The organism is Moraxella oblonga NBRC 102422 (genome assembly GCF_001598275.1).
GTDB classification, from domain to species: domain Bacteria; phylum Pseudomonadota; class Gammaproteobacteria; order Pseudomonadales; family Moraxellaceae; genus Moraxella; species Moraxella oblonga.
In genome coordinates this window covers 1-115,343 of record NZ_BCYQ01000006.1, presented here as the reverse complement: position 1 = coordinate 115,343, position 115,343 = coordinate 1, and the positions used below count along the sequence as shown (strand labels likewise).

Here is a 115,343-nt window from a genome sequence, read left to right as displayed (position 1 = left end):
TTATCCACATCATAAATAAAATCCATTTCAAATATCCAAAACTTTGTGGAAACATAATCCACCATAAAACATTCATTGTCATATTTTTTATGAAATTTTTTATGAAACCACCCATCATAATTATCCCACTCTTGGTGGGATTTAAATTGGTTGGGGTCAATACGCTTGCACAAACCTTTGGAATCAAAGAAATCGTGATAGGATTCCCACTTTCTTTCAAAAGGCGATTTTTTAATGGTGATTTCGCCCATTCCCTTTTTGTCTTGACCGTTTAATGAATATAAACTGGCGTTGTTTTTTCCTGTCATTTGACCTTTATACATCAAACAACCGCCTGTTTTGATATTATTAGGGTCTTTTGCTTTATGTTTGGCAATCATTGGCATTATGGTACTTTCAGACATTAACATAGCACTAACCAACAAAAGCATTAGCATTGCCACAGTGAGCAAAAAATAAAATAAACGGTCTATCAATTTACGCCAATACTTTTTAAAATTCACCATTGTTAAAACCGTCCACTCAAACTTGGCAAATGCCAATCAAATCTAATAGCAAGCATTCGCACACCAAAAATCGTCATAAGACAGAGCGTTTCGGTTATGTGGGTGGGCAGTCCCCATTTTGTCAATGCCAAGTACAGACAAGAGCCGATAATGCTAGCACTGATATAGATTTCTTTTTGTAAAACAAGTGGTATTTCATTACAAATCATATCCCGCATGATACCACCTGCGATACTGGTCAGCACCGCCATAAGTACTGCAATCGGTGCAGAAGCTCCATAACTTAGAGCAACTTTTAGACCAATGAGACTAAATGCCGAAAGTCCAATAGCATCAAAAAATTTGAGTGTCCAACCAATTTTTTTATATAATCCAAAAAAGATTTGGCAAATCAATGAAGTAATGGTGATGACAATGACATAATTTAAATCAATCATCCAAAAAAGTGGGTGGCGATCAAGCATGACATCACGCAATGTCCCACCGCCAATCGCCCCAACCATTGACACCAAAATACACCCAAAAAAATCAAAACGCTTGTACAATGCCAAAGTCGTCCCTGCCACCGCACAAGCAATCACGCCAATCATGTCAAGCACATAAATAGCTAAATCAGAAAATGGTATCACAAATTATCTGCACTATTGGGATAGTACTTCTTGTGCTTGAGAGATTTTTATAGAGGCTTTTTTGGCACGAGATTCAGCACGCTCGGCTTTCTTTTGGGCTTTTAAGGCTCGTTTTTCGGCACGCTTTTGGGCACGTTCCGCTTTTTTTCTGGCACGCTCGGCTTTCTTTTGGGCTTTGAGAGCTTGCTTATCAGCTTTGGCGGAAGCCAATACTGCTTGTTCGGCATTTTGCACCACCATCGCTTGATAAGTGGCTTCATCTAGGTTTTGTTGAGTGGTTGTCAAAGCCTGCTCAAGCATGGTTGTGTCATGACGTGCATCTTGTAGGCTAACGGTAGTACAACCTGTCATCACCACCGCCAATACAGCAACGCTCATCATACTTTTTACAAATTTCATCATACACTCCAAAATTATCAATAAAAACATTCAAACAATATCTGGTTTGTCATGTCAACAAAACCAAATTATATCATGAAACACCAAAAAAGATACTTAAACCTTGATATCATCGCCACCAATCAAACCAAATAAAAACACATCATAATATGATTTAAACATCATTTACCCCGTGCATCCGCCCAGATAATTTTGTGCAGTTGTAGTTGTAGGCGTACTGGCAAACCATCTGATAGAATCCATTCGGCTAATTGTACGGCAATGTTTGGTACATCGCTTTTACGCTCATCAATTTCAAACATTGGCGAAAACCAGACCACGCCCACTTTTTTGTGTAAATCGTACTGCCACAGCTTCTCCACCGCCCATTCATAATCGGCACGGTCGGCAATGACGATTTTTAGCTGGTCGTGGGCGGTGAGATAATCCAAATTTTTCCACAAATTTTTGCCATCTTCGCCTGATGATGGTGTTTTTAAATCCATTACCTTAGACACCGCTATCGGTACATCTTTTACCGACAATGCCCCTGCCGTTTCTAGGGAAATCTCATAGCCATTTTCTAACAATAGTTTCATCAAAGCAATGGCATTTGGCTGAGCAAGTGGCTCGCCACCCGTTACGCACACTCGTTTGCATGGATATTTGGCAATATGGGTCAAAATATCGTCCAATGCCCACCGCTCTCCACCTGTAAAAGAATAAGTGGTGTCGCAATAAGTACACCGCAAAGGGCAACCTGTCAAGCGAATAAAAATGGTCGGCAAGCCAGAAGTCAATGCTTCGCCTTGTAAGGAATAAAAAATTTCGGTCAGTCTAAGCCCTGCCGATGGGTCGGTGGTGGGGATATGGGTGTTTCGTAAAGTGCTAGACATAGAGTGCAATTATTTTTGATAAAACTGGTTATTTTAGCAGATTTTGGGTTGGTTGGGTGACTTATGCTTTATTTTCATCATACATTTTACTAATTTTATTCATTGAAAAATTATCATAAAAATTACAAAAATTTTTGTAAGATTTTACTAACTTCTTGCGACTAAATGACCAAGGCGATAAAATATATGCCCCAGTTTTTCTAATGTCTAAACTTCGGAGTTTTTTATGAAAAAATTAGCAAAAACCGCCCTACTTGGCTCACTTATCGCAGGTACGGTCGCCTGTTCACAGCAAGAAGCCAAGCAAGAACAGCCCTTTGAAGCCAAATCGATGGAGCAAGGCTACCAAAACAGCGAAAAAGCCCAGACTGTTGATAGTGCCAACGCTACCCCTGCTGACACCAAAACCGCCGAAGGCAAATGTGGTGAGGGTAAATGCGGTGGCGACCAAGCAACGGCAACTGCAACCGCCGATGGTAAAACTGCCGAAGGTAAATGTGGTGAAGGTAAGTGTGGAGGCGATGCCAAAGCAAGCACCGACAGCAAAGCCAGTGAAGGCAAATGTGGTGAAGGTAAATGCGGTGGCACAAACGCTACTGCCACAACCACAGCAAGCACTGACAGCAAAACTTCTGAGGGTTCTTGTGGTGGCAAAACTTCGGAAGCATCTTGTGGTGCTAACAAACCTACCGAAAGCAAATAAGTTATCTTAAATCATAATAACGGTAATTGGCTTAGGGTGTGCTGAACATTGATAACATTATTTATAAAAACGATTAAACTTTAACGCTTTTTATTAATTTTTGCATGAAAAATGGCTAAATCTTGTTTGATAGAATAATTATCAAACTTCACTTTTTCCTTGAAAAACGTGCGATTTTTCTCATTTTTCATTGCAAATAACAATATTCAACACACCCTAATTACCGTTATTATAAAAATGTATCAACATTAGTTTATTTTTTGTATTTAATAATAAATAAAAATAACATTAAATACAAAAAATAAATTTAATACCTAAATGAGTGTAATTACAATGAACAAAAAATCATTAAAAGGGGCGGGCTTAGGTTTTCGCCGTGAACTTTATCAAAAAATGCAAGAACAATCATTATCAGGCATTGATTTTTTTGAAGTATCTCCCGAAAATTGGCTCAATTCAAATGGGCAAATGGGTGGGCGTTTTGAAAAAATGCTCCGTGCTTATACCGAACGCTTCCCCTTTATTTGTCATGGATTATCTTTATCTATTGGTAGTAGTGCCAAATTGGATATAGAGTTATTAAAAAATACCAAAAAATTTATGCAAGCCCACGACATGACGCTCTATACCGAGCATTTGGCGTGGACTTCGGACGATTTGGGACATTTATATGAGCTATTACCCATTCCTTGTACCGATGATGCGGTAAAATGGACAGCTCATCGCATTAGACAAGCCCAAGACATCATGGAAATGCAGATTGGTTTTGAAAATGCCAGCTATTATTATCAACCACCAGATAGTGATATGAGTGATGCTCAGTTTATCAGTGCAGTAGTCAAAGAAGCTGATTGCTTATTGCATTTGGATATTAATAATATTTATGTCAATAGCCAAAACTTTAACTTTGACCCCATTGACTATTTACATCAATTACCCTTAGAAAAAGTATGTTATATGCACATTGCAGGACATTATGTAGAAGCAGATGGGTTTATTATTGATACGCACGGCAATGACGTCATTGAGCCTGTTTGGCAATTATTGGATGAAGCCTATGCCGAAATATACAGAAGAACAGGCAAAAAAGCGATTGAAATTCCCACTTGTTTGGAGCGAGATTTTAATTTTCCAGAGTTGGAAAGTCTAATGCGTGAAGTCAATATCATCCATCAGCACCAACACAATCAATACCAAGAAGTTACCAATCACCTAACGAATATTAGATTAACTGCTTAACCCATTTGCATTCATTGGAATTAAAATGCCCTTAATGTTATTTGCTCCTCATTCTTTAAAAAAATTCCAAAACGAATTTGGTGATTATCTGCGTTCGCAACGCCAAAACAATGGTGACAACATTCCCACTCGTGTAGGCAAAATTTATCAAGACCTGATTTTTAATAATGTTTGTGGCTTTTTAAATCAATGCTTTCCTATTTGTAAAAGCATCATGGGTGAGAATTGGCGAACCTTATGTTTGTACTTTTTTCAACGGTATCCCACACATTCACCTTATTTTACTGAAATTCCCATGCAATTTGTGGAATTTTTATCGCAAATGGACGATGGCGACTTTGACAAAAGTGTTTGGCTTAACGAATTAACCTTATCACACGATGAAATTAAAAAGTTACTGCCCGCTTATTTGTCCGAACTTGCTCATTATGAATGGTTGGAGCTACATACAGAAACTTTTCCCAATCAAGCAAATAAACTAATTTTAAATGATGTGCAAAGCTATTATTTGAATAATAGTGTTCAAAATCATTACTATTTATACCCTGTACACAAAATTAGCGAAAATGTTGATATTGCATTAGAAAATACTTTTTTGGTGGTGTTAAGACATAATGATAAGGTTAAATTTGTGGAAATCAATTTATTAACCTATTTATTTCTGGAATTTATCACCAACAACCAAACCATTTATCAAGATAAAAATACCCTATTAGCTGATTTTGCAAATAGTATTGATTATCAAGACGTTGATGGGCTAATTAAGTTTGGTGATGAGTTATTACAAATGTTGGTCAATAACCATATTCTTTTTAATTAGGTATGAGGAGCATCATAATGAAAACATTATACAAACTTTATTATCAATTGCTACAAAAATTAAAAATCCTAGATTTTACATTATTATTGGCATTACGTATTTATTTGGCACCAATTTTTATCATTGCAGGGCTTGCTAAATTCAACAGTTTTTCTGATACTGCCAATTGGCTTGGTAATAGCGAATGGGGACTTGGTTTGCCATTTCCTACCTTGATGACTGCACTTGTAATTTTTGCTGAATTGGTGGGTGGATTTGCATTATTATTTGGGTTTTTGACCAGATTTTTTAGTGTGTCATTAATCATTTCAATGGCAGTAGCAGGCTTTGCTGTGCATTTAAAAAACGGCTGGTTTGCAATTGCATCAAGTGAAGGAGAAACCAGCATTGCTTCCTTTTGGGCAAATTTAGGTTTTTCGTCCGCCCAAAATAGCGTTGCTAATGCTCCACAAGTTGCCGAACGTTTAGAAAAAGCCCGTACTATTTTGCAAGAACATGGCAATTATGAATGGCTAACCGAATTTGGTAATTTTGTCATTTTAAATAACGGCATGGAATTCTCTATCACTTATTTGATTATGCTTTTGCCTTTATTGTTTTATGGGGCAGGAAAATATGTTAGTATTGATTATTATTTGGCAAAATTTTTTAATCAAAAATTGGGATTAAAAAATGAATGATACTTATCAAAATTTTCTTGTTCATTTATTAAAAGATAAAGAAAATTTGTCAGATTTTTTAAATGAAAAAGAATTATCTAATTTATACAATCATTTATTAAAATTTTCCCAAAACCAATTAAACGACAATGAATTAGCACAAGATGCAGTACAAGAATGCTTGATGGGAGCGATTAAAGACAGCCATAAATTTAAGGGTAATTGTGCATTTAAAAGTTGGGTTTTTGCCATTTTAAAACATAAGATTTCTGACATATTAAGAAACAATCAAAAATATGTCTTGATGAGTGAATTGTCCGCCAATGATGACGATGAATTGGAATTATCCGAACTGATGTTTCAAGACAGTGGGCATTGGCAAGATGAATATTTGTTCCATACTTTTGATAACTCATGGAATGACCCAGAAATACACGCTCACAATCAAGATTTTTGGCAGGTATTGGAATATTGTTTAAGTCATTTAAAAGGTGAACAGGCTCGAGTATTTTTAATGAAAGAATATCTTGGATTGGATAGTAATGAAATATGCCAAACTTTAAAAATCAGCCATCAAAATTATTATGTATTGATGTATCGTGCCAGAATCAATTTGCAAGCGTGCTTAACTCGCCATTGGTTTGATGATGAACGGAAAAAATTATGAAAACTTGCCAAGAAATTAGTCAATTAGCCAGTCGTGCCTGCGATGAAAAAATTGGGCTTCTGCAAACTGCCGAATTGACGTTACACTTGATGATGTGCCAAAACTGTCGCAATTTTTATGAGAACAACAAAAAGTTGTCGGAGATTTTAAAAGAACATAAAAATACCCATCGCCACTCTCATATAGAACATTAAAAAAATTGCGATAAAGTAACTTTATCGCAATTTTATTTTACCAAGAATAATCAGATTAGTCCGCTCTTAGCAAATCATTGATGGAAGTTTTGGCACGGGTTTGGGCATCCACTTTTTTGACGATGATGGCAGCATATAGGCTATATTTACCGCAAGGGCTTGGCAAGTTGCCTGGTACGACCACAGAGCCTGCTGGCACTCGTCCATAGTGAATTTCGCCTGTTTCACGGTCATAGATTTTGGTGGATTGACCGATGTACACACCCATTGAGATGACCGAGCCTTCCTCAACAATCACCCCTTCTACAATCTCACTTCTTGCCCCAATAAAGCAGTTGTCCTCAATGATGGTGGGATTGGCTTGCAAAGGTTCAAGCACACCACCAATGCCCACACCGCCCGACAGATGCACATTTTTGCCGATTTGGGCACAAGAGCCGACAGTCGCCCAAGTATCCACCATCGTGCCTTCGTCCACATAGGCACCGATGTTGGTGTAGCTTGGCATCAAAATCACATTTTTGCCGATAAATGAGCCTTTTCTGGCAACGGCTGGTGGCACAACACGCACGCCTGCGTTTTTGTAATCTTCTTCACTCCAACCGTTAAACTTGGTGTCCACCTTGTCATAAAAACCAAGCTCGCCTGTGTTCATTGGGCGGTTGTCATTGATTTTAAAGGATAATAGCACCGCTTTTTTGACCCATTGATGAACCACCCACTCACCATCAATCTTTTGGGCAACACGAAGTTCGCCTTTATCCAATTTGGCAAGCACCTCTTCAACGGCAGAACGCACATCAGATGGGCAATCGGCTGCCCCAAAATTGGCACGGTTGTCAAAGGCAGTTTCAATGATTTGTTCAAGACTCATAAGACATTCCTAATGATAAAAAGTAGGGATATTTTAGCACAATTTTATCAATGATTTTTCATCATTTTTACTAAGGTATGTTGAACTTTTGTATTTGCAATTACAAATGAGATAAATCGCACGTTTTTCTAGGAAAAAACGTAGGCTATAAGTTTTCTATCAGACAAATTTTTGATACTTCAAAACACCCAACCACTTAATCTAGCAACATCAAGACTAATCTTAATTGATGGAATTAAGTGGTCGGGTAATTTTTAATGTAAAAACACCATCTTTTCATTTCTAAACTATTGCCAAATGCAAATGGTGTATAAAGGTTCAACATATCTTCATATTCACGTTTAGCCAATGTATGATATCTTGGTAAACTCGCTGATTGTCTGTCTCATGCAATGGCTCATGACGCATATTGGGATAAAGTCTGACGGTGCAATTTTTGCCAATATTGATTAAATTTTCTTGCAAATCAACAATATCCTGCCCCATGTTACCCACAGGGTCATCTTTACCACTGACAAGCAACACCCCAAAATCATTGGGTAAATGAGCATACCAATGGGCGGATGTTGCTTTTTTGATAAATTGATTGAGTGTAAAAAAGCCATTATTGGTAAACACAAATCCACACAAGGAATCATTTTCAAACGTTTGAATGTTTTGCAGATTTTCTGACAACCACGCAAAGGGCGAATGGCTGATGGGATAAGTAATCTGACCAAGCAAATGATGGTTGACAACACTAGCAAGAAGTAGATTTTTCTTTTTGGGATTAAGTTTGTTTTGCACCGCCAAATAACCCATGCTTAGTGTGTTGAGCGTACCAAACGAATTGCCCGTCCCCATCAAAATCGCCCCATCAAAGCTTGTGGCATGGTGTACTAATACCGTCCGCACAATAAACGACCCCATTGAATGCCCCATGATAAAATGGGGAATTTTGGTGTTTGGTTGGTTTTTAGTCAGTAAATTGGCTTGATTTTTTAGAGCGTTCGCCACAACAATCACATCTTTGCACAGTGTTTGTACAGGGTGTTTTTCATCAAAAAACCCCAATTCGCTCTCATCTTTGGCAGTCTGCCCATGTCCAAGCTGATCATAAGTTGCTACCAGTATGCCATTATCTGCCAAAAACTGGGCAAACTTGGCATAGCGTCCACCATGCTCACTCATGCCATGTACGATAAGCAATGTTGCCTTAATTTCACCCACAGGAATAAAAAACGCATGGTGCAAACGATGGGTTTGGTTGGTGGATAAAATTACAGTTGGGGCATTCATGATTACTGACTTAAAAGATTATTTGGCATTATTTTTATGAGCCATCGGCACAACGGTACTGATGTTGAGATTTAAAAAACCCATCTTGCCCGCCACATCCATCGCACGCACCACCGCTTGGTGAGATGCTTCGGCATCGGCTGCAATGACAAAGAGTTGCTTACGGTCAGTACCTGCTTCTTTTTGGAGCATATTAATCAGCTCGGCTTCACTGCTACTTGCCAGTGCCACACCGTTCACCAGATAAGTGCCATCTTTTTTGACAGCAACTTCAATCTGCTTGCCCTCGTTGGTTACTGCCACCCCTTCTGCTTCTGGCAAAATAATGTTAATGCGACTAAAATGATTAAAGGTAGTTGCAAGGAGCAAAAACACAATCAAAAATAGCAAACAGTCAATCATCGGAGTTAGATTGATTTCCAAAGGTTCAACGGTTGGTTTACGAAATCTCATCTGACACCCTTTTAGTCGCTGTTTTTGGCGTTTTTCTTGTCTTTGTCATCAACATCAGTATTCATGAGTTGATAATCGTACATTTCTTGGATAAGTAAACCTGCTTCGGTTTCAAATTTGGCATTGATATCCACAATGCGTCTTTGGTAAAAACGATATGCCATGAGTGCAGGAATGGCAACAAACATACCTGCTGCGGTTGTGATGAGTGCTTGGGAGACGCCAGCAGCCAGCATGGTAGGGTCTTGCATTGCTCCGTTGGTGATTGCCAAAAATGAGCTGATAATCCCCAAAACTGTCCCCAAAAGCCCCAAAAGTGGTGCAACCGCCCCAATCGTACCTAACATATTGATGTTTTTTTCTAGGTTGGCTATCTGGACGCTGGCACGGTTTTGCATGTGCATGGTCATGCTATCCACACCATATTTGCGATACAAAAGTCCTGTTGCTAAAATATCGCCCAGTGGTGAATGCTCTTTCACGCTCAAAAGCTGATTGCGAGTCAAGCCATCTTTACCACATAACTGAGCGATGAGTTGCTCCCGAAGCTGACTTGGAGCGACTTTGGAAAAACCCAATTTTCGCCCACGCTCTATCACAATCACGAGTGCCACGATAGAACAGATGACGATTGGCAACATCAAAATACCACCTGCTTTGACAAGCTCCCACATATATTGATACCTTTTTTAATTTTAAGAAAAAAACTATTGAACACCAAACTGGCTAAGCAGTTGAGACAGTTCATCATGACTGTGAAAAAAGATTTCCATACTGCCTTTGCCATCCTTACCCTGTTTCAATTTAACGCTTGCTCCTAGTGCATCAGACAGACGCTGATTTAGGGCAATGATTTCATGGCTATTGACCGCAATAGGTTTTGGCTCTGGATTTAAGATAGATTTAACCAACTTTTCGGCTTCACGTACCGTCATCTGGGCATCGATGATTTTTTTGGCGATGTGTGGCTGTTGCTCTTGGGATAATGACAACAGCGTACGGGCATGACCCATATCAAGCTGACCTTGACGCATATAGATTTTAACTTGGTCATGTAAATGGTTAAGACGCAAAAGGTTGGTAACAGTCGCCCGAGCTTTGCCCACCACATCCGCTATCATCGCATGACTCATGCCAAATTCGGTATGAAAACGTTCCAACGCTTCGGCTTGTTCTAAAACGTGCAAATCTTCACGCTGAATATTCTCAATGAGTGCCAACGCAATCGCCACTTCATCAGATAACACACGTTCAATGGCGGGTATGGTGGTAAGCCCTGCTATTTTTGATGCTCGCCAACGTCTCTCGCCTGCGATGATTTCGTGGGTGATACCGTCTGATTTGGCTTCGCCTGTCAGCAATGGGCGAATGACAATGGGTTGCATGACACCGTGCTGACGGATAGAGTTGGCAAGTTCGTTAAGCCCATCTTCATTCATCTGACGGCGTGGCTGATATTTGCCTGATTGTAGACGTGCCACATCAATATCCACCAACGCCACTTGTTCGTCGGTGTCAGTTGTGAGCGTGGTAGATACTGGCTTGGTGCTTTGCGTTTGGGTTATTTGCACCTTTAAAGAGGGTGAAGTATGATTGGTGGAGGCTGATGCCTGTAATGACTGGGTAGGGGCAGACGCATCGGCAGTTGGCATAAGTGCCACCGAAGTCAGTTCTTTTTCTTTTTTAATGCTACCCATCAGAGCTTCTAAGCCCCGCTTAGAACCAAGTCCACGCTTTTTTGTCATGCCAAATTACCAATCAACACAAAATAGTTTGTTATTGTAACACAACTTCTTACTTTTTCGTAAGTCATGCCCTAAAAATTGACCTCATCACGCACGTTGTGCCAACACTTCGTTCATCAGCTCATGATAAGCAATTGCCCCTTTGGAGGATTTTTCGTATTCAAAGATGGATTTGCCAAAACTTGGGGCTTCGGCAAGGCGAATGCTTCTGGGAATGTAAGTTTTGTACAGTTTATCCCCAAAATAATTTTCAAGCTCCGCAGACACGTCCTGCACAAGTGTACTACGCCCATCAAACATCGTCCGCACCACGCCACGTACATGAAGTTTGGGATTGATGGTGGTAAGTTTTTCAATCGTATCCATCAAATCTGCAATACCCTCCAACGCAAAATATTCACATTGCATGGGGATAATCACACCATCGGTTGCCACCAATGCGTTCACTGTCAAAAGACTGAGGCTAGGAGCACAGTCCATGATGACAAAATCATAGTCTAAATGACTGTCCAAAATGGCGTTTTTTAGCAACAACGGTGCATCCGCCACATCTGCCAACGACACATCAATCCCTGCCAAATCACGATTTGCTCCGATGATGTCTAAATCATTACCATACAAAATAGTATCTGCCAAAGGCACACCATCGAGCAATACATCTGCTACCGTATAGGACAACTCGTTTTTGTCAAACCCCAAACTGGTTGTCGCATTGCCCTGTGCATCTAGGTCAATGAGTAAAACTCTTTTTTTGCCAATCAGTGCCAACGCATAAGCTAAATTGACAGCAGTGGTTGTTTTGGCAACTCCACCTTTTTGGTTGGCGATTGCGATAATTTCCATAATTTACCTTTTAAATCAATTAGTTATAAAACATCATTTGCTCAAATATACCACACAACGTTCATCGCTCAATTTGGGAACGCTGATGGGTTTGATGTTGATTTGCCAATCACTCAAATTCGCCAAATCATCAGCCGTTGGCACTTTACCTTTCATGGCGTACAGTACGCCATCGCTTTTAAGATAAGGCTTGGCAAGATTGACAAAATCATCAAGACTGGCAAAAGCACGAGACGTAATTACATCAAATTCACCATCAAACTCTTCGATACGGCTTGCAACAGGCATGATATTGGTTAATTTTAATTCACCCACCATTTGTTTGATAAAGCGGATTTTTTTGCCATTACTATCAAGGGCGGTGATTTGCCAATCAGGTCGCATGATGGCAATGATAACAGATGGCAAACCTGCCCCCGTACCGATATCTAGCACACTCACGCCTGATTGTTTAGCCAAAGGCAAATCCGCCACAATCGCCAAACAATCTAAAATATGCTTGACAAAAGCATCTTTGGGTGCAGTAATGGCAGTCAAATTATATACTTTTGTCCAAAGAAGTAGATTATCCAGATAACCCAATAACTGATTAATCTGAACTTCACTAAATGTCAAGTTTAGGTCATGAGCAAACTGTTGTAATTCACTACTAAAACCATCTGCATCCGCAGATATTTTATGATAAGTCATGATGGTATAATGATAATTTGTAAACTTGCTATTTTATCATATTATTATCTGTTAAAATATCTCTTTTTTATGTAAACTTTATTGCCAATATGACCGACCCATTTGCCTTGTATCGTCTGCCCCACACCGCCCTAAAACGCCATACTCAGCTTGCATCATTGCCCACGCAGTTGCACACACTTGATGAAAGTTTTGGGCAACGCCGTGCCGTCAATGCCATTCAGACCGCCCTTGACATTCGTGCCAACGGTTATCACGTCTTTGCGGTGGGCGAAAATGGGCTTGGTAAACGCACATTTATCACTCGTATGCTTGCCAAACGTGCCAAAAATGAGCCCACACCACCCGATTTGGTCTATGTTCAGCATTTTACCACCCCCAGAAATCCAATTGCCCTAACCCTACCTAGTGGTCAAGGGGCATTATTTGCCAAAGATGTTCATAAATTGTGGCACACACTTTATCAAAAAATACTCACTAAATTTAATAGCATTAGCTACCAAAATAGTGTCGCTAGCATCAAACAATCTGCTCAAAAATACGAACGCCAACTCATTGATGAATTAAATGATGTGGCTAAAAATCACAATTTAACCTTATTACAACCCACCGACCAAAAAGCGGTATTTACCCCCATTGATGACAACAAACCCATCAATAACACCGCACTTGACAAATTACAAAAAAAACTATCCAAAATTAACATTGAACTTGATAATTTAGAAAATGAAGTCAATCAAAAAATTGATGAACTGCACCAAACACTCATTCAAAAAATCATCACTCCCCTAATTACCCCCATCATCAAAAAATATGCCCATCACCACCCAAAAATTGCCCAATATTTAAAAGATTATGAAAGTGACATCATTGACAATATTTTATTTATCGTAGAGCATGACGAAGATTTTATGGTAAAAACTGTCGGTAATGTTCCCAATCGTTATTATGTCAATGTTGCGGTTAGCCATATACCCAATAGTGGAGCTCCGATTGTTTTTGAAGATATGCCTACCCACCCCAATTTACTTGGACATATTGAATACATCACTCAATTAGGCACAATCTTAACTGATGCCAGCATGATAAGGGCAGGAGCATTACATAAAGCTAATGGCGGATATTTACTATTAGAAGCATCATCATTATTAGAACACCCCTACGCATGGCAAGGCTTAAAACGAGCATTACAATCCAAACAAATCCGTATATCCAGTTTAGAGCAAATGCTCACACTTACAGGTTCGGTTTCCTTAGAGCCTGATAGTGTAGATTTGTCCATTAAAGTCATTTTGTTAGGCGAGCCAGATTTGTATTATGAATTATTGGAATTTGAGCCAGAGTTTAATAGCACCTTTAAAATAAGAGCTGACTTTAATGACACACTTCCTAGAAATACCGACAGCGAATTATTTATCATTCACAAAATACTTGATATGATAAAAAAATACAATTTGCCAACATTTGATAAATCCGCTTTTGAAATTATTCTTGATGAATTGTCATTTTATGCTGATGACCAAAATAAATTAGATTTGCACAGCGACCGATTATTACAATTGGTGGTAGAATCAGCACATCAACACCAATTACAGCACTCATCACAAAAAACCCAAAACGTCAATATCAACCACGTCAAATCCGCCTTAGATAACATCAAAGAACGTCAAGGTTATTTAAAAGAATTATACTGGCAAGAATTAAATAATGGACAACAACTCATCAAAACCGATGGTTTTGCCATAGGGCAAATCAACGCCTTGACCGTGATTAGTTATGCCGATAGTGAATTTGGGCTACCTGCCCGCCTAACTGCACTCATCACCCCAAAATTTGGCACAGGGGAGATATTAGACATTGAACGTGATGTAGAATTGGGTGGCAGTTTACACGCCAAAGGCATGCTCATCATGACAAATTTTTTACGTTCACTATTTAGCGAATTTGCCGAGCTTAACTTCTCAGCCAGCCTTGCTTTTGAGCAAAGTTACAGCCATATTGACGGAGATTCTGCCACCCTTGCTGAATGCGTGGCGTTATTATCAGCATTGGCAAATACACCAATTCATCAATCCATTGCCATCACAGGCTCAATGAATCAACTGGGCGAAGCTCAAGCAATTGGCGGTGTCAATGCCAAAATAGAAGGCTTTTTTGATATTTGCAAAGAGCGAGGGTTGACAGGAAAACAAGGGGTAATCATTCCAAAAACCAACATCACACAATTAATGCTCAATGATGACATTATTAATGCGGTAAAAAATAAACAATTCCACATTTATGCCATTAATAATGTTTATGAAGCGTTGCAATTATTAACTGGTTTATCCGTCAATGATAAGAATAAAAAAGGTGATTATAAAAAGAATACGTTGTTTTATAAAATCATGAAACGTTTAATGTCTTGGGAGAAGGTAGATGAAAATAAATAATTTTTTATCAATCATTGCTTTAACCAGCGTATTGTTAGGGTGTCATAATAACGCACTACCATCAAATCATCAAAGCAATCACATTTCCACCAAACAAACACTCAGCATTGATGAGCAGTTGTCTTTACTGACTCAGCACACTTGGCAATTTGAAAAGGGAGAAAATCTTATTGATGAAAACTTAAAATTGCTAGATGGTACAATCACCCTTAATTTTGCCAAATCCGAAAAACGTGGAGAAATGCACGACCCTGATTATGACCTAAATTATCAGTATCATTTTTCTGTGGATGCAGGTTGCAATCATAATAGTAGCATTGTTGGTTTTGATAAAACAACAAATAAAGTGATTAAGATTAAAACCATGTCATTTTCTACCTTAGTTGGTTGTTATCCTGACCACGAAACCACCATACAACATTTTATTAAAAATGACAACATCAGCTATCAAGTTGATGAAAATCAGCTGTTATTTAGAGATGACAACAATCAAACTTTGTTTTTTAAGAAAAAACCATGATGATAAAACAGTATTTTTATTTTTGATTTACCAACCTACATCATGGACGAACCAAAAATACAGGTCTAGCCAAAATATCAAATGAATTATGGCGTTACTTTAATTTTCCATTACACAACACATCTTTCATAGCCAATTTGATTAAAATTAAAAAAATATACAGTCTAGCTAATATGTTATAATTTGATTTGAACATCACCATATTCAAAGGGATATGCCACCGTTGTCATACAAGCATTTATCATGATATTTTTAAAATAAAATTTACCAATATCTTTATGGTAAACATAACCTGTATCACCATCAATAAATACCGCCCTGATTTCATTTAGGGGCAAACGAATGCCAATGCCACTTGCTTTTAATACCGCTTCCTTAATTGTCCACAGTTTAAACCACAAACATTCATCATAATAATCATTTTGCCAAATTTTATATTCATCATTGTGAAAATAGCGTTTTGCCAAATTATGAAATTTAACTTGACGATTGGTATTTTCAATATCCACACCGATATTTTTAACATCAAGACTATATATCAATACATAATCACTGGCACAATGCGACTGATTAAAAGATAAAATGGGGATATTTTTTGCAAAGGGTTTGCCATAATCATTTTTATCATAAATAGGCATAGGTAAATGATTGATTTGGCAAAAGCGACTTAATATACCATGCCGATAATGACCAACACGCTCACGGTCATTTATTGTCAAACAACCATGAGCATGAGACAAAATATTTGATAAAGGCGTATGACGTAGATATATCATCATTCAGCAAAATTGCCAATTTCTAATATTACACATCAAAAACTGACATTAAATGGATAGCTTTGCCAGCACCGCATCACCCATCTGACTACAACTAACCAAAGTTGTCCCCTCTTCATAAATATCCGCCGTTCTTAGACCGTCCGCCAGCACCTGTTGTACCGCACTTTCTACCTGCACCGCACGCACTTCATCGCCCACGCTGTACCGCAAAAGCATTGCCAAAGACAAAATGGTCGCCAAAGGATTTGCCTTGTCCTGCCCTGCAATGTCAGGAGCTGAGCCGTGTGATGGCTCATACAAGCCCTTGCCATTTTCGTCAAGGCTTGCCGATGGGAGCATACCAATAGAGCCTGTCAGCATTGAGGCTTGGTCGGAGAGAATATCGCCAAAGATATTACCTGTCGCCACCACATCAAACTGCTTGGGGTTTTTAACCAATTGCATTGCTGCATTATCCACATACATATGGCTAAGCTGTACATCAGGATAGTCTTTGCCAACTTCTGTAAAAATCTCTTTCCAAAGTTCGGTGGTTTCTAAAACATTGGCTTTATCCACTGAGCAGAGTTTTTTATTTCGTTTTTGTGCCGCTTCAAAAGACACTTTGGCAATACGGCGAATTTCACTCTCAGAATATCGCATTGTATTAAAGCCCTCTTTTTCGCCTTTATCATTGGTAATAATACCACGAGGTTCGCCAAAATAAATATCGCCTGTGAGTTCTCGCACAATCAAAATATCAAGCCCTGATACCACCTCTGGTTTTAAAGTAGAGGCATTAGCAAGTTCTTTATAAAGAATTGCAGGACGCAAATTGGCAAATAAATTTAAATCCTTACGAATTGCCAAAAGCCCTCGTTCTGGTCTAAGCGGTCTATCCAAAGTGTCATATTGTGGCGAACCTACCGCCCCAAGTAGCACCGCATCGGCTTTTCGTACAATCTCTTGGGTCTGGGCAGGGTATGGCACGCCATAAGCATCATAAGCCTCTCCGCCCAGTTTGGCGTATTCATAAGAAACTTGTAAGCCTTGTTCAATGAGTTTATCCAAAACTTTAACTGCTTGGGCAACGATTTCAGGTCCGATACCGTCGCCATTTAGGATTGCGATGTGTTTCATACATATTCCTTAATTTAAATTCACTTAACCAAAAGTAATTGCATATTGCAAATGGCTGTTTTCTTTTTTAAATTTTTCAAAAGCCTGACGATACCAATTTGGGTCATTGGCGGACAATCCATAATCTTCATAGATTGCTACGCCATAAAATTCACCATCTAACCACGGCTCAATACCCCAAATGTTAATATTTTTTTGTTCTGCACGATTAAGGACAATCTCAAAATCATCTTGACAAACATAAAAAATATTTGGACTATCAAACCCATCATTTAAATTGGTTAAGCCTTCAAATAAATAACTTGCAATATTAAAAGTCATATCAAGCTGTCAATTCTCTAAATACCCAAGGTCTATCCGCTTTGGCTTTTTCTTCAAAGGCACGGATTTCATCGGCATTTTGCAAAGTTAGACCAATATCATCTAAACCATTTAATAAACAATGCTTACGAAATGCATCCACTTCAAAGGCATATTCTTTACCAGATGGACTAATCACTTTTTGATTTTGTAAATCTACCGTCAATTGATAGCCGACATTTTCAAAACATTCATTAAAGAGTTCATCAACTTCACTTTCTGATAATATCACAGGAAGCATTCCGTTTTTAAAGCAGTTATTATAAAAAATATCGGCAAAACTTGGGGCAATCACCGTGCGAAAGCCATATTCATTTAATGCCCAAGGGGCGTGTTCACGAGAGGAGCCACAACCAAAGTTAGTGCGAGCAAGCAGAATCGTTGCTCCTTGATAGCGGTCTTGGTTTAACACAAAATCAGGGTTTTTTGGGCGTTTTGAAATATCCTGCCCCAAATAACCTTCGTCCATATAACGCAGTTCATCAAATAAATTATCGCCAAAACCTGTGCGTTTGATGGATTTTAAAAACTGCTTGGGGATAATCAAATCGGTATCCACATTGGCACGGTCTAGGGGGGCAACAATGCCGATTTTGGTGGTGTATTGCTTCATAAAAGTACCTTTTAAGTTTAAATCACTTACCAAACACAATTTTTATAATGTTCGGTTAATTTTTCATCTTTGCTAATTAAAATGCTATTATCAAGCATTGCGTGAGCGACAATTAAACGGTCAAATGCATCACGAGTAAAATTACAGGTTAATGCCACATTAACAACATCAAGCCAGTTTTTATGGCAAATCTTTAAATGTAAAACTTGTTGTAACGAGTTTAAAACTTGATTGGGTGGAGCATTGACTCGTTTTTTATCATAAAGATATTGCAATTCTAATTTTACCATTGGTGATATCAAAAGATAATTATGCTTTAATATTTCCAATACATTACTTGAAAATTTATGCAACTCTTTTGTGTAAAGCCAAACAATAGCGTGCGTATCCAAATAAACATCATTGTGGGAAATCAAGATTTAACTCCTTTTCCCAATTCATACTCACAAAATCGTCAGAATTGCCATTTACAAAGTCTGTATGGGCGGTTAATTTTGATAAGTCATTCAATGGTTGTTGATAAACATCTTTTTGTAATTGCTCAATGAGTTGAATTTTAATCCCATTATCCAAATGTTGTAATGCTTGATAATGTTGTTCAAATAATGATATTGGCATTTGATATCTCCATTTAAACTTACCAGTTATAATAAGCCGTCAAACTGGCACTTGCGAGTACCTTACCATTTAAATTAAATCCAAGTACCGCAGGGCTAATTGTATTTGGCAAGTCCAGCATTTCATTTAGAGCATATAGCGTAAAAATATAACGGTGTGGTTTATCGCCTTTAGGCGGAAAGGCTCCAATAAAACCATCAAGTCCAGCGTCATTTTTTAATTCCAAAATACCATTGCCAAAATCATTGGATTGACCTTTTGGCAATTTACTCCAATCGGCAGGAATATTAAAGACATTCCAATGTTGCCAGCCACAGCCTGTTGGAGCGTCTGGGTCGTACATTGTCAGGACAAAACTTTTGGTCTCTTGTGGGGCGTTTTTCCATTGTAGCTCTGGACTGATATTAGCCCCTGTATAACCCCAAATATTGGCGACATAGTCATTGGATAAGGTATCGCCCTCTTTAATGTCAGCACAAAATAATACCATATCACCTTGAATTTGAGCAGGGTTACGCACATCAAGATAAGTATTTAAAGATAAATCGTTCATATTTATTTCCTTAATATTAAAAGTTTGATTTAAGCAGTTTAATACATAGGTTTGGCAATCATCAAGCGTTTTAAAATACTTTAAATCATCGCCATATAATCCCAAGCCATCAAAACGAAAACTCTCATCAATAAAGAAACTTTCGCTGGCAATATGCCCTGCTACTGTTGGAAAAGTAGGGGCGATATTATAAGTATCCAATCGCCAAAGACTCGCAAAATAGCCATTTGGGTGTTTAAAAATTTCAATCTTAAACACCCATAATTCATCGCCCACTTCTATGGGGTCGGTAATTAGGGTTTTGATTAGTTCGGAATAATTCATTTGCTAATAACAATCAAGTCCACATTGCCCAACGCACATCAATCAAACGCTTTAACATTTCGTTTTCCAATTCATCATCTTCCCAGTTTGGCAGACTTCTAAATTCTTCACTATTATATTTTTGCCACCAATCATATAAAAATAGCATTTCTTGCTTGGCAAGTTTACGATTTTCATTTTCTTCCCAATCAATAAAATCTTCAATGTCTTTATTGATAAAGCTGGTTTCTTCGTGAATAAAATTAACAAGCAATTGAAAGCAAGCGTGCAATAATACACCATCTTTATCATACCATTCTTGATTAAGTGTACTAATTTTTAAAACATTACTTGGTTTCATTAATAAAATCTTTCCAATCTAAGCTTATTACATCATCATAATTGCCATTGATGATATTGGGGTGAGCAACTAATTTAGATAAATCTCTTTTTGTATTTTTTGGATAAAAATTATTCTTGCCTTTTCCAACGCTCGCTATTATGATGATTTAAAATATCAATTTCTCCATCCACTTCTAAGTAATGGTTACCATCTTCCAATGCATCTTCGCTTAACTGATAATACCCTGCTTGCATATCAGCACTGACTTGTTTTACCAAATCAGTAATGGAATTTGCAACAATAAAAGCAATATTATAATCAAAATCAATAAAAATCACTTGCCCATAATGACCATTTTCACTTGGATTTAAATCCAAATAAAACCCTGTGCGAGAACCATCGTGGGTAAATTGTATCCATTTTGGATTATCAATAAATCCTTGTGGATTGATTTCTTTATCAAAATCATCTAGATAAGAAACAACATCACTTCGATAATCTTTATCATCTAAATTGGACTTATAATTTTCAATAACTTTATTTAAATCCCAAAAATCATAGCCATAAAATAAATTACCAAAATTTTTATCGTGATTTAACCCATTATGCCATTGATATAATACTTTAAAATCATTTGGCAAATTACCGCCAATTAAACCTTCTAACTCATTTAATCGCTCTTGGCTTGCAGACTGATTTAAAGAATGTTGATAAATTTTCTTAGCATTCTTTTTTAACCATTGTTCAATTTGTTCTAAATCTTTTTGCATTTCATCACTCCAATTTTAAAATAAGACAATCATACCACAGATTGTCTTATTTTTCATCAATTAGGCAACCGTCCGCACATCAACAAAATGCCCGTGAATTGCCGCCGCCGCCGCCATTGCAGGGGAAACAAGGTGCGTACGACCGCCATTACCCTGACGACCTTCAAAGTTACGGTTAGAAGTGCTGGCACAATGTTCACCTGATTGCAATTTATCGGCATTCATCGCAAGACACATTGAACAACCCGGCTGCCGCCACTCAAACCCAGCATCAATAAAGATTTTGTCAAGCCCTTCACTTTCAGCTTGTTTTTTGACCTGACCTGAGCCTGCAACCACCATGGCTTGCTTAATCGTTGGGGCGACTTTTTTGCCTTCCACGATTTTAGCAACTTCTCTTAAATCCTCAATACGAGAATTGGTACACGATCCAATAAACACACGGTCAAGCGTGATATCAGATAAAGATTGTCCAGCCGTTAGCCCCATATATTGATAGGCACGCGTCCAGTCTTTTCGCTGAACATCATCTTTGGCATCATCAAGGGTAGGTACATTGGCAGAGACTGGAATCACCATCTCAGGTGAAGTTCCCCACGAAATTTGTGGTTCAATCTCATCACCATTTAATACGACCACCGCATCAAAATGAGCATCATCGTCTGATTTTAGGGTGTTCCAATAGGCAACGGCTTTGTCCCAATTTTCGCCAGTTGGGGCATAGGGGCGACCTTTGACATAATCTATCGTCTTATCGTCCACTGCCACAAGCCCAACCCTTGCACCTCCCTCAATCGCCATATTGCACACCGTCATACGCCCTTCAATCGACATATCACGGAACACCTGTCCACCAAATTCAATCGCATAGCCCGTTCCGCCTGCTGTGCCAATTTTGCCAATGATTGCCAAAATGACATCTTTTGGGGTAACTCCTTTGCCCAGTTTGCCATCCACTCGTACCAGCATATTTTTCATTTTCTTTTGTACAAGGCATTGGGTGGCAAGCACATGCTCAACCTCACTGGTACCGATACCGTGTGCCAAACAGCCCAAAGCACCGTGCGTGGCGGTATGACTGTCGCCACACACCACCGTCATTCCCGGCAAAGTTAAGCCCTGCTCTGGTCCTACCACGTGGACGATGCCTTGTCGCTCGTCATTGATACCAAACTGCACGACATTAAAGGTTTTGCAATTATCGTCAAGTGTTTTGACTTGAATACGAGAAGTATCATCTTCAATGCCAGAAATCCCTTGTGAGCGTTCAATGGGTGAAGTTGGCACATTATGGTCTGGGGTGGCAATGTTGGCGGACAAACGCCAAGGCGTACGCCCAGCCAATTGTAAACCTTCAAAGGCTTGTGGACTGGTTACTTCGTGCAACAATTGACGGTCAATATAAATCAAAGACGAACCATCATCTCGTTGTTTGACCAAATGGTCGTCCCAAAGTTTATCGTATAGGGTTTTGCCTGCCATTTTTATCTCCAAAATGAGTGGGTAAATTTGCTAAATTTGTCATTATCAGAATTATAACATAATCAAAGAATAAATCTAATTTATGATTTTTATAAATTTTATAACTTTTTGGAATGATTTTAAATGGTTCGTGTGTCCAAGATAAATGATTGATCATATTGCAAAATCAATTGATCCGCCGTTAATAATTGCAATTTTTCTTGCTTAGCTTGAACAATTAACAAACGGTCAAAGGGATCGTTATGAATTAAGGGCAATTCTGAAACGCCCACCACATTATTTGGTGTAATTGACAATAAACGAATACCCACTTTTTGCATTTGTTGTAACATTATATCAGCTTTGTATGGAAAATTAGGTTTTTTTAAAGCGGATTTAATAGCAATCTCCCAAATACTAGCAAGACTGACAAAAAATTCATTCTCCCTACGATTTTCCAAAATGTCTAAAATTTTAGGTGAAAATCGGTGCGTTTCATTACCTGCAATCCATATTAAAATATGAGTATCTAATAGAATTTTCATTAAAATTCTCCATTGTTTAACATAAGCTCAACCATTTCATCATTAAGCTCGTCAAAACTTTCAGAAAACTCCTTAAACCCTTCTGGTAAATTACCTTGCTCATCAAGCATAAAACCAAACATAGACCCCTTTTTTGGTTCATCAATCGGCACAATCTTTACCTTTGGTGTGCCCGCTTTGGTAATGATAATCGGTTTGCCTGTGCTTGCCACTTCGTCAATTAAGGCAGATAAATGAGTTTTGGCATAGTGGATATTAACATTGGGGGTGGCAGATTGCATTATTTTTTTTCCTAAACTTTATTAAACTTAGTTTGATAGTTTAGCTAAGTTTTAACAGATTGTCAATTTTCCAACCATTTTTTTATTATCAGGCTAATGCCATAAAATTTTTATTGACAAATAAAAAAAAGGGTGGGTAGAATATAATTTTATTTTTTAAAAATCGGAGTGATTATGTCAAGTTATGTACAAGTTTATGTAAAACCAAATTGTGAAAAGAGCCCAATTATGATGAGTATGGTTTCAGAATGGGGCAACATTCACGAACTTATTGTTGTTGGCGATTATAACGACAATACAAAAGCCGAATTTGAAAACGAAAATCAAGACTTTTGTAATGAATTTCGTTATATTAGCGATGTTGAATGGTTGCAAATCATAGAGCAAGAAGAAATGGAGAATACATTGCCCCAAGTGAGTTTTGATGGTATTTGTCTTAACTATGAGGAATTAGAAGAGGCTTATGACAATGAAGACCTTGACCAATATTTTACTTAATTTTTAAAAAGCGATTGTTAAATTAACAATCGCTTTTTTTTAATTCCCTACTTTAATAATTCCGCCCAACTTTCTTTATCCGTCCAAACCACTTTTTTATTGGGTAAATGGGCATTATAAGAATGCAAATAATGCCAATGTGTCCAAGTGGGGGTTAAACTGCCCGTAATGATTGGCTTATCATCAATCAAAATATCGCCCCGTACCCACGATTTGTCTTTGGTTAAAATAAGGCGTTTTGTCCAATCAAAACCCAAATGCTTTTCAACCCAAATAAACTTTTCATTCACACAATGGCGATAATCGCTAATAGGCGAAGTGCAAATGCGTACATCGTGCCCAAATGCCAATAATGCCTTAATTGCATCAATCGCCCCATTCATTGGCTCTAAATGTTCAAAAAAGCCTTTGGTGGTATAAATTTGGCTAAAATAGTTGGCATATTCTGGATAATCATCTGCCCAATAAAACTTTGTGCGTTCTTTATTTAAGGGCAAATGGGGGAATTGTTTGCAAAAACAATCCACCATTCCCTTATCAAAATTAGCAAGAACATTGTCTTGGTCTATTAAAATCAGCACAATCTAACCACCAAACAACTGATGAGCCATCACAAAATGCGGTGTAAATTTTATGCCAAGCCAATCACAAATCAATATCCCAAAGGCAAAAATGGGCGTTGCCGAAAGCAAACTGTCAATTCTATCTAATACGCCACCGTGCCCAGGCAAAATGGTTCCAGAGTCTTTGACCCCAGCACGGCGTTTAAGCATTGACTCAAACAAATCGCCAAGCACACTGACACCCACCACAACCGCCGACAACAGCAAAAACACCAAAAGCGTTGCCATATCCAGCCCCAAATACAGCCCCACGCCAACCGCCACAAGGCTTGCCGTTGCCACACCACCATAAAGCCCTTCTAGCGATTTGTTGGGCGAGACATTGGGGGCAAGCTTTTTTTTGCCCAGCTTTCGCCCAACAAAATACGCCCCACTATCAGCACACCACACCAGCACAAAGACATACAAAAGCCACCACGCCGACAACTGCCACAGGGCATACATTGCGGTAATGGCAGGCACCAACGCCAAAACACCCGCCCCAAACAGCCCTTGATTACGCCAATTGTCCTTTGCAGGATACTGTTTTACCCAAATGCCTGCCTGTACCCAAAACAGCACCGACCCTGCCCACCACACCGCCCAAGTGGGCTTGATAAGCAGGCTAACGACCGTTATGGCAAAAACAGGCACCACAAAAGCAGATTTGGCAGGGAAGGTTGGCATTAATTTTGTCCATTCATAAGATGCAATCGCCACGCCCACCAACAACAACGGCAAAAACAAATAGGGTTTATCAGTTGCAAACATTGCAATGCCGACAATCAGCACAAGTACAATGGCGGTTTTAATTCGTTGCCACATTTAAGGATTTCCAAGTTTAAAGATATTAAAATCATTTGGTTTTTATATTAAAAACCATTAATTACTCATCATCAATAAATTCATCTTCGTGCTTTAAACCCTTAATAAAGGTTTCAAAATCTTTGGCGAGAAAAATCTTATTATCATCGTCTTGTTCTATATAAACTACGCAAGGCTCGCCATCGCTACCACATTCGCTATAATCCAACGCAATCATAGCGTGTCCACAGGGACTACCCGCAAAATAAATACCAATATCAGGATATTCAATATCTTCTATCATATATTGGCTACCATATTCGCCCGCCAATGAATTAAGTTTATTTTTGGAAATGCCACTAATCATATCAATGGCAATATGGTCATCCGCCCAACCATTAGGTGTATTGGTTGGATAGCAAGTATTTATAGGCATACCACCATTTTGATATTGCATAAATTCAATATACGATGACGGTATTTTATAAGGCAATTCTGCCTGCACTTCTTTTAACAATTCATCAGTTAATGGCTCGCTGATATAGTTTTCTTGGGCATATTCATTATTATCCCAAAAATTACCAAAATCAAACTCTTTAAATACTTGGCTCATCAATATTTTCCTTTGCAAAATTATCAAATGGTGCGTCATACGCACCTTACAACTTATTAACAATTCATTTATCAATCAAATAAACACAATTGTCATCATCACACTCAAACTCATCAGCATTTTTTAATCCTTTAATAAAGGTTTCAAAATCTTTGGCAATGACTTGAATTTCTGGTTCGCCACCGTCCACATAAATATAACTGATTTGCGGTTCGCCATTATTGCCACATTCACGATAATCCATTATTAACCAGTCGTGGTCAGTTGCCAAATCAGCAAAATATAGCCCAATATTAGGAAATCCATAATCAATCAAATACTCACATTGATATAAAGAGCAATTTTTGGCAGTTTTATCAATACCACCAATTTGATGCATACTAATATAACACGCCTCATATAATGAAATTGGATTATTTGTAATAAATAATTGTTCTTGAATTAACCCACCATTTTGACTTTTTAATAATTCAAGATAACTTTTTGGTAATTGATAACCCAAACTTTGCTCAAGTTCTTTTATCATTTCATCGTTAATTGGCTTACCAATAAATAACGATTTTCTACCTGCGAAAAATTCACCTTGTTGAAAGGATGAATTATCCCAAAAGTTTTCAAAATCAAAATCTTTAAATACTTGGTTCATAAATTTTTTCCTTATTGTAAGGTGCGTATTACGCACCATTTAAATCATTGAATTTCGGGCAATTCAACTCTTAAAACAATTCTATACAATATAAAACAAAAAGTATTTATCATATCTTTTTCATCAGATAAATTAAATTTTTCAGTATTGCTTTCTACCCAAAAATCTTTGACAAAATAGCCATTATTATCTTGATAAATTTGAGCCTTAAAAATTTCATAGCCCGTCCAAGAACGATGAAAATAAATCCAATCATTTTCAAAATAAACAAACCACCTATCGTCCATATTACGGGGCATAAAACCAACTTGCAACTTTTCAAAATGCTCTTGTGTTAATTTTAAATCAACATACACCAATTTTGGTTTATCCATTGGAGTGACTTTCCAAGAGTTTTTTGTTGCCTTTGTTATTTTTTCTGTCATTTTTTGCCCTTAAATAGTGCGTCATACGCACCTTACCCATTAAGTTTGGAATGATAATTTTTTGGTATTTCTTTTAATAAAAAATCCAAAAAATTATCCGCATAAAGTTCATTATCGCCCCACATATTTCTAAAAAATACTTGCTCACCCACTTGATTATCAGTAATTAAAAAAATAAAATTCTTCCAATTCTTCGGTTGTCAAAAAAATCAATTTATCCTTCTCTTCATCATTGTCAGCAATATTTATTTGATAATAATTAAAAATATCATCAGGGGTGTCATCTTGGTACTGTGGGTTAAAAATCGTTTTTACAAATTCACCCCATAACACAATATAATTGTATTTTTCAACAAACCACAAATACTCTTTTGGCAAATTCAGTTGGTATTTAATTTGGCTAGATTTAATCCAATCCACATTTTTAATACCATTGCCATATACATTTTTTGGTAATTTTGCCATTAATTCATCAAGTTGAGATTTTAATAATTCACTCATTTTAATCCACTTTAAAATTTTTTTATATGGTGCTTAATATACACCTTACAAATTTCCTTTTGCCACCTGCTCAGAAGTTTTGCCAAAGCGTCTTTCACGATTGGCAAAATCTGCCATCATCGCCCCCAATTCATCAGGCGTAAAATCAGGCCATAGCGTGTTGGTAAAAAACAGCTCGGCATACGCACTTTGCCACAAAAGAAAATTAGAAATGCGATAATCGCCCCCCGTGCGAACGAGCATATCCACAGGTGGACAATCACCCAAACTCACGCCAGCAGTAAAGGCGGTTTCATCAATCTCATCTATGCCGATTTCGCCATTTTTTACCTTATTTATCAATGACTTAGCACTCTCTACAATGTCCCATTTACCACCATAACTGACCGCTATCACAAGGGTCATTTTATCAAAATGGGCAGTTTCTCTTTCGGCACTTGCCATCAATGCTTGCAATTCTTTTGATAATACGCCTCTGTCGCCAATAAATCTTAGGCGGATTTGATTGGCACTTAATTTGGGCAACTGCTCAATGATGGTTTGCTTTAATAATGCCATCAACAAAGCCACCTCGTGCGGTGGTCTTGCCCAGTTTTCCGATGAAAAAGCAAACACCGTCAAAACACCCACCCCCACCTTGGCACAATACTCCACAATGGGGTCAAGGCTATCCTTACCCGCCAAATGCCCACCGCCTGTTGGTAAGCCCTCTCGTTTGGCGTAGCGGTTATTGCCGTCCATAATAATGGCGATGTGTTTGGGGGGTTTTGGATTTGGCATGGCGTTTATCGTCATAAATAACTGTGGATGGATTGGGTGGCATGATGGTTATTCGTATCTGCCATCACGTTCGTCATATTGTGAAAAATACTCAGGTGCATCAGAAGTATTGATGGATTTGGCAATATTCAGGGCTTGAATATTAACTTGCATGGTTTGTGAATAACGTGCCCTACGAAATGCAGAAGTGGTATAATGAATATGGCAAGTCATCATGCCTTTATCAAATGTCATTTTCCAGCTGTTGACATATAATGGCAAGGACACACGATAATAATAATCCACCTTAGACTGATTGGGCAAATGTGCTTGAAGGACTGATGAGCTGATATTGAGTTTGCGTATGGTTGGATTGGTTGAAATCTCCGTTTGCAATTCATCGCCATAACATTTTAATATCGCGTCAGTTTCATTGGCTTTTAATTCAATCGGCTTATCACTGACAAAATCCAAAATCAATTCATCAGTTTGCACATTCACTTGAATGGGTCGCAAGCTGTAATGACTATCCACTTTGGCATTTTTTAAAAACAACAGCCATGACACAATCACCACCACCAATATAATAGCAACGATAATAACATGAAATAAAAAGTTTTTAAAAATCTGAGCCATAAGATTACCTCAACTTGCAATAATTGCACAATGGGCATGATGACCACGCCCATTGTGCTTATCTTATCACACTTCCATCAACTCACTTTCTTTTTTGGCAAGGCGAGTATCAATCGCTTTGATAAAATCATCGGTCAGCTTTTGAATGTCGGTTTCGGCACGGCGTTCATCATCTTCGCTTGCCTCTTTGTCCTTGACCAATTTTTTGATATCAGCCAGCATATCACGGCGGATATTGCGTACCGATACACGGCTTTGCTCCGCTTCACTTCTGGCAAGTTTTTGCATATCTTTACGAGTCTCTTCGGTAAGTGCTGGCATTGGCACACGAATGACATCGGCACTCATTGGGTTTAGCCCCAAGTCCGCCTCACGAATTGCCTTATCCACCGCAGACACCATTGAGCGGTCAAAGGGCTGTACCAGTAGCGTGCGAGCATCTTCAACATTGATACTGGCAACTTGGTTTAAAGGCATTTCAGAACCATAGTAGCTGACCATCACGCCTGACAAAATCCCAGGGTGAGCCCGACCTGTACGCAGTTTGGCAAAAGCACCCTCCAACGCTTCAAGCGATTTTTCCATACGAGCTTTGCCATCGGTTTTGATTTGGTTAATCATAAAAAATTCTCCAAAATTATTTAAAAGTTTAAGATAATACCATCTTTTAATTAAAAGAGTGAGTGATTGATTTTTATGAGAGAAAGTTACCATTTAACCCCACAAATTTCAATACAAAACTTATCCAAGCCACTTTAAAATAAGGCATTATTAAAATTAAAATGCACTATTAAAATTTGGCATTAAAAAAATACAATGTTTTATTAAAAATTTACCAAGAATTTTTTCAAAAATCAATGATAAACCTTTGTCCCTTCATTTTCGCCCATTACAACATTGAGTAAGGCATTGGGTTTGTTCATATCAAAGACACAAAGTGGCACATTGTGTTCACGGCATAGAGCAATGGCGGTCATATCCATCACACCCAATTTCTCTTCCAAGGCTTTATCAAAGGTTAGGCTGTCATATTTGATTGCATCGTCATACAAACTTGGGTCTTTATCATAAATACCATCTACTTTGGTCGCCTTTAAAATAAGGCTGGCCTCAATCTCAATCCCACGCAAACAAGCGGCGGTATCGGTGGTAAAAAACGGATTGCCCGTGCCAGCAACAAAAATACACACCTCGCCTTGTTTAAGATAGCGAATGGCGTTACGGGTACTATAAGTTTCGCACATTTCGCCAATTTTCATCGCACTCATTAGACGGCATTTGATATTACGCCGTTCTAGGGCATCACGCATTGCCAGTCCATTCATCACCGTGGCAAGCATTCCCATTTGGTCGCCTGTAACCCGCCCTACCAAGCCTTCTTTTTGCAAGGTAGAGCCACGGTACAAATTGCCCCCACCCACGACAATGCCCACCTGCACGCCAAGCCCACACAAATGGGCGATAGACAGGCTCATTTGGTCAAGGACACTTGCGTCAATGCCCATACCCTTACCCCCTGCCAAGGCTTCACCAGAGAGTTTTAATAAAATGCGTGAGAATTTTGGTGTTTTATCATTTGAATGCGTATCGGACATGAGGCACCTATTTTTTAAAATTAAATTAATCAATTCTATCACATTTTACTGATAAAGGGTAATGAAATATCTGTTAGACCAAATTGTGTCATTATTTTTTTAAAATCCTCATCTAAGGGTGCAACCACTTGCACACGCCGACCATTAACATCATCAAACAATAAAGTATGTGCATGCAAAAGCAGTCTAGATACACCTGTAAACTCATACACCGCACGATTTTGGGCGGTATCGCCATAGGTAGTGTCGCCAATAATGGGGTGAAACAAATGGGTCATGTGCCTTCTTAGCTGATGTTTACGCCCTGTGATGGGTGTTAATTGAACCAACGAATAGCGAGAAGTGGCATAGCGTGGTGTTGAGATAAAAGGCATCTCACACGTTGCCAAGTTTTGATAATCAGTCATTGCCATTTCAGGAGCTTTGTCAAGGCTGGCAAATTTATCAGCGATTTTGTCCAATTTGACCTTTAATGGATAATCAATACGCCCACTTCCCAAAAGATAGCCACGCACTAATGCCAGATAGGATTTTTCTACGGTATGATGTTCAAATTGCAATGACAAAATCCTTGCAACTTCGCTGGATAATGCAAACAACAGCACCCCTGATGTAGGACGGTCAAGCCGATGAACAGGATAAACGTGTCTGCCAAGCATATCACGCAAAACCGTCATCACAAATACCGTCTCATGTTTGTCAAGCCATGAACGGTGAACAAGTATGCCAGCAGGCTTGTTCACCACCACCAAATCATCATCTTGATATAAAATCTCAATCATTATCCCATCACAAATTCGCCAACCGACAAAACAGCTCATCGTATGCCATTTTTTCTTGGACATTTTGACCGACCGCCACCATCACGTCATCAAGATTTGCCAAAAAATTTTCCACCTGCACAAGGCTTGGTACGTCATCACCTACCATGTTCATCACTTCAATATCTGTATGGCGACTGCCAAGTCCAAGCCCCACACGCACCACATCCATGAGTATAAGGCGTGTCAAAACCACAAAATCCGCCAAATCTAGCACCCCTTGCCAATAATCACTGGCACTCACAGGCAAACGCTGACCATGTCGCAGACTTAGCCATGTTTTTAGCCAAAGTTGTCTTTTGTCAAACCACGCCATCTGTGGCAAATCCACCGCTTTTAATACCGCCCCATCTGCCAAATCTAGGGCAAGACGAGCCAAATTCTCATCACCCAACTTATCCACCACATAAGACAATGCCAACTCATGCTCAATCCTACCAAGCGGTAGGGCTTGTACACGGCTTTTTATGGTGGGTAAAAGCCTGCTAGGGTTGTCGCTGATGAGCAATAAATGCACGCCTGCACGAGGCTCTTCTAAGGTTTTGAGGAGAGCATTGCTTGCTCCAACCGTCAGTGTGTCAGCATTGTTTAACACCATCACACGCACGCCCTGCCCTTTTGTGTGGCTATATTCTTGTAATGTACGTATCTCATCAATTTTAATAGAAGGTTGCTCATCACCATCATCAGTTGGCAAACTGCCAAGCGGTAACACCATCAAATCAGGGTGCGTTCCTGCTTTTAACCATGTACAGCTTGGGCATAGTCCACACGCCCCATACTCCGATTTGTCTGTACAAAGAAGCCATGCCACCAACCGCCACACAAAGGCACGCTTGCCAATCCCTGCCATGCCACTTGCCAAAATGCCATGCGGTAATTTGCCAGCATAAAACTGGGTAGTCGTCTGTTGCCACGCTTTTTGTTGCCAAGTCAATAAGGGTGCAAAATAGGGCAAATTCTGCAAAACGGTATCAAAAGTATCGGGATCGTGGTCGGTCATGGGCATTTCTTAAAACTTCACAAATTCATCAAAAGGCATGGCATTCAATCTGTCCAAATCCTCCTTAGTATCCACCCCAAGTGGTAGGTTCACCTTTGCAACATCAATGGCGATTTTTTGATGGTTTTCTAAAATACGCAGCTGCTCTAAGCTCTCTAATGTTTCAAGCTCGCCTTGCTCCCATGTGCCAAATTCTTTTAATAATTTGACACGGTAGGCATAAAGTCCCAAATGACGATAGGCGTTTTTGGGTCGCTCGCCAAGCTCATCTTTTAAATGTCCATCTCTATCGTACGGCATGGGGCTACGGCTAAAATACAGGGCGTGCGTGCCTGCTTTGACGACTTTAACCACCGAATTTTTATAAAAATCGTCAAAATTATCAATCACTTCGCACAAAGTCGCCATGACACAATGGGGATTTTCGATGAGTAAATTTTTCACTTGTTCAAGTAGCACAGGTGGTACAAGCGGTTCATCGCCTTGCATATTAACCACGATGTCATCATCAGCAAAACCCAAAAGCCGTGCGACTTCGCCCAATCTGTCCGTACCTGAGGCGTGTTCGCCTGTCATGACAACAGGCACGCCTGCACTTTGGCACACCTTGTAAATCCTATCATCATCGGTCGCCACGCACACGCTGTCGGCAAAGGTGGCTTGTAGGGCTTTTTGGGCTGTCCATAGAATCATCGGCTTACCATGAATTTCTAGCAAAGGCTTAGCAGGTAGGCGGGTGGATTTATAGCGGGCGGGGATAATGATGTGGGTTTTCATGGCGTTTTTACGTTGTGATAAAAGGCTCATTATAAAATAAAATCAGCCAAACGAAAAGTACCGCCCCATTTGGTTTATCCAAACAGCAACCATCGCCAAATGATTGTTTATACTGTGTACGTCTGTTATAATCTTATTGTTGTAACAGCCATCACATCTTTTATTGTTAATCAAAGGAAATCTTACAATGAAAAAGCCCAATCTACATAAACTCCCCCTGAGCATTGCCCTAGTTGGTGTGGTTGTCTTTGGTTCATCAGTATGGGCGTGCGAAAAGCCAAATCTAAAAGGTGTGGCTAGTGCAATGGCGTGCGACAAACCACAGGTCAGCGGTTATGACTTTGTGGATTGTCCAAGTGAAGGCTTGGCACAGGTTGAACAAAACGGCAAATGGGGGTTTGTTGATACAGCAGGTAAGCTGGTAATCCCTGCTCAATACGATGATGTCGGGGATTTTAGTGAAGGCTTGGCAAGGGTTAAACAAAACGGTAAATGGGGATTTATTGATAAAACAGGCAAGGTGGTTATTCCTATTAAGCATGATAATGTTTACTATTTTAGTAAAGGCTTGGCAAAGGTTAAGCAAAATGACAAATACGGCTTTATTGATAAAACAGGTAAAATAGTTATTCCTGCCCAGTATGATGATGCTGGCAGTTTTAGTGAAGATTTAGCAAAGGTTGAACAAAACTGTAAATATGGGTTTATCAATAAAACAGGCAAGATAGTCATACCCATCAAGTACGATGATGTTAGGAGTTTTACAGAAGGTTTGGCAGAGATTAAGCAAAATGACAAATGGGGCTTAATTAATAAAACAGGTAAAGTGGTTGTGCCTGCTCAGTATGATTTTGTTTACAATTCTGGTGAAGGTTTGATAAGGGTTAAAAAAAATAATAAATATGGCTTTATCAATAAAAAAGGTAAAGTGGTTGTGCCTATTGAGTATGATTATATTGGCAGTTTTAAAGAAGGTTTGGCAGGGATTAAACAAAACGGTAAATGGGGATTTATTGATAAAGCAGGCAAAGTAGTTGTGCCGATTGAGTATGATTATATCACAGTTTTTAAGGAAGGTTTGGTAGAAGTTAAGCAAAATGGCAAATGGGGATTTATTGATAAAACAGGTAAAATAGCTATCCCTATTGAGTATGATGCTGTTTGGGATTTTAGCAATAATAAAGCTCAGGTTGAATTAAATGGCAAAATATTTTATATTGATAAAACAGGCAAACGCATTGATTAGCATAAACACAAAAGGCAGGTAATCCTACCTTTTTAATTCCCAATATCAAGCTCCCCAAGCACCCTATCCATCTCCCCATACACCCCATCAGACAACACCGCCTGTACAGGCAAAATCCATACATTGTCAAAAATCGCATGGGACGAGTGTTTGGTAAGCTCACGGATTTTGATGGCATCTTTGGCGGTGATGATGATGGGCAAATCCGTAAACTCTGCCAAATCAGACAGACTAAAATCATGATGGTCGCCAAAGGGTTTTTTGACCACATCAAAGCCCAAATCAGCCAAAGTCTGAAAAAATCTGTCAGGATAGCCGATACCGCTTACGGCATAGACCTGTTGGGGTGGTAGGGATTTGTCGCCACCCAATAGTGGTATGGGCGTGCTTGGCACTAAGTGCATGGTCATCGCCGTATCATCATACAGATGTGTGCGTGCATCATGATAAATCACGCTTGCCCCATCTAGACGAGACAACGGCTCACGCAAAAAGCCTTGTGGAAAGAGCTTTTCATTGCCAAAACCACGCACCCCATCAACGACTATCCACTCCACATCACGATGTAGGGCATAATGCTGTAAGCCATCATCGCTTAAAATCAGTTGTAAATCGGGGTGATGTTGTATGAGTAGCTCAATCGCCTCACGCCGATTCGCCCCCACCGCCATCGCCACGCCTGTCTGCCCCACAATCAGGCATGGCTCATCGCCTGCGTCTTTGGGGGTGCTGTCCGCCTTTACCAAAGCAGGCTCACTCATCTGTCGCCCATAGCCACGACTAATCACCCCAACCGATATGCCTTTACTTTGTAGATACTTCACCAAAGCGATGATGAGTGGCGTTTTGCCACTACCGCCCACCGTGATGTTGCCGATGATTATCACAGGGATTGGGGCGTGGTATTTGCTAAGTTTGTCATTGTCATACAAAGACTTACGCACACGCCCCACCACCCCATACAGTACCGACAAGGGGGCAAGCGTTGTCAGCATGGGAGAGTTGCTCTGCCATGCTCGTGTGATAAGAAGTTCTAGGGTTTTCATGAATGGGAATTTATTTTACAATCGCTCGATATTTTACCACCGCCGTACCACCCACACCAATATCCTCCACCGTCCAACGCAGTGCCTTATAATATGATAATGGCAATTCTTGAACCTGACCGCCAATGTTGGCACGAATTGGCATACGCACAAAACGGCTATGATCCACGCTGGCATGGGCAAAACTTGGCGACAAGCCTCCCACAAGCTCCAACTTATCATCAATCGTCAAAGTAACGTCCATACTTCGTACACGTTCACCATGATTGGTAAAAAGCCCTTGATATTCTAAAATATCGCCAGACTTGACAGGCGTATTGGCATTGACAGGTGTTAGCATTTCTTGACCATTGATATTTTGGACGACAAAAGCATTCACCACAGAGGTGATGTTGCCTTGCGTGGTCTGATTTTGTGAAGTGTTGAGTGGTGGATTTGGTAGTGTCGTCTGTAAGGGAGCAACCGCCACAGGGGTTACAACTGGCTGGATGGGCGTGTTGTAAGTGGTGGGAGCATTTGGGTTGCCTGTGGGTTTGGCAACAAAACTCACTTCGTCTGTTGGGGTGGGCAATACTGCATGGGCGACAGTAGTCAACGTCATGGCGACCAATAAAGTAGAAAATTTACGCATGGTTTTTCCTTTAAAAAATAATATGACAACATCATACCACGAAAAGATAATCGCTACGTTAAAGATACGTTTATTTATGGTAAAAATTTCACACAAATGCCCCTTTTTTAGCAAAATTTTTATAAAATAAGCAAAATTTTTACAAGTATTCGCCATGACCCACCCAAACCCAATCCACTGGTTTCGCCATTCACTACCCTACATCAACACTCATAGGGGCAAAACCTTTGTGGTGATGATAAATAGTGAAGCCATCGCCCATGATAATTTTGCCACACTGATACAAGACTTGGCATTACTTCACAGTTTGGGCATTCGTCTGGTGTTGGTGCATGGAGCAAGAGTTCAGCTCAATCAAGCACTTGCCAAAGCAGGCATGGATAAGGATACGCCCTTTTTTGACGGCGTGCGTATCACACCAAGCTGTGCCATGCCAACCGTTTTGGCGACTGTGGGCGAATTAAACCTAAAAATACAAGGCGAATTTTCAAAAGGGCTTGCCAACACCCCCCTATTTGGGGCAAAGATTAGTACCATCACAGGCAATTTTGTTAGTGCCAAACCTTTTGGTGTGCGTCATGGTATAGACTTTATGCAAACAGGAGAAGTACGGCGTATAGATGATAACGCCATCAAACAAGCCTTAGACAACCATCACATCGTCATCATCAGCTCTATTGGTTTTTCGGCGACAGGCGAACTATTTAACCTAAACGCTACCGATGTTGCCACACATGTGGCGGTGTGTCTTGGGGCGGATAAATTCATCATTTTGGACAAAAGTCTAAGAGATGATGATGGTAATCTCATCAAGGAGCTGACCGCCTTGAGTGCCAAACAATACCCTCACCTAAAACACGCCATTGATGCCTGTGAACGTGGTGTAGAACGTGTGCAGTTGCTTGATTTTGATAAAGATGATGTGCTATTGGGCGAGCTTTTTACCACAGATGGCATGGGAACACTCATCAGTAGGCACGCCTATGACCATATCAGAGAGGCAACCATCAATGACATTTTGGGTATCATGGCACTCATCAAACCCTTAGAGATGCAGGGTATTTTGGTGGTACGTCATGAGACGGACATCGAGCGAGACATAGATGTGTTTTTTGTCATGGAACGAGACGGCAAAATCATCGGCTGTGCCTGCCTGTATGAGTTGGACAAAAACAGTAGTGAAATCGCCAGCGTTGCCATTGACCCTGAGTATCGCAGTGGCACACGTGGGGCAAATCTGCTCAAATTTGCCGAACAAAAAGCCAAACGCATGGGCAAAACCCACCTATTTGCCCTAACTACCCGCACCCTACATTGGTTTATTGAGCATGGATTTTGCGAAACATCGCCCAGTGATTTGCCAATTGAGCGTTATCAAAAATGGCAAAATGGGCGAAATTCAAAAGTGCTTGTAAAGATATTGTAATCAACCGCACGCTTGTTGTGTTGTGGGGTGTCATTGATTGCAAATTTTTGACTAAAAAAACCTTGCCAACGCCTTCAATTTGGCAAAATCCACCCCACTCATACCCCCTTTATCAATCACCACCGAATACTTCATCTCAAACGGCACAACCACATAAAAAGTCAATCTTACCGCCCATAAATTGACAAATTGGGCATGACTAAGATAGCCTTGCCACACTTCTGGCTCATCTTCATCATACATGCCCAAATACCAAATCTCTTTGACATCATCAACCGATAAAGCCACCAATGGCACATGGCGAATATGTTGTACATAAAAACACAATGCAACTAATATCATGACAGTACCATATTGCCACCACGCCACTTTTGCCAAAAATAACATCAAAAACACCAACAACAAAAACACCCCCTGTATCCACAAGGTGTGTTTGGTCGGCTTGATTGTGGTATCTAGGTACATCTTAGCATGTTTTAGGCATACTTTAACTGTTTCATTTTTTCAATCAATGCCATGACTTCTTCATCGTCAGCACTCGCCTGCCCCAAAAAAAACAAAAGCAAATCTGGGTCTTCGTGTGCCAGCAGTCTTTCAAACGCCAACTGCTCACGTTCATTGGCATCAAGATAGTGATTTTTGACATAAGGGTCAATATAAAAATCCAGCTCTTTTAATCCACGGCGGGCTTGGTAAATGATACGGCGTTGATGTAGGGTAGGTTCATTCATGGGTTGCTCTTTTATTTGCAAATGGCGTTATTTTTGCATAAAATGAGTAAATTTTCAACGGCAAAGCACATGAATACCAAACCCAAAATCGTCTTTTTTGACATTGATGACACCCTATACATCAAGCACGAAAACCGCATTCCCGATAGCGTCCTGCCAGCCCTACTTGCCCTAAAACGCCAAAATATTCACATCGCCATCGCCACAGGGCGAGGCAAAATTGGGTTTATCCATGTCAGAAGCAGTTGCTTTTGGTGATGGCTTAAATGACATAGAAATGCTCTCATCGGTAGGCGTTGGTGTGGCGATGGCTAATGGGCATGATGACCTAAAAAATGTGGCGAATTTTATTTGTCCACGCCATGATGAAGATGGCATTTATCAAGGATTAAAAATGCTTGGGGTGATTTAATTTGTGTTAAAATAATCGTTTTTTCCTTGAATTTGCCATGTATTTAGACATTAACCGTTATTCTTTTAATACTTATAAAAAAGAACTTCGCACACTCATCGCCCTTGCCTTGCCTATGTTGCTCTCCCAAATTGCCCAAGTAGGTACAGGCTTTGTGGATACAGTTATGGCAGGTGGGGCAGGAAAAGAGGATTTGGCAGGGGTAGCGTTGGGCAATAGCTTTTTTATCACCATTTACATCACACTCATGGGGGTGATGAGTGCCTTAAACCCCATATTATCAAAAACTTATGGTGCGAGCAAAAACCAAACTTTTGGCGACATTGGTGAGCTTGGGCGACAAGGCATTTGGTATGGGATAATGGTGGGTGTGATTGGTATGGTGCTGATGTGGTTTGCCATCGTGCCTTTTGAGCGATATTTTAGCAACCTAAGCCCCCGCACACTTGTCACCGCCAAACAGTATCTATGGTTTGCAGGATTTGCCATGCCTTCTGCCATGATACATCGTGCATTACACGCCTATGCATCAAGCCTCAATAAACCCAAAATCATCATGTGGGTAAGCTGGCTATGCTTTTTTGTCAATATTCCACTTAATTATATATTTGTCTATGGCAAATGGGGCATGCCTGCTCTGGGTGGAGCTGGGTGTGGGCTAGCAACCGCCATTGTTTTTTGGGTTAATGCCATTGTACTTGGGGCGTATATCATCAAAGATAAGCATTTTGCCAAATTTGGTTTAACGGACAAATTTAGCCCACCAAATCTTCGCCAATTTGGCGACATAACACGACTTGGCTTGCCTATTGGGTTTTCGTTTTTTATTGAAGTAAGTTTGTTTACGTTCACCATGTTTTTGGTAGCAAAGCTCAACAATCAACAAACCCAAACCGACAACCTTGTCGCCGCCCAACAAATCGTCATCAGCCTAACAAGTCTCATCTACATGATTCCCCAAAGTATCGGCATCGCCAGTACAGTACAAGTAGGCTTTTCGCTTGGCAAAAACAAGCCTCATAAAGCCAGATATATCAGTGGCGTGGCCATAAGTAGTGCCATGATTTTATCCGTACTAACGGCATTGTTTTTGTTGGTGGGACGTTATGATTTAGCACAAATGTATACAAATGACATGACGGTCATTGCCATCGTGGGGGTGCTTGTACTTTTTGCGTCAGCATTTCAGTTATTTGATGCGATACAATGCGTGGCAAGCTATGCCTTGCGTGGCTACCAAATCACCAAAATCCCCATGATTATCCACATCGTTGCCTTTTGGGGCTGTGGTTTATTACCCGGTATTGGACTTGCATTTTATGGAGGCATGGGCATTTATGGTTTTTGGACGGCTCTGGTGGTATCTTTGTCGGTGGCAAGCGTGCTACTGTTGTGGTATTTGGAAAGGCATAGTAAACAGGTATTGACAAAACCATCAGAATTGCTACAATAAGAACATGCATACGACACACCTACCCCATTTACCACTTTCAAGGATTCGCCATGAAAAAATTTGCCTTCGCCTTATTGTTCGTTGCAGGTTCTGCCTTTGCCAACTGCGATGACATCACCTTGCCATCACACCTAAGTTTTGGCGAACATGAAGAATGCGACAGCGAAATGGGGCTGTTTGTGGTAAGTGATGACAACACCGAACAATACGGCTTTGTCAACCAATCAGGCAAACTCATCATCAAAACCCAATTTGATGAGGCGTGGAGCTTTCAAGAAGGGCTTGCCCTCGTTGAAAAAAATGACAAATGGGGCTACATCAAAACAGATGGTAGCTACGCCATCAAGCCCACCTATGATGATGGCTGGGGATTTAGCGAAGGACTTGCCAAAGTGCAAAAGGGTGAGTATGTTGGCTTTATCAACCCCAAAAACCAAGTCATTATCCCCATCAAATACACCAACAGCAACAACTGGTACAACGAAGGCATGGTGGCAGTCGAACAAAACAACAAATGGGCAATCATTGACAACAAAGGCACAGCCATCACCAAATTTGAATACGACCGTGCGTCAAGCCCTTCCGAAGGTCGTATTTTAGTGGGTAAAGACAACAAAGATGGCGATACCAAATATGGCTTTTTGGACACCAAAGGCAAAGTTGTCATTCCGCTCATTTATGATTTTGCCACCGATTTTGAGGACGGTACCGCCCTTGTCATAAAAGATGATGAGAGCTTTACCATCAACAAACAAGGCAAAAAGACTGATGATTAAGCCCATTTAGTAACCAACCCAGCATAAACCGTGCTGGGTTTGGTCATTTGGCAAATGGTATTTGTCACATCATCAACCCATGCCCCGCCCTTTTTATTTGGAAATACCATGTTTGATGTTAAAAAAGCACTCATCGTAGGTTTGTCATGTTCTTTGTTGGCGTGCAACACCGTACCAAGTAACACCCCAACCACGCCACCTGCTCCCGAAACCCACATTTTAAAATCCCACGTTGAGCAAGGTCGCATTACCTTTGAAACCAGCCAAAATCAATACCGACTGTATGGCTGGACACTCAATCAAAAAGTGAGCGAATTTCGTACCTTTGTACAGGATTATACACCCGCCATTAAAAGTGGCACGGTCAGCATTCAAGAAAGGGTACACCCCGCTCACGCAGGCGACATCATCGCTCGTTATGAGCTTATCGTGGACGAAACCAAACTCTCGCCCGACCAAAAAATCGCCATACGCTCTCAATACCGTGCCAAACCCCACCCTACCAAAGGCATTTATGAAAAATTTCCCGCAAAAGAACTGGCGGTAACATTTAGGTTGGACGGCACACAAACGCCACTTTATCGTGTGTCCGCTGACAGGCGACTTGGCGATGAACACAAACTGGCACAGCCCATTCCCATTTGGTTCATCGGTGACAGTCGCAACCACAACGAAATCGGTACGGCGTTATTTTTCCCCATTTATATCATCATGGCGATGTTTGGTTGTGCCACCAGTCAATGTGTGTAGTTGGGGTAAGGTGCTGATTTTGGGCGTAGGTGCGTGTTATGCACCGTTTAAGGTTAATCAGCCCCAATTTTCACGAATGCAGGGCTATTTGATGCTCCATAAATACATAAATCACCCCCACATTAATTACCCTGCCGTCCGAAATGGATTTTTGGATAACTGAACTTTTGACGCATCGCCATCCAATAATCGCACAATAAATGGATAATATTCTCTTGCTCCTGTGGCAATATATACATTTTTAATATGTTTCTTTACAGGTTCTTGATAGTTAATATAAAGCCATTTATTCTCAAAATTCATTTCAACACAATCATCATTAAGTGAAGTGATATAACACATTCGGCATTCTTGCTCCTCTTGGAATGCAGAGTGTTTAACTAGGTATTGTATTGGTAATAAAATTAAATTAATTAACTCAATAACCTCTTTTTTATTTTTATCATTTGTATTATTTAGTATATTTTCTATGATTTTATACATATTATCAAAAATGTTCTTAATTTTATCTTGTATATCTTGAATAAAACCCTGATAATCATTCCAAAGCGACTCAACTTTAATTGCAATTGTCCCCTTATTCATTTCTCCATCTTTAGAAAATTCCTGATAAAATTCACGATAAAAAGTTATTTTATCTCGTTGTGCTAAACGAATATATCCAGTTTCTGGATCTATATAAATACAACGATAAACAGGCAACTTCTCAATATCCTCTTTATTTTGTTGATTTTGGGAGCGAAATTTATCTAGAGCATCTTTAGTCACGTTAAAATCTTTGATTACTTCTGACACCCTAACAAAAGAGTATGTTCCAGTAGGGCGTATATCAAAAAAATCCTCACCAAGAACAACACTAACACCTGTTGCCTCTCGTTGATTAATTTTTCCGTACAACCTAAATTGGTTTAAACTATCATGATTAAATGTAAAACAAGCAATAAATGGTGTACATTCAATACTTTTATATTCTTGATTAAAGCAAAGATCTTGATTGAAGTATTGTAATAATACATTACCCTCAACTGGATCATTCATATTATAAATATTATTCAGTCTAAATTTACTTCCTATTAGTATCTTATTTACAGTATCTGGAATGGTGTAATGAGCCAACTTTCTTTCATATTTACTCTTAAAATCTATTTTTAAACAGTCAAGTACACGACTTTGATAGAGCAACAAATCAGCAAATAACTCAAAATTCATACCACGATCTGATGTGGACGATATAATTTTCATTATTTCACAAAAAGCATAAAGAAGAAAGTCGCTACTTAAACTACGCAACTTCTGAAAAATTACACTTGATCTCTCATAGTGACCACGCATAGCATAAACACAACCAAGAGCAAACTGACTCTCTATATATTTTTGCTGACCATCATTCTCCTCTGTTACTCGTTCCCATTCAGCAATTTTGGCATCAACGATATCTTTTTGTCCACCCATTACTTTATTACCTCAATATCATAAAAAAATAAATTGAATTTATCATTATAACACCACTTCTTTACCCCTCCAAATACTTCTCCGCTTCTTCCAAATTCACCGTAACCAAACTAGAAATGCCTGCTGTTGGCATGGTGATGCCCTTTAATTCATGAGCGGTTTGCATGGCAAGTTTGTTATGGCTAATAAAAATAAACTGCACGCTGTCCGCCAACTCATGAATGAGACTGGTAAAACGCCCCACGTTGGCATCATCTAAGGGTGCATCAACCTCATCCAACACACAAAACGGAGCAGGGTGTTGTTTAAAAATCGCAAAGATGAGCGATAACGCAGTAAGCGTCTTTTCGCCTCCTGACAGTACGCCAAGCCGTGAATTTTTCTTGCCCTTAGGTTGTGCCATGAGTACCAGCCCCGCTCGCCATTTGTCGGCTTTGGAAAGCGTCTCATCATCCATAAGTGTCAAACTCGCCTGCCCACCGCCAAACACTTTGCTAAATAAAGCATTAAGCTCACCATTCACCGCATTTAGCATATCCAAAAATAAGGTTTTGGTTTTGTCATCAATGGTGCTGATGGCATCTTTGAGTTTATCCATACTGCCTTCGATGTCTTTGATTTGATTATCCATCGGCGATACACGACTTTCAAGCTCGGCAAGCTCCGCTGCTGCCGCAAGGTTCACCGCTCCGATTTTGTCAAGCTCAGCTTTGATGTCATTTAGGCGTTTACTGTGGTCAGTAAAAGTGGGCGGTTTGTGAGTAAAATCATGGAGTGTAGATGGTAAATTAAAGTTTTCATCAAATCCAAGCATTTGTTCACCCAAATCCGTTAGGCGACTTTGGGCAACCGCCACCTCCGCACTGATTTGGGTGGCGTGAGCTTGGGCGGTGGCGACTGCTGTATGAGCGTCCGTCAGTTTTTCTTGGAGTTCGCCATGCACGGTTTGTAGTGTCTTGACCTGTGATTCATGTTCATCACTTTGGGCTTTGAGTTCGGCGGTCTGGGCTTTGGCAAGTTTGAATGCCTGTTCTAGCGTGGGAAGCTGGGCAATGAGCGATTCATCTTTGGCATATGTCGCTTGGATTTCTTGTTCGGCATTGGCTAGGGCAAGTTTTGCCATGTCAAGCAGTTTGGTTTCGTGAGCTTGTTTTTGCAACAAAGACTGATTTTGTAATGTCAACGAATTTACTTTATCATGACATTCTTTGATGACACGATTCAAATGCTCCACTTGCCCACCTAGCGTGTTGAAGATATCAGTGGCGGTTTGTAATTTGGGCAATAATTTGTCAAGTTCGCTCTCACTTTGGCAAATTTGCTCATCAAATTTGAGTATATCGCTGTCATGCTCAGCTTTTTCATCATCAAGAATGGCTTGATTTTTAGCAATCATTTCAGCTTTAAGTGCATGATTTTTTAGGGCAGATTCAGCACGGAGCAAGGCCTGCTCCGCCCCATGTTTCTTGTTAATGAGCATGGCACGCTGAGCAACACGTTCATCAAAAGCAACTTTAAGTCGTACTTCATCATTGGTGAGCGTTTTGAGGGTTTGTGATTTGCTCTCCATGTCGCTTTCTAACACATCTAGCTCACTTTCTAAGTCGGCAAGGCGTGCCAAATGCCCTTCTTTTTGGCTTAAAAAATCACTTTTCGCCCCAAATTTGCTGGCAGACACCACCCCAAATCGCCCTACAATCCAACCTGTTTTAGTCAGGATAATTTTATCACCCATCACGCTTGGTATGCCCTGCCCTGTGTACAGATAAATGTTATCAAACAACGCCAATTTGGGACGGTCAATGAGTGCATTCAAGGCAAGTAGCTCGCCTTCGCTCACGGCAGGCGTTGTGCTTGGATAAAAAATGGCGGTGGGTTTTTGACCATCTGTCTCTACAATATCATTACAAGAAACATCGCCCAATCTACCATCTAGCCAAAACCCCAAAAATCCGTCCAGCACCACCCCAAAGTCTTTACCCACTTTACTTAAGCTAATCACATCTTTAAGCTGTTGTAATTGTTCATGACGGTCATGATTGGCTTGGGTGGTGGCTGTTTTTTCGCGTGGTTTTTTGGGTGGATAAACCAGTTTATGCAAAGCATCGTATTCGCCCGTCAAACTGGCATGGCGTTTTTCAAGCGTGGTAAACTCAGCTTTGAATGTGGCGACTTTTTGGCTAAGCTCATTTAGTGTGCGTTTGTCATCATCAAGCTGTATCTCGTCAATGGCAAGCGTCAAGCCCTCAATCTCACGAGCCAACCTCTCCCGTTCACCTGTATCAGCTTGGGTGCTAGCAAGGGCGGTTTTTTCACCAAGCAGGTCATCTTGGCGTTTTTGCCATTTTTGTAGGGCGATGGCTAGGCGTTGCTTGCCTGATAAAGCAAGCTGTTTTTGAGTGTCTAAGGCTTGACGAGTGGTGGTGAGTTTGTCCACATCTGCACGAGCATTTTGCCATGTGTGCTGAACACCAGCAAGCTCATTTTGGTAATTTGCCAGCACCGTTTGCACTTCGCCAAGTTCTGGAGCGGTATTGGTCAGAGCTTGGGAGATTTGGTCAAGCTCAACTTGGGCAGTTTGTATGCTCATTTGAGCATCTTTTTGGGCTTGGAGGAGGCGGTTTAGTTTATCATCAGACTGACTAAGTTCTTGATTGACTTTATAAAAATTATGTTCAGCCGTCTGCTCCGCCATGCGAGCATTATGGTATTTGTCCTTTGCATCATCTTTTAGCCATACCGCTTGGGCGATTTGTTCGCTTTTTTGGTCAAGGGCTTGACGAGCTTTGGTAACATTTTGTTCTAGTGTCGCAAGAAGTTGAGTGGATTTATTGTGTTCAGCTTGTTTTTGCCCAACCAATTTCCACGTCTCAAAAATCCGCTCCAATAATCCACTTTGCTGAATCTGGGTCATCTCTTGGTGTAGCACTTCGTAGCGTTTGGCAGATTCAGCTTGCTTGATGAGGGTTTTTTGTTGTTTTTTAAGCTCACTTTGCAAATCGGTGAGGCGTTCTAAATTATCCCTAGCATCATCAAGCTGTTTTTGCGTTTCTATACGTCTTGCTTGATAACGAGAAACACCCGCCCCCTCCTCAATGAACGCCCTAAGCTCCATAGGGCTAGATTCTACAATCCGTCCAATCATGCCCTGCTCAATCACCGCATAACTTCTAGCACCAAGCCCTGTGCCAAGAAACACATCTACCACATCACGGCGACGCACTTTTTGACCATTAATAAAATAATCCGATTTGCCCTCTTTGGTAACTTGACGGCGAAGGGTCAGCTCTTGATAGAGATTAAGAGCATGGCGAATACCTGTACTCTCATCTTGGGTATGCTCAAAAGTCAGCTCCACGCTTGCCAAACTTTTGCCAGCCCTGCCTTCTACCCCTGCAAAAATCACATCACTCATCGCCCCACCACGAAGTTGTTTGGCAGAAGTCTCCCCAAGTACCCAACGAATGGCATCAATAACATTGGATTTACCGCAACCATTAGGACCTACGATAGCCGTGATGTCATGCTTAAAGGTAAATGTGGTGGGGTTGGCAAAGGATTTAAAGCCAGCAAGTTTTAAAGATTTTAGACGCATGAGATGAGCTGATGATAAAAAAAGGGTATTTTAGCAAAAATTGGGGGAGATTGGTAAGGGGTTTACGCCAACAAATCTCTTGTGCAGAGCCACACAAAGTTTATGGCATTTTAAAAACACCATAAACTTCCCACAAACACTAGGTTTTTGTTCGCCCCAAGCTAGGTCAAAGGGTAGCACAAAACCATTATGGTTGGACTTATCTCACCATTGCATTCAACAAAAAACACACTTTTTTAAGTGTGTTTTTTTTGGTTTAACCCATCAATCCTTTATAAATCAACTGACACCCTGCCACCATGAGCAAACCACCAAAGGCTTGTTTGAGTGTTTTGGCAGGCAGGACATGGGCAAGTTTCGCTCCCACTTTTGCCATAACAAAACTACAAATACTAATACTCACAAACGCCCCAATATGGATAAAGCCAACTGTGCCAGCGACATCTAGCTTAGCAATCGCCTCACGCCCAAACCAAATAAAACCCAATGTTCCTGCAATCGCAATCGGCAAACCACACGCCGATGATGTGCCTACCGCTTGTTTCATGGGCAACCCACTACTGGACAAATATGGCACAATCACCGTCCCCCCACCAATCCCAAAAATCGCTGACAACGCCCCAATCAAGGCACTAATGATGCCTTGTACATGGGGTTTAGGTAGCTTCTTGTTGGGGTTTTCTTTGTTGGGAAAAAACAGCATTTTGATTGCCGCAAGTATCGCCCCACCGCCAATCACCGCTTGCAAAGCCTTGCCATCTACCATAGTTGCCACCCATGCTCCCACCAGCGAGCCTAGCACCAATCCTTTTACCATGTGTTTAAATACGTCCCAACGCACCCCGCCACGTTTGTGGTGAGCTGACATAGAACTGATAGAAGTCAAAATAATGGTTGCCAACGCCGTCCCTACCGCCACATGGGTTAGCACGTCCACAGGCATACCATACGCCCCCAAAATCCAAACCAAAGCAGGCACGATAATAAGACCACCGCCCACGCCAAATAACCCTGCACACACGCCCGCAAAAGACCCTGCAATCACAAACCACAAATACATCATTTTACCTACTCCTTAAAAATTTGTGCTATTATAGCCCAATTTTTCACTGATTTTAAGCCCATGCCCCATTTTTTAACGCCCACCACCCACACCCATGCCCAGTGTACAGGCAGTACCAACACCGACCTAATCCGTGCCATCGCAGACGGCATACACCAACATCACCTACCCCACCTATACACGACCGACCATCAAACAGCAGGACGAGGACAACACGGTCGCTCATGGATTAGTGGTGCAAACAATGTATTTTTGTCTTTATACATTCCTATTGGACATAAAGAATTTGACTTATCTCAATTATCAGGCTTGTTATCGTTGGCGGTAGGACATCAGATTGCCCATTTAGAAATCATTCAAACGATTAATCAAACGTATGCCAACAACCAGTTGCCTCCAATCGGTGTCAAATGGGCAAATGATGTGGGTTTTTATGACAATCAACAAAACACTTTTAAAAAACTTGCTGGTATTTTGATAGAACCTGTTTTTAAAAAAATCAACGACAAAAATACTCTTGTTGGTGTGGTGGTTGGCGTAGGTTTAAATGTCAATCATACACCCATGATTCAAGATGGTCTTTATCAAGCCACTTGCTTAAAAGATTTAAAACCAGATTTAAATCTATCTGCCCATGAATTATACATACCAATGAGCAATGCCATTTTTAAATCAATACAGATTTGCAATGCCTGCCAAGATAAAAATGAACTCAATATTTTTATTAATGAATTTAATAAAATACATCTTTTACATAATAAATCTGTACATATTTTTATTCAAAATAACATGACAGACATTCATGCAAATGGTATTTGTGTCGGCATTGGCAACCATGGCGAATTGTTATTAAAAAACAACGATGAAATCATACCCATTTATGCAGGCATGGCAAAAATAGAAGGTAATTTTTAATGAAAAAACTTTGGCTAGACTTGGGTAATACTCGCCTAAAATATTGGGTTGTAGATAACAACAAAATCATCGCCCATGACGCAAAAGAACACCTTAAAGCCCCCAACGAATTATTGCTTGGGCTTTTGGGCACACTTGCAGGCTTTAAACCGCAGTTTATTGGCATTTCTAGCGTGCTTGGTGAAAAAATCAATCATGCCATTACCAAAACTTTACAAGATTTTAACGTACCCTTTGAATTTGCCAAAGTCAATGCCACCCACTCACTTTTAAAAAGCCATTATGACCCAACCCAACTTGGCGTGGACAGGTGGCTACAAATGCTTGGCGTGGTGGATAATACCCAAAAACAATGTGTAGTGGGCTGTGGCACGGCTTTGACCATTGATTTGATTGATGAAGGCGTGCATTTGGGCGGTTATATCCTACCCAATGTTTATATGCAACGCCACGCCCTATACGCAGGCACTCAGCAGATTGACGTCAAGGCAGGCAAATTTGACAGTATCACACTTGGAAAAACCACCTTTGATGCGGTCAATCATGGTGTTTTGTTTGGGGTTGTGGGGGCGGTGCGAGCGATACAAGCAGATTATCCTGATTATCAAATAACACTCACAGGCGGTGGGTCAAATCTGCTCAACGCTCAATTTAATAATCGGTTGGCGGTAGAAAGTGAGCTTTTATTAAGGGGCTTGGAGCGATATTTTTTTAATATTTAGTTGATGTTTAACGATATTATGGAGCATGATAATGTCAATCATAAAAACAAACAGCAATCACACCATCAAGGCACAATCCAAACCACCAATGGATAATTCCACAAAATACTTTATATGCTTATCTGTGATATTTTATGGATTGTCTTTATATTTTCCTGCGTTTGGTTTTTGGAATAATGATAAAATAGATTGGTACTCTGGATTATATATATCGTCTGCCAGCCCAATTGCTTGGTTTGGTTTATTAAAGGGAAATATCGGCGTTATTGCGGTCTATGCCAATTATATTTATGTACTTGTGTTATTATCAACCATCAAAAATATTGACAGAAAATTCTTGCTATATTCTTCTTATTTTATGTTAATATTGTCATCATTCTCTATAAGTTTTAGAGATATAGGTGGCGAAATTTCGAGCCCATTAGGCGAAAAGATTGAATTTTGGGGATATGGGGCATTATTTTGGTATCTATCTTTAATCACAATTTCCTACCCAATCATTATTTATCATTTAAAAGGAAGTTATGCCAAATTAAACAATTTTATTGCTTTTCTTATTTTATTGGTATTGTTGATTTTTTGTTATCAAAATAACCTTTTTAATCATGCAAACATTCAAGAAAAAGAACGTTATTTTGATAAAAAAATAGCATTAACAACCAAACAACTATCAGGCGTAGAATTTGTGCCCATAACAAACATCAAAGTAGATGAACACACCGTATTTGAGTTTATTGATAATATTGAAAGAAGGTACGATAGGAGCTTTACAAGACCAAGCCAATATCAATATGGCGATAATTTTTATATTGAACACCCTAATTGTTATGGTAGTTGTGGCGTGATAACAGAGGTTGTTGATAAGAAAAAGGTAGATTATTATGTTGTTTATGATTATGATGAAAACTTAGAATATCATTCTACTTATAAACTGTTGGATGCCAATAAAAATATCATTTGGCAGGGACAATCTAAATACATAAAACATGAAATTTACCCAAGATATGAAGCAGAATTATCAAAATTATGGACTCATCTAAATAAATCTGGACATAAAATCAATGACATCGTCAAAGATTGGCGTCATAAAAACTATAAAAATCAAGTTTTTAATAACAAACAACCTTGTTTGTTTACATCAACACCAGACAAAATGTTAAACATTGTTAATATTAATGGAAAAACCTTTATCATTGATAATCATGTTGCAGGATATACAAAAGCAGTCTGTTCTGATGATTATATTATCGTTTATGAACACAAAACCAATATTTTAGGTATATCAAGTATTTATTTATTTGATAAAAATACAGTAACACCCATTAAAAGTTTTGATTTTTCATCACATGATAAAGTGGAATGGCTAAATACACAAACCGACCATTTGGAATTACAAGATTTTTATTTGGACATTCAAGAAAACGTATATGAAGAACCGATCATCATGGTAAAAACGCAAATGGGCGATTATCCCTATAAATAAACAAACAGATTATTCTTTGACATTGACAATCAAAAATGTTGGGCACACCCTAGCCAAAACCATAAAAATATGGCATAATGGCAACAATTTATCAGTGATGATAAACCCATTTGTAAAACCAATAAATCGGAGTTTTTTATGACCAAATCCACCATCGTCTATACCTATACAGACGAAGCCCCCGCCCTTGCCACTCATTCTCTACTACCCATCATTCAAGCCTTTACCAAAAGTTCAGGCATTGATTTTAAAGTGAGCGACATTTCACTAGCAAGTCGCATTTTGTCCCAATTTCCTGAATTTTTAAAAGAAAATCAACGCCAAACAGACGCTCTGGCAGAGCTTGGTGAATTGGTCATCAAACCCGAAGCCAACGTCATCAAACTACCAAACATTTCAGCATCCATGCCTCAACTTTTGGCAACCATCAAAGAACTTCAAGATGACGGCTACGCCATTCCAGACTACCCCACCGAAGCAAACACTGACGAACAAAAAGACATTCAAGCTCGCTATGACCGTGTCAAAGGTTCGGCGGTAAACCCTGTCCTACGTGAAGGCAACTCTGACCGCCGTGCCCCAAAAGCGGTCAAAAATTTTGCCAAAAAATTCCCACATTCTATGGGTGCATGGTCAAAAGACAGTAAAACTCATGTCTCAACAATGAGCGATAATGACTTTTTTCACAACGAAAAATCCGTTACTGTCCCAAATGCCACCACCGTGCGTATCGTCTTTACCGATAAAAACGGCAACGCCACTGATTTACGCAAACCTCTTGCCCTAAAAGCTGGCGAAATCTTAGATGCTACTTTTATGAGTAAAAAAGCCTTGGTATCATTCTTGGACGAACAAGTTGGTGATGCCAAACAAAAAGGCGTACTATACAGTTTGCACATGAAGGCCACCATGATGAAAGTGTCTGACCCCATCATTTTTGGTCATGCGGTCAAATCTTTCTTTAAACCTGTATTTGACAAATATGGTAAAGAGTTAGACGCTGTGGGCATCAACGTCAATAACGGCTTTGGCAATTTATTAGCCAATCTTGACAAACTAGATGCCAACACCAAAGCTGATATTGAAGCATTGATTAATGAAACTTATGCCAACAATCCTGATGTAGCAATGGTTGATAGCGACAAAGGCATCACCAACCTACATGTACCATCAGATGTTATCATTGATGCCTCTGTACCTGCCATGGTACGCTCATCAGGGCAAATGTGGAACAAAGACGGCAAACAACAAGACACCAAAATCATCATTCCTGACAGCACCTATGCCCCACTTTATCATGCCGTTGTAGAATTTTGCAAAGAGCATGGTGCATTTGACCCAACCACCATGGGTACTGTACCAAACGTAGGTCTCATGGCTCAAAAAGCCGAAGAATATGGTTCACATGACAAAACTTTTGAAATCACTGCTGATGGTAAAGTTGAGGTCATTGATGAAGCAGGTAATGTATTGCTATCACACGAAGTGGAAGCAGGCGATATTTGGCGTGCTTGCCAAACCAAAGACGCTCCTGTCAAAGACTGGGTGGCATTGGCGGTTAAACGTGCCAGATTGTCAAATACTCCTGCCGTCTTTTGGTTAGACGAAAAACGTGCTCACGATGGAGAACTCATCAAAAAAGTCAAAACCTACCTTGCCGAGCTTGACACCACAGGATTAGAAATCCACATCTTGCCACTGGTTGAGGCAACCAACTTCACCCTAACTCGCCTAAAAGACGGGCAAGACACCATTGGTGTAACAGGTAACGTCATGCGTGATTATTTGACTGACCTATTCCCAATCTTGGAGCTTGGTACGTCCGCCAAAATGCTCTCTATCGTTCCACTCATGAATGGTGGCGGTATGTTTGAAACTGGTGCTGGCGGTTCTGCACCTAAACACGTTCAACAATTCCAAAACGAAAACTACCTACGTTGGGACAGTTTGGGCGAATTTTTGGCGTTGGCGGTATCGCTTGAACATTTGGCAGAACGTGAAGGCAATGCCAAAGCCCAAGTCCTAGCCACCACGCTAGACAAAGCCACCGAAGAGCTACTTTTGAACGACAAATCACCACAACGTAAACTTGGTACGATTGACAACCGTGGTAGCCACTACTACCTAGCCAAATACTGGGCGAATGCTCTATCCACCCAAACGGACGATAAAGCCCTAGCCGATGAATTTGCTCCGATTGCTCAGGCGTTAAACGACCAAGAAAGCACCATCGTTGCCGAGCTAAACGGCGTACAAGGCTCTGCGGTCGAGACACAAGGTTACTACTTTGCCAACCGTGATTTACTTGATAAAGCAATGCGTCCGAGTGCTACCCTAAACGGCATTATTGACAACATCTAAGTTCATAATGACAAAAAGCCAGCTCTTGCATGGGTTGGCTTTTTGCATTTTTACAAAAAATGTTTATTTCCCTTGTTATTGTGGGTATTTTTAGGTATGATTATACTCAATTCATATCAAAACTGTACAAAAAACCGTTCGCCCTGAGCTTGTCGAAGGGTAAAACAGTTTTTTCGTCATGGTTCGACAAGCTCACCACGAACGAAAAATCTTTGTTGGATTTTGAATTGAATTTAGTATAGCATTACTAATCTTTCTCATTTATAAGGATTTTTTATGATTAAGTTATCCCCCCCTTCCAAAAAAGCCTTTAAACTTAGCACACTAAGTTTAACATTAGTAGCCATTATAGCAACACCCAGCTTTGCCAAACACACCGTAGAAGTTACCGATAAAATTGCCTTAGCTGGCAAAATGTCTGGTAGCACGCCTTATAATCACTATACTCGCCTAATATTGGACAGTAGTGGTGAAAATGTGTATGGTGTAAGCAATAATGACAATCTCCCCAGTTGGAACAATAGACGAGCAACGCTTTGGAGTGGCGACAACTACCAAGATAGAAGGGACTTGGGTGGCTTTAAAGAAGATGACAGTGGTTCATCACAAATTACGAGTATCGCCCAAGATGGCAAGATTTTGGGTGGCTTTGGCGATATTGTAACCAACATTAATGATAGGGTGCATGCTGGTATATGGTCTGGCAAAGATTCTGCCACCAAAACCACCATACCAACAGATGATACTGCCAGAAGTACCAGCTATATCTATGCTCTAAGCAGTGATGGTAAGGTGATTGCAGGTAGTCGCAGTGGTTGGAGTGGTCTTGCCATTCTAAAAAACGATGGTAGCGACTGGACAAAAGCTGTTGAATTGCCAAAATTACCACACTCAACCGCCCACTGGTTTTCTACCGATGATTCACGAGTATTGGCATTAAATCACGATGGTAGTGTAGCGGTTGGTGGTTCAATTAGCAATTATTCTGATAAAACAAACAGTGTTAACACTCGCCCTGTCGTATGGACTGGCGAAAACTGGCAAACACTGATTGATTTGGGTACTTTAAGAGAAAACAATCTGGGTATTGGTCTTGCAACCGCCATCAGTGCAGATGGCAAAATCATCGGCGGCTCTTCTGAGGTTGATGATAGAGCCAATTCGTCAGCAGTCATTTGGACGGGCGATGATTGGAAAACCAAAATCCGCCTAAAAAGCCTCCCTTCCCACAATGACAATTACTATAATAGCACCAAAGTTTATGCCTTAACCAAAGATGGCAAAATCGCTGGTGGCACTTCCACAGATGCCTCCAATAATAAAACAGGAGACCGCCCTGTGATATGGAGTGGCGAAAACTATGAAGTTATTACCGATTTGGGAACGCTTGATAAGGGATTTGGTTTCGCTCCCAACAGAATGGAGGGCGTTGTTACCAGCTTTAATGATGATGGGACAATTATTGCTGGTTTTTCAGAAGACGATGACAACGACCGTGGTTCATGGAAACCTGTGGTTTGGAAAGTTAAATATACCAATGCAACGCCTACCACACCTCCTGTTACACCACCAACAACACCTCCTACCACTCCGCCTGTAACTCTGCCAACAACACCCCCTGTTACGCCTACGCCACCCGTAACGCCCCCAACCACTCCGCCAGTTACGCCACCAGCAACACCCCCTGTTACACCACCCATAACACCGCCTACCACTCCGCCTGTAACTCCGCCAACAACACCTGTGGTTGTCGGCATGATTGATGTTGTCAATACCATCAGCACCATCAACAAGCTAGGTGCGGATAGTTTTGCCTTGATGAGCATGCAAGCCCATGCACTTGACCGCTTACAGTACACCTGTCATGCTGATGATGGACTGTGCATTGGCATTCAAGAAGATGTGAGTATCAGCAAAGAAGATGGCGATAGAACGCAAGATGTTGGCGTGGGAGCCAGCATCAGTTATGGCTTTGGTAACGGCTTGTCGGTGGGTGTATCGCTTGACCATTCTATCAATCGCAAATTACCAAACAGCTATCGCCACAAAAATGACGATGTTGGTATCGGTGCGGTGGTACGTTATCAGGCGGATAATGGCGTATTTGCCGAAGCATCTTTTGCCAAAGACGACTACACCGCCACCATCACTCGCCCAACCCTTGCCAATACCGAGCTGGGTGTGAATGAAGCTACCATTAAAGGGGTTGGCTACGGCATGAAAGTGGGTAAATCCTTTGCCACTGACCGCACCGCCCTGCGTGCCTATGTGGGAGCAAAGCACACCGACATCAGTCGTGATGCCTACACTGAAAATGACGATACCGCTTTCCCCATTAGCTATGGCAAGATGGAGCATAAGGCAACTTATGCCACCACAGGCGTGAATGCCAAAGTGGGCTTAACGGACAAATTATCATGGGTAAATAATGCCGAAATCGCCCAAAAAGTATCGGGCGATGACCCTGTTTATACTGCAAGTTTGATAGATGTTGAAAAACATGATTTTATCCATCAAAGTAAATCTGCCAAAACCACAGGGCATTTTGCCACAGGCATCGGTTATCAACCAGTAGCAGGCACTTATGTGGAATTTACGCCATACATCAAGCGTCATGCCAATGATGAAACGGGTTATGGTGCATTATTTAGGCTAGAAAATAAATTCTAAGCCAATAAAACCCCCAACTTATGTGAGTTTGGGGGTTTTGCTGATGACGTTTAAAACAAACATACAAAACACACCACCCACTACAAAATTCATACGCAAAATCCCACGATTTGGCGTATTATAAGCCCATTTTCCCCACCCATTGATTATCATGAAAAAATTTACCACCCTTGTCGCTACGAGCTTATCCGTCTTGGCATTAACCGCCTGCACCACCAAAGCACCTACCCCCACCCCAACCGTCACGCCTGTTACCCCCAAACCAAAACCTGCCCAAATCGCCCTTGTGCTGGGCGGTGGCGGTGCATACGGTTTTGCTCATGTCGGTGTACTTGAAGCCCTACACGAAAACAACATTAGACCTGACATGGTCGTTGGCACAAGTGTTGGAGCCATCATTGGGTCACTGTATGCCTCTGGCAAAACACCCTCACAAATCCGACAGATTGTTGTAGATTTAGATGAGACCACACTCATTGACTTTACTCCAAGTAAGCAAGGTTTCGTTGCTGGCGAAAAATTACGCACTTTCATCAATAATCACACCCAAAAACCCATAGAAAAATTTAGCACACCCTTCATTGCTGTCGCCACACACAAACAAAGCCGTCAAGCCACGCCATTTTATACAGGTGAGGCAGGGCTTGCTGTCCAAGCCTCTGCTTCCATTCCAAACATCTTTATCGCTCCACGCATACCTACCAATTATGGTGATAAATACATTGATGGTGGGCAGTCTGCCCTGTTGCCTGTACGCATTGCCAAAAGCTTGGGAGCAAAAAAGGTCATCGCGGTCAATCTTTTGCCCCAAAAATCCCCATCACCCACCCAAACCACCAAAAAACAAGCCACCATCAAAAAAGATGATACAGGCATATCTGCCACATGGGGCAACCAAACTGTCAACATTCCTGTGGATTTTAATGCCCTAAAAAATACCCCACTACCATTTGGCATTGACCTAAGCCAAATCCTAAACGACCTACCAGCCCAAACCCAAATCAATCTACCTGATGAACTGCCAGATACTCTACCTGACAAACCACAAGCCTTTTGGAAAATGCTTTATACACCCTCTGCTCATGCCCACCCAGAGGATTTGGCGATGAGTGATGTTATCATCACACCACAGCTTGATGAATTTGCCATTTTTGACACCACCCAAAAAACCTTGATGATACAAAAAGGCAAAGAAGCTACTTTACAAAAAATGAACGACATCAAAAAACTTAGCCCCTAAATATCGCTATTTAACCTAAAAATAACACCGTTGATTTTTAAATAACCCAAACGGCATAATAAAGTTCATCAAAAATAGCGAAATTTGGGTAACTTTTGGTAAGTAATATTTACAATCTAGCTACTTGTGGTGTAAAATGGTATCAAAGATTATTCATTTTTTAACACCATATTTGATCAATATAAAGAGATTCACATGGCAAAAGCAGTAACCGAACAATTACTGGATTTTAAGTACACAGGTACAAATAGACGTGGACAAAAAGTTTCAGGTGAAGTTACCAGTAAAAGCATTGAGTTGGCTCGGGCTCAGCTACGTAAGCAAGGTATTGCGATTGAAAATATCAAGCCTAAGGGCAAACCACTATTCCAACGCAAAAAAGCCATTAAAGCCCTAGACATTGCTATTTTTGTGCGGCAGCTTGCTACCATGATGAAAGCGGGTGTACCTTTGACGCAGTCTTTTGAGATTGTGGCAGATTCGCTTGACAACCTTAGCATGAAAGAGTTAGTGCTAAAAGTAAAAGCCGACATTGAAGCGGGCAGTAACTTTGCTAACTCATTGCGTAAGCACCCCAAATACTTTGATGATTTGTTTTGCTCTTTGGTTGAATCTGGTGAACAATCGGGTGCGTTGGAGACCATGCTAGAACGTGTCGCCACCTACAAAGAAAAAAGTGAGTTGCTAAAAGCTAAAATCAAAAAAGCAATGAAATATCCGATTGCGGTTATCATCGTTGCCATCATCGTTACAGCGATTTTGCTAATCAAGGTTGTGCCTGTGTTTGCTGCCATGTTTGAAGGTTTCGGTGCTGAACTGCCTGCCTTTACCCAGTTAGTTGTCAATATGTCCAACTGGCTTGTCGCTTACTATATCCCCGTATTCTTGATTTTAGGTGGTATCGTCATTGCTTTTTCACAAGCCAAAACCCACAGTAAAAAGTTTCGTGATTTTCTTGACCGTGTTGCTCTAAAACTACCCATTTTTGGTGACATCGTTTATAAAGCGATTATTGCTCGTTTTTGTCGTACTTTATCCACCACTTTTGCAGCTGGTGTACCACTCATTGATGCATTGGATTCTACCGCAGGGGCAACCAACAATATTGTCTTTTACAACGCCACCCAACGCATCAAAGATGACGTTTCTACAGGTCAACAGCTCCAATTTGCCATTCGTACTACTAACCTATTCCCTAGCATGGTGATTCAGATGGTGGGCATCGGTGAAGAGGCTGGTAGTCTTGAAGAAATGCTAGACAACTGTGCCACCTACTATGAGAACGAAGTAGATAACGCCGTAGATGGTCTAACCAGCCTCATGGAACCAATGATTATGGCATTCTTGGGTGTTGTTATCGGTGGTCTGGTCATCGCCATGTACCTACCAATCTTTATGATGGGCGATATTATTGGTTAATGATGGAATTTATTATACTTTTACAAAAAAACGCTGCCCTAGCATTAACTGCTACGTTTATGTTAGGGCTGTGCGTTGGTAGTTTTTTAAATGTTGTCATTCATCGCACACCGCTTATCATGAAGAGAGCATGGCGTAAAGAGTGTGTGGAATTTCTATCTGATGAACACGACATACCCTACCACATCACCAACCAACTAAAAACCATCATTGACCAAGACAAACCCATAAGCCTGTCTTATCCACCTTCTCGTTGCCCCAAATGCAACCACCAAATCCGTGCCTACGAAAATATCCCAGTCATTAGTTGGCTTGTACTACTGCGTGGTAAATGTTCTGGCTGTGGTAATCCTATTAGTATCCGCTATCCACTGGTGGAACTCATCACTGCTTTGTTGTCCGTCCTAGTCATTTACACACTAGGAGCAAATATTGTAGGACTATTAGGACTTATCTATTTGTGGATACTCATCGCTTTAACTGGCATTGATTTTGATACCAAGCTACTGCCTGACCGTTTGGTTTTTCCGCTAGGCATGATAGGCTTAATAGCAAATACTCAAAACATCTTTACTTCACTCAGCTCTGCGGTGTGGGGTGGACTCCTTGGATTTTTGTCCTTTTGGTCGGTTGCCAAACTCTATACTCTCATCAAGAAAAGAGATGGCATGGGAGCGGGAGATTTTAAACTACTAGGAGCGATTGGAGCATGGCTTGGTGTGAGCATATTACCCTTTTTAATCCTAACATCCGCCGTCTTAGGTTCTATTGTCGGTCTGATTTTAATGAAAGTGCGTGGCGAAAACCGTGCATTTGCCTTTGGTCCTTATATCGCCATTGCAGGTATCATCGCCCTACTGTGGGGACATGACATCATGTCTTGGTATTTAAGTTTGTATAAAATTTAAAAAAGTACTTGCCATTTTAAATTAATCTGCTATAATAAGACCACTTTTTAGGCGTATAGCTCAGTTGGTTAGAGCACCACCTTGACATGGTGGGGGTCGATGGTTCGAGTCCGTTTACGCCTACCATATTTAAACCCCTTGATTTTTCAAGGGGTTTTCTGTTTTAAAGTCATCACACCATGTTATACATCATCATCGCCCTATTCATCTGGGCAAGCTCATTTACCGCAGGCAAATACGCTTATACCATGTTTGACCCTGCAATGGCGGTGCAGATTCGCTTTTTTATTGCAAGTGCCATTGCTTTGCCTTTATTTTTAAAATCTTATCCCACGATTGATAAATCCTTACGTCAAAAACTTTGGGGTATTTCGCTCTTAATGTTTCCGATTGGGATTTTGGTGCAATTCATTGGACTTTCTTATACATCAGCAAGTAGCGCTGTCGTCATGATTGGTGCAGAGCCTATCATGATTTTAATTTTGGGTTTTTTATTATTCAAACAAAAAATAGCGATTTATGATTGGTTATTAAGCGTGATTGCCTTTTTGGGCATTGGACTTTTGGTGCTGGGTTCGCAAACTGATGAAGTAGTCAATTTATTTGGCTTATTCCTTGTGTTTATCGCGGGTATGGGATTTGCATTAAGTGTACATTTAGCCAAAAACATCATGAATGTGATTGATAATCAAGCCTATACCGCCATTATTTTAGTACAAGGAGCAATCATCTCTTTACCCATTTCTTTATCAGTAATAAAAGATTGGACAATTCATTTTAATTGGCTTGGTTTATTGTCAGTCATTTATCTGGGCATTGGGTGCAGTTGGCTTGCCTATAAACTTTGGAATCTTGGGCTTAATAAAACGCCTGCCCATATCAGTGGCATGCTCATTGTTTTAGAGCCTGTATTTGGCGTATTGATTGCCTTTTTATTTTTGGGTGAGACCATGAGTTTATTAACCGCTCTGGGTAGTATTTTAGTCATTGGTTCAGCCATTCTTTCTACACTCATTCCGATTATTAAAAAAAACAATTAGAATAAAACCCCCTGCCCTTTGATTTCTGGCGTTTTCACCACAAAACCATAAGCGGACAATTTTTCTTTTAACATCATAATATTATAAAAAGAATGGGCATTGGTCGTATTTTGGAAATAAATAAAAAGCTCATCAAAATTGGCACGATGACTAAAAATCTCATCAGCGATTTTGCCAAGTCCATCATCGCTATAACGATAATTGTGGCGGTCTTTGGCGGTTGTCTCGTCCCACCAGTTTTGATTGTTGCCATGCAAGCGATAATAGGCGGTGCGAGTATTCGCCCAAAAAGGCGTGTTGGGTAGTCCGATGTTTTTGGGATAATCAGTATTGACCCAAATTAGATTGGGCGTTTTGGCAAAATGGGTAAAGACAGGCGTGATGTGCCAACTGGGGTGGCGAAATTCTATGGCAAGTGGTTGATTTTCAAACCATTTTACCACTTCGCCCAAATATTGACGATTGGCAGGCGTTCTCTCAAAGCTGTGGGGAAATTGTAATAATAAGGGGGCAAGATGGTCTTGTAAAGGCGTAAGAATATTTAAAAACGCTTGGGCAGTTTTGGCAGTGGCGGTAAAATTGTGGCTAAAATCTTGGTGCAATTTTAAAGAAAATTTAAGCCGTCCATCTGCTTTATTTAGCATACCCAGCAGGGATTTTTGTCCAATGGGAGCGTGAAAACTTGCGTTAATTTCCACGCAGTCATAATGATTGGCATAGTGGTGCAAAAACTCGCTTGCCTTTGCACCGTGTGGGTAAAGCGTACCAATCAAATCGGTATCACTGTACCCACCTGTGCCAATATAGATGGTTGGCATAATCATCTCCTGCTCATCAAACACATAAACTGATTTATTTGTTTATTGCAATGACTGTTGAAGTCGTATATACTTACAAAAAAACTCTCAGTGCAAACTATGAAACGATTACTATCACTTTGCCTAATGATGGCAAGCACAGCATTGGCAAGCCCTTCCAATTACTCACACCCCAACCAACTCACGCTACATCTTAGTTCGTCTAATGAGCGGTGTTATGACATTGAGATGAAATATTTTAATGCGTGCAAAAATACATTAATGAGCCATCTTTGGCTTGATAAAACAGGCAAAATTATCCGTAAAGAATTTGATATTTCTTCTCCATATCCACAAGCCCTAAGCAATAGAGATATTGAATTAGTGATAAATAATGTCTTATATCAGCGTGATTTTAGCAAACATATCAATCCAGATGACCCCAAACCTGTAAAAATCTTCGTGCCGATTGATATTTTTCACAAAAAACAGCCTGTCAATGCCGATACCATACCACAACTTCGCCAGTATTGTGCAGAAAACAAAAACAGGTGTGATGTCAATGAATTAGAAAGCATCTTAAATCAGCTTGACACCAAACCATTTTAATCATCATATGAAAACCGCCCAAAATCACTTTGGACGGTTTTTGTTTTATGATAACTCAATCAATCGGCGGTGTATAAGTGCCATTTTTAATATCGTCTTTAATCCGCTCTGCCTCTGCCAAGACTTGACCAAGTAAGGCTTTGACATTGTCAAGCGTGGCAATGGGGCTTAGGGTCGTCATCTTTAAAGACTGCACATTTTGACGACTGTCAATCACCCGAGTTACGCCAATATTTGCCTCGCCTTTGGCAAACAGTTCATCGGCGACATTTTGGTTGAGATTATCAATAAACTCTGCTGGATAATCTTTTGGTACGACACGAAACAGCACAGAGGCAAACTGTGGCTCAACAAGTAGCTCCAAACCATCGGTTGCTTTGATATACTCTGCCACTTGACGAGTGAGCGTAACTCCGTGGTCAATCATTGAGCCGTACAGCTCTTCGCCCAACGCCTCAATGGTAAACCACAGTTTGAGTGCGTCAAATCGGCGAGTGGTCTGCAAAGATTTGGATACAAGGTTTGGCACGCCGTGTTCTTCGTCATAGGCGGAGTTTAGATACTCGGCCTCATAGTGCATAAAGCGGTAGTTTTTCTCATCTTTTAATAGGAATGCACCGCACGAGATACTTTGGAAAAAGTGCTTATGAAAATCAAGCGTGATAGAATCCGACAGCTCCACACCATCAAGCATATCACGATAGTCGTTAGATAACAGTAATGCTCCGCCCCACGCCGCATCAATGTGTAGCCACGCACCATAATCATCGCACAGCTTGCGGATTGTCTTGATGTCGTCAATCGCCCCTGCATCTGTCGTGCCTGCCGTTGCCACCACGCACGCCACGATTTTGCCATCTGCCTGTAAGTCTGCCATAATTTTGGCAAGGGCTTTGGTGTCCATCTGGGCGTTGTCATTGACAGGCACAGTAACGACCGATTGAAAGCCCATTCCCATCATTGCCATATTTTTTTGTACGGAGAAGTGGGCATTTTCAGAGCAAAGTACCTTGACCTTGGTCATTGCATCGCTAGGAATGCCGTCTCTTTGAACCGACCATTCTTTGCCGTCTGTATTTGTCCAATTTTTAGCAATTGCCCAATCACGAGCCAGCAAAACGCCCATCAAATTGGACTGTGTACCACCAGAAGTAAACACCCCTGCCGTGCCAGCCCCATAGCCTGTTTTTTGGCGTAAGTAGTCAATAAGTTGCACTTCCATCAATGAGCCTGCTGGCGACTGGTCCCACGAGTCCATAGACTGATTGGTGGCGTTAATCAACACTTCGGCAATCTGTGAAGTTACCATCGTGGGGCAATGCAAATGTGCCAAAGAATGAGGGTGATGAACCTTTAAACTTTTGTTTAAAAACAGCTTAACAAGGCGGTCAAGCGATTTTTGTACGCCCAAGCCGTCTTTACTGGGGTTAAAGGCGATTTGGGAGCGAAGCTCTTTAATGCTCCCGCCTGTGTACATTTTGTCTTCTTTGAGCCAGTTTGAGACGGCTTGTACCGCTTGGTTCATCGCTGTTTGGTAGTCGGCGATGGATTGTTCGTCATTGCAAAAAAGAGCCTGACGGTGTTTGTCAAAATAAGTCATAATATACCCTCATCATTTTAATGGGTGAAAATAAAGTTAAATGGTTTTTGCTTTACTAGTTTTTAAATGTATCGCCCCCACAACCAGCACAAGCACAACACCAATCACATCGGTGATTGTTTCGGGTGCAATCAAACAGAATGCCCCAATCGCCATGACAACGCGTTGCCATGTTGGCATGATTGTTTTTAGATACCCTTCCACCGAAGCAGATAATGCAAGCACACCCACAATGGAAGTTGTCGCCACCATAGCAATCAGGTGCCATGCAGGCATTGCAAAGGTTTTGGTCATCACATCAACGCCCTGCACATCAATCATGAGCATGTTGGGATTATAGACAAACATAAACGGTACGATAAAGCCCGCCAATGCCAATCTAAGCGACTGCCAACCTGTCTTCATGGGGTCGCCCCCTGCAATCCCTGCTCCTGCAAACGAAGCCAGTGCCACAGGTGGTGTGATGTTGGCAAAAATACCAAAATAAAACACAAACATATGTGCTACCAAAATTGGCACGCCAAATTCAGCCAGTGCAGGGGCGGCCATTGTGGCAGTGATGATATAAGCAGGAATGGACGGCAGCCCCATACCAAGCACCATAGAGGCAAGCATGGTTAAAACCAATGTTAAAAACAAAGAGCCTGCACCAAATGCCACAATCAACGAGGTCATGACTGTACCAAAACTGGTTAAGCTCACCACCCCAATAACAATCCCCACCACAGCACAAGCCGCCATGACTGAAAGCGACTGTTTTGCACCATCTTCTAACGCCAGTAAAATATCCTTAAAGCCCATTCTGGTTTCTTTTTTGAGCCAGCTGACCGCCACCGTAAAGCCAATGGTATAAGCTGCTGCATAGCCCACAGGAACATTTTTAGCAAGCAATACCACAAGAGCGACAATAGGCAACAGCATATGTCCTCGTGCTTTTAGCACTTCTTTGGCTCGTGGCAAATCCGACTTAGGCATGCCTGTCAGATTTTGTTTACCTGCACGAAAATGAACCTGAGCAACCACACCAAGATAATAAAGCAGTGCAGGGAGCAGAGCCGCCAATGCAATCGTACCATATTTGACCCCTGTGGTTTCTGCCATGATAAATGCCGCCGCCCCCATAATGGGTGGCAAAATTTGCCCACCCACAGACGCACTGGCCTCCACCGCACCTGCAAAGTTTTTATCATAGCCGATTTTTTTCATCAAAGGAATGGTAAATGCCCCAGTCCCCACGACATTGGCCACCGCAGCACCGTTGATACTACCCATAAAGCCACTTGAAATGACCGCCACTTTTGCAGGACCGCCTTGCTTATGTCCTGCCAGTGCCAATGCCAAATCATTAAAGAGTTGCCCCATGCCAGACCGAGCCAAAAACGAGCCAAATAAAATAAATAAAAAGATAAAGGTTGTGGAAGCCCCAATCGCTGTGGAGTATAACCCTTCTGTTTTTAGATAAAACTGTCCAAAAATATCACCAAAATCATAAGGTCTGGTCAAAAGACGATCAGGCATAAAGTCCATATGACTGATGAAGGGGTAAACAAAGAAAATCAGGGCAAAAATTGGCAAAATCCAACCTGTGATGCGTCTGGCACTCTCTAACACCGCAACCACCGCAATGATTGCAAAAGCAATGTCCATATTGTTAGGAATACCGCCTCGCACCGTCATGATGTCCTGATAGTTGGCTATCAGATAGCCAGCTGTTGACAGCCCAAGTATTGCCCAAATCCAGTCATACCACACCACACTTTTGCGAGAGCTTTTTTTGGCAGGTGGATAAATCAAAAAGATAAGTGCCACCCCTACCGCAACGTGTACAGAACGCTGAACAAGTTCAGGCATTGGGTTAAAAGTGATGTATAAATGAAAAATAGAATATAAAATGGCAATGCCAGCAATAATAAAGCGAACGACTGAACTGGTTGGATTTCTTGTTACCGATTCACGGTCATATTTTTCCAAAATTTCTTGAGCTTGCACCTCAGAAATCTGTTCGTTGGTCTTAGTCATTATATTCCCTTAACTTGATTGAGTTTGATTGAACATATTTTCACAGGCATTTATTTGCCACCACCAAATCGCAGGTTGTCTCTCAACTTGAATATTTACCACAGTATAATCATCAACATGGCGATAAACCTCTAAGCGTTGTTGTGATACAGGCTCAATCACAGTTCCCTGCATACGAGCAGATACCACCCAACTTAGCTTTGGTATTACCAAATCGTGCTTCATACCCACAAATCCATCAGGAGCAGGAATGATTGTATTGGTTGTCGGCACACCCGCCCCAAAACTTTGTACATAACTGTGGGTCAATAATAAAGAGTGCTTGTCTTTTTGATAGTATTCTTGCCACAACTGTTTTTCAACAGAATGTCGCCACTGCAAAACAAAACTATCTGTCGCCCATTTGCACCGCCATGTATCAGTCGTAATTAGAAGGCGACTTTGAGAATGCAAACCAACAACAGATAGTCCGATTATGATGACAAATATGCCAAATACCCTCATCATGATTGACAAAAATCAATCATTTTTGAGTTTCTTGGGCTTCTGCCCCTTCGGTAGACTCTTTCACCGCTTCTTCGGCAGGTTTTGTGTCTGTTTGTGTAGCTGTCGCTGCAACTTCATCATAATAACGTTTTGCACCAGGGTGCAGTGGTGCAACCAAACCTTGCTGAGCAGTGGCAAGAGAAATGTCTTTGGCGGCTTGGTGAGCAGTTTGTAATTTTGGCAAATTCTCAAACAGAGCTTTGGTTGCCAAATAAACATCGTTTTCACTCAAATCCGAACGCACCACCAACGCATTTAAAATCGCTGCTGTCGGAATGTCAGCATCGTTGCCATAAGTGCCTTTTGGAATATTATTTACCGTAAAGAAAGTTTTGGTTTTGGCGATTTGGGCAAGCTGGTCAGCAGGAATGGCGACAATTTGCAAATCAAAACCTTGCTGCAATTCCATGAGCGATGAGTTTGGCAAACCACTTGTCAAAAACGCTGCGTCTAGCTTGCCTGATTTTAGAGCATCGGCAGCCTCAGCATAACCCAAATAATCCACTTTAACATCATTGTATGTAATGCCAAAACCTTCTAATAAAGCACGGCTTGCCAATTCAACGCCAGAATTTTGAGCACCAACTGCAATACGCTTGCCTTTTAGGTCACTGATGGTGTTAATGCCTGATTTTTTAGAAGTTACAATTTGTACAAAGTTAGGATACAGGGCGGCTACTTGACTGACATTATCCATTTTTTGATTAAAACTGCCCACACCATTAACCGCATCACTTAGGCTATCGCTCATCACAAATGCCATTTCAACTTTCTTTTGGTTGAGTAGATTTAGGTTCTCAACAGATGCTCCTGTGGTTTGGGTTTTTGAATTGACACCAAACTGCCCATTGTAGATTTCAGCCAAAGAAGTAGCGATGATGTTATAAGGACCTGATGCACCGCCTGTGGCAATGGTCAAAAATTTGGTTTCTAATTTGGTTGTGTCTGCCTGCCCTGCTTGTGCAGTTTTTTCTTGTGCAGGTGCTTTATCACCACCACACGCTGTCAGTGCCATTGTCGCTACAAACAAACTGGTAGCCAATAATTTCATAGAGTGTTTCATAAAAAATCCTATTAATGATACTCACAACATAAAGATACCATATTGTCGTTCAAGAAACAATATGGTATCTATTAATTATTACCCACGCACCGCTTTCACCGCTTGCTCTACCGCTTTACCAAAGCGTTCAATGACAAGCTCACACTCTTCACGAGTAATGGTGATTGGGCAAAGCAGGCGAACGACCGTACCGCCACGACCGCCCCTTTCAAGAAGTAGCTTGTTGTCAAAGCACGCCTTTTGAATCGCCACCGCAAGCTCACTGTCGGCAGGGTATGAGCCGATTTGATCTTTTGGCTGTCTTTCGTCCACAATCTCAATGCCAGTCATCAGACCTCGTCCACGCACATTACCAATACAAGGATAGGTTTTGGCAAGTTCGTTTAGTTTTTCACGCAAAAATTCGCCTTGAATACGAGCGTTCTCGGCAAGGTTGTTTTTGCTAATCTCTTCTAGTACATTGTAGCCTGCCGCCATCGCCAGCTGATTGCCACGGAAAGTCCCTGTATGCCCTGCTGGTAGCCACGCATCAAACTTTTTGTTAATCGCCAGCACACACAAGGGCAAACCACCACCCACCGCCTTAGACATCACCACCACATCAGGGACAATGCCTGAATGCTCAAAGGCAAACATCTTACCAGAGCGAGCAAAGCCTGCTTGCACTTCGTCTAGGATAAGGACAATGTTGTGGCGGGCAGTTACTTCACGGATTTTTTGGAGCCATTTGGCAGGTGCAGGAACGACACCACCTTCGCCTTGAATGGCTTCTAGGATAACGGCGGCAGGCTTGACCACGCCAGACTCCACATCTTCAATAAAGTTTTCAAAATAATAAGTCAAAGCGTCCACGCCTGCTTCACCGCCCAAACCAAGTGGGCAACGGTATTCGTGCGGATAGGGCATAAACTGCACGCCTGCCATTAGATTGCCCACCTTTTCTTTGGCAGATAGGTTGCCTGTCATCGCCAAAGAGCCGTGCGTCATACCGTGATAACCGCCAGAGAACGCAATGACATTGTCTCGTCCTGTGTAGGTCTTGGCAAGTTTGATGGCGGCTTCTGTGCCGTCCGCCCCTGTTGGACCACAAAATTGTAGCACAAAATTTTCTGGGAAAAACGATAACAGCTTTTCGGTAAAGGCATCTTTAATCGGTGTGGTAATGTCAAGGGTATGCAAAGGCAAACCACTGTCTAGCACATCTTTGATGGCGTTAATGGTGGCAGGGTGATTGTGTCCCAAAGCCAGCGTACCAGCGCCAGCTAGGCAGTCTAGGTATTCGTTGCCTTCCACATCGGTTACCCAGCACCCTTGTGCTTTGGCAATGGCTAGGGGCAGTTTGCGTGGATAGCTACGAACATTGGACTCCATTTGGTTTTGACGAGTCAAATAGTAGTCGTTGGTTGCACCATCTTTGGCGATGACAGGGGTTTTTGAAAAATGAACGCTCATATCGGATTACCATCTCAGATAAGGGTTAAAAGAAAAACCTATAAAACCCAAACCCAAAAGAAATTTGGGTTTAATAAGGTCATGACGTTCGGCGTGTGGTTCAATCGGCAAAATAAAAGGTAGGAAAATACCGATTGCACACCAGTTTTGCAAGAGTAATCACCCTACCATATCCATGGGGATAAACTTAGGATAATTCAACCGCTTGCACGGCAATGTTTAAAATTTAAAATGTACATATGTAAACTAATTTAAATTTTAAAAGTGGCAAATTATAACACACAGGCAAGATTTAGCAAGCATTATTTTATTGTTCATACCAAAAAGTCAAAACCGACAAATTTACTTTATCGGTTTTGGTGCTGTATGGACATGGGGTAGATTAGTTATCACGCTTGATATAAATCACTTTACCTGTTTTGGCATTGACTTTGGCATCGTATTTAACACCGCCTTTAATCAGTTCTACTTCATAAACCGCACCATGACGATCGTCATTGTCATACTCTACGCTATGTACACGGCTGTTGGCTAATTTGGCACGGGCATTCTGACCTGCTTGCTGTGCAGAGATAAGCCCTGCTCTGCTGTTGGTGCGTTGCGATTTTTTTGCTTGGTGAGTTTGGGTAGCTCTTGGGCGATAATCGTCATCATCATCGTAATCATCATCAGCAAAAGCAGGGGCAACAGATAAGGTGGTAACTGCCAACATAACGGCAAGCCATTTTTTGTGCAACATAAAAAATCTCACAATTGGTTAATATGGTGTTATGATACAATACCAAACTTAGTAAATACTTAGCAGTCTTTGAGCGATTGTGAAGTTTATTATTAAAAAAATCAATCATCATTCCATTTATTTGACGTTTTTATGACCCATACCACCGCCATTATCATCATCACCCTTGTCGTTACAGTTCTTGCATGGCAATCGCCCAGTATTTTAAGACGACTGATGTTTTATCCACCTGCCATAAAGCGTGGAGAAATTGATCGTTTCATCACACATGGATTTATCCATGCCAATTTTTTTATCTGTTGTTTAATATGATGACGCTATACTTCTTTGGGCGAGCCATAGAACGGTTGTATCTTTTAAAATTTGGTAATTTTGGTTTTATTGGTTTTTATTTATTAGCAATCATTGCCTCTGCCACACCGCACTACTTTAAATATAAAAACAATCCCAACTTTTCAAGTTTGGGGGCGTCAGGCGGTGTGTTGGCAGTACTATTTGCTTTTGCACTTTTGTCGCCTTGGAGTTTGATTTACTTTTTTGGCATCATTCCCATGCCTGCCATTATTTTTGCTATTGTATATACCGCATACAGTTTTTATGCACATAAACGTGGCAATAGCAACATTGACCACATGGCACATCTTGTGGGTGCAGGTTTTGGGGTGGTTGCCACCATCTTGATTGAACCAAAGATTTTATTGATATTTTTACATAAACTGCTGACTTTTTCATGACAAAAAACCCCCAAAATTGGGGGTTTAATATGGTCTATGACCTTATGGGTGAATTTTTTAAAATATCTTTTAAAAGTTGCCAATACACCGCCACGCTTGCCACGTCTACCGCCTCATCAGGCGAATGAGCTCCCACAATCGTCGGTCCTATGGAGACGATGTCCATATCAGGGTAGTTTTTCTTGATGAGTCCGCATTCTAGCCCTGCATGAATGACCTTAATGGCAGGTTCATGACCCAAAATATCAGCATACAAGCGAGCTGTAATGGGTGTGATGACAGAATTTGGGTCATAATTCCACCCCACATAGTCGCCGTCAAATACCGCTTTTGCCCCAGCCAAATCTGCAATGCTCTGTAAGGTGCTTAGCACACCATTTTTGCCAATTTGGGTCAATGAACGCACAAGCAATGTCGCCACAAGCTCACCATTTGCTACTGCTAGCACCCCAAACGACAATGAGGTTTCCACCACATCAGCGATGGTATCGCTATATCGTACCACGCCACTTGGCAGAGCATTGATGAGGTTGATGATGGTTGGAGTGTTTGCGATGACTTGGCTTGGCGTATCAGCATGAACATGACAAATGGAGAGGTTGGGACACGCCACACCAATTTCAGTCTGCAAATCGTGCGTGATGGCGTTTAATGACTGTAAAAATTTATCCAAATTAGCATGATGAAGTGCCAACGTTGCCACACTTTCTCTGGCGATGGCATTGCGTAGCGAACCACCCTTTATGGTGGCAATTTTAAAATCACAATGGCGTGATAAATGTGCCAACACTCTACCCATGATTTTGATGGCGTTGGCACGATTTTTATGAATATCAATACCAGAATGCCCACCCTTTAAGCCTGTAATGCTCAATGTCAATGCCGTATCATAGACGTTGTCTGTGTATTGTAATGGCAGATACACATCAGCATCCACGCCACCAGCACAACCAACATAAATCTCGCCAATCTCTTCGGTATCGGTATTTACCATGATAGGGGCAGTTAGCACACCTGCGTTTAGACCGATCGCCCCCACCATGCCCGTCTCTTCGGTCATGGTCAGCAACACCTCAATATCAGGGTGAACCACCGACTCATCGCTAAGTACCGCAAGACAGCTTGCCATACCAATGCCATTATCCGCCCCAAGCGTGGTGTTGGTGGCTTTTATCCATGCTTTATCATCACTAAAACGCATGATGATGGGGTCTTTGGTAAAGTCATGATGTGTGTCAACGTTGGCTTGGGGCACCATGTCTAGATGGGCTTGTAGAGCGATGGGTGTGCGGTTTTCCATGCCGATGGTGGCAGGCTTTTTGATGATGACATTACCCACTTCATCACGCCAAACGGTCAAATGTTTGGATTTTGCCCAATCCACGATATACATGGCAATCGCCTCTTCATGATATGAGGGGTGCGGTATGCTACAAATGTGTGCAAACCACCGCCACAGCTCGCTTGCATCAAGGTCTTGGACGACGGATAGGTTATGGGTTAAAGCAGTTTGGTTTAACATAAAACACTCCTTAAAATCATCATTAATTTTTTGATACTATCCCAAAAAGTATGCCACAACCCCACAAGGATTAGGCGTACCTGTCATCTATACCAAAACCATCTTAAAAGCACCACAAATCTATTTTTAGTGGTAGAGATAATTTGCCCCTACAATCCGTAGTAGATTTTAAGTTTGTTAAGTTATATATGAGACTAATATCCTTTGCAGTTTAACAAATTACCTATGGCAGTTTTTGCAAAAATAATTTTGTTTACCATAACTTTTTATGCCATTTTTTGGCACGGCAGGATAGGCAACTTGGGTAAATAATGGCAACTTATATCTTCAAACCCTCAATTACCAATTTTGTTCAAGTTGTCTTAATACTGTAAATCATGGTAGTTTATCTTACAGTTTATATCTTTTAAATCAAGCATGATTAAATACACTTATAGATTTACTGAACATAAAATCCCACTGGGGATTTTGTTATTTGTGTTATTGATATATCCAATCATGCTAAAAGTGCCAGATGCAGCATCCACCGATCCATCTTTAATCGCTACCGTCATCTTAATTGGATTATTAAAAGGTTTTTCCGGCGTAATAGTTAGTTGACTACCTTGTTTTAACTGTTTAAAATACTTAACTGGTGCAATAATCTGAACCTTTAAACGGTCAGTTTGAGCGATTGTCATAATTGGAAATTTTCCATCGGTTGGACTTACTACTGCACCTTTATCCAAGTACCTAGCGGTAACAATACCACTGATAGGACTGGTGATGGTACGACGGTTTAGCTCTGATAATGCTGCCTGATACTCATACTTTGCTTGTGTTTGACTCTCTTGTGCTGCCAACAACTCAGCTTGGGCAGCCTGATATTCTTGATATGCATCTTCATAGGCTTGTTTGGACATAAATTGAGCATCTGCCAACTTTTTCATACGATCGGCCTTAGACTTAGCAGAGTTGACTTTATTTTGTGCTGCCGTGATAGAGGCGGATGTTTGGTAGCGATATTTAGCTGCATTCACAGTTGCCTGTTCAACTTGGCTGTCTAGCTGTGCAATCACCTGCCCTTTTTTAACATACGCACCTCGCTCTACATTAATATTGCTCAAGATACCAACTATAGGACTACGAATGTCGACTGTTTGCATTGGGCGTAGCATACACCCAAACTCTGAGTTTGTTGCATGACTGGAGGTACTCATCAAGAACAACAAAGACACGCTAAAACAAACAATTTTTGAGGTGCGAATTAAATGTGTCGTGTATATTTTTTTAGACATAGGGTTACCTTAATTTTCCGATAAAGCCAATTTGTTTTTGGCGCTGATGGTCTTGTTTTAGGGTATTCATACGAATTTCATATTGCCGTTGTTGGGCATATCGTTGTGCTACCAAGATAGCTTGGTTGTAAAAAAAACGTCGTAAGCATGCTGTGGGCATCCAACAACCGATTATCTGCCACACACTACGATGATTTAATAAAATAGTATCATTAAAACAGACAATTTCTCGAAATGAACCGCTATTTCCTTGTCTGGCACTACGACCAATTAGTTGTCGGTCAATGCGTGTAGAGTCATGGTGTTCAGTTAAAATCACATGTAATCCGCCACTTTGCTTGGCTTTGTCATCAAGTTTAATATCAGTACCACGACCAGCCATGTTGGTGGCAATAGTAATTGTACCACTAATACCAGCTTTAGCAACAATTTCAGCTTCTTTAGCGTTTTGCCGAGCATTTAGCAAATAAAGAGTAAATAAGTTTGGGTGTAATGATTGATTAAGTAATTCGTAAACACGCTCTGATGCCTCCACACTACGAGTACCAATGAGTACTGGTTGCCCCAAGGTCGCCCTCTGAATGGCCTCATTTACAACCGCTTGCCATTTATTATCAAGGAGACGATGACAGTCGCGAGGTAAGGTTTTGCGACGATTGCGACGATTTGGCGGAATTACACAGACTTTCAGACCGTATACTTTCCACATCTCCCTACTTACTTCAGTTGCCGTACCTGTGAGTCCTGATAACAGGATATACCGCCTAAAAAAACGTTGAAACGTCATCTGAGCAATCGTTTCTCTGGTCTTAGATACTTCAACATTTTCTTTGATCTCTATTAACTGATGCAGACCTTGCTCCCAACTGCGATCTGGCATAGGACGACCCGTTGATTCATCAACAATTACCACTTTGTCATTTAGTACAATATAATGTTCATCTTTATTAAATAGGTGTAGTGCAGTTAATGCTTTTTTGATGACCACGTTTTGCCAGATGCGAGTTGACCACATGGGTTTTAAGCCACTTGGTAATGGTAGATTGTCATTTAGCATAAAGTCTGTGGCTAAGTTAATATCTTGGTTAGTGGAATCTAGGGTAAAATCTTGGTTAAGTTTTAGGTGTTTTGCTTGGGCTAGTCCCCAGCGTAGCAAGTCCTCATCCATGAAAGATTCTGCCTCTTGTGAGATAATAAGCGGAGTACTTGCTTCATCAATCAACACACTATCCGCCTCATCAACAATACAAAAGTGTAAGGCAGGCACTAACAAATTTGCCTGATTAGGATTGGCACTAATAAAGCGTTGTAGGGTGGATTTTTTACGAGTGAGCTGATGATTGATATTAAGTTCATCTTTTAACACATCAAAGACCAACTCGTTGGCACTGACATAGCAGATTGAACATTGGTATTGCTGTTGACGTTCTTCAATTTGCATCTCTGAATCAATCGCGCCGCTTGATATATCAAAAAAATGAAATAACGGTTGCATTTCTTGTTGGTCACGTGTCGCTAAGTAGTCATTGGTACTTAAGACATGTACAGCCGACCCAGTTGCGGCCACCAATGTAGCTGCCATCCCTGCCACAATAGTCTTACCTTCCCCAGTCTGCATTTCAGCCAGCTTACCTTGCAATAGCACATAAGCACCCAAGTATTGTACCGAATGAGGATAGAAACCAAAAAGGCGATAAATAGCCTCACCAATACAGGCAAATGCTTTGGCTAAATAATGTGATACCTGCTTTTGTTGATTAAGTAAGATAATTGTCTCTTTAAATGTTTGCTTTAACGCCTCATCCGATAACCCAATGAGTTGTTGATGGAATTTGTTGATGTGGCGACTGTGTTGATTGACTTGCAAACGATCATAATGTTTGGTTGCATAGTAGGCCTCTAGATTGGTAACGAATCGTCTTAGCTTGTTTTGTTCAAGGCTACTTCTCTCCTCACGAAGACCGTCCGCCAGCAATAATGGCTGTTTACGCAAATATTTGATAAACGTAGAATTAAACATTAAAATTCTTTAAAAATAGTTGACGTGCTCGAATTAACCATTGCCACCCAATTGGTAGCTTTCCTAGATCAAAACGTACATAGATACGATCATTGACACCAAGTGGTTGATTAGCTTTCAATGTTTGACCATCATTAAGTTTTAGTTGGATATCAAACACACGTTCTAGTGATTTGGTTCCACTACTATCATTGGGGTCAACGATAATATTGCCACCAGCGTTAATGCCCAACGCAGCATTTGGAAGCTCAAAACTGGCTTTTGGGGTTCTTTGAATGATGGTAGCTGTATAAGTTTGTGTGAGGTTGCTACGAGTTTTTAAGTGAATACCTTGCAAGCGTTGCTCAATGAAGTTCATGTCATTTTGCTCAATAATGACTCGTACAAGATTGGTTTGCTTGGGTATCACATAGCCGATAATATCACCCTTTTTAACATAACTGTCTTGGGTGTTGTTAATGGCTTTGGCATACCAATAACCTTGGGTGGGAGCGATGATGTTTAATGCCTGAGTATCAGCTTCTAATAGTTTACGCTGTGCTTGTAGAGCCCGCTGTTGGCTAAGTAAACTTTCAAGTTTGTTAGAATCATCACTTTGTGCTTGACGAATTTTTAGGTCTAGTGCCACTATTTCTTGTTCTAAGTGTAAGTATTTTTGAGAAAGATCTGTATTGGTCAGTTGTGCAATTTTTTGGGAGACTTGAATAGACTGACCATCTTTTAAGTTTTCAGGGTGCAAGATGCCCGACACCCTCGCTCGGACAATATTATCATCTGGTAACCAGACTACACCTTGTTGTACGCTGTAAAACGGCAATGGTAGTGCAAATAAAATTAGCAGTATAATGAACGTTAAGCCGTATAAACGGCGTTTGCTAGATAAGCGATACTTCATAAGGGTCTGACTAGTAAAAACATGTTTGATGGCTTTGTAAATCAGCATGATAAACGATTGCCACGCTGATGCCAATGCCATGATCACACCGATAATAAAGTATCGTTTGGCTACCAACCATATCATGCCAAATATTACAAACAGGCGGTACAAAGGGCTAATTAGTCCATAGATGAATAGCCAACCCCACTCTTTTTCATGACCAAGAGGTGGTTTGGCTTCAGTTGCTCCAAATAGGTATTTGTCGGACAGATACACCCAGTATTGTTTCGAGCGTTGTGCTAGGTTGGGAATTTCTATTAGATCGCTTAACACATAGTAACCATCGTATTTCATGAGAGGATTACCATTCACCAGTAAGCTTGACACCCCAGCAATGATAATCACATTGTAAGCAAAAGCACTGATCAGACCAGATTCAACGTTTAGCCATATGTATAAAGCTAATGCACCTAAGAATAACTCTGCCATGATGCCTGTGGCAGCCACCAATGCTCTTACCCATTTGGAGGTAAAGCGGTAGGAATATGTAGCATCTACATAAGGCACTGGCATAAAGATGACGAATATAAGACCTACCTCACGCACATGCCCACCCCAAGCCTTAACCGCCATGCCATGTGCCCATTCATGAAAAGCTTTGACCATCGGATAAGTACACCATAGGATAAATAGGTTGCTGACCGATAGCATTCTGTCTGATAGGTTATTGGTTAGGGTGTGCCAATGCACTCCAGCTAGCACCATTGCTGGAATAACCACCATCATCCAAATTAGCAATCCCATCGTACTATATAGCTGATTGGCTAGTTTTTGTTGCCCTGTAAACCATTTATCTGGATGAAATAATGGGATTTTGATGCTAATTGGATTTAAAAATGATTGTTTAAATTCATTAAAACGCTGTTTTTTAAAACGTTTGCCCATCTCCACTGCATCGGCATTATGTTGGGTTTGTAACATATCATTGCTATAAAGCTGACTTAGCAATATGACCAGTTCATGCTGGCTGATGATATGAGTGTCAGGGTCTTGATAAAAGCTGTGGTTTGTTGGTAGATGGTCTTGGCTTAAACTGGCATTCTCCCACAGGGTTTGTAGGTCGGTGCGTCCATCCATCATTTTAACAATCAGCCAAGCCTCTGGTGTTAGCCTTAAAAACTTTTGGGTTTTTTGATCATGCAAGAAAACCCACGAACGCCCCCGTAGTTGTCTAGGAAATACATCAATGGCTTCTCGTAGCTTGGGACGAACATCTTTGACAAGATGCCAATGCTCAGAAAAAATAGCCTTCGTGACCATTTAAAATACCGACCATAATTTTAAACGCACCCAATCAATAAGGTTGCGTGTCCAAAGAGTAATCAGATTGGTTTTCCCCACCTTGACTTTACCCACACCTTGCATTCCTGGGTTAATCTGTGTTGGGGTGGCATTCAAACTTGCTTCAACGCTAAAACCATTTTCCCCATCTTTGACTTCGGCGACAGCTGTCAATCTACGAACAGTAAAATCAAAGGTTTGATCGGGTAGGCTGGTTAGTTTCATTTTACCTGTTTCACCAATCTGCAAGCGATCCATGTCTTTATCGGGCACATGTAATATAACTCGATAGCTAGCCACATCTGCCACTTGAAATAATTCCGCCCCTTCTTCAATGGGTGTGCCAATTTTTTGTTGCCAATCACCACTCACAACCACGCCATCAATTGGGGATTTAATGATGGTTCTTGCTATTTTGCGATTGATTAAATCAAGCTTAGATTGTGCTTGTTGTTTTTGGTTGACTGCTAAACCGCTGTTGGCTGCATCCATATCCGCCATAGCTTGACGAAACTGCCCTTCAGTTTGCTCAAGTTGGCTTTGGATATCACTGGCTTCCATTTTAAGATCTTTATCTTCAAGTTTGGCAATAATTTGCCCTTGCTTGACGTTATCACCCGGTCGTGCTAGAACTTCAATTATATAACTTTGTTGTGGGGCTGTTACCGTGTAGCGTTTATCACCTTCAATATATAATGGTGCAGTAACAATGTCATCAACTGGTATCAGCGTAATAGCCAGCAATACGATGGTGAGTAACAATACAATGAGTTTATAATCCAAGTAACCTCGCCCCAACAGTTTGCCCATGAGTGAGGTTGATGAGTGATAGCCATGATGAACCAAGCTCTGTTCAGATTTACGCCATTGTCGTAGTATGGGTTCAAATAGGTCAGCACTTGCTTGCAACATCAGCAGTAGTTCATCATCTTGAATGGGGTTTTTATGATTGCTTCGGTTGTCAAGTAAGAGTACGGCAGTCGTTTGTCCCTGATGATGCATGGGATAAACCCACCAGTCTTTATTAGTTTGACTTTTTCCTTCAAGTATTGCCATGGCAGCTAGCTCATTAGCTTGTTGCATAACTGCCGAGCCTTTTACCGCCCATGCGATATTGGCAGACACCCACCATTTTGGGCGGTTAGCTATTACTTGAAATAGGCTAATGCCTACATCTTCATGACCCATTTCATTAGCCCATTGTTTGGCTTGATTGACCCATGCTTGAGCTGCAGATTTGGCATCTGGTTGGTCAAGTATGTCGCTAGTAATATTAAGCAATCGCTTAGCACGTTCTCCTTCTGGGTGTTGTGCAATCACAAAACCATAAAACAACCAGCCAAGACTCAGTTGTAGTAAGTCTAGCATGTGCTGGTGAAAAGGCGGTGCAATCAAACAACCAATGTAGGCACTTTGTGCTTCTTGGCTAATGATTAAGCAACTGATGAGTACCAAATCCTCAATGCGTTGCACTTTGATGGGCTGTTGTACATTTATTTTGGCAAGCTGGCTTTGCCAAAGTGTAGCAAGTCTGGTTTGAGTCGCTTTAGTATGGTGCTGTTCACCTGTATCTACTGGGGTGGTGTTACTGATATTCTCCAAATCGTCTTCGGGTACACTAAGTAGGCTCGTTAAGGTTTGTGTAAGATTGGTTGGTCTTTGGGTAAATTGTGTTGATGCTAGTGCAGATATATTGATAAAGTCTTGATTACCAATGACTGGCAGTTGATGTGTCGCTACCGCGACAATATCAAGACCTGCAAGCTGAGTACGATGCAACCAGTGCAACAGTAAATCAGGAATTGGGATCGGAGTAGTTGGCATGCGAAAAGTTATCCCAGATCTGTCACAGATTTTTATACTTAGATGTCGGTGCTACCAGTTCGATTGTTGAAATAGATGGTAACATGCCAAATTTATCAATGTCTGCATTCGTGTCGTTACCTACTGTCTGGCGTAGTAGATTATCAATTTGTATTAGTTGCTCGGACGTTAATGTTCCTGCAATTTGGTTAAGCTTGATGTAATTTTTCCAGCTATCATACCAAGCAACCAGTTTATCACGATTAGCTTCATAAACTTTGGTTTGTGCTTCAAGTACATCAATATTGGTACGCATTCCGACTTGATAACCAAGTTGGTTAGCAGACAACGCTGTGCGTGCTGATTGGTCGGCCGCATAAAGACCTTGGTATTCAGCAATTGAAGATAAGATTTGGTAGAAAGTGCGGTTTAATTCAACGGTTTGCTGTTCTTTGGCTACTAGGTAATTTTGGTATTTTAAGTTTTCTTCGGCACGTATTTTACGAGTCTGTGCACTGTTTGTATTGGTATTGTGAAGATTAATGTTGAGTTGAACACCTGCACTCCATTCCCATTTGTTGTTACTGTATGTTTTATGTCCGGCATCAGTAATTGGTTCAAAGTTTCTACTATTTTCAACCACGAACTGTACTTTAGGATAATACTGATGGTCTTGTTTTTTTGTGTCAAGTTTAGCAAGCTGGTATTCCACCAAGGCTTGCTGCACTGCCATGTTTTGGTCAGTAATCATCATCTGCCATTGCTCAATATCTTCAGCTTTGATGTCTGGTAGGATCTTAGTGCTTGAGTGATAGTCTGTAGGGTTAATAGTCAGACCACCGGTCAGTATGGCAAGCTCTTGTTGTTTAGTTTTGAGTTGCCACTCTAAAGCGGCAAGTTGGGAACGAATTTTATCTGCTTTGGCCTCAGCTTCTTTGACATCTGTAATTGATACAATACCAACATCAAAGCTTTTTTGAGCTTGTATTTTTTGGGCATCAACTGCCATATGTTGTCTCTTTAATAAGTCTATTTGTGCTTGGTTAACCAATATGTCAAGAAATAGACTGACGATACGATTGGTTAGCTCGTCGTGGATTTGTGATAAAGCATATTTACTGGCTTGATGGCTTAGTTTGGCCTGTTCGATGTCAAACTTGATGGTTGGGTCATAGAGATTTTGGGTGATGCTGAAGCCCATTTTACCTGTTTCATTAACTTTAGAGGGTACCACATTGGTATTTTTAAAGTTGCCTTCACCTCGTCCATAGGTTTTACCAATAGTCATACTAACATTTGGATACCAAGCAGTTTTAGCGATGTCTATATTACTTTTAGCACTGTCATTGCTAGCATAGCGTGCTTTAAGTTCAGGGTTTTGAGAAATGGTGGCTTGCTGTAGCTCCAGCAGACTTGGGCTACTATTTGAGTTGGGTGTTACTATTTGATTTTTTTGGATGATTTCTGATGATTTAATGTTGCCAATGCTAGCAATTTGCGCATGACTTTGCGACATAATGGTCCAGCTGATACTTAAAAGAAAAAGTTTTATGGCTTTTTTTAAAGATAGCTGGACAATTTTCACAGGATGACTCTTCTTGAAGATTTATAAATTTTAACCATATATTATAACAAAAATTTACAAATATTTCAATGAGGAATTTATTAAACTTCCTGCGAAACTCCAAAATAAGGAAAACCGCTCAAAGTGAGCTTGTCGAACCGCCACTGTCTTCCGCCACCCGAAGGCAAGCTTAAGGGCGAACGGAAAATCTAGTTTTGTAGGAAATCTATTGCCTTAAGAATCTATCATGATTTTTGATGTTCTGGCAAATAGTTTTCAACATAAAAACTCACTATTTCTTTTTCAAGCTCGCTCTGAATCACATCTGGTTCAGCTTGCTCTAGGCGTAATGCTTGTTTTTTGATCATTTCTTGTAGCTTGGGGTGTCCAACATAATGTGCAACTTTTAAAACCCAACCAAGATCAGGTATTGGTCGAAGTGAGGACCATAAATAGGGGTGTAATGGATGTGTTTCTTGGTAAGAGGCATCAATAAAATCATAGAGATTGCCATATTGATACATAGTTTGCACAAAATTATCAATATCTTGAGTGAGTCTATGGTGTAATGCTGTTACCGTATTGGTGATGTTTTGGGCTTTAAACACTTTATTTGCTTCAATCCGAAGGGTCTCGTTATCTAACGAACTTCCTTGATGTTTTTCATAGTAAGAAATCAAAAAGTGTGTACGATTGTCCCAAAACAAGGTCGTTCCACCTCTGTCATAAACACCTTTTGTTTTTAGTTCTTCTACTATTCTGGGATTTTCATAATTCAAACGAATCCTACAAGAGAGTATAGAGATATAAAATGCTTGAGTATTATGAATGTCATAATCTAATAGAAATATTACCTCATTTTGCCAATCGCAAATGACTCTAAAATATTCTCCCTTTTCATGCTTAATGGTCGCTTTGATGCCATATTTGTCCAAACAGTGTTGTAAAATCGCTGTAAAAATTATTACCCTACTATTAACATTGCGCAAATGCTTACTATAAGTTGTGTTAAGTGGATTGTTTGCCTCTTCTTGCATAATTTCTAGAACGGTTTCATAACCACCAGCGATTTGTTCTTGTTGTGATCTGGCTGCCACTTCGATACGCTGACGACCATCTTTGGGAAAACAAGTCCCATCAGCAAAATAAAATCGCTGATCGACATCTGAATAGACATTGTAGCCATGTTGATTGGCGGTATTGATCATAAATAAATACCATGTCTCAAAGTTGATGTCAGGTTCCCATTCTAAGTAATAATAAGGACGGGTACTGGTACTTTTGCCATCATAAATTTCTTGTTCTGTATAAATGCGGATAATTTCATCATCTTTGACCATTTTTTTGGATTCTTCTTCTACCCATTGTTTTAAAGCATTGTTCATGATGTCATGGATAGGGTCAGTTTCGGTAGTTCTTGGCAACGCATTTAACATATCGAAAACATCTCTGCCATAAGAACCGCTTTTGCTTGGGTCAAATGTTAAAGGGGCTTTAAAGACATAAAAATTTTCGTTTGGCATAGCTTGTTCCTGTGTTTAATATCAATGGGGTGGGATATGAAACACCAAAATATCAAGATATTTTGGTGTTTTTCATCATGATTGAAAAAAAATTAAAGCAACCACTTTGCTAAAGCTTGTTTTTCAATACTCGCCAGCCACTCGTCGGTTACAGGTTTATCATCACTACCAATAGGTGTTGGTCTTGCTGTTACCACCAACGATGAATTTGACATAGTTGGCGTTACTGTTACCGGTTTTGCAGTAGAAATAGACAAGCGAGTATCCAAGGCAGTCAATGGCGATTGAACCACTGTTTTTGTCTTATCCATATAACTTGACGATACATAACCACTTTGCGGAATGGCTGGCTGACCTTGTAATACTGTTATCGTCATAGGATAGCTTAACATCGCTTCACTTTGATTAATTTCAGTAGCATATACTAACACAATTAGAGACATATCACCACAAAAACAATCATTTGTCTTAATAGTCAGCTTGGTTAAATCCATGCCAGTTAACTGCATGGTAATCGGCTCACGCCCTGTATTGGTAATACTATAAACACCATCACTGATCGTAACCCCAGCAGGTACGCCTTGCAATGCAAGACGGTATGTCTCACTACCATCTGTATCAAGGCTATTTATTGTCATGCTTGGCAATGCACTGGCTAGACCTGCGATGGCATAGATATGGCTACTTGATGATGTCATCTTATTGCTCAATATTTCAACCACTGACAAGTTATCAACCATTATTCGACGACCTTTGACATCTTTATTGCCGAGTGCAACCCCATCTAACAATAAACGAATTGGTGTATTATTGGCGGTTGCCACAAAATCAAAACTTGCATGTTGCCAGTTTAATGTATTGCCAATAAGTCCTTGAACAGTACCCAACAGTTTATCACCAGCATACACTTGAATACGGCTTAAATCTTCACGAGTAATACCCGGCATTGCCGCAAAATCAAAGCTCACTTGATAGGTCATACCCAAGATGGTCTTAATATTGCGGTTAATACCCAGTAGTTGATGACTTTTTTCTTTGTTATCAAGCCCCAAGCCATCATGCAACATCACCCAGCTGTTACCATGTACTGAACTAGATAAAGTTGTCGTGGTCTTACCATGCATCACTCTATCCCCGATAGAATAGAACTCAAAACCAATCACTTTACCAAACTTTGCAGGCGTTGCTGACCAGACATCGCCACCTGTTGCACCAGTATCAAACCAGTATAACTTATCACTACCTTGGTTATGATTGGACACATTCTCAAAGTTGGTATAAGCAATTTGACGTGTTGCGATGTCCCGCTCTTGTAGTGTCAGTGTGGGTGTATCAGCGACAGCGATAACATCAACAAGCATTGTTTGGGTTTGGGTTGCTACACTGCCTGAGCTTGGTTCAGTACTTGTTGCAACCACCTTCATTTCAATACGACCGCTATAATTTGCTGGTGGCAATAAGGTTAACTTATCTAGTTGCCAATTCGTTACCACAGCGGTGGTATTGTCTTTGGTAGCAACAAACCGACGAATACCATCACTTAATTGTGCACCAACAGGCAAGTTAGCAATACTTAAGGTTAATGTTTCAGAACCATCGGTGTCTTTTAAGGTTGCTTGTAAGGCATTAAGAGTAATTATTTGGTCTTCACGCCCTACATTGGTGGTCGTCTCAACAAGCTTGATATTATCCATCATCGCACCACGACCAAACAAGCTATTGATATGGCTATCCACCACAATGCGTAAAGTCTCTGCTTTACCAGTACCAGTAAAGTTAACCGAAACTTGTTGCCAGTTTAGCTTATTATTGGGGCTAATATTTTGATAACTCTTGATGAGAGTATCGCCTAGATATACACTAATACCAGTATACCAATCGCTATAGCCATTACGCCCTGCATAGTCAAAGCTTAGTGTATAATTAGCACCAGCTATGGTCTGCACTTCACGCTCAATACCTAAGGTTTGGCTTTGACCTGCTGCAGCATCATTAAGCTCTAACCAAGATTGGTTGTTTGCTGTGGTGTTGCTCGCCCTCATTGGACGTCTAATGCCCCAATTATCAGCCAGCATATCGCCATTTTGCCAGATTTCAAAACCATCGTTACCATAAGGTAGATGACCTTTGGTAAAGAAGCGTTTCCACTGTTGCCATTGACTCTCATCTTCTTTAATGAGCTTCCAGCCACTAAAGTAGTTTTGCATTAACAAGGTTGAGGTGTTATTTGGATTCGTCACATTTTCAAAATCCGTGTTAAACAACACATTACTAACTGATTTGGTGGTTTGATTGAGTATTGGCTTATCAGCAACTGCAACGATATCAACGTTGACGTACGCCATATCACTGTAAGCCAAGCCATCAAAGGCCTGGTAACCAATACGGTCATAATGCTGATGTTGATCACCAAAGCCTGATTGAGTAAAGCCTGCACCACCTGATTGATTTTGACGAGGAACAAAAATCAATTTACCAGCTGTTAAGTCCGCTTTGGTAAAATAAGTACCAACCTTGACTAAACCCCAAGTATTATGTGCACTTTGCATTAACAACAGGCCTGTGGTCGGTAACTCATTGATTTGAATGGTTAAGGTGTCTTGCTCAACATCACTTGCAATAAAGTCTGTCCAACGTAATGTATGGCGATGGTCTTCAATACCTACCACTAGGCTATCAACTGCGGTTGGGGCGTCATTGACTGGGGTGATGTTAATGGTTACTGTTGCCAGCTTACTGTTGGCTTGCCCATCATTCATCACATAGCTAAAGCTGTCATTGCCATGATAGTTGGCATCTGGAGTGTAGCTGATGGTACCATCGGTATTAATATTAACTTTACCATGTTGTGGTTGCACCTGAATAATCGGTGTCAATACACTGATGTCATTATCAATATCTTTACTATTGGCTTTAACATTGATGATGATGGGTTGGTCTTCAGCAGTTGTTGTGGTGATGTCTGTGACAGTTGGGGCATCATTGATGGCATTAATGGTTAGGTTTATCACGGCGACACTTGAGCTAGCTTTAGCATCGGCTAGGCTATAACTAAAGCTGTCTGTACCATTGTAGTCTGAGTTGGGAGTATAGACCAGTTCTAGCTTGCCTTTGCTGTCAGCTTGCTGGGTTAGTGTGCCATGTTGTGGTGGTTGATGGATGGTAATAGTCATCACATCGCCATCAGGGTCAGTACCCAAACTGTCAATAGCAAGCGTTATACTGCCATCTTCATTTAGGGTAAATTGTCCCTCTGTGGCAATCGGTGCTTTGTTTGATGGTAGCACGTTGATGGTTGCAGTAACAGGGGTTGCTTGGCTATTGCCATCAGTGATGGTGTAGCTAAAGCTGTCTTGTCCTTCATACATTTCATCAAATACCAATGTGTAGGTACCATCGGGTTGTTGGGTAATGCTACCATGTGCTGGTTGCTTCGTAATGATAACATGAAGTGGATCACCTTCAATGTCAGTACCAGTCGCTGTTAGGCTTAGGGTGATTGGTGTGCCTGCGATGATGTCTTGTCCATTGATGATGTCTTGCAATTTGGTCTCATCAATGACTGGGGCATCATTGATTGGGCTGATGCTGAGTTTGACGGTGGCAATGTTACTGGTATCACCATTGGCATCGGTGTATTGGTAGCTAAAGCTGTCTTCTCCGTTGTAGTTGGCATCTGGGCTATAGTTAAAGTTACCGTTTGCGTCTATGGTGACGGTACCGTGAGCAGGTTGGGTTTGTAAGGTAACTTGACTAACCTGTGTGCCTGCTAAGACATCATTGCTGATGAGGTTACCTGTTAGTGGGGTGTCTTCATCAAAGGTATAGCTGTCATTAACAGCAACTGGGTTGCGAGTAAGATTGATATCTTTAATCGTAACTCGGCTATCAGGATTACCAAAGCCTAATAAGTCAAAGCTTAGCATGACGTCTGTGGCTTTGCCTGTCGCAGTCTGGGCAGCATACCATTGAGTGAGGTCAATGTAGTAAGTACTGGTGCCATCACCATTGGCTACTTTGGTGATGCCTGTGGCTAATCGCTCGGTACCGTCTGCTTGGATGTTGAGTAGGCTGTCGGTATGGGTGAGTGCATTAATTTTATTGACAGCTTCTCCTGTATGAGCATTGAGTAATGCCACTTCAAAGGCATCGCTTGCTTGGGTTGTGTTTGTTTTAAGCTTTTTATCGGCAATGGTAAAGCTCAACAGATGGTTATCTGCTGTTAGACTAAAGGCTTGACGAAGACTGGTTTGGGCATTGGTGGCTTCAGATAGGGTAACACTCTTTGCAAGGCTATCAAAGCGGATGTTGCCTGTGGTGTGCCAGTTGTTGTTGTCTTGGTCAAAGTGATGATTGACCAGAGTGGCAGCAATATTTGCATGCCATTGCCATGTATCAGCCAGCTTTGGTTTGATGACGGATGCACTAATCACTTGCGGTGTTGTAGATACAAAACCACTATTTGGGTTTAGAGCATTAATCAAACCTAGCTCAAACTCTGACGGTAAACGACGTTCGCCCAATTGCATTTCACTGATCATCAAGCCTTGGTTGCCGTCATCTAGCCCCAAGATATGACCTGTTTCATGAAGTAATACGGTTAACAAGTCGACTTTGTCATAGGCAGGGCTATCGGCTAGGGCTGTGCCTAGACTGCCTTGCATCACAAACTCATCGCTGTCAAGAGCATTGTCATCAAGATACCAGCCATTGCCATTGGCTGTGGAGTCTATTTGTATTCTTCCATCGGAATAGGCAAGCCCAAGTGTGCCATCTGGTAAGTCCAAGATCTCCAGCTTGACATTATTTAGTTTGGCGGTATCGATACCTAGTTGTTGCCAGTAATTCATGGCAGTTTGGTAGTAATTATTTAATAAGCTCATATCTAATGAACTTATATTGCTACCACGACGATAAATAACAGCTTGTTCCCCTTTTTTATCTTTTCCTTGCTTACGGTCAAAAATCTTTTGTGTATCATTTGTTGTCAACTGATGTTGGTTATTTAAAGCCGTCCAAGCATCAACTTGATAAGGTTCAGAAGTAACGTCAACATGACCTAAATATAAATCAATACTTGAGGCTAATTTATGTGGGTCGATAAAAACTTTCTTATTTTTATCATAATTCCCTGAGCCTAAAGTTGTTTTAGATAGTTTTTTACCTTCAGTAGAGTTTTCAATCTCATCGTAGGTTACTAACATGCCATTTTTTAGCAAATTTTCGTAAAATCTATCTTCGATATTAAATCTATTTAAATGAATATATAACTCGTCAAGACTAGCTTCTTTATTTTTTAAAGCCTTGGTAATTTCGTGATAAAAATATGCTTGATTATCAGTAAATGATAAATCGGCGACATCGTCTGTACTAAGTCCTTTAGCGCTTTGATTATTCATTTTGTCTATCAGAAATTCGATGTCATCAGTGGTTTCTGCCTTAGCTTCAATCAACTGAATCTTCCCATTCTCAACTTTGACAATATCAAAACGCCCTTCTACTCCTGTTTCTTTGGTAGAATTAGGGCTTGAGTCTTTGGCAAAAGGTGATCTCTTTGCTTCAAAATTACCATTTTCAAATTTCCATAACTCATAAGTTACTTCTCTTTTTAGGATTGCACTCTCACCCCCCAATTCTTTTGCTAATTTTTCTTCAAAGGCTTTACCAACTTCATTTGAATCAATTCGATTTTCAAAAATATGAATTTTTTGGTTTGTTTCTGTATCAACTGTTTCCACAGCATCACGATGTATGTCAACAAGGTTAACGCGTAAATTTTTAGCTATTTCCTCAGCAATATCATCGGGATCTTTACCAGAATTTTGATCAATTACATCATCAATTGTATTTAGAAATTTATCCAATTCCATAATTAGTTGATTCATAATTAAGTAAGTGTATAATCCATTTTTCTCATATTTTTTTGAGATAAATATACTTATTTCATCACTTATAATGTCTTTACTATTTTCAATTTGAGAAACTGATTTCTTTCCTATTTTAGCAGACGCATGAAATAAATTAATTTTAAATCCGCCTAAAATTTCATTAGCTGGACCATAGAAACTATAAAAACGAGGATTATCGAAGCTACTTTCATTTTTCCTGCGACTGTCTTTTGAGAACTCAATAGAGGTTGCTACCCCATTTTGAGATTCTGTATCAAGATAAACAACCTTAATTTCACTCATATCAGAATCTTTAGAACTAGCATTTCTATCAGTCTTTACTTTGAATTTGACAGCGAAAGTATTAGCTACAGTTCCAGGTCCTTTAGTTGATATTTCATTTCCATTTTTATCATATTTTGTCAAGGAATCTTTATCTGCACCCCATTTTTTTAGTGTAGTCGTATTAAAAATGTATTGTAAAGTTGTGTAAAGACCTGATGCTTCTGTAGAACCTTTACCTACAGGCTGGAAGTAATCGTTATTATCTTTAATAACTTTTCTTAGTTCTGTTTCTGATTCCCAGTCTAGTCTTGAGCTAGAGCTACCCATACTGATATAACCAGCATCGCGCTTGATTTTATTTTTCCGCTTATCTTTTTGACTTTCATTGCGATCTTTAGTCTGTCTAATTCTATAGGATTCGGATGGTCTTGTCGCTTCTGATTTACCAACCTCTTTTTTAGGCTTTTGTGTATCAGATATTGTTTCATTAAGTTGCTTTTGCTGTCTCGCTTGATTGCGTTTTGAAACCTCCATTTTTTTGTATTTCTCAGCATGTTCATCAGCTAGCTTTTTAATATCCACAGTCTTAGCTGTCTGAGACTTAGCCTTACGGATATGATGAGCAGACCCAGCAATAACTTCGACCATTTTGATGTTATTTGATTGATTGTTGAGTATTTTAATCAAGCTTTCGATCACATTTTTCGCTTTGTCTAACGATTTAACCGACTTGGCTGCAGTTTTCCCAAGTACAATGCCTCCTGTAACAATGTTGATAGACTTGGCTTTGGGTCTAAAAATTGCATTAAAGTCCGCAAAAGAAGCACCAGCTTCAAACATATTAACAAATTTATCAAGACCAAAAGTATCCTCTCCTTCAAAGGTATAATCAAGATCTGGCAACTCTATCTGTAATTCTTCAAATAAATCTTGAGACGTTGCTTTTTCAAGATGTCTTGCAATAGCTAGAACCTTAGCAATAACATCATAATCTTCTGTATTAGCATCATCCGAATCATCGCCAATTACCTTAATAAGAGTTTGAATTTGATTATCAACGTCATCGATAATCGTTGCTGACTTTTCAGGGTCACTATAAGATTGCACAATCAAATCCCTAGCAATATTCATGCGCTTCATCTCATTTTTCGAGTTTTGACCCATCATATCAAGCAAACCAGCTTGCAAGCCTGAAGTTAAAAACATTGCTTTCGCTTGTTGAGTGATTAAATCTTTACTAAGATTACCCAAATCTGTTAATTTAACTTTAACATTGCTATCCAACTTCAAATTTGAAGCAGTTGCCCGATCTGCTGAATTAAGAACTGGAATATCTTTGATTGCAAACGGATCTTGATAATTCTCCAATGCGCGTATGGCTACATACTTGCTGTAATCACCCTGATGAAAGGTGTCCAATTTAATAGGTGTTGTTCCAGGTATTGGCTTACCTGCCGTTGCTTTATCCTCTTTTGGTAAACGATCAATTGGGTTTCCTAGCAACCAACCCTTATCTTTTACATTTACATGATTCTGATATCTGTCTTTATGATGAATAGCAGCATCAATAATTCTAGCTGTATCCCAAATAAAGGTAGTGCGATAGAATGGACCAGTTAAGCCTTCATCAAACCAAGCAGTGGCTTGTAGCATACCACTTTGCGTAAGGCTTAATGTTTCTAGTGTGGCACCTTCAATCGGTATGGTTGATCCTAATAATTCTGGATCGCCTTCATAACCAAAGGGGTCTTTAATAACAGCAAGTTTACCACCTTGTTGTTTTGTGATTTGTTTTTCATACCAACTATCATCCAACCAATCAACTTCATTAAAATCAAAATGGTAATCTGCAACGATAGCATATAAGCTATTGCCATAAGTAACTAAAACAGTTTCTGATGCTCGCTGAATATCTTGAATGGTACCCCGCACAAAATTGAAATTTTCTTCACGTGCACGCATATCTAAATCAAATTGATGAATTTTAACTGTTTTTTGTAAATCACCAGTATCATTATCAACGCCGAGACGTAAACTACTTAGACCATTCTTAAAATTACCTGCACTTGATAACAAAAACTCGCCTGGTAACATACCAGCAGTAATCCTATCAGGCGCTTTACCGTTATAATCACCAAAATCTTTGCGATCAATAACTTGCAATCCTTTAGTGGAATCCAATACGCCTAATTTATCAATTTTTAGTAAATCAACAATAATAACTCGTCCAGGTTCTTCAATGGTTCGAATGGAGGACGTCATGGTAGATATAGCATTTTTAGATTCGGTAATGGCAAGGTAACGACCAAAGCTTACAGCCATATCCCCAAAACCATATTTGGTAGTACCCCCAATTGATAAAGCTATTTGTTGCTTAGTTGCTAAAAATTCCTCACTATATGAATCCACATTCACCCTCATCAAACGAGCATCAGTAGAAGCACCCCAACGTGAGCCTTCTGCAACATATAACCACCCATCTGCAATGGTAATACTATTGATATTCCCCTCTAAGTCATCTAATTTAATTGTGTGAAAAATTCGACGCATCATTGTATCATACACATAAATTTTGCCATTACCCCCTGCAATAAAAGCTAAAGAACCGTCATCAGAAAACGCAACAGGATCTCGTTTTTCACCTAGGAAAGATAGATCATTACCCTCATTATCTTTAGTTAAGGTAATTACCTCACTAAATTGATTTGGGGTAGCACCTTGTTTATAAATTTGTATTGAGTTCATACCAACAGCAATTGACTCATCAAACTTTTTAATTGTCCATGTGTTATGTAATGGGCTATTAATTGAATCAGTAGTACGTTCTATACCCTGTGCATCACGATAAGTTGCCATACGTTCAACAGAAATATAGTGCTGAGAAATAGCAATACTTTTATCAATAGTAATTTCCAGCTTGTTGCCATTGGGTGTGGCATCAATTGCCTGCCATGTCATCCCATTAATAACTTGTGTAGACGTACCATCAGATGTTTCAATATTACCGCCTACTGGTGTTAGCCATACTTTATATTTAAAATTCCCTATAGATTGCCCCTCTGGTACTAAATTTTGAACAGTAAGTGTGAGTTTGTTATTATCAGGCTCAAACTCCATTTGTTCCACATAAGGTCTAGCCTCCTCAAAATAGCTAGCTGGTAGTTCAGGATATACCAAAGTGCGATTAGATAAGTCTAAAGAGGTATTAGGGAGTAAGCGTTGGAAAGTACCAGCTTTAGTAACTTCAATTAAACTAAACCCATTCAAAACACCTAGTAGAGCACCAACTGACAAACCCGCTACAGGGCCCAACCCTATTCCAATAGCATTAGTAGCACTCCATAAGGCAGATTGTATATCAAATCTAGCACCTTTAATGGTCATCTCACCCGTGTTATCATTCTTACTAGTTACATTAGCCGTTACTATGACCGTTCCACCATTCGTTAAACCAGAATAGGGCGGGCTTGCAGTCCGTGCAATGCCATCTTCGCCAATATAACCATTATCTACAAGCCACCAAGTATCATGAGTTACGCCATTTGCATCGACAATAACACCTTTACGCCAGAACATCACCTCCATGCCAGAGACCAAATTAACCATTTTACCTGTTACAGGATTTATTGTTTGGTTGCCCACCTTAACAGCAAATTGCAAAGGTAACCCAGATTCTTGATTAGACAAGTCAATTTGATAAGCGCCCAATGTAGATAGCACTTGTGGCGCAGGCAATTGCATCCCCACTTCATCAAGCCCAATCTCGTTAATAGACACCTTCGTGCCATCTTTGAGTGCTCCTGGTGCTACCATGAGCTGATTACCTTTCTCATCTTGGACCACTACACCATCAGAAGCTGAGACCACGCCTGCACCGACAATCGGCTCTTGCACATGTAGTACCAGATCGTATTGACGACCATCATTAATCACTGACACTTTGGCGTTACCTGCTTTTTTCGCAATAATCAAGCCATCAGCCGTGATATCGGCGATACTACTATCACTGATATAATAGGTTGAGCCTTTGCTGGCTGCATCAATACGGGTACCGTCATACTCCGTCACTTTTAACTGACGCTGACCATTGATTGGCAGACTGACCGCTAATGGATACACATCAACTTCAATACCGCTATATTCGTACGGCTTATCCACCGAGACCGTAAACACATTCACCGCCTCAATACCACGAGCAATGGCTTTTACAATTGCTTGTCCTTCGCCTGTAGCTCGTACATTACCTAAGGCATCGACTGACACAACTTTATCATTACTGGACACAAAACGCACGTAATCAGCAGGTAGCTCAACGCCTTTCTCATCAGTAAAATCGCCAGTTAAAGCAAGCTTATCTCCACTACCAAGTGCCAACCCTTGAATCCGCTCAATGTTAATAAGTACTAGCTTAGCATCACTAACTGTAAAACTTAATTCAATTGGATTGGAACGGCTAAATCCATCATCAGCTTGAACGATGACCGTTGCTGTACCACTAAAACCAATCTCGGGTTTAAAATTTAAGGTTTTGCCATCTGCGTTTAATGTGGCAACACCATGACTACCACCGACCACACGCCAGAATACTTGATCACCCTCCAAATCTTGGGCAACACCATCTAAACTGACTTGTTTACCCAAATCAACATGAGTTTTGGCAAATTGTTGCTGATCGGCAGTTAATGCCTTAACTGGTGCTTGGTTGGCTTTAAAGCCGTAGTTACTAAACAGCACTTGACGATCAGCAGTCGTAATTTGACCATCACCATTCACATCTAAGTTCAAATTACCTGTAGTCATGCCTTTTTCAAGCATGACCGAATCCAAACCGTCAATGTTGCCATCGCGGTTCATGTCGCCTGCTAGCACCAGATCGACGGTGGCCTCCCCACTGCCAGTTAAGGTCAATGCTTTAAAGCCTGCTTTGGTAACACGAATTAAGGTTGTGGTAACTCCTTGCGCATTGATGGATTGACCAATCACTTGCGCGCCTTGACCTCTCACTCCTACATTGGTTTTGCCTGTGGTATGCACAGCAACAATGACACTACCAGTACTACCAACAACTTTACGTGTTGATGCCAATTCACTATCACGCACTCCAAAGGTAAGATAAGTTGGTATGTCAGATAAATTACCTTGCCAACGACTTTGTGAGGCATTGCCCCAATTTACCGCAGAGCCCAAATAATGGGCATCTTTTGGCATCAATAGGCCACCATCTTGGTTATAACCATAGCGATTGTTGACGCTATCGCCAACTAAGCTTCGGGCAGTGACGAGCTGACCCTGTTCATCATAACGGTAAACCAAGCTTTGCAATTGTCCTTGGGTGTCTAGACCTACAATACGCTCAATACGACCTTTATCGTCACGGATAAATTGGATGCGAGCTTGCTGTGTGGCATCGCCAACCAACACAATGCCACTATCAGAGACGAGCCACTGCGTATTGTCACTAAATATCACTTGACGTAATTGACCTTGTGCTGATAATTGGTAACGATTGCCATGAGTATCGGTCACTACAAAGTCCGTCGGTACCCATGCAAGACCAGTATTTGCATTGTATAAACGACCGCCCTGCAAGGTCAACTGAACTGGTTGTGAGTTTAGCTCACCTACACTTAGTTGCCAGCCTTGACTTTGGCTAAACACCGGACGATATAAATTATCTCCTAGCGACTCAAGCTCTAAGCTAAAGCTTAAGTTCGTTGAGGCGTTCGTGTTATCTAGATTACTTGCTAGATTTGGTAGTTGTAACCACACATGAGCACCTTGACGCCATGGTGCAACAGCGCCTGTGGCATCTTTAAGTGCTTGGTCGTGGGTCAACTGACTATCAAGTAGTGGCAACTGCCAATTCCCCAGATCTTGTTGAGTACTATCTGGGATAAGCGTACGAGTCAACGCCAATGTGTGGTTACCTAAACTAAAGACCATATCGGTGTTGCTCACACGTTCAATCTTATCGGCATTGTCAATAAGCAACGTAACTACCTGAGTGGTTGTACGACCACTTAAATCCCATGCCGTCAAGCGTAGTTGATATACTCCATTATTAAAGAAACGTGGATCAAGCGTAGCAAGGGTGGTTTGTGCATCTATCGTTTGAGCGACATAACCGTTTTCACCCAAGGTTTGCCACACCAAGCTTTGTGTAGATTGACCCATGACTGATGGAGCGATTTGTAGGTGATAGCCCATGAGTTGGGTGTCTTGAAGTAGTGCACTAATTTCTGTAATATCACTAATACGTAGCGGATCACTACCTGCTTGCAACCCTTGTAAAGCACCTGTCCATTGCAATACTGGCGCACTAGTATCCTCTGGGTCTTTTATCCGCAGTTGCTCTGTGGCGGTATGGCTAAAGCCATCTACGTCGGTGGCGATCACTTTGATTTCGACCAAACCAGGGTGGCTTGGCGTGATTTTTAAGCGTCCGGCATTATCAAGCTCAACTGTTTGCCAGTTATTGGTGCCAATGCCAGCACCTCGTGCTTGTACATGAACACTTGAAATGGCTGCATAGCTTTGTGCACGAATGGTGGCTGTGGCTAGTTGACCTGGTAGTATTGGCGTTTGTGGAGTAAGATTAATTAAAATATCTGGTCGAATACTGGCATTATCCGCAACTGCTCGTAAGGTAAACACCTGATAACCATCACTGCGACCATCACTGACTGTGGCTGTGATTTGATAATCTCCTATTTGACCAGGTCCTGGTGTCCATTCAAGCACACCACGAGTAGCATCATACACCGCTCCTTCGGGCAAGTTTGTAAAGCTAACGGTTAAACCTTGTGTTTGTCGCTCACCATCAGCATCTTGTAGGTAAATACCAGCTTGTGTTGTTTGACCAGCACCTTTAATGATTGGTAAACTTATCGTGTTGCCGACAACAACCGCATGATTGCTTGCACTAACAGTAGGTGCACGATTGACATCCAGTACGCGCACTTGCACCGTACGTAAGATGCGTGCCTGTCCATCGGTAGCCTCAAAAGTCAATTCATACGTCTTGTCCTTGGCAGTGGCATTATCCACCGTACCCACCGTTGGCGTCCACTCCACATAGCCAGTCGTTGGGTTAAATTGTAAATCCTTAGGAGTGGTATCATCATAAACCAAACTATAACGTAACGCATCACCATCAGCATCTTGTGCCATGACGGTAAAACCTAGGGTTTGACCTTCATACACCAATTGCATTGGCATCGGTAGTAGCACCGGCTCTTGGTTGGTATTAGCGACATCAATACGTATCTGACGCTCGTAACTTACCATGCCATCACTGGCAGTCAAGGTGATTAAGTAACTACCTTTGCCTAGTCCATTATCTAGTTGTGCTGCAAAACTACCAGGCAACCAGTTTAGATTAAGCACGCTTTGACCATCACCCAATGCCATGCTATTAAGTGTCATACCGCTGGGCAGGCCTGTTGCTGTCCAGTACAAGCTATCGCCATCGCCATCACGAGCTGTTACTTGCAGATTGAGCACTTCGCCTTCTTTAGCATTAATCATCAGCGGTGTTGTGAAATTCGTATCCTCAATCAACTGACCATTTGCACTGATATTAAGCACATCTGGTGCTGTATTACTTGCTTTAACCTGAATAATAAAATCTATACTGGTTGCATTTTCTACTGGGTTTTCAGGCATGGCATACCCTGAGTTTTCGGCAGGTAAGCCACTATCTTTGACAATTAAGGTAGCATTGTATTGACCAATTTGAGCGGTGGTTGGCGTCCATTCAAGGGTTGCCTCACCATAACGCACACCCTGAATAAGTTTAGCACCTGCTGGTAAGCCTTGCAGTAAATAGCTTAAATTATCTTGATCCAAGTCACTGACGTTTACTGCAATGGATAGCTTTTGTCCGGCAATAGCCACCAAATGACTTGGCATGTTAATGACTGGCGCTTCGGTTTCACTTTGAACCGTAACCACAAATGACGTAGTGGTTTGCTGGGCGACATTGCTATCGCCATCACCATTGTCGGTGGCACTAAGACTAATGGTATGGCTACCTCTATCGCCAGCATCTGGTGCCAAATGGATGATGCCTGACACTACACGACCTTTTGCAGTTGTTTCAACTGAGGTTTGAGTAAATGTGGCAAAACGTGGTAAACCTGATAAGGCTAAGTGAATATCATTACCATCCAAATCAATGACTGAAACTGGAATATCGAGAATTTCACCCCGTTTTACCACCACACTATCGAGCTGACCAAATATGGGAGCACGATTGGCGTTATTTACTTGAATCGGCACAACCATTTTACTGATTGCAGGCACTCCTGTACCATCACCATTATCTGTGGCAATCACTTCAACATAGTAAGTACCTGCTTGTTGATAGGTCGGTGTCCAGCTGATTTGCAAGGTTTCAGCATCAAAACTTGCTCCTTCTGGCAAACCTTTAATCTCATAGCTAACCGTTGATGGCAGTTCGGTGCCATCTTCACTAATTGCAGGTTTACCTTCTGCAAAACGTACTTTGGGAGTAAAGCTTGGATTATCTGGATCCATAGCAAAGGTACTAATGCGTAATGGCTGACCCTCCATAATTTGCCAAGGCTGATTATCCATAAACACCGGTGCACCATTAGCATTGGCGACATCCAATACCAAGGTTTGGCTAGCTACCGTGGTAATTGGACGACTGCCATCTGCTGGTTGATAGGTGGCGATCAAGCGAATTGGTAGCTCGGTTTTGCCGTGCTGAGTAAAGCTAGGCGTCCAGCTTAACCAACCAGTTTGGCGATCGAGCGTCATCCCTGCTGGTAATACATTAGCATAATATTCAAGACTTATCTTGGTACCATCTGCTTGTACTAGCCCTCCTGGCATAAAGCCAGGCAGTTGCATTCCAAAGGCTTCTCCCTCGCGTAAGTTTTGAATAGGCATCACAGGCAGTTGTGGTTTGGCATAGCCTTGACTTACCTCAATATTAAACACCTGCTTACTGATGGATTTGCCATCACTGGCGATGATTTCAATGTCGTCATAACGCCCAGCTTGATCATAACTTGGTGTCCAAGTTAGAGTGCGTGTTGCTGCATCATATTGTGCACCATTGGGTAGGTTATTAAAGCTGACGGTGATAACATCACCATCGGCATCACTAACCCCAATCGGTAAAGTTAGTGTGGTATTTTCCACTAGCCTTACATTTCTTGGCTGGGTAATAACCACAGCATGATTACCACCTGCAACTGAAATATTAAAGCGTTTTAATGCCACACCACCGCGACTGTCAATGACTTTAACCAAGATACTGGTATCTGCCAAATCCTCGGCTGTTGGTGTCCAATGTAAGGTAGCAATATTCTGATAATCACCTGTACTCGTTGTGGTAATCTTGTCTGATTGTGTTAATGTCATGCCTAATGGAGCATCTATCAACACCCAGTTAAAGGATTGACCATCACTATCAATGGCGACCAGTGGCACTTGCCACGCTTGATTGACTTGTGCACCTGTAAGCTCACTACTGGTACTAATCTCACTCACCGTTTGCAAGACACCTGCACCATCAACGACCGTCGTTGTGGCAAACGTTGCCAATGTGGGTGGTAGATTGGCATAAGGCAAGCCATACACTTGATGGTTCAGATTTGCTTTAATGAACACGCCACCGGCTTGACTGGTACTTAAATCTTGTGGGCTAACCATGGTAACAGTCACATTATGTAAGGTTTGTCCCTGCGAAAGTTTGCCACCTTGTTGTTTGAGTGCTTCACCAGCATCAATCACCCATAGCCCTTGTTGTGCACCTGATAATGCATTGGCATTTAGGCTACCATTAAAGTATTGACCAGGGTCAATGAGCAACATGAGTGGTCCTTTAAGATCATCTACTCCAGTATTGGTGATATTAACATCATAGCTAATGCTACCAGTTAAACGGTCAGCTCGGGTATCATTAAACTCAATTTTAACCTGATTGGTCAGGTCACTCACTGTGGTAAAGCCCACCACATACACACCATCAAGGCGTACTTTGGCACGACTTACTACATTTGAAGCAACTTCTAAACGCCATTGATCAGGATTGATATTGCCAAATGTTAGAATGGCTGATTTAGAACCCTCATGCCAAGTCACTTGACTTGGGTGAATCACTTGATTACTACCATTACTCACAGAGACCAAACGATAGTTATTGGAGTTTAGCACACTGCTTGGGTCTTGCGAGTCTTGACCATTACTACCTGTCCACATAATTTGATCAAAACTTACAGTGATTTGATTGACTGGTAATGGTAGTAACGCACCGTCAGTCATTGAGCTTGCAACCACTTTTGGTGCTTTAATTGGTGCAACTTCATCAACAAAACCAGTTTGTGCCACCAAGATACGACCATCTTCTGTGGTCACTAACGCTTCTGCACGTGTCCCTCCTTTGGCAACACTAACAATCTCACGCGTATTTAGATTAATCATCCATAAGTTAGCACTGTGATTGGATGCAGAAGTTTGCTTCACCATATTACCTGTTTGACTGCTTGCAAGCAGTAGTCCAGCAAGCTCACTACCAGTCTGACCAAAGGCGATACTATTAATCACCCCAGATAAATTATATTCAAGCTGGGCACGACCAATTTCTCGACCACTCATGGGAAAGCTAACGATTTGGGTATGACCATACTGGCTATCAGTAATATCTTTTCCATCCCATTGTACTCCCCATAAACGCCCGTCTGGTCCAAAAGCTAAGTCTCGCACTTGATGGTTGCTAAAGTGTTGCCAAGCTTTGGTTTTATCCGTGGCTTTTGGATCATAAATTTCAATACCATCACCACTGGAGACATAAATTTTGCCAGTTTTTGGTTCAATAGCCAGTGCATGTGTGAGCGGTGCTTCATTGGCTAAGGTTACGGTATCAGTGATGTGTCCATTTTGGCTGTCAACCAATAATAAGGCACGACCTGTCATGACCCAAAGTTGACCTAAGGCATCTTGTGCCATGTCTAAAATCGGTTCATCTAAGCTAAATAATGGCTGGGTTTGATAACCGCCTTCTTTACCATCAAATTGATAGACGTTGTTACGCAACTCGCCCCCACTGACCAGTAGTTGACCATTACTAAGTTGCACCATGGCACTACTACCCATAGCAGTACTTTGGGAAAATCCAGTAGCAAAGCCTCGCAAACTAAACGGTGCTAGCACTGATTGTAAATCATGCGTCGTACTAATTCCAGTTGCGGGTTTATCAGCGATGAATCCAGGCAACCCTTTTTTTACTTCGGTAAATAGGGCGTTGTTTTCATAGGTGCGATCTTGCGGTGCAGTTGGAGTTTGTGCTGTTTGAACCAGTTGTTCTACCACCCCAAGTTGTTCAAGCAAACTTGCTTGGCTACCGTCATCAGGTAAGACAGCATTGCTAATTTGTGCTTGCTCTTGGTTGCCCGCCAAATCTGTTGCGACACTTAAGAATTCATAATAACTACCAGCTTCTCCAGTAAATACAGCTTGACCGTGATCACCGATGACTTGTTTTTGCCAAATCTTGAAGTCACCTCCATCTTTAGCAACATATACGGTGACATGTTTTACCCCACTGCCACTATCAACCGCCTGCCATGTAACATCGTAGCTTGGCACATCACCAGCATCTCGCGTGCTAGCAACGACACGACTTTGTGGTGCAATTTTATCCAACCGATAGTGAATTGGGGTTGCGTCTACTGGAGTTTGATTATCAAAGAAGATACGGGCTTGACTGCTCACCACATCATCTTGCATTGCATCAATATCATCACTGATACTATATCTAACAAAACCCACATCACCTTTTTCTAATAACGCCTTACCGTCAATATCAATTACATTGCCAGTATTAGGATCAATGGCTTGAATCAGCCAAGTTGCCACTCGGTTAACCGCATCCACTCCAGCACTGACTCGTAAGATAAAGCCTTTACTTGCCGTAAAGTCAAAATCACCTTGGAACGCCGCTTTATCACCAGGTAAGTGTACATTAATATCGCCAATTTTAATATCTTGCAAACGTAGACGATATGGGTCCAGGCCATCATCTAGTTGGCTAACCAAGCGAATTTGTTTTACTCCTTGTTCACCAGTATTGGTAAAGTTAATTTGATAAGGTAGTGATACCCCACTAGGTAAGAAGCTAACCCCTTCGGTATTTGCCAACGCCTTAGGTCCTTTGATGCTTACCGTGCTACCTAAGTTTTGCTCAGCCAATTGCATTAGATATTGGGTAAGGCTCAATGCTTTAGGACCAATTGGTTTAAATTCATCATCTAATTGACCGATATGGCGTAAATACTCTAATTCCGATTGGCTACCAGCATACACATTAAAGTCTAAAAAATATGTGCCTTTTGTCGCATTTAAGTCAAACAACTCAGCCTTTGGTGATTTAAATACTGGCACTTCAACAAAGTTGCCTTCTTGATCTGAACGTGATTCGTAATAGTCAATAGGTGCTTTTTGTGCCTCTGGATCGCCTAAGTAACGTGCTGTGTCTCCGTACCAAGCTTGCACTTTAGCAAAGAATGCCACCAAGTCTTTTTGTGTGTTATATTCACTGCCTGCTTTACCCACCAAGATGCCTGTGGACAAGATGGCATTTAAACTGACTACTTTGACATCATCACGAATTGGTGGTGCTTCATTTTCTGGGCGTAATAACCCTGCAATTTCAAGGGCAGCAAGCCACCCAGCCTGCCACTGCTCTTGATCTGCCGCCAGTAGCTTTAATACATCATTAGCGCCACTATCCACTAAAATCGCTTGACGTAGTTTCTCAGCATGTGCTGTTTGATCAACAATGAACTCGGCTCTGGTGATTGGTGTTGCACTACCAAATATATCAAATCTAAACGGTAGTGAGAGCAGTTCTTTTTTTGTTAAATTGGTTCCGGTATCTTCATCAATGGTTAAGAACTTTTTGGTTAATCCACTGTTGATTTTGTCTAAATCTTGAACACCGCCGTCAAGTAAGCCTTGTTCTTTCCACTCTGGACGAATGGCATATAACTTATCCCGCAAGCCTTCAAAGTCTTGTGCTAACCACTCTTTTAACCCAGGATAGGTCTGCACGTTAAAGGTGGCACCCACAAAGCCACCTGCATTCACATCAAATGCGTAGCCTGGGGTTAAGTTATAGCCACTGGTATTTAACGCATTGTCTAGTGCTGCCCAAGGGATATCTTGACGCAATTTCCCAGTCAATGGAGTTTCACCGTATTGCTGATTATTGGCAATATCAACTGCCTGACCATTTGGCTGACCTGCAATATTAGAAGCAAAGATGACGTATGGTAGTGCCAGTCCTTCAATAAGATTGTCACTATAACCCATCTCCGTACTGCCCACATCAAAGCGTACATACGGTGTATCAACGTTGGTTAGGCTTTGCAAGCTAACACTATAATCATTTTTATCGCCAGGCTCAAGGGTGCGACTACCGCCAATACCAATGGTCACATCTGGCTCAATCATGCGCTCAACCAAATAACGATAAGCCTCGGTCACGGTATCGCCATTCGGGTTTTTCACCACAACATCATACAAACCAAAGGGCACTTGGCGTAAGTCAAAGATTGCACGAATATGAGTAGCATCAATGACCTGCCAACGTACCGCATCCATTTCAAACACCCCAGGACGGCTAATTTTTACCACTGCACCGGCAGCAAAGTGGGTGCCATAGATATCCATGGTAACCCAGCGATGATTATCATCTCCACGTCCTCCTTGGTCCGGAGTAACTTTGGTGATACTCAATGGCATTGCTTGTGCTAATAAGGTAACGTTTGGCTGGGTAATTGGCTGTTCGTCTTTACCAGTGTCCCGTGCTTTGACTAAGATATAATAATCACCTGCTTTGGTTGTTGGAATGATAACGCTTTGATTGGCCGATAAGCCTTGGGTGTACGCCGCATCGTAATTGTAGCCACTTGGAATATCGCCGTAGCGTACATACACTTCATTATTGGCATGACTGGTTGTAGAATTTAATAAGATACGTAATGTCTCACCGTCTTGAACATTTAATTTATACAACTTGGTTTCACCACTCACCAAACTTAGGTCTTGTGCTGTGCCCAAGGTAATACTAGGTACGGTAACTGCTATGGTTGTCGCTGAACTGGCGACATTATTGGCTTCCGCTGGATCGCTAATCAAACCAGTTTCGGTATAGCGGATTTTGCCCTCATACACCTCATTGTAAGCATCTGGACGTACCACGATATGCCAATTACCATCTTTTAACGGTGGCATGGTGATTTTAACTTGTTTACCATTGACGTCAATATAACTCTTTAATGTTGCTTGGTATTCACTACCTGCTGCCAAACCGCCATCATGTATCACATGACCCAACAATATGTCGCCCTTATCCCAACTGTTATCACTTGAGATGTAGATTGCATCTGACCAACGACCATAGGCTTGGTTGTCAGACTGATTTTTAACTGTGTAGGTGATGGCAATTTCATCGCCCACGTTGGCACTGGTTGGCAACTGAATGTCATTAACCACCAAATCGGCTGGTGGTGGCAGGGTAATTAAAATCGGTTGCTCGGCAGCCGTGTCGTTATTGGTATCACCTGTAAATTCACGTACTTTACCCACCACGTCATTAGCTGCATCCGTCACCACAAAAACATAGTATTCACCACTAAAATCAATCGGTGCCTTGACCGATAAACTAGCCTCATAGCTGGCGTCTTTAACAAGACCGCCTTGGTGTTCCACATATCCTAAATAGGTATCTTTCCTGATATCTAAAAAGCGATCTTTTGACAAGTAAACTTTATCGTACCAACCATACTGATCGCTTGGCACATCACCACCTCTATTTACCACACGGTACCGAAGGTTAAATTGTTGACCGGCAATCACACCAGTGTCAGCTGTAACACTCGCCACCTGTAAATCTGGTGGTAATACATAAGTAACTGGCAAATCAATGACTTTAACATTATTACCCTCATTGGCAAATTCCATGACATTATTGATGTTTGTAGCCTTAATAGTAGTAAGATCGGGACGAATCGTGCTAGTGATGCCATCATGCTCAGGATCGTTTAAAAACTCGGTATCGGTTTTTAAAATAAGTTTGTAGTCACCACCAATATTGGTAGGTAGTCTAAATGTTACAGTATTTGTATAGCTTTCGCCCGGTTTTAGGTAATGGACAGTTTTGTTGTTATCAACTTGGCTAACGGTGGTGATACGTGCTCTAGTTTTACGTTCAATATCGCTACCACGATCCACTAACGCAAAATCACTCTTATCTAATGCCTCATCTTTAGATAAATAAAGACCATCTAACCAAAATCCTGAACGTGTCTCACGGGTGCCTTGGTTTCTAACGGTCCAAGTTACTGTCATCTCTTCCCCAGATTTTGGCGTTGAGTTTGATAGTTTAATATCTTCGAAGACCAAATCTGGCTCACGGTACGTAATATTGAGCTCACCACGTTTGATATTGTTGGTATTTAAAGTCCCTTCATACACAGATCCAGCATATTTTGAATCAAAGTTTTTACCTCCGTAGTAGTTAAGTCCATCCTCATTGTGATTTGTGGGTGAGTTATTATTATATTCTTCTTTAGGTCTTACTTTACCATCATCAACAACAGCATCTGTAACCACAAATATATAATATTTACCATCGCCGCCTATTGGCAGTCTAGCCTGTATGGTTGCGGTATAGCTTTCGCCTGCTTTTAACCCCTGACTATTGTTATGTTGATACTGACCAATGATCTGATAGTAACCGTCAGTCATCTTGGGGTATTTACTAATCACTACCACATCATTCCAGCCAGACGTACGATTCCAAACATCAGCACCTTGATTGGTCACAGTCCAGCTAATAGGTGTTAACTCGCCTGAGAAATTATCAAGCTGGGTTGTAATGTTGGTAACTTGCAAGTCCGCTGGACTACTACTGACAAGCGTCTCTGCCAAGGCTTGGTTATTGGATTTGGTAATCTCTGTGATTGGCTTACTTGCGCTGGGCGATGAATTTGTACGAACAATGATGTACCTAGCATCAATAGATGGTGACAAAATCACCGTTTGAGTATTACTATAACTTTCTTGATTACCCAACGCACGCTTTTGAGTATATTCGCCCAACAGCCATTTTTCTGTAGCTTTTGTTAAATCTGGGTTGTCACTTAACCAAACCTCATCTACCCACTGATTAACCTGATTGTTGGTTTTTTCTTCAAAGGCATCTGCGATGTTTTGTACAGTATAGCTAAAGGTAAACTCTTTGCCTGCTTGTACTTGTTTGTCTGCACTCACCGCCACTACTTTTAAATCTGGTGGGGTGTAACCTAAAATATTGACCTCTTTAGCGGCATAGTTGTTGTTGTCCAACTCTTTGGGGTCATTTAAGTTGACATTTGAAGCAAGTGTGTCTTCTAAGATCACACCGTAGTTATCACTCCAAACTTGGATATACCACTGGCCTGATAAAGTCCCTTCTGGAATCGTTGCTTGAATACTACCTAGATAATCTTGACCTACCTCTAAATGCCCTTGATGTGTGGCTTTACCTATCAAAATATCACCACGTTCTGGGCGCGGACGAGTTGGGTCTTTGGTAAGCCATACTGTATCCGTCCAGCTATCAATACTACTTCTTAACCCTTGTGTTCTAGCAGAACCTTTATTGGCTACTTTATAAGTAACTTCAACGGTTGACCCATGGGCAATTTGCTCAGGGGCGACAACATCACTGGTCACCAAGTCTGCAAAGGGCACTGCATTCACATGCAGTTTTTTAGCGTAATAGTTATTATTCTCATTAGGGTATTCTTCAACTGCATGACCGCCATCTGCCACCACAATCACATACACATCACCACGATAGCTGATAGGAATATCTAAAGTGGTGCTTTGTGAGCTGTAGCTTTCTGTTGGTGCTAATGCCACTGGATTGGGGATATGACCAATCAATCTGTCATCTGCACTTAATGTGCCATCAAGCGATAAGTAAACTGCGTCTTGCCACTGTTTATTAGTGGCAATACTGCCAGTATTAGCCACGACGAACTTCACCGTTGCTCGAGTGCCTGCCATTACATTCTCTGGGGCTTCTACATCGGTGATGCGTAAATCAGGACGTGGTAGCAGACTGACAGCCAGTGCTGTATCCGATAGTTTTTGGTTGTTTTGCAAGGCAGCGACATCTTCATAGAGCGAGCCGTTTTTGTTAGTTACTATCTCCAAGCGCCATAATCCTTCAAGCCGATTAGGCAAACGAATTTGCTCTTCACGGGTATAGGTTTTACCTGCCTCTAAAGGCTCATGGTATTGATAGTTGCCTAAGCTAATGGTTTTGGTTGGATCACTAACCGAGACCAAGCGCACCTCATCTATCCAAGTTCCTGTCGCTTGTACTACACCTTGATTTTTTACTTGCCAACTAAACTGTATTAAATCACCTTCATAAGCACTCGATGGCAAACTGATTTGACTCACCACCAAGTCGGGGGTCGGTGATAGGCTAATCGGTAAACTAATTTGCGATGTGTTGTTGTCCCCATGAATAAACTCAAATGGACCACCAGTTTTTACATGCAAAGTATAGTCACCAGTAAGCCCATTGGGTAATGTTACAGTTATGGTATTGCGGTAGCTATCATTGGCGTTTAATGCCCCCAAATGGGTTAAGCTACCTAATGCCCAAGTTTTACCCGTTATGTCAGATAGCCAAATATTATCCGTCCATTGGTTGGTGTTAGTAATACCAATACCTCGATTACTCACCTGCCAAGTCACCTCAATACTTTGACCACTGTACGCGGTAGTATTAGTGGAAATAGCATCAACAGTTAAGTCAGCATAAGCCATCGGCATAACATCTACCGTGTCGCTCATCTTGATGTTGTTACTCTCTAACCCATTCTCCCAAACTTGATTACCACCATCAGTTTTGACAAATATTTTACCATGACGGGTAAAGCCTGGACCAAATTGGTAGGTGATACTATCCGAGTAGCTTTCACCTACAGCTAAGCCACCATTATGGGTTTTGTGCCCTAGTATCATGTCATCACCATCACCCAAAGTATCGTTGGCAGAGTAGATAATGCTATCTGTCCAGCTTAGGGTTTTACCCAAGCCTAAGCCTTGATTGCTAACTGTCCAGTTAACAGTCAAACTTGCTGGATCGCCAATAGTTTGGGGCAGTACTTGGATTTGACTAACACTAAGATCGGCGTAGCTATTTACAGCGATATTCATTGCTATCGCTAGCGTGTTATTGTCTTCTAACTCATTTTCACGATTGCTGTTGGTCGCATCTGTGACAATCACCAAAAACCACTCACCTTGTAAGTCAACTGGCAGTTCATAACTGAACTGATTGGTTACTTGACTATTGGCAGCCAACTCCTCATGACTGACTTCTTTGAGTAGGATAGCCCCAACGCCTAAACTGCCATTTTTACTTAAATATACTCGGTCAACGACATTGCGCGCTATCTGACTGCCTGCATTAACTGTGTTCCAGGTAATTTGTAGACTTTCACCGCCTTGACGTGCTCCTGTTGTGGCAACATCACTTACCCGTAAGTCAGGTGAGACGATCTCAAGGGTGCCTACAATTTGGTTGTCAGCATCATTAGATTCTTTGATATAACTACTACGATCTAAATCTAACACCACCTGCCAAGTACCATTTGCTAGGCTTGGCACGCTAATGGTAAAGGTTTTGGTTTGTGTGCTGTTTGGCAACATAACCAAGTTGTCAAGTGGCAACTGCTGGGTAATACGCTGATTGGGATCTTGATTATTAATAAAGGTGAGTGTGTGATAGGTATTGGCATTGATTAGGTCAGTACCAGTGTTTTCTAAATCAACGCTAACGATCAGTTGTTCACCTACAGATAGTGCTGAGGGTAATGCCAAGTTTTTAGCCACCAAGTTAGCGTAGGGTTCAGGCTCAATACGAATTGGCTGAGCACTAACCACAATGTTATTACTGCGCTGATTGGGCTCATGGATATTTTGGTTGGCATCAGTGACCACCATTAGATAGTAGTCGCCCAATAGATTGGTCGGCATGGTGATGCTTTGACTTTCTTGATAGCTCGCCCCAACAGTTAATTGTCCTGCGTGCGATTTGCTACCCACTAAAATAGCATCGTTATCGAGTACACCTGTTTTAGATAGATAAAGTTGATCAATCCAGTAGTTGCTAGTATCTGTGGCGATAGTGCCTTGGTTAGCAACTTGCCAACTGACACTAATGGCACGCCCCGCTTCGGCTTTGGTTGGAACCATCGTTAAGGTTGGCAGTAAGTCCACATAAGTTTGCTTAATGGCAAAGACTGGTGAGATATAAGTATTATTAAACGCTGTATCTGGTTCTAGTTCACTATGGTTGACGTCTGTAATTACCACCAGTTGATAGTTACCCTCAATGTTGCGTGGTAAGTGCACCATTTTGCTTTGACTGTAACTTGAACCTTGTGTTAAGACCTTATCATGACTGACTTGGGCTAAGACGATGCCATTATTCATTGACTGCCCTTGACGCACCAGAACAATTCGATCTACCCAGCTACTGATTTGGGTGTCTTTATCCCCTTGGTTAGCAACCGTCCAACTAATTGTTGCTGGGTAACCTGATTTGGCATCAGTCGGTACTGCAATACTTGTCACCGCTAAATCGGCATAGGTTTTTTTGTGACTGTGTAAACTTATCGTTTGTTGATTATTTTGTTCGGCATCATTTTGTGGGTTGACTTCAAAAATAATGCCTGCACCTGTAATGTTGCTATCAGCGGTCACACTAATCACAAAATCGCCACTACCTTTAACACCTTCAGGTAATATAAAGTCAAATTGACGAATTCGGCTTTCACCCGCCGCCAGTGGCAACTGGTCATTAAAGGATAGCGAGGTGTCAACAATCGCCGCACCCAAGCTACCATCATCATTTTTGGCACGTACCGTAATATGGTTTTGATAATTGCTTGGTAACGCTAGTGTGCCTTGGTTGGTATCCTTCCACGTTAGACTGACTTTATCACCCGCTTGCACTTGATGGTTGCTGATGGTTAGATCATCAACCACCAGATCTGGTCCTGACATGAGCTTGATTGACGCTTGATTGTCACTTTCTTGACTAACACCCTCAGATTCTTCAACTTGCTGCTGGCTATCGGTAGTTACGGTAATGGTAAATTCACCAATCCCGTTAATACCCTCAGGCCATATAAAGCTTGCTTGGTTATCTCGACCACCACCTACTGCAATCTGAGCTACATCAACTGGTATATCAAAACTGGCTACGACTTTTTGTGTGGTATTATTGTAAACTTTAACCGTCTCTACCCAACTACCCTTAGCTACTTGAGTCCCTGTGTTATTAGTCTTCCAGCGTACAGTTACTGTCTGATTCGGTTGCCAATTACTTGTTGGTATAAGACTGACATCACTCACGGTTAAATTTGGGTACTTTGCTAGCAACGAAGTAAATTGTGCACGACTGGTGTTATTTTCTTCATCAACACCTGTTTCAATTTGATTGTTGAGAGTATCTGTTTCAATCACCACCTCAAAGTCGCCCGCCCCTGCCTCACCTCTCGGTAGACGGATAGTGGTATGGCGTGCTTTACTTTCTTGGGCAAGCAGTTGACCTTGTGTGGCTTCATCATAGATGATAATGCTTTGTGCGATAATATTACCTGTTACTTTTTCTTTAATAATCACACGTTCGCTAAAATTTCCTTGGGTTGCCCTAGTGCCTTGATTGGTCGTTATCCACTCTATGTTAATGTTTTGACTTGAGGTAATCACATCGCCCACAGTCGGAGTTATTTGAATGTTTGAGACAACCACGTCCATCGTTCTTGGCTGTTCACTAAGTGAAATCGGCCAAGCCTGCTGTCCAACATCACTGGTCAATACAATAAAGCGATAAGGTACCTCAATACGCTTATTGCCTATTTGTTCAATAATGATTGAGTAGGTTCCTGACACACTCGCCACAAACTCTTTATCATCAAAAGAATTATCTATTGATTGGTAACGTCCATAAGGATCAACAATGTGAACACGAGCCTCGTAGTTATACCCCCAACCATGTTGACTATCATAGCTGTATCGCTGTGTTAATAAGTTTTGGAAATCAAGATATATACGCTGACCAGCTTGTACTTCCAATTGGTACTCATCCATGCTACCATCAGGCATTAAACGACTTTGGGTCAGCTGACCCGGAAGTAACGTCTTACCGCTATTTACTTGCGTTAATTTTAACGCAAAACTTTGATTGGCTTCAACATTTGTCTCAATAACCAATCTATAGTCACCTGCTTTAGCGGTGATTACTTGCAGATTTTCATATAAATTGTTACTAGCTACTTTCTCCCCTGTGAAATTATCAATAAGTTGCCAATATACATGACCATTTGGTGTAAGAACATCAACATATAATTGCTTTTCCTTATCTAGATGTAGATGATAAGTTTGTTTTTGTGTAGCTGGTGTTAATAATCCAGTAATTGCCTGATTTAACACCACTTTAGTATCGCTGTTATCAACTTTATCAATCTGAAAATCTACCTTGTTAATATAATTTTCAGTATTTTGATTATCAAAAATTAAATAATACTTGCCATCACTAAATAATTTAACCGATTGGCTGTCTTCTTGGCTTTTGCCAGTAAGAATTTGTTGACCATGTTCATTTACGATACGCCAAGCCGTACTACCGTTTGTATTGGCTAAAATATTAAAATAGATTTCATCTTCTGCTTGAGCATCAAAAACGTAAGCTTTGACTTGGTTTTTGATTTGATTTTCGGTACTACTCGCCTGTCCTAGACTAATGGGGGTGGCCAATTTAGTAAGATTACTTAGCGCAAAGTTAACTTCAGAAGCATTGTTAGAGTTTTGTTTTTGACTGATGATGAATTGATAATTTCCTTCGTGAAGTTTAACTGGATGATCTAATTGCGTGCTAATTATCTTGCCAGTTTCATCGGCCAATACAATTTGTTGAGTATTATTATAACCATAACCATTTGTTGATTTATTATCAAAATAGTAAAGACCAGATTCTTCTACAGAGATTTTAAAGATCTTTGTTTCATTGCTGTTGATGCTACCTTGCCAGTTATTGATTGCTTGATCGTCACTATTCATAACGATATTGGTATAACTTGGTAGTAAATTCGGTGCATTATTAACAAGACGTGACACCGATAATTGTAAGGTGCCAACTCGCCCATCGCTCAAATTGGTATCATCAATTGGGTTATAAAAGCGATTTGGATAACCACTAATACCGATATAATACATGCCTGTTGCCAAAGCTGTATAATTAAGCGAATCATCATCAACATGACCAACCTCGCCACCCATAGCATCAAAGATGCGTGCATAACCATCAAATGTGCCATTAGGGGCAGATAGTTTCAACACTTCTCCCTGAGCCAGATAAATTCTATATAAATCAACATCTGTTGTGGTATTATTATCCCCAATATTGATTGGTATAATCTTAGTTGTATTTAAAGCCACCAGAATCTCTTGGGCATTAGCAATCGTATTACCTACCTCAGTTGAGGCATTAACATTTTCGTTATTGCGACTAATAATCACTAAATGAGGTTCGCCAATCGCCACAGTTGATTTAATGGCTAATGTATAAACGTCTGTTGCTGTAATTTTTTGTGTAAATTTACCATTATCGCTATTGGCAACTTCATTGCCATTTTTATCTAAAAGCGTTACAGACACGCTATCATCATCAATCGTTAACGTATCATCATTTTCTAGCATCAATCGATAATAAAAGGTGTCGGTTGCATTATTAATGACTGCCGATTGACTCTGATTCTTTTCTAAGATTAAATCAAGTGGGTTATTTACACTAATAGTTGGTGCAAAGTTGATTAGTTTAAATCCATACTCACCACTCTCTTCAGCCGTATTACTAATTCTAAAGATATAATCACCCGAGTTCAAATAGACTTGACTATTGTTTAAATTTGCCAAATTAGTGTTACCAAATAGTAATGAACCATCAGGATTTAACAACTCAAATCTAATGTTATTAGATGCGACAACCTGAGTAAGTTGATAATATCCAGCTTTAATTACCTGAAATTGGTAGCTGTCTTGATCAACAGCTGTATTAAACCGTCCAGAAATCTCTTGGTCTGTCATTAAAGGTTTAGTTTGTTTGATAGCTTGGGTCAATCTAATATTAAAATCAGCAGCATTCATATAAGCTGCATTGTATTTATTAATAATGAGATAGACTTTGCCTGTGATACTAGGGACAAAGTTTGTACTTTGATAAGCATGGTGATTATCAACCAATACTCGACCCTCTTCATCAACCAAGCGGTACACAAACTCATAATTACCAACATTTTCTAATTTAAAGCCATATTGCTGTCCTGCTTGCACATCTAAGGCATAACTGGCTAAACCATCATTAGCGGCTACTTGACCATTTAGCACACCACCATTATTGGTTAAAGTTTGGGATTGGCTAACAATATCAACAATTTTAAATTCATAGCTTGGTGTTTTAACACCAGTTGCATCAATCTCAATACGATAATTACCTGCTGGTAGATAGAAATTTTGTAGTAATTCTTCATTGACACTTAAGCGACGTATGTTTTGCTTTAAATCAGGCCCCAATAAACGAATATTGTAATTACCATTTCTGACACTAACTGCGATATTTTTAGCACTGTCTAAACTAAAATCAAATTGTTGGACATCTCCTGCGATGAGTTGACCGGCAACCTTTTGACCAACTTCAATGGTTTGATTGTGTATCTGATAGTCGCTAATAAATATGGTGCGTAGCGATGGATAATCTGTTCGGTTATTGTTAGAATGATAATTATCAAAACTAACTAAGTAATATTCGCCAGTTGTTGGAATGGTGACTTTTTGTGAATAATCCCCATTACCCCAAGTTTCATAATGAATGATTTGCGTACCATCTTTGTCCAGTAACAACCAGTTTTGACCTGAGGTATTCGGGCTACGTGTATCAATTAAGATACTCTGTCCTTGCGATGCCTGTAATTTCCAAGCAATGGGTAAACGTGAGTCATTGGCACTACCTGTTACTTGCTCATCAAATGGCAATTGTTCTAATGTGGTGATATCAAGCAGGTTAAAGCCATAACCTACACCACCAATTCGATTGGTAGTTTTGCTGACTTGTAGCGTATAATATCCCGCCGCTAAATCCACCAATTTCGTCTGGTTGCTAATATCAGTAACTCCACCATTGCCATCAATAAGTTTCATTACCATATAACTATTAGCATCTACATAGTTTGATAATAAATATTTACCTGCTTGAGTAATCTCAAAGACGTGATTAACCTGATCTTGATAATTAAAATCACCACCTTGATACGCATTACCCACTTCATAAGCGACATGAGTTATGGCACCTGTTTGTAATGAGTAAGTATAGGTTTCTGTACTATGTGAAGGTACTTCAAGGTAATAAACACCATTGTGTGGTGCAGTAAAAACCATATTTTGATTATACCAATATTGCTCCTGATAAGCATTACCACTTTGAAGCAGCTGGTTATTATCATACAGATTGACATTAATAGCATTACCAACATTGCCAGAAGAGGTTGCAGAAATAGAATAACGCTGACCAGCAACTAAATTTACCGCTAAGAAATGGGGCTGATTAACACTCTTAGGTGTAATGCTAACCGCTTTGTCAGCATTTAAGGATTGAATAGGACTTAAATAGGCCGTATAATTCCCTTCATAATACCCTGTTTTCAATTTAACAGTGTATTCACCTTTTTCTAGCAGAACTCTACGATTCCCAGATCCTGCTACCGATTGTACTAATTGATCGTTATTATCATAGATTTCGGCTGAAATATAGTAAGATAAATTTAAAGTTAAATAGCTATTATCAGTTACATTCAATGCATAGCTAAATGTTTTGTTACCTTCAATAACATTATTTGTGTTTAATACAAGAATTGGATTGGTCTTAGGATTAGTTTCTGCAACTATGGGTTGATCTGATTGTCGACCAATATTAACGGTGTAAGGCGTGTTAGTTGCCATCTGCGGATCAAGCCAAAGGTAAAAATCACCTTTAGGCAAGTTAATGGTGTTATTAATATCACTCAATGTGGTTTTAGTAATCAAGTGATAATACTTATCATATAAACTATATTGGTAAGTTTTACCCTGTGTATCAATAATATAATTGCCCGGCTCTGCAACATGAATGGCTTTAAGCTGGGCTTGGTAACTGGTGTTAGGTGTGTAATCAAAATTTAATGGAAGGGATACAAAATCATCATTTTGACTAGCAGCCAATAAACGCAACTGGTTATCCCCAGTAAAACGACTATTGTTAGTCAAGGTGATACGATATTCACCCTTGTTAAGCAATAATATTGCCTCATGACTATTTAGAACTACATTTTGATTGGTAATCTTATTGATAACGTTCCAACTAATATCGTTGTTTGGTTGCATTAGAAAATCTAATGCCAATAACCCATTATTCTCCAAGCTGACATCATAAATATACTGACCACCAGGTTGAAATTGAATGGGGTTTAAAGCATTTAATGTAGTTGCAATAGGTGACTGTCTGGTTTGTTGATGAAGTGTGAAGCTATATTTTCTTTTTTCATCATTCGGCATCCCTTCAATTGATAACCAATAATCACCATCTTCATTTACCGTAATGATACCATAATCATTAGCAAGGCTTTGATTATTCACTATTTGACCACCACGATTATCAAATAATGACCATTGACCTTGATTTGTTGCATCTCCTTTGAAAAATAAGCCATCACCTTTATTTACTGAGATGCGAAAAAGTTTTGCCTGATTGCTACCTGTTAACTCTCCTGTGACATCCTGATTTGTTGTTAATATCTCTGCTGTTTGTTCACCTAAAATTCTAAATTTATAATTATCTATTGTTTGACCATTACCGTCTACCGTCAAACGATAGTTACCTGGCATTAAAACCTGAAATTTATCTGAGGCATTAGCTAGCGTTTTTGAGCTAAACTGACTAATTGGTTGATTATTCACAATGCTGTCAAGTTGCCAATTCATGTCATTACCTTGCACCCCATCAAAGAAAAGTTTACTCGTTTCAGTAATGACTAGTTCATAAACATCCTGTTCACCAGGTTGTTCGATACTACCTTGTATGTCATGTGCCCCTGGCATTAGGTCGGCTGACATTAATAGTTTGGGTTCAAGGGCTTCTAACTGCCATAAGTTGTCGCTTTTCATCACATTTCCTTTAGTTGTTTTGTTATGCTTAGGTAATTTGACTGACATAAAAGGTTTCCTTTGAGAATTGGAAAATGATATCGGCTAGAATTTTACCACAATACCATTATCTTATCTATACTATATATATTGGGTCCCCAATCAAAAAACACTTGATCAATGGTATTGTTATGAGAAAAAGGATGAGAGGTTTCGATTTCTAAATCAATAGACGGTTCATCGGGGTCGCAAAACCTATCATATTCCGCAGGCAGCCATGTTTTAAGATTTTTGGCTCACCTTGAGTAAAATCCACATAAGTAAATACATCGCCATAACGTTGAGACCTTTCACAGGTCTGTACAGCAATACCTTCTACTGATGTTTTATACAGTGGTGTTGCATAGCTCCAAAGGCTAACACCAAATGCAGGTTTACCATCTTGACAAACCAAAGTATAGTTTCGGTCCTCATCCTTATGACGCTCGTAGACAGGTAAATCTTTGGCTTGTACCCAACCCGCTTCTTTTGTCCAGAAGGGGTGATTTTCTGTACAGAATACTTGAGATATGCCTTTATATTCTTTCTCTATAGGGCTAAGTTCTCCTGATTTCATTTTCTCTAATCTTTCAGGTTCGATATCATCTCTCAACGTATCAAATGCCACTCTTAAGATTTTGTGTTTTTCTTTAGAGGCGAATGTGTTTAAAACTCGTTTATAAGCAAGCTCACCCTCTGGTTGATCTTCATGGCGTGATAACACCATATCACCAACTTTTAATTTTTCAATAGGCATTAATCCCTTATCAGTATGAACCAATGTACCTGCCACAAAACCAGCATTATGTTTCATTTCTAACTTCAATTGCTCAACATCAAAAGCCTCATCATAAAGTTTCTTATTTAAAGCTTCACCTGACAACGGATTGTCTTTATCTGTCGCTAAAGCCTTCTCTCTTGTTTTATAATCCCATAGTGGACGGTTATTCTCTAACTTTAAAATAACCCTAACATCCGCTACACCCTGCCGTGCAACGTTCACAAACGCATTACGAACATTTATCGCAATAATCGCCTTTTCCTCCCAACTTGCATTTGGATGGTTAGCCTCAAT

The 115,343-nt window shown here is 40.7% G+C and carries 84 protein-coding genes, 1 tRNA gene and 3 pseudogenes (1 of these 88 running past the window's edge); 28 read left to right on the top strand and 60 right to left on the bottom strand.

Features of this window, described 5'->3' with window-relative positions; translation table 11 throughout:
• The 4 genes from MOB01S_RS01925 to queE form a co-directional block, all read right to left on the bottom strand.
• Positions 1–404: the 5' portion of a hypothetical protein gene (locus MOB01S_RS01925; RefSeq protein WP_169798109.1), read on the bottom strand. It extends 22 nt beyond the left edge of the window; the window shows 404 of its 426 coding nt (coding positions 1–404); it begins with the start codon at positions 402–404; the stop codon falls past the left edge of the window.
• Between the two features lie 104 nt (positions 405–508).
• Complete coding sequence (locus MOB01S_RS01920; protein ID WP_066800782.1) at positions 509–1,096, bottom strand: trimeric intracellular cation channel family protein; 588 nt, start codon at positions 1,094–1,096, stop codon at positions 509–511.
• A gap of 51 nt (positions 1,097–1,147) precedes the next feature.
• The gene (locus MOB01S_RS01915; protein ID WP_066800761.1) at positions 1,148–1,534 is read right to left on the bottom strand and encodes a hypothetical protein; all 387 of its coding nucleotides are present in this window, start codon (positions 1,532–1,534) and stop codon (positions 1,148–1,150) included.
• A gap of 161 nt (positions 1,535–1,695) precedes the next feature.
• Complete coding sequence (queE, locus tag MOB01S_RS01910) at positions 1,696–2,409, bottom strand: 7-carboxy-7-deazaguanine synthase QueE (RefSeq protein ID WP_066800759.1); 714 nt, start codon at positions 2,407–2,409, stop codon at positions 1,696–1,698.
• A 226-nt stretch (positions 2,410–2,635) separates the two neighbouring features.
• On the opposite strand from queE, the gene MOB01S_RS12665 reads away from it, so the two are divergent.
• From MOB01S_RS12665 to MOB01S_RS01880, 6 genes are all read left to right on the top strand, one after another.
• Positions 2,636–3,112, top strand: coding sequence for an HvfA family oxazolone/thioamide-modified RiPP metallophore (locus MOB01S_RS12665; protein WP_066800757.1), 477 nt, complete (start codon positions 2,636–2,638; stop codon positions 3,110–3,112).
• Positions 3,113–3,430: 318 nt separating this feature from the next.
• Positions 3,431–4,351, top strand: a complete 921-nt coding sequence (locus tag MOB01S_RS01900; protein WP_245639977.1) for an HvfB family MNIO-type RiPP peptide maturase — start codon at positions 3,431–3,433, stop codon at positions 4,349–4,351.
• A 25-nt stretch (positions 4,352–4,376) separates the two neighbouring features.
• Positions 4,377–5,171 (top strand): HvfC family RiPP maturation protein, encoded by a 795-nt coding sequence (locus MOB01S_RS01895; RefSeq protein ID WP_066800752.1) that lies wholly within the window; start codon positions 4,377–4,379, stop codon positions 5,169–5,171.
• A 17-nt stretch (positions 5,172–5,188) separates the two neighbouring features.
• Positions 5,189–5,851, top strand: coding sequence for an HvfX family Cu-binding RiPP maturation protein (locus tag MOB01S_RS01890; RefSeq protein WP_066800749.1), 663 nt, complete (start codon positions 5,189–5,191; stop codon positions 5,849–5,851).
• Positions 5,844–6,497: a sigma-70 family RNA polymerase sigma factor gene (locus tag MOB01S_RS01885; protein ID WP_066800746.1), complete on the top strand. Its 654-nt coding sequence runs from the start codon at positions 5,844–5,846 to the stop codon at positions 6,495–6,497. Before MOB01S_RS01890 ends, MOB01S_RS01885 begins: the two co-directional genes overlap by 8 nt.
• Positions 6,494–6,691, top strand: a complete 198-nt coding sequence (locus MOB01S_RS01880) for an anti-sigma factor family protein (protein ID WP_066800743.1) — start codon at positions 6,494–6,496, stop codon at positions 6,689–6,691. Before MOB01S_RS01885 ends, MOB01S_RS01880 begins: the two co-directional genes overlap by 4 nt.
• Before the next feature lie 55 nt (positions 6,692–6,746).
• On the opposite strand, the gene dapD is transcribed toward MOB01S_RS01880, so the two are convergent.
• From dapD to rsmG, 7 genes are all read right to left on the bottom strand, one after another.
• Positions 6,747–7,565 carry a 2,3,4,5-tetrahydropyridine-2,6-dicarboxylate N-succinyltransferase gene (dapD, locus tag MOB01S_RS01875; RefSeq protein WP_066800740.1) on the bottom strand — a complete coding sequence of 273 codons (819 nt, stop codon included), beginning with the start codon at positions 7,563–7,565 and terminating at the stop codon, positions 6,747–6,749.
• Positions 7,566–7,883: 318 nt separating this feature from the next.
• Positions 7,884–8,843 (bottom strand): alpha/beta fold hydrolase, encoded by a 960-nt coding sequence (locus MOB01S_RS01870; protein ID WP_066800737.1) that lies wholly within the window; start codon positions 8,841–8,843, stop codon positions 7,884–7,886.
• An 18-nt stretch (positions 8,844–8,861) separates the two neighbouring features.
• Positions 8,862–9,296 carry an ExbD/TolR family protein gene (locus tag MOB01S_RS01865; RefSeq protein WP_066800734.1) on the bottom strand — a complete coding sequence of 145 codons (435 nt, stop codon included), beginning with the start codon at positions 9,294–9,296 and terminating at the stop codon, positions 8,862–8,864.
• A gap of 11 nt (positions 9,297–9,307) precedes the next feature.
• Entirely contained in the window at positions 9,308–9,970 is a 663-nt protein-coding gene (locus MOB01S_RS01860) for a MotA/TolQ/ExbB proton channel family protein (RefSeq protein WP_066800732.1), read from the bottom strand.
• Between the two features lie 33 nt (positions 9,971–10,003).
• Positions 10,004–11,041, bottom strand: a complete 1,038-nt coding sequence (locus MOB01S_RS01855) for a ParB/RepB/Spo0J family partition protein (protein ID WP_066800729.1) — start codon at positions 11,039–11,041, stop codon at positions 10,004–10,006.
• Between the two features lie 87 nt (positions 11,042–11,128).
• A complete protein-coding gene (locus MOB01S_RS01850) occupies positions 11,129–11,884 on the bottom strand; it encodes a ParA family protein (protein ID WP_066800726.1) in 756 nt (251 codons plus the stop codon).
• Between the two features lie 33 nt (positions 11,885–11,917).
• Positions 11,918–12,574, bottom strand: coding sequence for a 16S rRNA (guanine(527)-N(7))-methyltransferase RsmG (gene rsmG / locus MOB01S_RS01845; RefSeq protein WP_066800723.1), 657 nt, complete (start codon positions 12,572–12,574; stop codon positions 11,918–11,920).
• 89 nt (positions 12,575–12,663) lie between these two features.
• Here rsmG and MOB01S_RS01840 point away from each other — a divergent pair, with 89 nt between their 5' ends.
• Positions 12,664–15,006: an ATP-binding protein gene (locus MOB01S_RS01840; protein WP_066800720.1), complete on the top strand. Its 2,343-nt coding sequence runs from the start codon at positions 12,664–12,666 to the stop codon at positions 15,004–15,006.
• Positions 14,993–15,526 carry a hypothetical protein gene (locus MOB01S_RS01835; RefSeq protein WP_066800717.1) on the top strand — a complete coding sequence of 178 codons (534 nt, stop codon included), beginning with the start codon at positions 14,993–14,995 and terminating at the stop codon, positions 15,524–15,526. Before MOB01S_RS01840 ends, MOB01S_RS01835 begins: the two co-directional genes overlap by 14 nt.
• 176 nt (positions 15,527–15,702) lie before the next feature.
• Here MOB01S_RS01835 and MOB01S_RS01830 read toward each other — a convergent pair whose 3' ends face one another.
• The 12 genes from MOB01S_RS01830 to MOB01S_RS01775 form a co-directional block, all read right to left on the bottom strand.
• Positions 15,703–16,305 carry a 4'-phosphopantetheinyl transferase family protein gene (locus MOB01S_RS01830; RefSeq protein WP_066800714.1) on the bottom strand — a complete coding sequence of 201 codons (603 nt, stop codon included), beginning with the start codon at positions 16,303–16,305 and terminating at the stop codon, positions 15,703–15,705.
• Between the two features lie 45 nt (positions 16,306–16,350).
• A complete protein-coding gene (leuB, locus tag MOB01S_RS01825) occupies positions 16,351–17,424 on the bottom strand; it encodes a 3-isopropylmalate dehydrogenase (protein WP_066800711.1) in 1,074 nt (357 codons plus the stop codon).
• A gap of 24 nt (positions 17,425–17,448) precedes the next feature.
• The gene (locus MOB01S_RS01820) at positions 17,449–17,745 is read right to left on the bottom strand and encodes a hypothetical protein (RefSeq protein WP_066800705.1); all 297 of its coding nucleotides are present in this window, start codon (positions 17,743–17,745) and stop codon (positions 17,449–17,451) included.
• A 1-nt stretch (position 17,746) separates the two neighbouring features.
• A complete protein-coding gene (gene leuD, locus MOB01S_RS01815) occupies positions 17,747–18,397 on the bottom strand; it encodes a 3-isopropylmalate dehydratase small subunit (RefSeq protein ID WP_066800698.1) in 651 nt (216 codons plus the stop codon).
• Between the two features lie 26 nt (positions 18,398–18,423).
• A complete protein-coding gene (locus MOB01S_RS01810; RefSeq protein ID WP_281177217.1) occupies positions 18,424–18,789 on the bottom strand; it encodes a type II toxin-antitoxin system VapC family toxin in 366 nt (121 codons plus the stop codon).
• A 7-nt stretch (positions 18,790–18,796) separates the two neighbouring features.
• The gene (locus MOB01S_RS01805) at positions 18,797–19,015 is read right to left on the bottom strand and encodes a hypothetical protein (RefSeq protein WP_066800696.1); all 219 of its coding nucleotides are present in this window, start codon (positions 19,013–19,015) and stop codon (positions 18,797–18,799) included.
• A 19-nt stretch (positions 19,016–19,034) separates the two neighbouring features.
• Entirely contained in the window at positions 19,035–19,892 is an 858-nt protein-coding gene (locus tag MOB01S_RS12770) for a YbhB/YbcL family Raf kinase inhibitor-like protein (protein ID WP_245639976.1), read from the bottom strand.
• Positions 19,893–19,905: 13 nt separating this feature from the next.
• Positions 19,906–20,232: a hypothetical protein gene (locus MOB01S_RS01795; protein WP_066800695.1), complete on the bottom strand. Its 327-nt coding sequence runs from the start codon at positions 20,230–20,232 to the stop codon at positions 19,906–19,908.
• 110 nt (positions 20,233–20,342) lie between these two features.
• Entirely contained in the window at positions 20,343–20,984 is a 642-nt protein-coding gene (locus MOB01S_RS01790; protein ID WP_066800693.1) for an SMI1/KNR4 family protein, read from the bottom strand.
• A 60-nt stretch (positions 20,985–21,044) separates the two neighbouring features.
• Positions 21,045–22,466, bottom strand: coding sequence for a 3-isopropylmalate dehydratase large subunit (leuC, locus tag MOB01S_RS01785; protein ID WP_066800690.1), 1,422 nt, complete (start codon positions 22,464–22,466; stop codon positions 21,045–21,047).
• 119 nt (positions 22,467–22,585) lie between these two features.
• The gene (locus tag MOB01S_RS01780; protein WP_066800687.1) at positions 22,586–22,990 is read right to left on the bottom strand and encodes a type II toxin-antitoxin system VapC family toxin; all 405 of its coding nucleotides are present in this window, start codon (positions 22,988–22,990) and stop codon (positions 22,586–22,588) included.
• Positions 22,990–23,271, bottom strand: a complete 282-nt coding sequence (locus tag MOB01S_RS01775) for a type II toxin-antitoxin system Phd/YefM family antitoxin (protein ID WP_084349573.1) — start codon at positions 23,269–23,271, stop codon at positions 22,990–22,992. Before MOB01S_RS01775 ends, MOB01S_RS01780 begins: the two co-directional genes overlap by 1 nt.
• Before the next feature lie 228 nt (positions 23,272–23,499).
• On the opposite strand from MOB01S_RS01775, the gene MOB01S_RS01770 reads away from it, so the two are divergent.
• Positions 23,500–23,769 (top strand): hypothetical protein, encoded by a 270-nt coding sequence (locus tag MOB01S_RS01770; protein ID WP_157073863.1) that lies wholly within the window; start codon positions 23,500–23,502, stop codon positions 23,767–23,769.
• Positions 23,770–23,816: 47 nt separating this feature from the next.
• Here the strand turns inward: MOB01S_RS01770 and MOB01S_RS01765 are convergent, their stop codons facing one another.
• The 13 genes from MOB01S_RS01765 to kdsB form a co-directional block, all read right to left on the bottom strand.
• The gene (locus tag MOB01S_RS01765) at positions 23,817–24,350 is read right to left on the bottom strand and encodes a 5' nucleotidase, NT5C type (protein ID WP_066800682.1); all 534 of its coding nucleotides are present in this window, start codon (positions 24,348–24,350) and stop codon (positions 23,817–23,819) included.
• A 3-nt stretch (positions 24,351–24,353) separates the two neighbouring features.
• Positions 24,354–25,196 carry a phosphatidate cytidylyltransferase gene (locus tag MOB01S_RS01760; RefSeq protein ID WP_066800679.1) on the bottom strand — a complete coding sequence of 281 codons (843 nt, stop codon included), beginning with the start codon at positions 25,194–25,196 and terminating at the stop codon, positions 24,354–24,356.
• A gap of 61 nt (positions 25,197–25,257) precedes the next feature.
• Positions 25,258–25,788: an SMI1/KNR4 family protein gene (locus MOB01S_RS01755; protein WP_066800676.1), complete on the bottom strand. Its 531-nt coding sequence runs from the start codon at positions 25,786–25,788 to the stop codon at positions 25,258–25,260.
• A gap of 64 nt (positions 25,789–25,852) precedes the next feature.
• Positions 25,853–26,434, bottom strand: a complete 582-nt coding sequence (locus MOB01S_RS01750; protein WP_066800674.1) for an SMI1/KNR4 family protein — start codon at positions 26,432–26,434, stop codon at positions 25,853–25,855.
• 44 nt (positions 26,435–26,478) lie between these two features.
• A complete protein-coding gene (locus tag MOB01S_RS01745; RefSeq protein ID WP_066800672.1) occupies positions 26,479–26,808 on the bottom strand; it encodes a hypothetical protein in 330 nt (109 codons plus the stop codon).
• Between the two features lie 210 nt (positions 26,809–27,018).
• Positions 27,019–27,360 carry a hypothetical protein gene (locus tag MOB01S_RS01740; protein ID WP_066800670.1) on the bottom strand — a complete coding sequence of 114 codons (342 nt, stop codon included), beginning with the start codon at positions 27,358–27,360 and terminating at the stop codon, positions 27,019–27,021.
• 45 nt (positions 27,361–27,405) lie between these two features.
• The gene (gene uppS / locus MOB01S_RS01735; RefSeq protein WP_066800668.1) at positions 27,406–28,155 is read right to left on the bottom strand and encodes a polyprenyl diphosphate synthase; all 750 of its coding nucleotides are present in this window, start codon (positions 28,153–28,155) and stop codon (positions 27,406–27,408) included.
• 33 nt (positions 28,156–28,188) lie between these two features.
• Positions 28,189–28,755: a hypothetical protein gene (locus tag MOB01S_RS01730; protein ID WP_066800665.1), complete on the bottom strand. Its 567-nt coding sequence runs from the start codon at positions 28,753–28,755 to the stop codon at positions 28,189–28,191.
• A gap of 66 nt (positions 28,756–28,821) precedes the next feature.
• Positions 28,822–29,376: a ribosome recycling factor gene (gene frr, locus MOB01S_RS01725; RefSeq protein WP_066800662.1), complete on the bottom strand. Its 555-nt coding sequence runs from the start codon at positions 29,374–29,376 to the stop codon at positions 28,822–28,824.
• 233 nt (positions 29,377–29,609) lie between these two features.
• On the bottom strand, positions 29,610–30,350 hold the full coding sequence (gene pyrH / locus MOB01S_RS01720; RefSeq protein ID WP_066800660.1) for a UMP kinase: 741 nt from the start codon (positions 30,348–30,350) through the stop codon (positions 29,610–29,612).
• Between the two features lie 38 nt (positions 30,351–30,388).
• Positions 30,389–31,171 (bottom strand): tRNA pseudouridine(65) synthase TruC, encoded by a 783-nt coding sequence (truC, locus tag MOB01S_RS01715; RefSeq protein ID WP_066800658.1) that lies wholly within the window; start codon positions 31,169–31,171, stop codon positions 30,389–30,391.
• Complete coding sequence (locus MOB01S_RS01710; protein WP_066800655.1) at positions 31,140–32,174, bottom strand: DNA polymerase III subunit; 1,035 nt, start codon at positions 32,172–32,174, stop codon at positions 31,140–31,142. Before MOB01S_RS01710 ends, truC begins: the two co-directional genes overlap by 32 nt.
• 9 nt (positions 32,175–32,183) lie before the next feature.
• The gene (gene kdsB, locus MOB01S_RS01705) at positions 32,184–32,951 is read right to left on the bottom strand and encodes a 3-deoxy-manno-octulosonate cytidylyltransferase (RefSeq protein ID WP_066800775.1); all 768 of its coding nucleotides are present in this window, start codon (positions 32,949–32,951) and stop codon (positions 32,184–32,186) included.
• A 187-nt stretch (positions 32,952–33,138) separates the two neighbouring features.
• On the opposite strand from kdsB, the gene MOB01S_RS01700 reads away from it, so the two are divergent.
• Positions 33,139–34,197 carry a WG repeat-containing protein gene (locus MOB01S_RS01700; protein ID WP_066800652.1) on the top strand — a complete coding sequence of 353 codons (1,059 nt, stop codon included), beginning with the start codon at positions 33,139–33,141 and terminating at the stop codon, positions 34,195–34,197.
• A 32-nt stretch (positions 34,198–34,229) separates the two neighbouring features.
• On the opposite strand, the gene lpxK is transcribed toward MOB01S_RS01700, so the two are convergent.
• Both lpxK and MOB01S_RS12765 read right to left on the bottom strand, forming a co-directional pair.
• Positions 34,230–35,243, bottom strand: a complete 1,014-nt coding sequence (gene lpxK, locus MOB01S_RS01695) for a tetraacyldisaccharide 4'-kinase (RefSeq protein WP_066800649.1) — start codon at positions 35,241–35,243, stop codon at positions 34,230–34,232.
• A gap of 10 nt (positions 35,244–35,253) precedes the next feature.
• Positions 35,254–35,874 carry a hypothetical protein gene (locus MOB01S_RS12765; protein WP_245639975.1) on the bottom strand — a complete coding sequence of 207 codons (621 nt, stop codon included), beginning with the start codon at positions 35,872–35,874 and terminating at the stop codon, positions 35,254–35,256.
• A 154-nt stretch (positions 35,875–36,028) separates the two neighbouring features.
• Between MOB01S_RS12765 and argA the strand changes: the two genes are divergently transcribed.
• On the top strand, positions 36,029–37,300 hold the full coding sequence (gene argA, locus MOB01S_RS01685) for an amino-acid N-acetyltransferase (RefSeq protein ID WP_066800646.1): 1,272 nt from the start codon (positions 36,029–36,031) through the stop codon (positions 37,298–37,300).
• Positions 37,301–37,351: 51 nt separating this feature from the next.
• Here argA and MOB01S_RS01680 read toward each other — a convergent pair whose 3' ends face one another.
• Positions 37,352–37,765 carry a hypothetical protein gene (locus MOB01S_RS01680; protein ID WP_066800643.1) on the bottom strand — a complete coding sequence of 138 codons (414 nt, stop codon included), beginning with the start codon at positions 37,763–37,765 and terminating at the stop codon, positions 37,352–37,354.
• An 11-nt stretch (positions 37,766–37,776) separates the two neighbouring features.
• Positions 37,777–38,031 carry an FAD assembly factor SdhE gene (locus tag MOB01S_RS01675; protein ID WP_066800641.1) on the bottom strand — a complete coding sequence of 85 codons (255 nt, stop codon included), beginning with the start codon at positions 38,029–38,031 and terminating at the stop codon, positions 37,777–37,779.
• Between the two features lie 69 nt (positions 38,032–38,100).
• Between MOB01S_RS01675 and MOB01S_RS01670 the strand changes: the two genes are divergently transcribed.
• The 5 genes from MOB01S_RS01670 (at position 38,101) to MOB01S_RS01650 (ending at position 41,422) form a co-directional block, all read left to right on the top strand.
• Positions 38,101–38,289, top strand: coding sequence for an HAD hydrolase family protein (locus MOB01S_RS01670; protein WP_066800771.1), 189 nt, complete (start codon positions 38,101–38,103; stop codon positions 38,287–38,289).
• Positions 38,264–38,443 (top strand): HAD hydrolase family protein, encoded by a 180-nt coding sequence (locus MOB01S_RS01665; protein ID WP_066800639.1) that lies wholly within the window; start codon positions 38,264–38,266, stop codon positions 38,441–38,443. Before MOB01S_RS01670 ends, MOB01S_RS01665 begins: the two co-directional genes overlap by 26 nt.
• A gap of 37 nt (positions 38,444–38,480) precedes the next feature.
• Positions 38,481–39,896, top strand: coding sequence for an MATE family efflux transporter (locus MOB01S_RS01660; protein ID WP_066800636.1), 1,416 nt, complete (start codon positions 38,481–38,483; stop codon positions 39,894–39,896).
• A 50-nt stretch (positions 39,897–39,946) separates the two neighbouring features.
• Entirely contained in the window at positions 39,947–40,672 is a 726-nt protein-coding gene (locus MOB01S_RS01655) for a WG repeat-containing protein (protein WP_066800633.1), read from the top strand.
• 108 nt (positions 40,673–40,780) lie between these two features.
• Positions 40,781–41,422 carry a hypothetical protein gene (locus MOB01S_RS01650; RefSeq protein ID WP_066800630.1) on the top strand — a complete coding sequence of 214 codons (642 nt, stop codon included), beginning with the start codon at positions 40,781–40,783 and terminating at the stop codon, positions 41,420–41,422.
• 126 nt (positions 41,423–41,548) lie between these two features.
• Here the strand turns inward: MOB01S_RS01650 and MOB01S_RS01645 are convergent, their stop codons facing one another.
• The 3 genes from MOB01S_RS01645 to MOB01S_RS01635 all read right to left on the bottom strand — a co-directional run bounded on the left by MOB01S_RS01645 (position 41,549) and on the right by MOB01S_RS01635 (position 47,532).
• Positions 41,549–42,874, bottom strand: a complete 1,326-nt coding sequence (locus tag MOB01S_RS01645) for a tetratricopeptide repeat protein (protein WP_066800628.1) — start codon at positions 42,872–42,874, stop codon at positions 41,549–41,551.
• A gap of 61 nt (positions 42,875–42,935) precedes the next feature.
• A complete protein-coding gene (locus MOB01S_RS01640; protein ID WP_066800625.1) occupies positions 42,936–46,469 on the bottom strand; it encodes an AAA family ATPase in 3,534 nt (1,177 codons plus the stop codon).
• A gap of 256 nt (positions 46,470–46,725) precedes the next feature.
• Positions 46,726–47,532: a sulfite exporter TauE/SafE family protein gene (locus MOB01S_RS01635; RefSeq protein ID WP_066800622.1), complete on the bottom strand. Its 807-nt coding sequence runs from the start codon at positions 47,530–47,532 to the stop codon at positions 46,726–46,728.
• Between the two features lie 60 nt (positions 47,533–47,592).
• Here MOB01S_RS01635 and MOB01S_RS01630 point away from each other — a divergent pair, with 60 nt between their 5' ends.
• The 10 genes from MOB01S_RS01630 to MOB01S_RS01580 all read left to right on the top strand — a co-directional run bounded on the left by MOB01S_RS01630 (position 47,593) and on the right by MOB01S_RS01580 (position 60,290).
• Positions 47,593–48,447 carry a biotin--[acetyl-CoA-carboxylase] ligase gene (locus MOB01S_RS01630; protein WP_066800619.1) on the top strand — a complete coding sequence of 285 codons (855 nt, stop codon included), beginning with the start codon at positions 47,593–47,595 and terminating at the stop codon, positions 48,445–48,447.
• Complete coding sequence (locus MOB01S_RS01625; protein ID WP_066800618.1) at positions 48,447–49,169, top strand: pantothenate kinase; 723 nt, start codon at positions 48,447–48,449, stop codon at positions 49,167–49,169. Before MOB01S_RS01630 ends, MOB01S_RS01625 begins: the two co-directional genes overlap by 1 nt.
• 31 nt (positions 49,170–49,200) lie before the next feature.
• Positions 49,201–50,652 carry a hypothetical protein gene (locus tag MOB01S_RS01620; protein ID WP_066800615.1) on the top strand — a complete coding sequence of 484 codons (1,452 nt, stop codon included), beginning with the start codon at positions 49,201–49,203 and terminating at the stop codon, positions 50,650–50,652.
• A gap of 138 nt (positions 50,653–50,790) precedes the next feature.
• Positions 50,791–53,013, top strand: coding sequence for an NADP-dependent isocitrate dehydrogenase (locus MOB01S_RS01615; protein ID WP_066800612.1), 2,223 nt, complete (start codon positions 50,791–50,793; stop codon positions 53,011–53,013).
• Positions 53,014–53,289: 276 nt separating this feature from the next.
• Positions 53,290–55,683, top strand: coding sequence for a hypothetical protein (locus tag MOB01S_RS01605; RefSeq protein WP_066800608.1), 2,394 nt, complete (start codon positions 53,290–53,292; stop codon positions 55,681–55,683).
• 151 nt (positions 55,684–55,834) lie between these two features.
• Positions 55,835–56,923 (top strand): patatin-like phospholipase family protein, encoded by a 1,089-nt coding sequence (locus MOB01S_RS01600; protein WP_066800606.1) that lies wholly within the window; start codon positions 55,835–55,837, stop codon positions 56,921–56,923.
• Between the two features lie 195 nt (positions 56,924–57,118).
• Positions 57,119–58,342 (top strand): type II secretion system F family protein, encoded by a 1,224-nt coding sequence (locus MOB01S_RS01595; RefSeq protein ID WP_066800604.1) that lies wholly within the window; start codon positions 57,119–57,121, stop codon positions 58,340–58,342.
• Positions 58,342–59,250, top strand: a complete 909-nt coding sequence (locus MOB01S_RS01590; RefSeq protein WP_439646410.1) for a prepilin peptidase — start codon at positions 58,342–58,344, stop codon at positions 59,248–59,250. Before MOB01S_RS01595 ends, MOB01S_RS01590 begins: the two co-directional genes overlap by 1 nt.
• Positions 59,251–59,299: 49 nt before the next feature.
• Positions 59,300–59,376: transfer RNA gene (locus MOB01S_RS01585), tRNA-Val, on the top strand.
• Between the two features lie 53 nt (positions 59,377–59,429).
• Positions 59,430–60,290: a DMT family transporter gene (locus MOB01S_RS01580; protein ID WP_066800599.1), complete on the top strand. Its 861-nt coding sequence runs from the start codon at positions 59,430–59,432 to the stop codon at positions 60,288–60,290.
• Here MOB01S_RS01580 and MOB01S_RS01575 read toward each other — a convergent pair.
• A complete protein-coding gene (locus MOB01S_RS01575) occupies positions 60,287–61,108 on the bottom strand; it encodes a DUF72 domain-containing protein (RefSeq protein ID WP_245639974.1) in 822 nt (273 codons plus the stop codon). The two genes, MOB01S_RS01580 and MOB01S_RS01575, sit on opposite strands and share 4 nt — an antisense overlap.
• A gap of 99 nt (positions 61,109–61,207) precedes the next feature.
• Here MOB01S_RS01575 and MOB01S_RS01570 point away from each other — a divergent pair, with 99 nt between their 5' ends.
• On the top strand, positions 61,208–61,696 hold the full coding sequence (locus MOB01S_RS01570; protein ID WP_157073861.1) for a hypothetical protein: 489 nt from the start codon (positions 61,208–61,210) through the stop codon (positions 61,694–61,696).
• A 55-nt stretch (positions 61,697–61,751) separates the two neighbouring features.
• Here the strand turns inward: MOB01S_RS01570 and MOB01S_RS01565 are convergent, their stop codons facing one another.
• The 6 genes from MOB01S_RS01565 to MOB01S_RS01540 form a co-directional block, all read right to left on the bottom strand.
• Positions 61,752–63,296: a pyridoxal phosphate-dependent decarboxylase family protein gene (locus tag MOB01S_RS01565; RefSeq protein ID WP_066800591.1), complete on the bottom strand. Its 1,545-nt coding sequence runs from the start codon at positions 63,294–63,296 to the stop codon at positions 61,752–61,754.
• Positions 63,297–63,332: 36 nt separating this feature from the next.
• The gene (locus MOB01S_RS01560) at positions 63,333–65,315 is read right to left on the bottom strand and encodes a TRAP transporter permease (RefSeq protein ID WP_066800589.1); all 1,983 of its coding nucleotides are present in this window, start codon (positions 65,313–65,315) and stop codon (positions 63,333–63,335) included.
• Between the two features lie 9 nt (positions 65,316–65,324).
• Positions 65,325–65,822: a DUF1850 domain-containing protein gene (locus tag MOB01S_RS01555; RefSeq protein ID WP_084349571.1), complete on the bottom strand. Its 498-nt coding sequence runs from the start codon at positions 65,820–65,822 to the stop codon at positions 65,325–65,327.
• 16 nt (positions 65,823–65,838) lie between these two features.
• Positions 65,839–66,924 (bottom strand): TAXI family TRAP transporter solute-binding subunit, encoded by a 1,086-nt coding sequence (locus tag MOB01S_RS01550; RefSeq protein ID WP_084349570.1) that lies wholly within the window; start codon positions 66,922–66,924, stop codon positions 65,839–65,841.
• A 78-nt stretch (positions 66,925–67,002) separates the two neighbouring features.
• Positions 67,003–68,376: a diaminobutyrate--2-oxoglutarate transaminase gene (locus MOB01S_RS01545; RefSeq protein WP_066800585.1), complete on the bottom strand. Its 1,374-nt coding sequence runs from the start codon at positions 68,374–68,376 to the stop codon at positions 67,003–67,005.
• Between the two features lie 382 nt (positions 68,377–68,758).
• Positions 68,759–69,115, bottom strand: coding sequence for a PepSY domain-containing protein (locus MOB01S_RS01540; protein ID WP_066800582.1), 357 nt, complete (start codon positions 69,113–69,115; stop codon positions 68,759–68,761).
• A 132-nt stretch (positions 69,116–69,247) separates the two neighbouring features.
• Here MOB01S_RS01540 and MOB01S_RS01535 point away from each other — a divergent pair.
• Positions 69,248–69,849: pseudogene (locus MOB01S_RS01535) on the top strand (rhomboid family intramembrane serine protease).
• A gap of 34 nt (positions 69,850–69,883) precedes the next feature.
• On the opposite strand, the gene MOB01S_RS01530 reads toward MOB01S_RS01535, so the two are convergent.
• The 10 genes and pseudogenes from MOB01S_RS01530 to MOB01S_RS12535 all read right to left on the bottom strand — a co-directional run.
• Positions 69,884–71,371, bottom strand: coding sequence for an aminoacyl-histidine dipeptidase (locus MOB01S_RS01530; protein WP_066800579.1), 1,488 nt, complete (start codon positions 71,369–71,371; stop codon positions 69,884–69,886).
• Between the two features lie 222 nt (positions 71,372–71,593).
• A pseudogene (locus MOB01S_RS12980) lies at positions 71,594–71,684 on the bottom strand (transposase-like zinc-binding domain-containing protein); the annotation flags it as partial.
• A gap of 118 nt (positions 71,685–71,802) precedes the next feature.
• The gene (locus MOB01S_RS01525; RefSeq protein ID WP_066800577.1) at positions 71,803–72,648 is read right to left on the bottom strand and encodes an efflux RND transporter periplasmic adaptor subunit; all 846 of its coding nucleotides are present in this window, start codon (positions 72,646–72,648) and stop codon (positions 71,803–71,805) included.
• 4 nt (positions 72,649–72,652) lie between these two features.
• Positions 72,653–74,668, bottom strand: a complete 2,016-nt coding sequence (locus MOB01S_RS01520) for a preprotein translocase subunit SecA (protein WP_066800575.1) — start codon at positions 74,666–74,668, stop codon at positions 72,653–72,655.
• A complete protein-coding gene (locus tag MOB01S_RS01515) occupies positions 74,661–76,865 on the bottom strand; it encodes a hypothetical protein (RefSeq protein WP_066800574.1) in 2,205 nt (734 codons plus the stop codon). Before MOB01S_RS01515 ends, MOB01S_RS01520 begins: the two co-directional genes overlap by 8 nt.
• The gene (locus tag MOB01S_RS01510) at positions 76,866–78,710 is read right to left on the bottom strand and encodes an efflux RND transporter periplasmic adaptor subunit (protein ID WP_066800572.1); all 1,845 of its coding nucleotides are present in this window, start codon (positions 78,708–78,710) and stop codon (positions 76,866–76,868) included.
• A 22-nt stretch (positions 78,711–78,732) separates the two neighbouring features.
• Positions 78,733–80,274 (bottom strand): TolC family protein, encoded by a 1,542-nt coding sequence (locus MOB01S_RS01505; protein WP_066800570.1) that lies wholly within the window; start codon positions 80,272–80,274, stop codon positions 78,733–78,735.
• A 224-nt stretch (positions 80,275–80,498) separates the two neighbouring features.
• Positions 80,499–81,776: a hypothetical protein gene (locus MOB01S_RS01500; RefSeq protein WP_066800565.1), complete on the bottom strand. Its 1,278-nt coding sequence runs from the start codon at positions 81,774–81,776 to the stop codon at positions 80,499–80,501.
• A 92-nt stretch (positions 81,777–81,868) separates the two neighbouring features.
• On the bottom strand, positions 81,869–114,298 hold the full coding sequence (locus MOB01S_RS01495; protein WP_066800563.1) for an Ig-like domain-containing protein: 32,430 nt from the start codon (positions 114,296–114,298) through the stop codon (positions 81,869–81,871).
• A 151-nt stretch (positions 114,299–114,449) separates the two neighbouring features.
• Positions 114,450–115,343, bottom strand: a pseudogene (locus MOB01S_RS12535) (hypothetical protein); the annotation flags it as partial.

What these genes read in the sequence shown, in the direction of transcription:
- MOB01S_RS01850 (WP_066800726.1), bottom strand. Translation starts at nt 11,884, where the DNA reads ATGGAAATTATCGCAATCGCCAACCAAAAAGGTGGAGTTGCCAAAACA.
- MOB01S_RS01655 (WP_066800633.1), top strand. Translation starts at nt 39,947, where the DNA reads ATGAAAAAATTTGCCTTCGCCTTATTGTTCGTTGCAGGTTCTGCCTTT.
- MOB01S_RS01680 (WP_066800643.1), bottom strand. Translation starts at nt 37,765, where the DNA reads ATGTACCTAGATACCACAATCAAGCCGACCAAACACACCTTGTGGATA.
- MOB01S_RS01545 (WP_066800585.1), bottom strand. Translation starts at nt 68,376, where the DNA reads ATGAGCGTTCATTTTTCAAAAACCCCTGTCATCGCCAAAGATGGTGCA.
- leuB (WP_066800711.1), bottom strand. Translation starts at nt 17,424, where the DNA reads ATGAAACACATCGCAATCCTAAATGGCGACGGTATCGGACCTGAAATC.
- MOB01S_RS01510 (WP_066800572.1), bottom strand. Translation starts at nt 78,710, where the DNA reads ATGCCAACTACTCCGATCCCAATTCCTGATTTACTGTTGCACTGGTTG.
- uppS (WP_066800668.1), bottom strand. Translation starts at nt 28,155, where the DNA reads ATGACGATAAACGCCATGCCAAATCCAAAACCCCCCAAACACATCGCC.
- MOB01S_RS01775 (WP_084349573.1), bottom strand. Translation starts at nt 23,271, where the DNA reads ATGCAATCTGCCACCCCCAATGTTAATATCCACTATGCCAAAACTCAT.
- MOB01S_RS12770 (WP_245639976.1), bottom strand. Translation starts at nt 19,892, where the DNA reads ATGAATTATTCCGAACTAATCAAAACCCTAATTACCGACCCCATAGAA.
- MOB01S_RS01805 (WP_066800696.1), bottom strand. Translation starts at nt 19,015, where the DNA reads ATGCCAATATCATTATTTGAACAACATTATCAAGCATTACAACATTTG.
- MOB01S_RS01640 (WP_066800625.1), bottom strand. Translation starts at nt 46,469, where the DNA reads ATGCGTCTAAAATCTTTAAAACTTGCTGGCTTTAAATCCTTTGCCAAC.
- leuC (WP_066800690.1), bottom strand. Translation starts at nt 22,466, where the DNA reads ATGGCAGGCAAAACCCTATACGATAAACTTTGGGACGACCATTTGGTC.
- MOB01S_RS01565 (WP_066800591.1), bottom strand. Translation starts at nt 63,296, where the DNA reads ATGACTTATTTTGACAAACACCGTCAGGCTCTTTTTTGCAATGACGAA.
- MOB01S_RS01575 (WP_245639974.1), bottom strand. Translation starts at nt 61,108, where the DNA reads ATGCCAACCATCTATATTGGCACAGGTGGGTACAGTGATACCGATTTG.
- MOB01S_RS01795 (WP_066800695.1), bottom strand. Translation starts at nt 20,232, where the DNA reads ATGAAACCAAGTAATGTTTTAAAAATTAGTACACTTAATCAAGAATGG.
- MOB01S_RS01860 (WP_066800732.1), bottom strand. Translation starts at nt 9,970, where the DNA reads ATGTGGGAGCTTGTCAAAGCAGGTGGTATTTTGATGTTGCCAATCGTC.
- MOB01S_RS12665 (WP_066800757.1), top strand. Translation starts at nt 2,636, where the DNA reads ATGAAAAAATTAGCAAAAACCGCCCTACTTGGCTCACTTATCGCAGGT.
- frr (WP_066800662.1), bottom strand. Translation starts at nt 29,376, where the DNA reads ATGATTAACCAAATCAAAACCGATGGCAAAGCTCGTATGGAAAAATCG.
- MOB01S_RS01665 (WP_066800639.1), top strand. Translation starts at nt 38,264, where the DNA reads ATGTCAGAAGCAGTTGCTTTTGGTGATGGCTTAAATGACATAGAAATG.
- MOB01S_RS01570 (WP_157073861.1), top strand. Translation starts at nt 61,208, where the DNA reads ATGAAACGATTACTATCACTTTGCCTAATGATGGCAAGCACAGCATTG.
- MOB01S_RS01870 (WP_066800737.1), bottom strand. Translation starts at nt 8,843, where the DNA reads ATGAATGCCCCAACTGTAATTTTATCCACCAACCAAACCCATCGTTTG.
- MOB01S_RS01900 (WP_245639977.1), top strand. Translation starts at nt 3,431, where the DNA reads ATGAGTGTAATTACAATGAACAAAAAATCATTAAAAGGGGCGGGCTTA.
- MOB01S_RS01525 (WP_066800577.1), bottom strand. Translation starts at nt 72,648, where the DNA reads ATGTCTAAAAAAATATACACGACACATTTAATTCGCACCTCAAAAATT.
- MOB01S_RS01670 (WP_066800771.1), top strand. Translation starts at nt 38,101, where the DNA reads ATGAATACCAAACCCAAAATCGTCTTTTTTGACATTGATGACACCCTA.
- MOB01S_RS01675 (WP_066800641.1), bottom strand. Translation starts at nt 38,031, where the DNA reads ATGAATGAACCTACCCTACATCAACGCCGTATCATTTACCAAGCCCGC.
- MOB01S_RS01780 (WP_066800687.1), bottom strand. Translation starts at nt 22,990, where the DNA reads ATGAAAATTCTATTAGATACTCATATTTTAATATGGATTGCAGGTAAT.
- MOB01S_RS01555 (WP_084349571.1), bottom strand. Translation starts at nt 65,822, where the DNA reads ATGATGAGGGTATTTGGCATATTTGTCATCATAATCGGACTATCTGTT.
- MOB01S_RS01730 (WP_066800665.1), bottom strand. Translation starts at nt 28,755, where the DNA reads ATGGCTCAGATTTTTAAAAACTTTTTATTTCATGTTATTATCGTTGCT.
- MOB01S_RS01855 (WP_066800729.1), bottom strand. Translation starts at nt 11,041, where the DNA reads ATGACAAAAAAGCGTGGACTTGGTTCTAAGCGGGGCTTAGAAGCTCTG.
- kdsB (WP_066800775.1), bottom strand. Translation starts at nt 32,951, where the DNA reads ATGAAAACCCACATCATTATCCCCGCCCGCTATAAATCCACCCGCCTA.
- lpxK (WP_066800649.1), bottom strand. Translation starts at nt 35,243, where the DNA reads ATGAAAACCCTAGAACTTCTTATCACACGAGCATGGCAGAGCAACTCT.
- MOB01S_RS01885 (WP_066800746.1), top strand. Translation starts at nt 5,844, where the DNA reads ATGAATGATACTTATCAAAATTTTCTTGTTCATTTATTAAAAGATAAA.
- MOB01S_RS01560 (WP_066800589.1), bottom strand. Translation starts at nt 65,315, where the DNA reads ATGACTAAGACCAACGAACAGATTTCTGAGGTGCAAGCTCAAGAAATT.
- argA (WP_066800646.1), top strand. Translation starts at nt 36,029, where the DNA reads ATGACCCACCCAAACCCAATCCACTGGTTTCGCCATTCACTACCCTAC.
- MOB01S_RS01625 (WP_066800618.1), top strand. Translation starts at nt 48,447, where the DNA reads ATGAAAAAACTTTGGCTAGACTTGGGTAATACTCGCCTAAAATATTGG.
- truC (WP_066800658.1), bottom strand. Translation starts at nt 31,171, where the DNA reads ATGAGCTGTTTTGTCGGTTGGCGAATTTGTGATGGGATAATGATTGAG.
- dapD (WP_066800740.1), bottom strand. Translation starts at nt 7,565, where the DNA reads ATGAGTCTTGAACAAATCATTGAAACTGCCTTTGACAACCGTGCCAAT.
- leuD (WP_066800698.1), bottom strand. Translation starts at nt 18,397, where the DNA reads ATGAAGCAATACACCACCAAAATCGGCATTGTTGCCCCCCTAGACCGT.
- MOB01S_RS01660 (WP_066800636.1), top strand. Translation starts at nt 38,481, where the DNA reads ATGTATTTAGACATTAACCGTTATTCTTTTAATACTTATAAAAAAGAA.
- MOB01S_RS01750 (WP_066800674.1), bottom strand. Translation starts at nt 26,434, where the DNA reads ATGAACCAAGTATTTAAAGATTTTGATTTTGAAAACTTTTGGGATAAT.
- MOB01S_RS01650 (WP_066800630.1), top strand. Translation starts at nt 40,781, where the DNA reads ATGTTTGATGTTAAAAAAGCACTCATCGTAGGTTTGTCATGTTCTTTG.
- MOB01S_RS01820 (WP_066800705.1), bottom strand. Translation starts at nt 17,745, where the DNA reads ATGACTTTTAATATTGCAAGTTATTTATTTGAAGGCTTAACCAATTTA.
- MOB01S_RS01615 (WP_066800612.1), top strand. Translation starts at nt 50,791, where the DNA reads ATGACCAAATCCACCATCGTCTATACCTATACAGACGAAGCCCCCGCC.
- MOB01S_RS01515 (WP_066800574.1), bottom strand. Translation starts at nt 76,865, where the DNA reads ATGGTCACGAAGGCTATTTTTTCTGAGCATTGGCATCTTGTCAAAGAT.
- MOB01S_RS01500 (WP_066800565.1), bottom strand. Translation starts at nt 81,776, where the DNA reads ATGCCAAACGAAAATTTTTATGTCTTTAAAGCCCCTTTAACATTTGAC.
- MOB01S_RS01840 (WP_066800720.1), top strand. Translation starts at nt 12,664, where the DNA reads ATGACCGACCCATTTGCCTTGTATCGTCTGCCCCACACCGCCCTAAAA.
- MOB01S_RS01580 (WP_066800599.1), top strand. Translation starts at nt 59,430, where the DNA reads ATGTTATACATCATCATCGCCCTATTCATCTGGGCAAGCTCATTTACC.
- MOB01S_RS01630 (WP_066800619.1), top strand. Translation starts at nt 47,593, where the DNA reads ATGCCCCATTTTTTAACGCCCACCACCCACACCCATGCCCAGTGTACA.
- MOB01S_RS01595 (WP_066800604.1), top strand. Translation starts at nt 57,119, where the DNA reads ATGGCAAAAGCAGTAACCGAACAATTACTGGATTTTAAGTACACAGGT.
- MOB01S_RS01760 (WP_066800679.1), bottom strand. Translation starts at nt 25,196, where the DNA reads ATGTGGCAACGAATTAAAACCGCCATTGTACTTGTGCTGATTGTCGGC.
- MOB01S_RS01550 (WP_084349570.1), bottom strand. Translation starts at nt 66,924, where the DNA reads ATGAAACACTCTATGAAATTATTGGCTACCAGTTTGTTTGTAGCGACA.
- MOB01S_RS01745 (WP_066800672.1), bottom strand. Translation starts at nt 26,808, where the DNA reads ATGGATAAACCAAAATTGGTGTATGTTGATTTAAAATTAACACAAGAG.
- MOB01S_RS01895 (WP_066800752.1), top strand. Translation starts at nt 4,377, where the DNA reads ATGCCCTTAATGTTATTTGCTCCTCATTCTTTAAAAAAATTCCAAAAC.
- pyrH (WP_066800660.1), bottom strand. Translation starts at nt 30,350, where the DNA reads ATGTCCGATACGCATTCAAATGATAAAACACCAAAATTCTCACGCATT.
- MOB01S_RS01605 (WP_066800608.1), top strand. Translation starts at nt 53,290, where the DNA reads ATGATTAAGTTATCCCCCCCTTCCAAAAAAGCCTTTAAACTTAGCACA.
- MOB01S_RS12765 (WP_245639975.1), bottom strand. Translation starts at nt 35,874, where the DNA reads ATGCGTAAATTTTCTACTTTATTGGTCGCCATGACGTTGACTACTGTC.
- MOB01S_RS01600 (WP_066800606.1), top strand. Translation starts at nt 55,835, where the DNA reads ATGAAAAAATTTACCACCCTTGTCGCTACGAGCTTATCCGTCTTGGCA.
- MOB01S_RS01915 (WP_066800761.1), bottom strand. Translation starts at nt 1,534, where the DNA reads ATGAAATTTGTAAAAAGTATGATGAGCGTTGCTGTATTGGCGGTGGTG.
- MOB01S_RS01635 (WP_066800622.1), bottom strand. Translation starts at nt 47,532, where the DNA reads ATGATGTATTTGTGGTTTGTGATTGCAGGGTCTTTTGCGGGCGTGTGT.
- MOB01S_RS01520 (WP_066800575.1), bottom strand. Translation starts at nt 74,668, where the DNA reads ATGTTTAATTCTACGTTTATCAAATATTTGCGTAAACAGCCATTATTG.
- MOB01S_RS01645 (WP_066800628.1), bottom strand. Translation starts at nt 42,874, where the DNA reads ATGGGTGGACAAAAAGATATCGTTGATGCCAAAATTGCTGAATGGGAA.
- MOB01S_RS01540 (WP_066800582.1), bottom strand. Translation starts at nt 69,115, where the DNA reads ATGTTGCACAAAAAATGGCTTGCCGTTATGTTGGCAGTTACCACCTTA.
- MOB01S_RS01740 (WP_066800670.1), bottom strand. Translation starts at nt 27,360, where the DNA reads ATGAGTGAATTATTAAAATCTCAACTTGATGAATTAATGGCAAAATTA.
- queE (WP_066800759.1), bottom strand. Translation starts at nt 2,409, where the DNA reads ATGTCTAGCACTTTACGAAACACCCATATCCCCACCACCGACCCATCG.
- MOB01S_RS01830 (WP_066800714.1), bottom strand. Translation starts at nt 16,305, where the DNA reads ATGATGATATATCTACGTCATACGCCTTTATCAAATATTTTGTCTCAT.
- MOB01S_RS01620 (WP_066800615.1), top strand. Translation starts at nt 49,201, where the DNA reads ATGTCAATCATAAAAACAAACAGCAATCACACCATCAAGGCACAATCC.
- MOB01S_RS01890 (WP_066800749.1), top strand. Translation starts at nt 5,189, where the DNA reads ATGAAAACATTATACAAACTTTATTATCAATTGCTACAAAAATTAAAA.
- MOB01S_RS01530 (WP_066800579.1), bottom strand. Translation starts at nt 71,371, where the DNA reads ATGTTAAACCAAACTGCTTTAACCCATAACCTATCCGTCGTCCAAGAC.
- rsmG (WP_066800723.1), bottom strand. Translation starts at nt 12,574, where the DNA reads ATGACTTATCATAAAATATCTGCGGATGCAGATGGTTTTAGTAGTGAA.
- MOB01S_RS01755 (WP_066800676.1), bottom strand. Translation starts at nt 25,788, where the DNA reads ATGAGCCAAGTATTTAAAGAGTTTGATTTTGGTAATTTTTGGGATAAT.
- MOB01S_RS01770 (WP_157073863.1), top strand. Translation starts at nt 23,500, where the DNA reads ATGATGAGTATGGTTTCAGAATGGGGCAACATTCACGAACTTATTGTT.
- MOB01S_RS01880 (WP_066800743.1), top strand. Translation starts at nt 6,494, where the DNA reads ATGAAAACTTGCCAAGAAATTAGTCAATTAGCCAGTCGTGCCTGCGAT.
- MOB01S_RS01710 (WP_066800655.1), bottom strand. Translation starts at nt 32,174, where the DNA reads ATGACCGACCACGATCCCGATACTTTTGATACCGTTTTGCAGAATTTG.
- MOB01S_RS01865 (WP_066800734.1), bottom strand. Translation starts at nt 9,296, where the DNA reads ATGAGATTTCGTAAACCAACCGTTGAACCTTTGGAAATCAATCTAACT.
- MOB01S_RS01590 (WP_439646410.1), top strand. Translation starts at nt 58,342, where the DNA reads ATGATGGAATTTATTATACTTTTACAAAAAAACGCTGCCCTAGCATTA.
- MOB01S_RS01700 (WP_066800652.1), top strand. Translation starts at nt 33,139, where the DNA reads ATGAAAAAGCCCAATCTACATAAACTCCCCCTGAGCATTGCCCTAGTT.
- MOB01S_RS01835 (WP_066800717.1), top strand. Translation starts at nt 14,993, where the DNA reads ATGAAAATAAATAATTTTTTATCAATCATTGCTTTAACCAGCGTATTG.
- MOB01S_RS01495 (WP_066800563.1), bottom strand. Translation starts at nt 114,298, where the DNA reads ATGTCAGTCAAATTACCTAAGCATAACAAAACAACTAAAGGAAATGTG.
- MOB01S_RS01790 (WP_066800693.1), bottom strand. Translation starts at nt 20,984, where the DNA reads ATGCAAAAAGATTTAGAACAAATTGAACAATGGTTAAAAAAGAATGCT.
- MOB01S_RS01920 (WP_066800782.1), bottom strand. Translation starts at nt 1,096, where the DNA reads ATGATTGGCGTGATTGCTTGTGCGGTGGCAGGGACGACTTTGGCATTG.